104 protein-coding genes and 2 tRNA genes (2 of these 106 cut by a window edge) are annotated in these 115,343 nt (G+C 60.4%); 42 read left to right on the forward strand and 64 right to left on the reverse strand.

The genetic code is table 11. From position 1 onward, the window contains the following. Positions 1 to 27, forward strand: the 3' portion of a protein-coding gene (locus IFT99_RS10440; protein WP_192132119.1) for a proline--tRNA ligase. Its footprint begins 1,689 nt before the window's first position; the window shows 27 of its 1,716 coding nt (coding positions 1,690-1,716); its start codon lies off the left edge, out of view; it ends in the stop codon at positions 25 to 27. An 83-nt stretch (positions 28 to 110) separates the two neighbouring features. Further along, positions 111 to 1,067, forward strand: coding sequence for a hypothetical protein (locus IFT99_RS10445; protein WP_192132121.1), 957 nt, complete (start codon positions 111 to 113; stop codon positions 1,065 to 1,067). Between the two features lie 17 nt (positions 1,068 to 1,084). Here IFT99_RS10445 and dinB read toward each other — a convergent pair whose 3' ends face one another. Continuing rightward, positions 1,085 to 2,143: a DNA polymerase IV gene (gene dinB / locus IFT99_RS10450; RefSeq protein WP_192132123.1), complete on the reverse strand. Its 1,059-nt coding sequence runs from the start codon at positions 2,141 to 2,143 to the stop codon at positions 1,085 to 1,087. A 237-nt stretch (positions 2,144 to 2,380) separates the two neighbouring features. On the opposite strand from dinB, the gene IFT99_RS10455 reads away from it, so the two are divergent. The 4 genes from IFT99_RS10455 (at position 2,381) to IFT99_RS10470 (ending at position 7,063) form a co-directional block, all read left to right on the forward strand. Then, positions 2,381 to 2,457, forward strand: a tRNA-Met gene (locus tag IFT99_RS10455). Positions 2,458 to 2,725: 268 nt separating this feature from the next. Then, positions 2,726 to 2,802, forward strand: a tRNA-Met gene (locus IFT99_RS10460). Positions 2,803 to 3,131: 329 nt separating this feature from the next. Continuing rightward, on the forward strand, positions 3,132 to 5,774 hold the full coding sequence (gene mprF, locus IFT99_RS10465; protein WP_192132125.1) for a bifunctional lysylphosphatidylglycerol flippase/synthetase MprF: 2,643 nt from the start codon (positions 3,132 to 3,134) through the stop codon (positions 5,772 to 5,774). Continuing rightward, on the forward strand, positions 5,774 to 7,063 hold the full coding sequence (locus tag IFT99_RS10470) for a virulence factor family protein (protein WP_192132128.1): 1,290 nt from the start codon (positions 5,774 to 5,776) through the stop codon (positions 7,061 to 7,063). The genes mprF and IFT99_RS10470 overlap by 1 nt, the downstream gene beginning before the upstream one ends. Positions 7,064 to 7,272: 209 nt before the next feature. Here the strand turns inward: IFT99_RS10470 and IFT99_RS10475 are convergent, their stop codons facing one another. Further along, a complete protein-coding gene (locus IFT99_RS10475; RefSeq protein WP_065989764.1) occupies positions 7,273 to 9,171 on the reverse strand; it encodes a potassium transporter Kup in 1,899 nt (632 codons plus the stop codon). Between the two features lie 270 nt (positions 9,172 to 9,441). Between IFT99_RS10475 and rimO the strand changes: the two genes are divergently transcribed. Both rimO and IFT99_RS10485 read left to right on the forward strand, forming a co-directional pair. Further along, positions 9,442 to 10,779, forward strand: coding sequence for a 30S ribosomal protein S12 methylthiotransferase RimO (gene rimO / locus IFT99_RS10480; protein ID WP_065989766.1), 1,338 nt, complete (start codon positions 9,442 to 9,444; stop codon positions 10,777 to 10,779). Between the two features lie 120 nt (positions 10,780 to 10,899). Then, entirely contained in the window at positions 10,900 to 11,352 is a 453-nt protein-coding gene (locus IFT99_RS10485; RefSeq protein WP_192132130.1) for a GNAT family N-acetyltransferase, read from the forward strand. A 12-nt stretch (positions 11,353 to 11,364) separates the two neighbouring features. Here the strand turns inward: IFT99_RS10485 and IFT99_RS10490 are convergent, their stop codons facing one another. Beyond that, positions 11,365 to 12,360: an alpha/beta fold hydrolase gene (locus IFT99_RS10490; protein WP_065989770.1), complete on the reverse strand. Its 996-nt coding sequence runs from the start codon at positions 12,358 to 12,360 to the stop codon at positions 11,365 to 11,367. A 162-nt stretch (positions 12,361 to 12,522) separates the two neighbouring features. Between IFT99_RS10490 and IFT99_RS10495 the strand changes: the two genes are divergently transcribed. The 3 genes from IFT99_RS10495 to tsaA all read left to right on the forward strand — a co-directional run bounded on the left by IFT99_RS10495 (position 12,523) and on the right by tsaA (position 14,490). After that, positions 12,523 to 13,233, forward strand: a complete 711-nt coding sequence (locus IFT99_RS10495) for an rRNA pseudouridine synthase (protein ID WP_192132132.1) — start codon at positions 12,523 to 12,525, stop codon at positions 13,231 to 13,233. 70 nt (positions 13,234 to 13,303) lie between these two features. Continuing rightward, positions 13,304 to 13,765: a DUF1456 family protein gene (locus IFT99_RS10500; RefSeq protein WP_192132134.1), complete on the forward strand. Its 462-nt coding sequence runs from the start codon at positions 13,304 to 13,306 to the stop codon at positions 13,763 to 13,765. A 17-nt stretch (positions 13,766 to 13,782) separates the two neighbouring features. Continuing rightward, positions 13,783 to 14,490, forward strand: coding sequence for a tRNA (N6-threonylcarbamoyladenosine(37)-N6)-methyltransferase TrmO (tsaA, locus tag IFT99_RS10505; RefSeq protein WP_192132136.1), 708 nt, complete (start codon positions 13,783 to 13,785; stop codon positions 14,488 to 14,490). A gap of 164 nt (positions 14,491 to 14,654) precedes the next feature. Here tsaA and fpr read toward each other — a convergent pair whose 3' ends face one another. Next, positions 14,655 to 15,434 carry a ferredoxin-NADP reductase gene (fpr, locus tag IFT99_RS10510; RefSeq protein WP_065989778.1) on the reverse strand — a complete coding sequence of 260 codons (780 nt, stop codon included), beginning with the start codon at positions 15,432 to 15,434 and terminating at the stop codon, positions 14,655 to 14,657. 122 nt (positions 15,435 to 15,556) lie between these two features. On the opposite strand from fpr, the gene IFT99_RS10515 reads away from it, so the two are divergent. Further along, positions 15,557 to 16,483, forward strand: coding sequence for a LysR family transcriptional regulator (locus IFT99_RS10515; RefSeq protein ID WP_065989779.1), 927 nt, complete (start codon positions 15,557 to 15,559; stop codon positions 16,481 to 16,483). A gap of 27 nt (positions 16,484 to 16,510) precedes the next feature. On the opposite strand, the gene IFT99_RS10520 is transcribed toward IFT99_RS10515, so the two are convergent. Together IFT99_RS10520 and erdR are read right to left on the reverse strand one after the other, a co-directional pair. Then, positions 16,511 to 16,879: a diacylglycerol kinase gene (locus IFT99_RS10520; protein ID WP_065989780.1), complete on the reverse strand. Its 369-nt coding sequence runs from the start codon at positions 16,877 to 16,879 to the stop codon at positions 16,511 to 16,513. A gap of 105 nt (positions 16,880 to 16,984) precedes the next feature. Next, positions 16,985 to 17,632, reverse strand: a complete 648-nt coding sequence (erdR, locus tag IFT99_RS10525; RefSeq protein ID WP_065989781.1) for a response regulator transcription factor ErdR — start codon at positions 17,630 to 17,632, stop codon at positions 16,985 to 16,987. A gap of 175 nt (positions 17,633 to 17,807) precedes the next feature. Here erdR and IFT99_RS10530 point away from each other — a divergent pair, with 175 nt between their 5' ends. Continuing rightward, entirely contained in the window at positions 17,808 to 18,692 is an 885-nt protein-coding gene (locus IFT99_RS10530) for a DMT family transporter (protein ID WP_065990259.1), read from the forward strand. Between the two features lie 61 nt (positions 18,693 to 18,753). Here the strand turns inward: IFT99_RS10530 and IFT99_RS10535 are convergent, their stop codons facing one another. After that, a complete protein-coding gene (locus tag IFT99_RS10535) occupies positions 18,754 to 19,485 on the reverse strand; it encodes a tRNA-uridine aminocarboxypropyltransferase (protein WP_192132493.1) in 732 nt (243 codons plus the stop codon). A gap of 222 nt (positions 19,486 to 19,707) precedes the next feature. Between IFT99_RS10535 and IFT99_RS10540 the strand changes: the two genes are divergently transcribed. Both IFT99_RS10540 and IFT99_RS10545 read left to right on the forward strand, forming a co-directional pair. Continuing rightward, the gene (locus tag IFT99_RS10540) at positions 19,708 to 20,133 is read left to right on the forward strand and encodes a quorum-sensing-regulated virulence factor family protein (RefSeq protein WP_065989783.1); all 426 of its coding nucleotides are present in this window, start codon (positions 19,708 to 19,710) and stop codon (positions 20,131 to 20,133) included. Between the two features lie 259 nt (positions 20,134 to 20,392). After that, positions 20,393 to 21,508, forward strand: coding sequence for an LOG family protein (locus IFT99_RS10545; RefSeq protein WP_192132138.1), 1,116 nt, complete (start codon positions 20,393 to 20,395; stop codon positions 21,506 to 21,508). Positions 21,509 to 21,556: 48 nt separating this feature from the next. Here IFT99_RS10545 and recX read toward each other — a convergent pair whose 3' ends face one another. The 4 genes from recX to IFT99_RS26465 form a co-directional block, all read right to left on the reverse strand. Continuing rightward, a complete protein-coding gene (gene recX / locus IFT99_RS10550; protein WP_192132140.1) occupies positions 21,557 to 22,024 on the reverse strand; it encodes a recombination regulator RecX in 468 nt (155 codons plus the stop codon). 8 nt (positions 22,025 to 22,032) lie between these two features. Further along, positions 22,033 to 23,097, reverse strand: coding sequence for a recombinase RecA (gene recA / locus IFT99_RS10555; protein ID WP_065989790.1), 1,065 nt, complete (start codon positions 23,095 to 23,097; stop codon positions 22,033 to 22,035). A gap of 85 nt (positions 23,098 to 23,182) precedes the next feature. Continuing rightward, a complete protein-coding gene (locus IFT99_RS10560; RefSeq protein ID WP_192132142.1) occupies positions 23,183 to 23,683 on the reverse strand; it encodes a CinA family protein in 501 nt (166 codons plus the stop codon). A gap of 104 nt (positions 23,684 to 23,787) precedes the next feature. Then, positions 23,788 to 23,919, reverse strand: coding sequence for a hypothetical protein (locus IFT99_RS26465; RefSeq protein ID WP_265386899.1), 132 nt, complete (start codon positions 23,917 to 23,919; stop codon positions 23,788 to 23,790). A gap of 260 nt (positions 23,920 to 24,179) precedes the next feature. Here IFT99_RS26465 and mutS point away from each other — a divergent pair, with 260 nt between their 5' ends. Both mutS and fdxA read left to right on the forward strand, forming a co-directional pair. After that, entirely contained in the window at positions 24,180 to 26,747 is a 2,568-nt protein-coding gene (gene mutS / locus IFT99_RS10565; protein WP_192132495.1) for a DNA mismatch repair protein MutS, read from the forward strand. 239 nt (positions 26,748 to 26,986) lie between these two features. Further along, complete coding sequence (gene fdxA, locus IFT99_RS10570; RefSeq protein ID WP_192132145.1) at positions 26,987 to 27,310, forward strand: ferredoxin FdxA; 324 nt, start codon at positions 26,987 to 26,989, stop codon at positions 27,308 to 27,310. Positions 27,311 to 27,888: 578 nt separating this feature from the next. Here the strand turns inward: fdxA and rpoS are convergent. From rpoS to IFT99_RS10610, 8 genes are all read right to left on the reverse strand, one after another. Beyond that, positions 27,889 to 28,893 carry an RNA polymerase sigma factor RpoS gene (rpoS, locus tag IFT99_RS10575; RefSeq protein ID WP_065989798.1) on the reverse strand — a complete coding sequence of 335 codons (1,005 nt, stop codon included), beginning with the start codon at positions 28,891 to 28,893 and terminating at the stop codon, positions 27,889 to 27,891. A 103-nt stretch (positions 28,894 to 28,996) separates the two neighbouring features. After that, complete coding sequence (locus tag IFT99_RS10580; protein WP_065989802.1) at positions 28,997 to 29,890, reverse strand: peptidoglycan DD-metalloendopeptidase family protein; 894 nt, start codon at positions 29,888 to 29,890, stop codon at positions 28,997 to 28,999. Between the two features lie 178 nt (positions 29,891 to 30,068). After that, positions 30,069 to 30,704 (reverse strand): protein-L-isoaspartate(D-aspartate) O-methyltransferase, encoded by a 636-nt coding sequence (locus IFT99_RS10585; RefSeq protein ID WP_192132497.1) that lies wholly within the window; start codon positions 30,702 to 30,704, stop codon positions 30,069 to 30,071. A gap of 41 nt (positions 30,705 to 30,745) precedes the next feature. Continuing rightward, positions 30,746 to 31,495, reverse strand: a complete 750-nt coding sequence (gene surE / locus IFT99_RS10590; protein ID WP_065989806.1) for a 5'/3'-nucleotidase SurE — start codon at positions 31,493 to 31,495, stop codon at positions 30,746 to 30,748. Next, positions 31,483 to 32,541 carry a tRNA pseudouridine(13) synthase TruD gene (gene truD / locus IFT99_RS10595; RefSeq protein ID WP_192132147.1) on the reverse strand — a complete coding sequence of 353 codons (1,059 nt, stop codon included), beginning with the start codon at positions 32,539 to 32,541 and terminating at the stop codon, positions 31,483 to 31,485. The genes surE and truD overlap by 13 nt, the downstream gene beginning before the upstream one ends. Continuing rightward, a complete protein-coding gene (ispF, locus tag IFT99_RS10600) occupies positions 32,538 to 33,011 on the reverse strand; it encodes a 2-C-methyl-D-erythritol 2,4-cyclodiphosphate synthase (RefSeq protein ID WP_122622973.1) in 474 nt (157 codons plus the stop codon). Before ispF ends, truD begins: the two co-directional genes overlap by 4 nt. 106 nt (positions 33,012 to 33,117) lie before the next feature. Further along, complete coding sequence (gene fghA / locus IFT99_RS10605) at positions 33,118 to 33,963, reverse strand: S-formylglutathione hydrolase (protein WP_192132149.1); 846 nt, start codon at positions 33,961 to 33,963, stop codon at positions 33,118 to 33,120. A gap of 93 nt (positions 33,964 to 34,056) precedes the next feature. Next, positions 34,057 to 35,169, reverse strand: a complete 1,113-nt coding sequence (locus IFT99_RS10610) for an S-(hydroxymethyl)glutathione dehydrogenase/class III alcohol dehydrogenase (protein WP_122537380.1) — start codon at positions 35,167 to 35,169, stop codon at positions 34,057 to 34,059. A gap of 103 nt (positions 35,170 to 35,272) precedes the next feature. On the opposite strand from IFT99_RS10610, the gene IFT99_RS10615 reads away from it, so the two are divergent. After that, on the forward strand, positions 35,273 to 36,169 hold the full coding sequence (locus tag IFT99_RS10615) for a LysR substrate-binding domain-containing protein (RefSeq protein ID WP_192132152.1): 897 nt from the start codon (positions 35,273 to 35,275) through the stop codon (positions 36,167 to 36,169). 5 nt (positions 36,170 to 36,174) lie between these two features. Here the strand turns inward: IFT99_RS10615 and ispD are convergent, their stop codons facing one another. The 23 genes from ispD to rpsB form a co-directional block, all read right to left on the reverse strand. Then, positions 36,175 to 36,885 (reverse strand): 2-C-methyl-D-erythritol 4-phosphate cytidylyltransferase, encoded by a 711-nt coding sequence (ispD, locus tag IFT99_RS10620; protein WP_192132154.1) that lies wholly within the window; start codon positions 36,883 to 36,885, stop codon positions 36,175 to 36,177. A gap of 10 nt (positions 36,886 to 36,895) precedes the next feature. Further along, on the reverse strand, positions 36,896 to 37,174 hold the full coding sequence (gene ftsB / locus IFT99_RS10625) for a cell division protein FtsB (protein WP_037014212.1): 279 nt from the start codon (positions 37,172 to 37,174) through the stop codon (positions 36,896 to 36,898). Between the two features lie 159 nt (positions 37,175 to 37,333). After that, positions 37,334 to 38,620: a phosphopyruvate hydratase gene (gene eno, locus IFT99_RS10630; RefSeq protein WP_122537377.1), complete on the reverse strand. Its 1,287-nt coding sequence runs from the start codon at positions 38,618 to 38,620 to the stop codon at positions 37,334 to 37,336. Between the two features lie 170 nt (positions 38,621 to 38,790). Continuing rightward, on the reverse strand, positions 38,791 to 39,636 hold the full coding sequence (gene kdsA / locus IFT99_RS10635) for a 3-deoxy-8-phosphooctulonate synthase (RefSeq protein ID WP_192132156.1): 846 nt from the start codon (positions 39,634 to 39,636) through the stop codon (positions 38,791 to 38,793). 14 nt (positions 39,637 to 39,650) lie between these two features. Further along, entirely contained in the window at positions 39,651 to 41,282 is a 1,632-nt protein-coding gene (locus IFT99_RS10640; RefSeq protein ID WP_192132158.1) for a CTP synthase, read from the reverse strand. A gap of 272 nt (positions 41,283 to 41,554) precedes the next feature. After that, positions 41,555 to 42,892, reverse strand: a complete 1,338-nt coding sequence (gene tilS, locus IFT99_RS10645) for a tRNA lysidine(34) synthetase TilS (RefSeq protein ID WP_192132160.1) — start codon at positions 42,890 to 42,892, stop codon at positions 41,555 to 41,557. Positions 42,893 to 42,971: 79 nt separating this feature from the next. Next, positions 42,972 to 43,919: an acetyl-CoA carboxylase carboxyltransferase subunit alpha gene (locus IFT99_RS10650; protein ID WP_065989826.1), complete on the reverse strand. Its 948-nt coding sequence runs from the start codon at positions 43,917 to 43,919 to the stop codon at positions 42,972 to 42,974. A 127-nt stretch (positions 43,920 to 44,046) separates the two neighbouring features. Continuing rightward, the gene (dnaE, locus tag IFT99_RS10655) at positions 44,047 to 47,568 is read right to left on the reverse strand and encodes a DNA polymerase III subunit alpha (protein ID WP_192132162.1); all 3,522 of its coding nucleotides are present in this window, start codon (positions 47,566 to 47,568) and stop codon (positions 44,047 to 44,049) included. 71 nt (positions 47,569 to 47,639) lie between these two features. Continuing rightward, positions 47,640 to 48,281, reverse strand: coding sequence for a ribonuclease HII (gene rnhB, locus IFT99_RS10660; RefSeq protein WP_122622967.1), 642 nt, complete (start codon positions 48,279 to 48,281; stop codon positions 47,640 to 47,642). A gap of 11 nt (positions 48,282 to 48,292) precedes the next feature. After that, on the reverse strand, positions 48,293 to 49,429 hold the full coding sequence (gene lpxB / locus IFT99_RS10665; RefSeq protein WP_192132164.1) for a lipid-A-disaccharide synthase: 1,137 nt from the start codon (positions 49,427 to 49,429) through the stop codon (positions 48,293 to 48,295). A gap of 2 nt (positions 49,430 to 49,431) precedes the next feature. After that, positions 49,432 to 50,208 carry an acyl-ACP--UDP-N-acetylglucosamine O-acyltransferase gene (gene lpxA, locus IFT99_RS10670; protein ID WP_192132166.1) on the reverse strand — a complete coding sequence of 259 codons (777 nt, stop codon included), beginning with the start codon at positions 50,206 to 50,208 and terminating at the stop codon, positions 49,432 to 49,434. Further along, a complete protein-coding gene (gene fabZ, locus IFT99_RS10675; protein WP_037014232.1) occupies positions 50,205 to 50,645 on the reverse strand; it encodes a 3-hydroxyacyl-ACP dehydratase FabZ in 441 nt (146 codons plus the stop codon). Before fabZ ends, lpxA begins: the two co-directional genes overlap by 4 nt. Positions 50,646 to 50,756: 111 nt before the next feature. After that, on the reverse strand, positions 50,757 to 51,812 hold the full coding sequence (gene lpxD / locus IFT99_RS10680; protein ID WP_192132168.1) for a UDP-3-O-(3-hydroxymyristoyl)glucosamine N-acyltransferase: 1,056 nt from the start codon (positions 51,810 to 51,812) through the stop codon (positions 50,757 to 50,759). Between the two features lie 5 nt (positions 51,813 to 51,817). Then, positions 51,818 to 52,321 carry an OmpH family outer membrane protein gene (locus IFT99_RS10685; RefSeq protein ID WP_037014235.1) on the reverse strand — a complete coding sequence of 168 codons (504 nt, stop codon included), beginning with the start codon at positions 52,319 to 52,321 and terminating at the stop codon, positions 51,818 to 51,820. Positions 52,322 to 52,367: 46 nt separating this feature from the next. Continuing rightward, positions 52,368 to 54,755, reverse strand: a complete 2,388-nt coding sequence (gene bamA, locus IFT99_RS10690; protein ID WP_192132171.1) for an outer membrane protein assembly factor BamA — start codon at positions 54,753 to 54,755, stop codon at positions 52,368 to 52,370. A gap of 75 nt (positions 54,756 to 54,830) precedes the next feature. After that, on the reverse strand, positions 54,831 to 56,183 hold the full coding sequence (gene rseP / locus IFT99_RS10695; protein WP_192132173.1) for an RIP metalloprotease RseP: 1,353 nt from the start codon (positions 56,181 to 56,183) through the stop codon (positions 54,831 to 54,833). Positions 56,184 to 56,270: 87 nt separating this feature from the next. After that, on the reverse strand, positions 56,271 to 57,461 hold the full coding sequence (gene ispC, locus IFT99_RS10700) for a 1-deoxy-D-xylulose-5-phosphate reductoisomerase (protein WP_192132175.1): 1,191 nt from the start codon (positions 57,459 to 57,461) through the stop codon (positions 56,271 to 56,273). Beyond that, a complete protein-coding gene (locus tag IFT99_RS10705; protein WP_065989843.1) occupies positions 57,458 to 58,276 on the reverse strand; it encodes a phosphatidate cytidylyltransferase in 819 nt (272 codons plus the stop codon). Before IFT99_RS10705 ends, ispC begins: the two co-directional genes overlap by 4 nt. Continuing rightward, positions 58,276 to 59,031, reverse strand: coding sequence for a polyprenyl diphosphate synthase (gene uppS, locus IFT99_RS10710; RefSeq protein ID WP_065989844.1), 756 nt, complete (start codon positions 59,029 to 59,031; stop codon positions 58,276 to 58,278). The genes IFT99_RS10705 and uppS overlap by 1 nt, the downstream gene beginning before the upstream one ends. A gap of 16 nt (positions 59,032 to 59,047) precedes the next feature. Continuing rightward, positions 59,048 to 59,605, reverse strand: a complete 558-nt coding sequence (frr, locus tag IFT99_RS10715; protein WP_065989845.1) for a ribosome recycling factor — start codon at positions 59,603 to 59,605, stop codon at positions 59,048 to 59,050. Further along, complete coding sequence (gene pyrH / locus IFT99_RS10720) at positions 59,602 to 60,345, reverse strand: UMP kinase (protein WP_037014256.1); 744 nt, start codon at positions 60,343 to 60,345, stop codon at positions 59,602 to 59,604. The genes frr and pyrH overlap by 4 nt, the downstream gene beginning before the upstream one ends. A 221-nt stretch (positions 60,346 to 60,566) precedes the next feature. Continuing rightward, the gene (gene tsf, locus IFT99_RS10725) at positions 60,567 to 61,430 is read right to left on the reverse strand and encodes a translation elongation factor Ts (protein WP_065989847.1); all 864 of its coding nucleotides are present in this window, start codon (positions 61,428 to 61,430) and stop codon (positions 60,567 to 60,569) included. Positions 61,431 to 61,617: 187 nt separating this feature from the next. Further along, a complete protein-coding gene (gene rpsB / locus IFT99_RS10730; RefSeq protein WP_192132177.1) occupies positions 61,618 to 62,358 on the reverse strand; it encodes a 30S ribosomal protein S2 in 741 nt (246 codons plus the stop codon). A 338-nt stretch (positions 62,359 to 62,696) separates the two neighbouring features. Here rpsB and map point away from each other — a divergent pair, with 338 nt between their 5' ends. The 3 genes from map (at position 62,697) to dapC (ending at position 67,556) form a co-directional block, all read left to right on the forward strand. Continuing rightward, positions 62,697 to 63,479, forward strand: coding sequence for a type I methionyl aminopeptidase (gene map, locus IFT99_RS10735; RefSeq protein ID WP_192132179.1), 783 nt, complete (start codon positions 62,697 to 62,699; stop codon positions 63,477 to 63,479). 84 nt (positions 63,480 to 63,563) lie between these two features. Continuing rightward, positions 63,564 to 66,263 carry a [protein-PII] uridylyltransferase gene (locus IFT99_RS10740; protein WP_065989850.1) on the forward strand — a complete coding sequence of 900 codons (2,700 nt, stop codon included), beginning with the start codon at positions 63,564 to 63,566 and terminating at the stop codon, positions 66,261 to 66,263. A 96-nt stretch (positions 66,264 to 66,359) separates the two neighbouring features. Next, positions 66,360 to 67,556 (forward strand): succinyldiaminopimelate transaminase, encoded by a 1,197-nt coding sequence (gene dapC, locus IFT99_RS10745; RefSeq protein WP_192132181.1) that lies wholly within the window; start codon positions 66,360 to 66,362, stop codon positions 67,554 to 67,556. Between the two features lie 30 nt (positions 67,557 to 67,586). Here dapC and IFT99_RS10750 read toward each other — a convergent pair whose 3' ends face one another. After that, positions 67,587 to 69,233 (reverse strand): Na+/H+ antiporter, encoded by a 1,647-nt coding sequence (locus IFT99_RS10750; protein WP_192132182.1) that lies wholly within the window; start codon positions 69,231 to 69,233, stop codon positions 67,587 to 67,589. Positions 69,234 to 69,289: 56 nt separating this feature from the next. Then, complete coding sequence (locus tag IFT99_RS10755) at positions 69,290 to 69,496, reverse strand: hypothetical protein (protein WP_192132184.1); 207 nt, start codon at positions 69,494 to 69,496, stop codon at positions 69,290 to 69,292. On the opposite strand from IFT99_RS10755, the gene IFT99_RS10760 reads away from it, so the two are divergent. The 4 genes from IFT99_RS10760 (at position 69,489) to IFT99_RS10775 (ending at position 72,588) form a co-directional block, all read left to right on the forward strand. After that, positions 69,489 to 69,851 carry an ArsC family reductase gene (locus IFT99_RS10760; RefSeq protein WP_192132187.1) on the forward strand — a complete coding sequence of 121 codons (363 nt, stop codon included), beginning with the start codon at positions 69,489 to 69,491 and terminating at the stop codon, positions 69,849 to 69,851. The genes IFT99_RS10755 and IFT99_RS10760 overlap by 8 nt on opposite strands. A 31-nt stretch (positions 69,852 to 69,882) precedes the next feature. Beyond that, positions 69,883 to 70,917: a 2,3,4,5-tetrahydropyridine-2,6-dicarboxylate N-succinyltransferase gene (gene dapD, locus IFT99_RS10765; RefSeq protein ID WP_065989858.1), complete on the forward strand. Its 1,035-nt coding sequence runs from the start codon at positions 69,883 to 69,885 to the stop codon at positions 70,915 to 70,917. A 64-nt stretch (positions 70,918 to 70,981) separates the two neighbouring features. Further along, positions 70,982 to 72,187: an aminotransferase class V-fold PLP-dependent enzyme gene (locus IFT99_RS10770; RefSeq protein WP_192132189.1), complete on the forward strand. Its 1,206-nt coding sequence runs from the start codon at positions 70,982 to 70,984 to the stop codon at positions 72,185 to 72,187. Then, positions 72,184 to 72,588 (forward strand): SufE family protein, encoded by a 405-nt coding sequence (locus IFT99_RS10775; RefSeq protein WP_065989862.1) that lies wholly within the window; start codon positions 72,184 to 72,186, stop codon positions 72,586 to 72,588. Before IFT99_RS10770 ends, IFT99_RS10775 begins: the two co-directional genes overlap by 4 nt. A 17-nt stretch (positions 72,589 to 72,605) precedes the next feature. Here the strand turns inward: IFT99_RS10775 and tcdA are convergent, their stop codons facing one another. Beyond that, complete coding sequence (gene tcdA, locus IFT99_RS10780; RefSeq protein ID WP_065989864.1) at positions 72,606 to 73,424, reverse strand: tRNA cyclic N6-threonylcarbamoyladenosine(37) synthase TcdA; 819 nt, start codon at positions 73,422 to 73,424, stop codon at positions 72,606 to 72,608. 232 nt (positions 73,425 to 73,656) lie between these two features. Here tcdA and IFT99_RS10785 point away from each other — a divergent pair, with 232 nt between their 5' ends. The 8 genes from IFT99_RS10785 (at position 73,657) to IFT99_RS10820 (ending at position 83,144) form a co-directional block, all read left to right on the forward strand. Next, positions 73,657 to 76,245 (forward strand): glycosyltransferase family 2 protein, encoded by a 2,589-nt coding sequence (locus IFT99_RS10785; RefSeq protein ID WP_192132191.1) that lies wholly within the window; start codon positions 73,657 to 73,659, stop codon positions 76,243 to 76,245. A 103-nt stretch (positions 76,246 to 76,348) separates the two neighbouring features. Next, a complete protein-coding gene (gene dapE, locus IFT99_RS10790) occupies positions 76,349 to 77,500 on the forward strand; it encodes a succinyl-diaminopimelate desuccinylase (RefSeq protein WP_192132193.1) in 1,152 nt (383 codons plus the stop codon). Further along, the gene (locus IFT99_RS10795) at positions 77,500 to 78,309 is read left to right on the forward strand and encodes a putative RNA methyltransferase (RefSeq protein WP_192132195.1); all 810 of its coding nucleotides are present in this window, start codon (positions 77,500 to 77,502) and stop codon (positions 78,307 to 78,309) included. Before dapE ends, IFT99_RS10795 begins: the two co-directional genes overlap by 1 nt. A 65-nt stretch (positions 78,310 to 78,374) precedes the next feature. After that, on the forward strand, positions 78,375 to 78,752 hold the full coding sequence (locus IFT99_RS10800) for a hypothetical protein (RefSeq protein WP_065989871.1): 378 nt from the start codon (positions 78,375 to 78,377) through the stop codon (positions 78,750 to 78,752). Positions 78,753 to 78,849: 97 nt separating this feature from the next. Further along, positions 78,850 to 81,342 carry a glycerol-3-phosphate 1-O-acyltransferase PlsB gene (gene plsB, locus IFT99_RS10805; protein WP_192132197.1) on the forward strand — a complete coding sequence of 831 codons (2,493 nt, stop codon included), beginning with the start codon at positions 78,850 to 78,852 and terminating at the stop codon, positions 81,340 to 81,342. A 48-nt stretch (positions 81,343 to 81,390) separates the two neighbouring features. Beyond that, a complete protein-coding gene (locus IFT99_RS10810) occupies positions 81,391 to 81,789 on the forward strand; it encodes a YbaY family lipoprotein (protein ID WP_192132199.1) in 399 nt (132 codons plus the stop codon). A 39-nt stretch (positions 81,790 to 81,828) separates the two neighbouring features. Beyond that, a complete protein-coding gene (locus IFT99_RS10815; protein ID WP_192132201.1) occupies positions 81,829 to 82,518 on the forward strand; it encodes a DUF4197 domain-containing protein in 690 nt (229 codons plus the stop codon). Continuing rightward, positions 82,515 to 83,144, forward strand: a complete 630-nt coding sequence (locus IFT99_RS10820; RefSeq protein WP_192132204.1) for a TetR/AcrR family transcriptional regulator C-terminal domain-containing protein — start codon at positions 82,515 to 82,517, stop codon at positions 83,142 to 83,144. The genes IFT99_RS10815 and IFT99_RS10820 overlap by 4 nt, the downstream gene beginning before the upstream one ends. 370 nt (positions 83,145 to 83,514) lie before the next feature. On the opposite strand, the gene IFT99_RS10825 is transcribed toward IFT99_RS10820, so the two are convergent. Both IFT99_RS10825 and IFT99_RS10830 read right to left on the reverse strand, forming a co-directional pair. After that, positions 83,515 to 84,603 carry a catalase family protein gene (locus IFT99_RS10825; RefSeq protein WP_065989880.1) on the reverse strand — a complete coding sequence of 363 codons (1,089 nt, stop codon included), beginning with the start codon at positions 84,601 to 84,603 and terminating at the stop codon, positions 83,515 to 83,517. A 130-nt stretch (positions 84,604 to 84,733) separates the two neighbouring features. Then, the gene (locus IFT99_RS10830) at positions 84,734 to 85,525 is read right to left on the reverse strand and encodes a class I SAM-dependent methyltransferase (RefSeq protein WP_192132206.1); all 792 of its coding nucleotides are present in this window, start codon (positions 85,523 to 85,525) and stop codon (positions 84,734 to 84,736) included. 98 nt (positions 85,526 to 85,623) lie between these two features. Here IFT99_RS10830 and IFT99_RS10835 point away from each other — a divergent pair, with 98 nt between their 5' ends. Beyond that, positions 85,624 to 86,253, forward strand: coding sequence for an energy transducer TonB (locus IFT99_RS10835; protein WP_192132208.1), 630 nt, complete (start codon positions 85,624 to 85,626; stop codon positions 86,251 to 86,253). A 45-nt stretch (positions 86,254 to 86,298) separates the two neighbouring features. Here the strand turns inward: IFT99_RS10835 and IFT99_RS10840 are convergent, their stop codons facing one another. The 6 genes from IFT99_RS10840 to ppc all read right to left on the reverse strand — a co-directional run bounded on the left by IFT99_RS10840 (position 86,299) and on the right by ppc (position 92,755). Then, complete coding sequence (locus IFT99_RS10840; protein ID WP_192132210.1) at positions 86,299 to 86,997, reverse strand: extensin-like domain-containing protein; 699 nt, start codon at positions 86,995 to 86,997, stop codon at positions 86,299 to 86,301. A gap of 49 nt (positions 86,998 to 87,046) precedes the next feature. Next, a complete protein-coding gene (locus IFT99_RS10845) occupies positions 87,047 to 87,919 on the reverse strand; it encodes a DUF72 domain-containing protein (RefSeq protein ID WP_192132212.1) in 873 nt (290 codons plus the stop codon). Next, positions 87,916 to 88,206, reverse strand: a complete 291-nt coding sequence (locus IFT99_RS10850) for a hypothetical protein (RefSeq protein WP_065990261.1) — start codon at positions 88,204 to 88,206, stop codon at positions 87,916 to 87,918. Before IFT99_RS10850 ends, IFT99_RS10845 begins: the two co-directional genes overlap by 4 nt. 217 nt (positions 88,207 to 88,423) lie before the next feature. Then, on the reverse strand, positions 88,424 to 89,098 hold the full coding sequence (gene tsaB / locus IFT99_RS10855) for a tRNA (adenosine(37)-N6)-threonylcarbamoyltransferase complex dimerization subunit type 1 TsaB (RefSeq protein WP_192132214.1): 675 nt from the start codon (positions 89,096 to 89,098) through the stop codon (positions 88,424 to 88,426). 89 nt (positions 89,099 to 89,187) lie between these two features. Further along, entirely contained in the window at positions 89,188 to 89,835 is a 648-nt protein-coding gene (adk, locus tag IFT99_RS10860) for an adenylate kinase (RefSeq protein ID WP_065989893.1), read from the reverse strand. 283 nt (positions 89,836 to 90,118) lie between these two features. Further along, positions 90,119 to 92,755 (reverse strand): phosphoenolpyruvate carboxylase, encoded by a 2,637-nt coding sequence (gene ppc, locus IFT99_RS10865; protein ID WP_192132216.1) that lies wholly within the window; start codon positions 92,753 to 92,755, stop codon positions 90,119 to 90,121. A 241-nt stretch (positions 92,756 to 92,996) separates the two neighbouring features. On the opposite strand from ppc, the gene IFT99_RS10870 reads away from it, so the two are divergent. The 7 genes from IFT99_RS10870 to IFT99_RS10900 all read left to right on the forward strand — a co-directional run bounded on the left by IFT99_RS10870 (position 92,997) and on the right by IFT99_RS10900 (position 101,564). Further along, complete coding sequence (locus IFT99_RS10870; RefSeq protein ID WP_192132218.1) at positions 92,997 to 93,332, forward strand: pilin assembly protein; 336 nt, start codon at positions 92,997 to 92,999, stop codon at positions 93,330 to 93,332. Positions 93,333 to 93,620: 288 nt separating this feature from the next. Continuing rightward, entirely contained in the window at positions 93,621 to 94,046 is a 426-nt protein-coding gene (locus IFT99_RS10875; RefSeq protein ID WP_192132220.1) for a DUF4398 domain-containing protein, read from the forward strand. A gap of 48 nt (positions 94,047 to 94,094) precedes the next feature. Then, a complete protein-coding gene (locus IFT99_RS10880; RefSeq protein WP_192132222.1) occupies positions 94,095 to 94,877 on the forward strand; it encodes an OmpA family protein in 783 nt (260 codons plus the stop codon). Between the two features lie 429 nt (positions 94,878 to 95,306). Continuing rightward, entirely contained in the window at positions 95,307 to 99,995 is a 4,689-nt protein-coding gene (locus tag IFT99_RS10885) for an RHS repeat-associated core domain-containing protein (RefSeq protein WP_192132224.1), read from the forward strand. Then, positions 99,995 to 100,405, forward strand: coding sequence for a hypothetical protein (locus IFT99_RS10890; protein WP_192132226.1), 411 nt, complete (start codon positions 99,995 to 99,997; stop codon positions 100,403 to 100,405). Before IFT99_RS10885 ends, IFT99_RS10890 begins: the two co-directional genes overlap by 1 nt. 74 nt (positions 100,406 to 100,479) lie before the next feature. After that, entirely contained in the window at positions 100,480 to 100,926 is a 447-nt protein-coding gene (locus IFT99_RS10895; RefSeq protein WP_192132228.1) for a hypothetical protein, read from the forward strand. Positions 100,927 to 101,138: 212 nt separating this feature from the next. Beyond that, on the forward strand, positions 101,139 to 101,564 hold the full coding sequence (locus IFT99_RS10900) for a hypothetical protein (RefSeq protein ID WP_192132230.1): 426 nt from the start codon (positions 101,139 to 101,141) through the stop codon (positions 101,562 to 101,564). A gap of 368 nt (positions 101,565 to 101,932) precedes the next feature. Here the strand turns inward: IFT99_RS10900 and IFT99_RS10905 are convergent, their stop codons facing one another. The 6 genes from IFT99_RS10905 to prfB all read right to left on the reverse strand — a co-directional run bounded on the left by IFT99_RS10905 (position 101,933) and on the right by prfB (position 108,379). Beyond that, complete coding sequence (locus IFT99_RS10905) at positions 101,933 to 102,844, reverse strand: alpha/beta hydrolase (RefSeq protein ID WP_192132232.1); 912 nt, start codon at positions 102,842 to 102,844, stop codon at positions 101,933 to 101,935. A gap of 99 nt (positions 102,845 to 102,943) precedes the next feature. Then, entirely contained in the window at positions 102,944 to 104,221 is a 1,278-nt protein-coding gene (locus IFT99_RS10910) for a flavohemoglobin expression-modulating QEGLA motif protein (protein ID WP_065989910.1), read from the reverse strand. A gap of 27 nt (positions 104,222 to 104,248) precedes the next feature. After that, positions 104,249 to 104,806, reverse strand: coding sequence for a cache domain-containing protein (locus tag IFT99_RS10915; RefSeq protein ID WP_192132233.1), 558 nt, complete (start codon positions 104,804 to 104,806; stop codon positions 104,249 to 104,251). An 18-nt stretch (positions 104,807 to 104,824) separates the two neighbouring features. After that, the gene (locus tag IFT99_RS10920) at positions 104,825 to 105,556 is read right to left on the reverse strand and encodes a TetR/AcrR family transcriptional regulator (RefSeq protein ID WP_192132235.1); all 732 of its coding nucleotides are present in this window, start codon (positions 105,554 to 105,556) and stop codon (positions 104,825 to 104,827) included. A 110-nt stretch (positions 105,557 to 105,666) separates the two neighbouring features. Next, entirely contained in the window at positions 105,667 to 107,169 is a 1,503-nt protein-coding gene (gene lysS, locus IFT99_RS10925) for a lysine--tRNA ligase (RefSeq protein ID WP_192132237.1), read from the reverse strand. A gap of 114 nt (positions 107,170 to 107,283) precedes the next feature. Then, positions 107,284 to 108,379 (reverse strand): peptide chain release factor 2 gene (gene prfB, locus IFT99_RS10930; RefSeq protein WP_108120905.1). Its coding sequence is split into 2 segments (ribosomal slippage): positions 107,284 to 108,306 and positions 108,308 to 108,379, totalling 1,095 coding nucleotides; the frame shifts between segments, so codons are not numbered across the junction. Positions 108,380 to 108,818: 439 nt separating this feature from the next. Between prfB and IFT99_RS10935 the strand changes: the two genes are divergently transcribed. Further along, a complete protein-coding gene (locus IFT99_RS10935) occupies positions 108,819 to 109,553 on the forward strand; it encodes a hypothetical protein (protein ID WP_192132240.1) in 735 nt (244 codons plus the stop codon). Positions 109,554 to 109,613: 60 nt separating this feature from the next. Here the strand turns inward: IFT99_RS10935 and IFT99_RS10940 are convergent, their stop codons facing one another. The 5 genes in view from IFT99_RS10940 to IFT99_RS10960 are tightly spaced (at most 45 nt apart) and all read right to left on the reverse strand, a layout consistent with a single transcriptional unit that may run on beyond the window. Beyond that, a complete protein-coding gene (locus tag IFT99_RS10940) occupies positions 109,614 to 110,618 on the reverse strand; it encodes a response regulator (protein WP_065989920.1) in 1,005 nt (334 codons plus the stop codon). 45 nt (positions 110,619 to 110,663) lie between these two features. Next, positions 110,664 to 111,674: a chemotaxis response regulator protein-glutamate methylesterase gene (gene cheB, locus IFT99_RS10945; protein ID WP_192132242.1), complete on the reverse strand. Its 1,011-nt coding sequence runs from the start codon at positions 111,672 to 111,674 to the stop codon at positions 110,664 to 110,666. Continuing rightward, positions 111,671 to 114,007: a hybrid sensor histidine kinase/response regulator gene (locus IFT99_RS10950; protein WP_192132244.1), complete on the reverse strand. Its 2,337-nt coding sequence runs from the start codon at positions 114,005 to 114,007 to the stop codon at positions 111,671 to 111,673. Before IFT99_RS10950 ends, cheB begins: the two co-directional genes overlap by 4 nt. Next, positions 114,004 to 114,687, reverse strand: a complete 684-nt coding sequence (locus tag IFT99_RS10955) for a chemotaxis protein CheW (protein ID WP_065989925.1) — start codon at positions 114,685 to 114,687, stop codon at positions 114,004 to 114,006. Before IFT99_RS10955 ends, IFT99_RS10950 begins: the two co-directional genes overlap by 4 nt. Beyond that, positions 114,684 to 115,343: the final stretch of a CheR family methyltransferase gene (locus IFT99_RS10960; protein ID WP_192132246.1), read on the reverse strand. Its footprint extends 687 nt past the window's final position; only the last 660 of its 1,347 coding nucleotides appear in the window; its start codon lies off the right edge, out of view; its stop codon occupies positions 114,684 to 114,686. Before IFT99_RS10960 ends, IFT99_RS10955 begins: the two co-directional genes overlap by 4 nt.

A 115,343-nucleotide genomic window follows, 5' to 3' on the forward strand; every position in this document is an offset into this window, starting at 1 on the left:
TTCATCAAGGACCGGATCAAGCGCTGACCGGATGGCGCGCCTGCGATTGTGCAGGCGCGCTTTCATCCGCCACGCCTCTGCGATGCGCCTTACCTGCACCTAGAGATCTCATGTTCAAGCGAAATACCTCACGTCTCGCGGGCACTGTGTTGTGCACCAGCCTGGCTCTCGGCGGCTGTGCCAATCATCTGTCCCAGCGCAGCGAGCATGAAGAACGTGTCGAGCGCAAATTGCTCGACCACAGTTTTCAGGTCGACCTTGGCGAGCCCAAGACGCTGGAATTGCCCCAGCGCCGGATACGCATCCACGAGCTGAAAACCTTCGACATCACTGAATTCGAAGTCACCCGCCACTACGACCGGTACACGCCGTATCAGCCTTGGCGGGAAGTCTATGAAATCCCCCTGGGCGCCGTGGCCATCGTCGCGGGCGTCGGCGCCAACGTGGTCAACGTGCTGACGTTCGGCAGCCTGCCGGACAGTGTCACCAAGGACTGGCTCACTTACGGGGTCGCGGGCGTCAACCCGTTCATGAATGCGCCCTCCCATGGACGCGCTCAACAGAACCTGGCCGGTATCGACGAGGTGCAGCGCGATCATCGCGTCGAGCATTCGAGCCTGCCGTGGAGTGAAGCGCCGGTTGAAGTCACTGCGGGCAAAGAGGCCCACGAGCTGAATACGGACCGTAACGGCGTGCTGCGGGTGAATCTGCTGGACAGCCCGTTCGCCGAGCAGAACCTGAGTTATGTCACCCAGCTGAACATCAAGGTTCAGGATGACCAGAGCAACGTCCAGGCAACTGCCACACTGCCGCTGAGCAAATCACTGCGCGGCAAGCTGATTGAAGCCCATGACCTGATTTACGACGATCTGGAAGACGACGAAGTCAGCCAGTGGGTGCATCGCGTCAAGCGTCTGTCCGAGCTGGGCCTGGAAGAAGAAGCCAGTGAGCTGGAACAGTCATTGATCGAACTGACCCGCAACGATCCGCAGTTGCAGCACGAATTCCTTCGGTCACTGGCAAAAGACGCCGGTCGACTGGTCGCAGTGCCGCCGGGCAGCGAATAACCTGGCCTGAACCAGCCTCAGCTGAACAACTCCAGCTGTTCATGGGCAGCACGAAGGTCATGCAGACGCACGCCGATTCCCAGCAATCGCACAGGCTTGCCACCGCGTGCGAACGCCTGGGTCAGCAGTTGCTCGTAACTGCTCAAGTCCCGCCCTGCCCCCGCCTGTTCCAGCGTCGTTTGGGTGAAGTCGTGAAACTTGACCTTCACGAACGGCTTGCCGGGGCGGTAGAGGCTGTCGATCCGACCGATGCGGTCGTTCAACGTTTCCAGCAACGCCGGCAGCATCAGCAAACAACTGGCGAGGTCCGGCAGATCGGTGTCGTAGGTGTTTTCGACGCTGACCGACTGCCGCCGATTGTCGTTCTGCACGGGACGCTCATCCACACCATGGGCCAGATTCCACAGCCGCTCGCCGAACGAGCCGAATTCCCGCACCAGCGACAACTTGCTCCAGCCGCGTAGATCGGTGCAGGTGATGATGCCGAGGCGGCCAAGCTTGTCGGCGGTGACTTTGCCGACACCGTGCAATTTGGACACTGGCAACTGGGCGACGAAGTCTTCAATCTGATCAGGCGTGATCACGAACAGCCCGTTGGGCTTTTTCCAGTCACTGGCGATCTTGGCCAGAAACTTGTTCGGGGCAACGCCGGCGGAAACCGTGATGTGCAGCTGATTGGAGACCCGCCGCCGAATGTCCTGGGCGATGCGCGTCGCGCTGCCCGCAAAGTGCTCGCATTCCGTGACATCCAGATAAGCCTCATCCAGCGACAGCGGCTCGATCAGGTCGGTGTAGTCGCGGAAGATCGTCTGGATCTCTTTCGATGCTTCTTTATAGGCGTCCATCCTCGGTTTGACGATGGTGAGGTCCGGGCACAGTGTCAGCGCATGACGGGATGACATCGCGGAGCGAATGCCGTAGGCCCGGGCCTCATAGTTGCAGGTGGCGATCACACCCCGCCGTTCTGCCGACCCACCCACTGCAAGGGGCTTGCCGGCCAGGCGCGGGTCATCGCGCATCTCAATCGCGGCGTAGAAGCAATCACAGTCGATATGGATGATTTTGCGCTGCGGCATCACATGGGGTCGTAGGAAAACGGTCGTGCAGTATCTCATTCACGCGACTTTCTGACACTTAATAAGCCTCGCTCCCTACGGAATGTACGCACCACCCAACCTGCCTAAACCCCTCAAAACCGAGGCGCGCCACCGATATCCGTCCCACCCGCCACGCTAACCGCTTGAAGAAAAAGCATTTTTTTCTGCCGATTGCTTGACACCCCGGCGATCCTCTGTAGAATGTCGCCACACAGACGCGGGATGGAGCAGTCTGGTAGCTCGTCGGGCTCATAACCCGAAGGTCGTCGGTTCAAATCCGGCTCCCGCAACCAAACATCAAAAAAGGCTACTCGAAAGAGTGGCCTTTTTTGTGGCCGCTGTTTGAGCAAGCCCGCCCTCATCGTTACCCCCCCTCACCTCTTCATATGAATTAAACCGGGTCCATGGATGACGGCGACCTGCCCTTAGGCGCGGATTGCGATAAAAGCCTTGTCCAACCGCCACTTAGGCGACCCAACGCTCCCGATACGGTTATTTTGTCGATGCTTGGCATTAAAGGTTGACACTTTGTCGTTCGACTGTAGAATGCCGCCACACAGACGCGGGATGGAGCAGTCTGGTAGCTCGTCGGGCTCATAACCCGAAGGTCGTCGGTTCAAATCCGGCTCCCGCAACCAACATCTAAAAAGGCTACTCGAAAGAGTGGCCTTTTTTTTGCCTCGCTGAAAGCTCACGAACAGCGGGTCGGAATCCTTGTCACATCCCATTACCGGGGTGCGTTCATCCGAGAGGTCTTGTTACTGTATGTTGCCGGGGCAATAGTTTTAATCGCCCCTGCCGATACGCTGGCCAGCGACTGAACCTAGACTGAACGGTCACTGATACGTACCCGTGGTATTCGCCCGTTAGACGTTGAAGCGCTAACATCCTGAATTATTTTTTGCGTAGGGATTGGTAACTTGGCTGTATACCTCCATCCTGTCGCGCACGATCCAAGGAGTGATTGATGCGCGCCAACCCGTCCGACACAAATGAAGCAGTGACGGAGCATCCTCCGGCTCCCCCGAAACGATTGCGCCCACGCGAACTGGTGAGCAAGTACCGTCAACCCATCGGGTTGGGCGTCACCATCCTTTTGTTCGCCGTCGCCCTGATCGCCTGCCGGCACATGCTGACAGAGCTGGACATCTACGCCCTGCAGGATTCGCTGCTCAGCGTGCCGCTGCCTTCTCTGGCGGGCGCGGTGCTGGCGACGGCGATCGGCTTTGTGATTCTGCTGGGCTACGAGTGGTCCGCGAGTCGCTACGCCAATGTCGATCTGCCACCGAAGTCGCTGATCATGGGCGGGTTTTGCGCGTTCGCCATCGGCAACGCCGTAGGCCTGTCAATGTTGTCCGGCGGCTCGGTTCGTTACCGTCTTTATTCGCGACTGGGAGTGGGTGCGGGCGAAGTTGCCCACATGACCCTGTTCGCCAGCCTGTCACTGGGTTGCGCACTTCCCCCGCTGGCGGCCCTGGCGACCTTGAGCGACCTGCCCGCCGCTTCGCTGGCGCTGCATGTGTCGGTGCCGGTGCTGGCCACCGTGGCGGTGGCGGTGTTGGCCATCAGCGCAATCCTGGGTTATGCCATTTATCGCCGATGTCTGCCGGAACAGACGATCCCGCATAACTTGCTGGTGCGCGCCGGCCGCCGAACGCTGCGTTTGCCTGGCGTGCGCCTGACGCTGATGCAGCTGGTGATCACCGCGCTGGACGTTGCAGCCGCTGCGGCCGTCCTTTATCTGTTGCTGCCCTCCGCCCCACCCTTCGGCGCTTTCCTGCTGGTTTACCTGCTGGCCTTGGCCGCCGGCGTTCTCAGCCACGTGCCCGGCGGGGTCGGCGTCTTTGAAGCCATTCTGCTCGCCGCATTTGCCGACGAACTGGGCGCTGCACCGTTGGCTGCCGCGCTGCTGCTGTACCGCCTGATTTACGTGGTGATGCCACTGCTGATCGCGTGTCTGGTGCTGCTCTACAGTGAGGCCAAGCGACTGCTTTTCGCGCAACAGGCCATGCGTGTTGCATCAGGCCTTGGCGCCCCGATTCTGGCGTTGCTGGTGTTCCTCTCCGGCGTGGTACTGCTGTTTTCCGGCTCCACGCCCGAGATTGATACCCGTCTGGAGAGTCTCGGGTTCCTCATTCCCCATCGACTGATCGACGCTTCTCACTTCGGCGCCAGCCTGATTGGCGTGCTCTGCCTGCTGCTTGCCCAGGGCCTGCGTCGTCGCCTCTCCGCGGCATGGATGCTGACCACGATTCTGCTGTTTGTGGGCTCCATCCTGTCGATTCTCAAAGGTTTCGACTGGGAAGAAGCGAGCCTGCTGCTCCTGACCGCGTGCCTGTTGGCGATCTTCCGGCGCTCGTTCTACCGCCCGAGTCGCTTGCTGGAACTGCCGTTCTCGCCGCTGTATCTGGTCGCCAGTGTTTGCGTACTGGGGGCTTCGGTCTGGCTGCTGCTGTTCGCCTACCAGGACGTGCCCTACAGCCATCAGTTGTGGTGGCAATTCACCCTGGACGCCGACGCCCCTCGCGGGCTGCGTTCGGCACTGGGCAGCGCGGTGTTGCTGTTGATCGTCTCGCTGACCTGGTTGCTGCGCACCGCTCGCCCTGTGATCAACCTGCCTGACGAGGCGCAACTGGCCAAAGCGGCAGAGATCATCAAAGCGTCCAGCCAGCCCGATGGTGGTCTGGTCCTCACCGGCGACAAAGCGGTGCTGATGCACCCGGACGGCAACGCCTTTCTGATGTACGCCCATCGTGGCCGCAGCCTGGTTGCCTTGTACGACCCGATTGGCCCGACCCAGCAACGGGCCGAGCTGATCTGGCAGTTCCGCGATCTGTGCGACGTTCACCATGCCCGCCCTGTGTTCTATCAGGTGCGCGCCGAGAACCTGCCGTTCTACATGGACATCGGCCTGACTGCTATCAAGCTGGGCGAAGAAGCCCGGGTGGATCTGCACAAGTTCGATATCGAAGCCAAGGGCAAGGAAATGAAGGACCTGCGCTACACCTGGAACCGGGGTGGGCGCGACGGTCTGTCGCTGGAAATCTATGAAGTGGGTCAAGCGCCCATGGATGAGCTCAAAGTGATTTCCGATGCGTGGCTAATGGGCAAGAACGTGCGCGAGAAAGGCTTCTCGCTGGGCCGCTTCAGCCTGGAGTACCTCAAGCATTTCCGTATCGCCATCGTCCATTTCCAGGGCAAGCCGGTCGCGTTCTCCAATCTGCTGGAGACCTCGCGCAATGATCTGGCGAGCCTGGACCTGATGCGCTCGCACCCGGAAGCGCCAAAGCTGACCATGGAATTCATGATGGTCGGGCTGATCCTGCATTACAAAAAAGAAGGTTACGCCCGCTTCAGCCTCGGCATGGTGCCGTTGTCCGGGCTGCAACCGCGGCGTGGCGCACCTCTGACCCAGCGTCTGGGTTCGATGGTGTTCAGCCGTGGCGAACAGCTCTACAACTTCCAGGGGCTGCGCCGTTTCAAAGACAAATTCCAGCCTGACTGGGAACCTCGTTATATGGCCGTGCCCGCAGGACTTGATCCGCTGGTGGCACTGGCAGATACCGCCGCCCTGATCGCGGGCGGCCTGACTGGATTGGTGAAACGCTGATGATTCAACGCTACTGGCGCTTTTTGCTCGCAGCCCTGGTAATTCTGGTGGTGGCATTGGGTTTCTGGCTGTGGAACCGCCCCGCCGCGCAACCGACCCTTGAACACATCACCCTGGACGACGGCTCTGCGCTGATCCGTGTAGTGCCCTCGACCAAGGTGAAAACCCAAGTCGCCCTGGCCGTCACCGCCGAAGAATCACTGACCGAGAAGCAACTGCTCGCCCTGAGCTACGACGCTTCCGCTCGTGTGATCCAAGTGACACTGCCGAAGGATGACTGTCAGCTTCAGGCCAAGACCTTCAATGCTGCGCTGCAGAAGCTCGACGGTGCCCCTGATCTGGTCGCCGGTGTCGGGCCTGGTGCTTCGGTGGCCTGGCGCTGGCTGGCCGGTCAGAACAACGACAACGCCCGGGCCATCTCGGTCGGCTTCGTGCGCGATCAGCCGGGCTGCACCGATCCTGTGCCGAAAGCCGCCGCCCACGGCAAGTGGACGGTCGCCTGGAACGATGGGCCTGACGACGAAAGCGCCACGCTGGTCCGTGACGCACCCAACACCGAAACCAGCATCAGCGATTACGACATCAAATACCCGCAGGTGCTGAACAACGAAGTGCGCCGTCGCCTGATTGGTGGTGATGACAACGGCGGCCTGAACATTCCTGTGGTTGAGGTGCCGTCTTCACAGCCCTCCGACACGGTGACGCTGTTTCTGTCCGGCGACGGCGGCTGGCGCGACCTGGACAAGGACGTGGCAGGCGACATGGCGAAAATGGGCGGCTACCCGGTCGTCGGCATCGACACGCTGCGTTATTACTGGGAGCACAAATCGCCTGAACAGACCGCCGCTGATCTCAGCGAGCTGATGGCCCACTACCGGCAGAAATGGGGTGCCAAGCACTTCGTCCTTGCCGGCTACTCCTTCGGCGCCGATGTGCTGCCCGCGATCTACAACCGCTTGCCGGAAGAAGACAAGGCGCGGGTCGACGGGATCATCCTGCTCGCCTTCGCCCGCACCGGCAGCTTCGAGATCGCTGTTGAAGGGTGGTTGGGCGCTGCCGGTAAAGAAGCCGCGACAGGGCCTGAAATGGCCAAGCTGCCCGGCGACAAGGTGTTGTGCGTCTACGGCATCGAAGAGAAGGACGAAAGCGGCTGCACCGAAGCCACTGCGCCCGGCGAGAAGATGCAGCTGCCCGGTGGCCATCACTTTGACGAAGACTACCCTGCCCTGGCCAAGCGCTTGAGTGCGGTGATCGACAAGTGGAAGGGCAAAGAGCCCGCCGCCGAGTAATCCAGCACCCATAAAAAATCCCCGCGCTCTTGCGAGTGCGGGGATTTTTTTGTTTTTGGGGCCTGCTCAAGCCGGTTAGCATCTGGGATACGTTTCATCCCCGGGGGATCGACGTCAGCCGGGAAGAGGCCTGTATGTACGCCATCAATCTCGCGGCGTGACACCCGACACATTCCCGGTTAAACCCCATCGCGCCGAAACGGAGCTGATTACATCTCCACCTGCGTACCCAGTTCGATCACGCGGTTAAATGGCAGCTTGAAGAACCTCAGATTGCCGTTGGCGTTCTTCAGCATGAACGCGAACAGACCCTCGCGCCAGCGGGCCATGCCCTCCAGTTTCGACGAGACCACGGTTTCGCGACTGAGGAAGTAGGTCGTGCGCATAGGGCTGAAGTCGAGCTCCTTCAGGTGACACAAGCTCAGCGCTGCCGGTACGTCCGGCTCGTCGATGAAGCCGAAGTGCAGAATCACGCGATAGAAGCCCTCGCCAAACGCCTCGACCTCGAAGCGTTGCGCTGCCGGCACGCGCGGGGCGTCTTCGTACACAACGGTCAGCAATACAACTTGTTCATGCAGCACCTGGTTGTGCAGCAAATTATGCAACAGCGCATGGGGCACGGCGTCCGCACGCGCCGTCAGAAACACTGCCGTACCCTGAACGCGATGGGGCGGCTGCACGCGAATACTGCTGATGAAGATCGGCAGCGGCAGACCCCCTTCGTCGATGCGGTCCACCAGCAGTTGCTTGCCGCGCTTCCAGGTGGTCATCAGGATGAACAGCGCAATGCCCGCCAGGAACGGGAACGCCCCGCCCTGCAGGACTTTTGGCACGTTCGCCGCGAAGAACATGCCGTCCACGAACAGGCATCCGGCCAAAATCGGCACCGCGATCAGCGGTGGCCACTTCCAGGCCAGCAGCATGACCGCCGCCACCAGAATCGTCGTGCAGAGCATCGTGCCGGTCACCGCCACGCCGTAGGCCGAGGCCAGCGCGCCGGAAGACTCAAAGCCCAGCACCAGCAGGATTACCCCAACCATCAGCGCCCAGTTCACCGCGCCGATGTAGATCTGCCCTTGGGCGTCGCTTGAGGTGTGCTGGATGTACATGCGCGGGATATAGCCGAGCTGAATCGCCTGCAGCGTCATCGAGAACGCCCCGGAGATCACCGCCTGCGAAGCAATAATGGTCGCCAGGGTCGACAGCGCGATCAACGGCAACAGCGCCCAACTCGGCGCCAGGAGGTAGAACGGGTTGCGCACCGCTTCCGGGTCCTGGATCACCAGGGCGCCCTGACCGAAGTAGTTCAGCACCAGCGCCGGCAATACCAGCGCGAACCACGCGCGCGAGATCGGCTTGCGACCGAAGTGGCCCATGTCCGCGTACAGCGCCTCGGCGCCGGTCAGCGCGAGTACTACGGCGCCCAGGACCGATACGCCAATGCCGGGATGATCGATAAAAAAGCGAACCGCCCACACCGGATTGACCGCGTGCAGCACTTCCGGCTGCTGGAGGATGCCGTGGACACCGAGCACGCCGAGGGTCACGAACCACAGCACCATGATCGGGCCAAACATCACGCCGATCCGCGCGGTGCCGTGACGCTGAATCAGAAACAGCGCCACCAGCACAACCAGAGAAATCGGCACCACCCAGTGCTCAAGCCCGTCAAATGCCAGCTCCATGCCCTCGACCGCCGACAACACGGAGATCGCCGGGGTGATCATGCTGTCGCCGTAAAACAGCGCTGCGCCGAACAGGCCAAAGACGATCATGCTCGCCTGCAGCTTCGGGTATTTGGCTGAAGCCCTTCGCGCCAGCGCCGTGAGCGCCATGATGCCGCCTTCGCCGTCATTGTCGGCACGCAGCACCAGGGCCATGTATTTGAAGGAGACCACCCAGATCAGTGACCAGAAGATCAGCGACAGAATGCCCAGTACGGCGTCGTGACCGGCTTGCACGCCGTAGCCGCCGACGAACACTTCTTTAATGGTGTACAGCGGGCTGGTACCGATGTCGCCATAGGCTACACCCACCGCGCCCACCAGCAGACTCAGCGGTTTTGCCGAAGAATGCCCGACCCCTGCCTGACTCGTTGCGTGACCCATTTACCACTCCTGAAACCATGACTCGATCACCGCGATCCGGCGTTGTCGGATTGACCTGCGCCGCACCGGTAAATTCCGATGCGCCCGGCCCACTTGGGGCGCCGGGCGTAACGCCGCGAAGCATAGCGCAGCACTCGTCGTAATTCTCTGTATAACACTGGTCAATCGTTCGACGCGCCGCTAGAATTGCGCACTTTTTGATCAGAGGCGCCCCAAGCGCCCAGTCAATGCTTCGGCTATTCGCCGGGCATCCTACGCCGAGGTTAGTCAATGTCCACCGTCACCACGTCCGCCGCCCCGAAGGTCGGCTTTGTCAGCCTCGGTTGCCCGAAGGCCCTGGTCGATTCCGAGCGCATCCTGACTCAGCTGCGCATGGAAGGCTATCAGGTCGTTCCGACCTACCAGGACGCTGACGTGGTCGTGGTCAACACCTGCGGTTTCATCGACAGCGCCAAGGCCGAATCCCTCGAGACCATCGGCGAAGCGCTGGCCGAGAACGGCAAAGTGATCGTCACCGGCTGCATGGGCGTCGACGAAAGCGTCATCCGCAACGTGCACCCGAGCGTACTGGCCGTGACCGGTCCGCAGCAGTATGAGCAAGTGGTCAATGCCGTCCATGACGCCGCGCCGCCAAAGCTCGATCACAACCCGCTGATCGATCTGGTACCGCCGCAAGGGGTCAAGCTGACCCCGCGACATTACGCGTACCTGAAGATATCCGAAGGCTGCAACCACAGCTGCAGTTTCTGCATCATCCCGTCCATGCGCGGCAAGCTGGTCAGCCGCCCGATTGGCGACGTGCTCGACGAAGCCCAGCGGCTGGTCAAAGCCGGCGTGAAAGAGCTGCTGGTGATCTCCCAGGACACCAGCGCCTACGGCGTCGACATCAAATACCGCACCGGTTTCTGGAACGGCCAGCCGGTGCGCACGCGCATGACCGAGCTGTGCCAGGCGCTGAGTTCGCTGGGTGTGTGGGTGCGCCTGCACTACGTTTACCCATACCCGCACGTCGACGAGATCATTCCGTTGATGGCGGCGGGCAAGATCCTGCCGTACCTGGACATCCCGTTCCAGCACGCCAGCCCGAAGATCCTCAAGCTGATGAAACGCCCGGCCTTCGAAGACAAGACCCTGGCGCGCATCAAGAACTGGCGCGAGCAGTGCCCGGACCTGATCATCCGTTCGACCTTCATCGTCGGCTTCCCGGGCGAAACCGAAGAAGACTTCCAGTACCTGCTGGACTGGCTGACTGAAGCCCAGCTCGACCGCGTCGGTTGCTTCCAGTACTCCCCTGTCGAGGGTGCACCGGCGAATCTGCTGGATGCGCCGATCGTGCCGGACGACATCAAGCAGGATCGCTGGGACCGCTTCATGGCGCACCAGCAAGCCATCAGCGCCGCGCGCCTGCAGATGAAAATCGGCAAGGAAATCGAAGTGCTGATCGACGAAGTGGATGAACAGGGTTTCGTCGGTCGTTCGTTCTTCGACGCGCCGGAAATCGACGGCAATGTGTTTGTCGAAAGCGACCGTGACTTCAAGCCAGGCGACAAGGTCATGTGCCGCGTTGTAGATGCCGATGAGTACGACCTGTGGGCTGAGCCGATCTAAGGCTCAATTTCCAGCTCGACAGCGCTTCACCTCCAACAGCCCTGCCCGTAAAACGGCGGGGTTTGTTTTTTCTGGCTATCGTCCCCACATCAGGATCACTACCCAGGGAGCAGCGGCAATATGGCCCGGCACTCGGTCATCTATCTGCCCAGGCAGCACGACTTCGCCGAACTCACCCGGGTCTGGGAAGCCTCCGTGCGCGCGACCCATGACTTTCTGCCGGAGAACTACATCACGCTGCTGCGGCATCTGCTGGAAACCCAATACCTGGGCGCCGTGAACCTGTTCTGCAGCCGGGACTCGCACCTGCGCATCACTGGCTTTGCCGGCACCACGCCGGGCAAACTCGAAATGCTGTTTATCGCCCCTGAACACCGTGGCATGGGCCTGGGCAAGCAACTGCTGGACTACGCGATCGAGCATTTCCACATCACCGAGCTGGACGTGAACGAGCAGAACGCCCAGGCGCTGGGCTTTTATGAACGGCAGAGGTTTGAGGTGGTGGGCCGGGCGGAAGTCGATGGACTCGGTCGGCCGCATCCGATGCTGCGGATGCGGCTCAGGATCAGCTGAAGCTCAACCGAATCAACGCTTCAGGTTTTCCAACAGCACCTTGTTGAACTGCTGCGGATCCTGAATCTGCGGCGCATGGCCCAACCCGGCGAACTCCACCAGCGTCGCCTGGGGAATGCGCTTGGCGGCGGCCTTGCCCAGCTCCGGGTAATTGCCCAGCGTCTTGCGCAATGCCTCAGGCGCTGCGTCTTTGGCAATGGCGGTATTGTCCTTCTGGCCGATCAGCAACACGGTCGGCATCTTCAATTTCTCGAAGTCGTAGAACACCGGCTGATTGAAGATCATTCCGTAGGTCTGGGCAGAAGCTCGCGCCACCTCCTCTTTGCCTTTGCCGTTGAACATGCCGGCCTGCATGTTGACCCAGTGATCGAACTCGGGCCGCCATTCGTTGGCGTAATAGGTCGACTGCTGATACTTGCGAATGCTGCCGGCGTTGGTCTTCAGCTCCCGGGTATACCAGTCATCGAAGCTGCGATCCGGTACGCCTTTGGCTTTCCAGTCTTCCAGACCGATAGGGTTGACCAGCAGCAACTGGTCCACTTGCTCGGGGTACATCAGCGCAAAGCGCGTCGCCAGCATGCCGCCCATGGAATGCCCGACCACCGTGACGTGATCGATGCCCAGTTGGGTCAGCAGCGCTTGGGTGTTCTGCGCCAGTTGCTGGAAGGTGTATTTATAGTCCGCCGGCTTGCTGGAGCGGCAGAAGCCGATCTGATCCGGCGCGACCACACGATAACCTGCGCCCGTCAGCGCCTTGATAGTGCCTTCCCACGTGGCGCCGCAAAAGTTCTTGCCGTGGAGCAGCACCACGCTGCGACCATTGGCGGTGCCAGTCGGCTTGATGTCCATGTAACCCATCTGCACCGGTGCGCCTTGGGAATCGAAGCTGAAGTTCTGCGCCGGGAACGGGTACTGGAAGCCTTCCAGCTGCGGGCCGTAGGCCGGGGTTTGCGCAGCGAGTAGCGGCAGGCTGACAGTCATCAGCAGTGCGGGTAGCCATTTGGTCATGAATTCGCTCCAGACAATGTAGGAATAGAGAGCAGACCTGCGTCGCTCCCGGAAAAATCCATCGAGTGGAGGCTTATTCACCCGCCAATTTCAATGTGGCCGCGATTAACGGTGCCTGGGCGGGTACAATAGGCGCCTTTCCATTTTGTTACGGCTTTTCTCATGACTGACCCCATTCGCCTTTCCAAACGCCTGATCGAGCTGGTCGGTTGCTCCCGGCGCGAAGCCGAGCTGTTCATTGAAGGCGGCTGGGTCACGGTGGACGGCGTTGTCGTCGACGAGCCCCAGTTCAAGGTCGAAAACCAGACCGTGGTGCTGAATGCGGAAGCAAAAGCCGATACCCCTGAATCCGTCACCCTGCTGTTCAACGCGCCGGCGGGCATGGCCCCTGAAAGCGCCCTGGCGCTGATCACGCCCGGTACGTTGTCCGCCGACCACAGCATCGGCCGACGTCCGCTCAAAGGGCACTTCCTGCGCCTGGAATCTATTTCCACGCTGCAAGCCAACGCCAGCGGCCTGATGGTGTTCAGCCAGGACTGGAAAATCCTGCGCAAACTCACCGACGACCGCAGCAAGATCGAGCAGGAATACGTCGTCGAGATCTCGGGCGACATGGTTACCCACGGCCTCAACCGCCTGAACCACGGCATGACCTACAAGGGCAAGGAACTGCCCAAGGTCAAAGCCAGCTGGCAGAACGAAAACCGCCTGCGCTTCGCCATGAAAAACCCGCAGCCCGGGGTCATTGCCCAGCTGTGCGAAGCGGTAGGCCTGAAGGTTGTTTCGGTGCGACGTATTCGTATCGGCGGCGTGTCCATCGGCAAGGTGCCTGAAGGCCAGTGGCGCTACATGACCGACAAAGAAAAATTCTGAATCCCCTTTCTGAGCGCCCTATCGACTCTCGCGGGCGCTCATCTGCGAATCCCCAGGAAATACACGCACCATGATGAACAACGATGTACTGCGCAGCATCCGTTACATGCTTGATATCAACGACGCCAAAGTGGTCGATATCATCAAGCTCGGCGGGTTCGACGCTGACAAGGCCGATGTCATGGCCTACATGAAGAAAGACGAAGAGGAAGGCTTCGTGCCATGCAGCGACGAAGTCATGGCGCACTTCCTCGACGGTCTAGTGTTCTTCAAGCGCGGCAAGGACGAGAGCCGCCCGCCGCTGCCTGTCGAGCTGCCGATCACCAACAACATCGTTCTGAAAAAGCTGCGTGTGGCCTTCGAGCTGAAGGAAGACGACATGCACGCGATCCTCAAGGCGTCCGAGTTCCCGGTGTCCAAGCCTGAACTCAGCGCCCTGTTCCGCAAGGCGGGTCATACCAACTACCGTGTCTGTGGCGACCAGTTGCTGCGCAACTTCCTGCGCGGCCTGACCCTGCGCGTACGCGGCTAAGCGCTGCAGCTCCGTTGATGACCCAGGCCTACAGCGTTTCGCCGATCGGTTTCATGCGCTCGTGCTTCAAAGAGAAGTTTGCGATTCCCCGGCAGCCGCAACTGGCGCCTGCCGCGCGGGGCGTGTTGGAGTTGATCGCGCCCTTTGATCAGGGTGACGCCGTGCAGGGCCTGGAACAAGTCAGCCATGTCTGGCTGCTTTTTCTGTTTCATCAAGCCCTGGAGGACAAGCCGCGACTCAAGGTGCGCCCTCCTCGCCTCGGCGGCAATCAGTCGATGGGCGTGTTCGCCACGCGCGCCACCCATCGGCCGAACGGCATCGGTCAGTCGGTGGTCAAGCTGGACAAGGTCGAGGCCGGGCGCCTGTGGTTGTCAGGCATCGATCTGCTGGACGGCACCCCGGTGCTGGACGTCAAACCCTACGTGCCTTACGCCGATGTGATCGCTGATGCACGCAACAGCATGGCCGCTGCCGCGCCGGAGATGATTCCGGTGCAGTGGTCCGACCCGGCGCTGACCCAGGCCCGCGAACAGGGGTTGCGCCTCGAAGAACCCCTGATCGAGCTGATCGAGCAGTGCCTGGCTCAAGACCCGCGACCGGCCTACCAGACGCCCACGCCAGAGCGCCGCTACGGCGCGCAGTTCTGGGATCTGGACGTTCGCTGGCACTATCCGCAGCCGGGTGTCATTTGCGTGCTGGAGGTGGTTCCCGCCGCCGGTGGATAAACGACTGACGCCTGCCCACAAAAAAACCGCCTGGTCCGTGACCTCCAGGCGGTTTTTTTCAGACCCCAAAAATGCGGGTGCCTGTACTGACCTATTCGCCGATGACGTCACCCTCGCAGGGCTGCGAGGATGTTCATCGGCGATTGGGTCGTATCTGAATGGCGTTACTTCTCGACGAAGGCGCGCTCGATCAGGTAATCACCCGGCTCGCGCATCCGCGGCGAAACGGTCAGACCGAAGCTGTTAAGCACTTCGCTGGTTTCGTCGAGCATGCTCGGGCTGCCGCACAGCATGGCGCGGTCGTCCTGCGGGTTGATCGGTGGCAGACCGATGTCGCTGAACAGCTTGCCGCTGCGCATCAGGTCGGTCAGGCGGCCTTCGTTCTCGAACGGCTCGCGGGTCACGGTCGGGTAGTAGATGAGTTTGTCGCGCAGCATCTCGCCGAAGAACTCGTTTTGCGGCAAATGCTCGGTGATGAACTCGCGGTAAGCAACTTCGTTCACGTAACGCACGCCGTGGCAGAGGATGACCTTCTCGAAACGCTCGTAGGTTTCTGGGTCCTGAATCACGCTCATGAACGGCGCCAGACCGGTCCCGGTGCTGAGCAGGTAAAGATGCTTGCCCGGCTTGAGGTCATCCAGCACCAGCGTGCCCGTAGGCTTCTTGCTGATGATGATCTCGTCGCCTTCCTTCAGATGCTGCAGCTGGGAGGTCAGCGGGCCGTCCGGCACCTTGATGCTGAAGAACTCCAGATGCTCTTCCCAGTTCGGGCTGGCAATGGAGTAGGCACGCATGAGCGGGCGCCCGTTTGGCTGCTGCAGACCGATCATGACGAACTGACCGTTCTCGAAGCGCAGGCCAGGATCACGGGTGCACTTGAAACTGAAGAGGGTGTCGTTCCAGTGATGAACGCTGAGGACACGCTCGTGATTCATGTTGCTCATGGTACGTGGGAGCTCCTGATAAATAACGTGCGCCAGTCGATGCGCCATTGCGCGACATTCTAGTGGCAGACACAATATCTGTTAACTGAATTATCAAGATATGGGTTATCGGTTATATAGATATGCGATTTACTCTCCGTCAGCTCCAGGTTTTCGTCGCCGTCGCCCAGCAGGAAAGCGTTTCCCGCGCAGCGGTCCTGCTCTCCTTATCGCAATCGGCGGCGAGTACTTCCATCACCGAACTGGAGCGCCAGTCCAGCTGCCAGCTGTTCGACCGCGCCGGTAAGCGCCTGAGCCTCAATGCCACCGGCCGGCAACTGTTGCCCCAGGCCGTTGCGCTGCTCGATCAGGCGAAGGAGATCGAAGACCTGCTAAACGGCAAGTCCGGCTTCGGCTCGCTGGCGGTCGGTGCAACGCTCACCATCGGCAACTACCTGGCAACCCTCTTGATCGGCAGCTTCATGCAGCGCCACCCCGAGAGCCAGGTGAAGCTGCACGTGCAAAACACGGCGAACATCGTTCAGCAGGTCGCCCATTACGAAATCGATCTGGGCTTGATCGAAGGCGACTGCAGCCACCCCGACATCGAAGTGCAAACCTGGGTCGAGGATGAGCTGGTGGTGTTTTGCGCCCCTCAGCATCCGCTGGCCAAAAAGGGCCGGGCGTCACTGGAGGAATTGACGCGGGAAGCGTGGATTTTGCGGGAGCAGGGTTCGGGGACGCGCCTGACCTTCGATCAGGCCATGCGTCATCACCTGAACAGCCTGAACGTGAGGCTGGAGCTGGAACACACCGAGGCGATCAAACGTGCTGTGGAGTCAGGGCTGGGAATTGGTTGCATCTCGCGTCTGGCCCTGCGTGACGCTTTCCGTCGCGGCAGCCTCGTTGCGGTTGAAACGCCGGAGCTGGATCTGGTGCGCCAGTTCTACTTCATCTGGCACAAACAGAAATATCAGACGTCCGCTATCCGCGAATTCCTCGACCTCTGTCGCTCATTCACCGCCGGTGTTAACCGCAGCGACGAGATTGTGCTGCCGAGCATTGCCTGACGCGCAGCCCGGCTATAAAGGCGATTGTCAGCCCAGCAAGATCAGGCCCCAGACCACGGCAATCATGCTCAGCGCCACGAACTGTGCGGCGCTGCCCATGTCTTTGGCGTTCTTCGACAGCGGGTGGCGGTCGAGGGAAATCCGGTCAATCGCGGCTTCGATGGCCGAGTTCAGCAGTTCCACGATCAGCGCCAACAGGCACACCGCGATCAGGATCGCGCGCTCGCCGCGGCTGACATGAAACACGAAGGACAGCGGGATCAACACGACGTTGAGCAGCACCAGTTGACGGAACGCCGCTTCGCCCTTGAATGCAGCGGTCAGGCCGTCAAAGGAATAGCCAGACGCGTTGAGAATACGTTTGAGGCCGGTCTGGCCTTTGAATGGGGACGTCATAGGAAAACTACTGATGAATGAAAGCGGTGGAGGCTAGTGCGGCGACGGTCAAAAAAGTGTGAAGGTCAGCCGCGTAAAGCCCGGGTTTAGCCTGATTCGCGGGAATCAGCTCTGGGGAATGGATTCCAATTGTTGCAGCAGTAAAGCGGCCTGGGTTCGGGTGCGCACGTTGAGCTTGCGAAAGATCGCCGTGACGTGGGCCTTGATCGTGGCTTCCGACACGCTCAGCTCGTAGGCGATCTGCTTGTTCAGCAACCCCTCGCAGACCATCGTCAACACGCGAAACTGCTGGGGCGTCAGGCTGGCAAGGCCTTCGCTGGCGGCCTTGGCCTCCGGCGACACGCTGATGCTTTCGTTGACCTGCGGGGGCCACCAGACATCGCCATCCAGCACCGTTCGCACGGCCTTCTGAATGGTTTCCAGGGAACTGGATTTCGGGATGAAGCCGCTGGCGCCGAACTCGCGGGACTTGACCACCACCGCGGCCTCTTCCTGAGCGGAGACCATCACCACCGGGACTTGCGGGTACTGACCGCGCAACAGCACCAACCCCGAAAAGCCATAGGCGCCGGGCATGTTCAGGTCCAGCAGAACCAGATCCCAGTCAGACTTCTCGGTCAGTCGCGCTTCCAGATCAGCGATGCTCTCGGCCTCGACCAATCTGGCGTCCGGCCCGAGCCCAAGGCTCAGCGCCTGATGCAAGGCGCTGCGAAACAGGGGATGGTCGTCGGCAATCAGGATTTCGTATGGCATTTCATGATCCTGTAAGTGACTGAGCGCCGACGAATTCAACACCCAATGAGGTCACCCGCGACATCTTGACACAGGGACCGTACGTGAGCGGCGCCAAGGATGCCCAGCGAAGTCGGGGTGGTCAAGCCTGATGCTTTGCGGCAAAGTCTGCGCCCCCGACCTGACGAGTGCCATCATGCCAAACCATGCCCTGCGAGCGGACCTGCTCATGCTCCTGACCGCATTGATCTGGGGCACCGGCTTCGTCGCCCAGACCGCCGGGATGGATCACATCGGTCCCTATCTGTTCTCGGGTCTGCGGTTCGCGCTGGGCTCCCTCTGCCTGATCCCGCTGATTCTGCGCAATGCCAAGACGGCCCGCGTGCCGGAGCCCTTGCTCAATCGCGGCATGTTACGCGCCGGCATCATCATGGGCCTAGCGCTGGCACTGGGCATCAACCTGCAACAGGTCGGCCTGCTGTTTACCAGCGTGACAAACTCCGGCTTCATCACCGGCCTTTACGTGATTGTAGTTCCGTTGCTGGGCTTGCTGCTCGGGCATAAAACCGGGCTGGGCACCTGGCTGGGCTGCCTGTTGGCAGTGGTCGGCATGTGCCTGCTCAGTATCGGCGATAACTTTCACGTCGCTTCGGGGGATTGGCTGCAGTTGATCGGCGCGTTCGTGTGGGGTGCACACGTGGTGTTGGTCAGTTTGTTCGCCAGCCGCCACGACCCGATCCGTCTGGCTTTTTTACAGTTCGCCACCTGTTCGGTAGTGAGCCTGCTCCTGGCAGTCCTCTTCGAACCGATCGCCCTCAATGCGATCATCGATGCGGGCCCTTCCCTGCTTTATGGCGGCATCGTCGCGGTGGGCGTGGGTTACACGCTGCAAGTGGTCGCGCAGAAGCACGCCATTGCCTCCCATGCCGCCATCATCCTCTCTCTGGAAGCCGTGTTCGCCGCCATCGCCGGCGCCTGGATTCTGGGAGAGGCCTTGCAACTGCGTGGTTATATCGGTTGTGGATTAATGCTGGCGGGGATGCTGCTGGCGCAGTTGTGGCCGAAGAAAACTCTCGCCTGAGGTCATACTCGTATTGCGAGCCGTTTTAAGGCGGCTCGCGGGCGGCGACACAACTGATGAACTACTCGAGGTAACCCTTCAGCTCTTGATGGGCATCACTTAGCAAGTCGAGGGGCAACTGATTTTTAGCCCCTAAATAGTGCTGACTGAACACATCGAAATAACAGCTCAACGCAGAGCCTGCCTCAGTATCGCCGGCCAGATCGAAACACAGTGCGGCCACTTCAGCGGTACAGAGATGTTCGCTGCGGGTGGAGCGTCTCAACTTGTATCGTGAAAGCTTCTCGGGAACCAGGCTTAAAATCGGGATCGAATCAAAGTAAGCGCTTTTACGGAAGATCTTCCTCGCTTCAGTCCATGTCGCGTCAATCAGCACAAACAGCGGTCTCTTGTTCGGGTTAATCGTCACGGTGTTGGTAACGCGCTCCGCCGCTACGTATTCACCCGGGAACACCAGGTAGGGCTGCCATTGCGGATCATTGAGCAATGCAATCAGCTTTTCGTCGACCTCAGTGCGTGACCACACAAACGCATGGTTATCCTGAATCACGTCTGCTATCAGCCAACCGGTATTGCTGGGTTTGAATACCTCTTTTTTGGTCATGATGAGGCAAACCCCAGATCGTGCCTGGACCTTGGGACGCCACCTGCAAAGGCAGTGACTTTCGATCACTCGACAGCAATGGCACCTTGGCGCACGTGATCCGCGAGCCAGGAAAGGTTTCGTGCTCTCCTCCTCCCGCTCATCTCTCAGACGTGCGACCGAATTACCGTGAAAAACAGTCTGGGTCATTGAGGGGTAAGAAGGCAGTGACACGAGGGGCATCCGGCAGGTCGAAAAGTCGCGGCATTCTATCAGACGCAGGCCAAGGCGCCGTGCTCTCTGGTGTCCGCCAAGGCTCCTCCCCTATACTGCCCGGCCTTGAGAGCACTCACGCCCACAGTGAACGCCTCGGGATGTCGCCGGTCCAACGGCCAGCCTCTGCAACACCCGTCCACGCACCAGGAGAATTCAATGCTGCGCCTCATCGCCCCCACTCTCACGCTTTTGCTCGTCGCTCCACTGTGCGCCAACGCGGCGTCCAAGCAGGATTACGAACTGAGCCAGATGCTTGATAAAGTCGCGAAGGAAAGCAGTGTCGGCACCCCACGCGCCATCAACGAAGACATCCTCGACGAAGGCTACACCGTTGAAGGCAAGATGCTGATCAACCACCTGAGCGTGCAGTCCGGCCAGGCGGCTCAGATGCGCGAAAACCCGGACGACGTCCGCGGTCAGCTGGGCGGTAGCGTGTGCCGCAACGCCGGTTACCGCCAACTGATGGCCAAGGGCGCGATCCTGCGGTACCAGTTCACCGAATACAAAACCAACAAGCTCATCACCACCCAGGAAATCAAAGCGGCGGACTGCGCTGCCAAGCCCCCTGCCCACAAGAAGTGATGTAACGAGCTTTACGGGCTGCGCGTTTCGAGATCCTTTCAACGCGCAGTCCTGTTTCACCCTCCCTGGCTACATGCGTCATCCACTCCCTGCCCACTCAACATCTTTCGCACCCTGCCTTGATCGCGGATCGCAGAGCCTGCGTTTCGTTTCGCCTTGCCTGTTACGCCCCAACACACTTTGCGTGCAAGAAAGAGGTTGCCTGTCGCGCGGCTTGCCATCACTGTTTTCTCTGATTCTGCTGAAGGAGAAAGCGTGAATGCCGTACGTACCCAGTGACGCGTTGTCTCAACACTTTCAGAGCAACGGAAACGACCTCACCCTCAAGGTCGAAGAGCTCCTCGGTTCGGTCGCCCCGGACAGCCCCAATCTTCCGCTGTACCGCGACATGACCCTGACCGTCCTGCGCATGGCCCAGGACGACCTCAATCGCCGGAATGCCAAAATCACCCTGCAAGCGTTACGCGAACTGGAAAATGCTTTCCGGGTGCTCGAACGATTCAAAGGCCGGCGCAAGGTCACCGTGTTCGGCTCCGCCCGCACACCCCTCGAACATCCTGTTTATGCGCTGGCCCGTGAACTGGGCAAGCAGCTGGCCGCTTCGGACCTGATGGTCATCACCGGCGCCGGTGGAGGGATCATGGCCGCGGCCCACGAAGGCGCCGGTCTGGATCACAGCCTGGGCTTCAATATCACCCTGCCCTTCGAGCAGCACGCCAATGCGACCGTGGATGGCACCGGCAATCTGCTGCCGTTCCACTTCTTCTTCACGCGTAAGCTGTTTTTCGTCAAAGAGGCCGATGCGCTGGTGCTCTGCCCAGGCGGGTTTGGCACCCTCGACGAAGCGCTGGAAGTGCTGACGCTGATCCAGACTGGCAAAAGTCCGCTGGTTCCGATCGTGCTGCTGGATGCCCCGGGCGGGACCTTCTGGGAAGGAGCGCTCAGCTTCATCAGAAATGAGCTGGAGACGAACAAGTACATTCTGCCTACGGACATGAACCTGATGAAGCTGGTGTACAGCGCCGATGAGGCCGTCGCCGAGATCAACCGCTTCTACAGCAACTTTCACTCCAGCCGCTGGCTGAAGAACACCTTCGTCATTCGCATGCACCACGCCCTGAGCGAACAGGCGCTGAACGCCCTGCAGGACAGGTTTGTCGATCTGCGGTTAAGCGGCGACTTCCAGCAATTCGGGCATCAGGACGAATATGACGAAGCGCAGTTCAGCCATCTCACCCGTCTGGCATTCGCTTTCAACGGCCGCAATCATGGCCGCTTGCGCGAACTGGTGGACTGCATAAACCTGGAGGAAAACTGGGCAAGACCTGCGCACTCTCAGCAGGCCCGAGGGAGCGAGCCTGTGAAATCGATGTGACGGTGCATGCTTGAGGGCGCGTCTGCGCGCCTTCAGGCAGATCACGCGTCAGTCGTCGTTGCCCTTGCCACTCAGCAAACGACCAATCAGCTCGGGCGGGTATCCGCGATAACTCAGAAAGCGCATCTGCTGGCCACGCTCGCGAGCATCCCTGGGCAGTTGACCGCAGAACTTGCGCTGCCACAGCGCTTCCAGTTTCTCCCACCAGTCCACGCCGCACTCGCGCAGCGCTTGTTCGACGTCTGCACGCGGCAAGCCGCGTTGCCCCAGCTCTTCGCGGATACGCAAAGGGCCGTGGCCAGAGCGGGCACGGTAGGAAACAAAGCTTTCGAGGTATCGGGATTCAGACAGCAGACCCTCTTCCGTCAGACGGTCGAGCGCTGCATCAATCAATTCGGGAGGTGCGCCGCGCTGACGCAGTTTGCGCGTCAGCTCGACACGACCATGCTCGCGTCGTGCGAGCAGGTCCATTGCAGTACGCCTTACAGCGACGGGCGTATCAAGCACAGCTGGCATGGCGGTGATCAGATGTCCGCGTCAGCTTCGACTTCAGCCACATCGTCTGCCGCTACGCGGGACGACTGGGCCTTCACATCAGGCGCTGCCGTCAGCAGCTTCTCGCGAATCTGCCTTTCGAGGGTGGTACCGATTTCCGGGTTGTCCGCCAGGAACTTCGCGGAGTTGGCCTTACCCTGACCGATCTTGCTGCCCTGGTAGCTGTACCAGGCACCGGATTTCTCCAGCAGACCGTGCAGCACGCCGAGGTCGATGATCTCGCCGTTACGGTAGATGCCCTTGCCGTAGAGAATCTGGAACTCAGCCTGACGGAACGGCGGAGCCACCTTGTTCTTGACGACTTTGACGCGGGTTTCACTACCGACGACTTCGTCGCCTTCCTTGACCGCGCCCGTGCGACGGATGTCCAGACGGACCGATGCGTAGAACTTCAGCGCGTTACCACCGGTAGTGGTCTCCGGGCTGCCGAACATCACGCCGATCTTCATACGGATCTGGTTAATGAAGATAACCAGGCAGTTGGCAGTTTTGATGTTACCGGTGATCTTACGCAGCGCCTGGGACATCAGTCGGGCTTGCAGGCCGACGTGCATGTCGCCCATTTCGCCTTCGATTTCAGCCTTTGGCACCAGAGCGGCAACGGAGTCGACGACGATGACGTCGATCGCGTTCGAACGCACCAGCATGTCGGTGATTTCGAGGGCCTGTTCGCCGGTGTCTGGCTGGGAGACCAGCAGGTCATCGACGTTGACGCCCAGCTTGCCGGCGTACTCTGGATCGAGCGCGTGCTCGGCGTCGACGAATGCGCAGGTGGCGCCCATTTTTTGGGCTTCTGCGATGACGGACAGAGTGAGGGTAGTTTTACCCGAAGATTCCGGGCCGTAGATTTCAACGATCCGGCCTTTTGGCAGGCCACCGATACCGAGTGCGATATCGAGGCCCAGCGAGCCGGTGGAGATAGCAGGAATAGCCTGGCGGTCATGGTCACCCATGCGCATTACGGCACCTTTGCCGAATTGACGCTCGATCTGACCCAAGGCCGCAGCCAAGGCTTTCTTCTTGTTGTCGTCCATTGAATCCTCTCGTAATAGGTTAGGCCTTGACGGCCGATATAACTGTATAAGTAGCCAGTATTATTCCACAGGGTCCGACGCGCGCCTACCCCTGATTTGGTATTTCTCCGCGAGAGAGCCGGACAAGCCCCTCTAGCGCGGCGATCACCGTTTGTCGGCGGACCGCATCGCGGTCACCTGCAAATAGAAACCGCTCGGCGATCAATCGTTCCGCCACACCCCAGCAGACCCACACCGTGCCCACGGGTTTCTCCAGCGAGCCCCCGTCCGGCCCGGCCACGCCGCTGACCGCGACCGAAAACTGCGCGCCGCTGTTGGCCTGCGCGCCCCTTGCCATGGCCTCGACCACTTCGCGACTGACGGCACCGACTTGCACAAATAACGCTTCCGGCACTGCCAGTTGTCGGGTCTTCTGCCGGTTGGAGTAAGTGACATACCCGGCCTCGAACCAGGCCGAGCTCCCCGGGATTCGGGTGATGGCTTCGGCGATACCGCCTCCGGTGCAGGATTCGGCCGTGCTGACCTGCGCGCCTGTTGCCAACAGTTGCTGGCCCAGGGTTGCTGCCAGATGGGTAATGTCATCCACGGGAGATTCTCCGTATCGGTCGAGGCGAAGCAGACACGCTACACCAGCCGGGTCGATCTGCAACACAGGACGCGACCTGAATCCGGATCACGCCTGCAAGACACTTATTTGCGCTCCGGTTTTTCGGGGCAGGGTTTCTTGACGGTTTCCACGATGGTTTCCCGTGGACGTCGCTTGGCCTCCTCCAGAGGGATGAAACGGCCGTTGGTTGAATCTCGTCCTCGCTTGCGTTGCATGGTGCAATCCTTGTCGATGATGCCGCCTCCAGTCGGGCGGTGCTCGACATCCTAGCCAGCTCGAAGCGCTTCGTGTCGGTTCGGAAACGCGCCGTGACGAATCAGCCGGACCTGCGGCCCGCGAACGTGCGTGGTAACCTTGCCGCCATCGCAAAAGCAATCGGACATGACGTCGAGCCACGTAGGTGGAATCCACGTCGTCGCCCGAAACTTGCCTCAATCTCCTACAGAATTTGCCTAAATAACTGATGAATAAAGCAATTTCCGACCTCTCCTCGCACACCCCCATGATGCAGCAGTACTGGCGGCTGAAAAATCAGCACCCCGACCAGTTGATGTTTTATCGCATGGGTGACTTCTACGAGATCTTCTACGAAGACGCCAAGAAGGCGGCCAAGCTGCTCGACATCACGTTGACCGCCCGGGGCCAGTCAGCAGGGCAAAGCATTCCCATGTGCGGCATCCCCTATCACGCAGCGGAAGGCTATCTGGCCAAGCTGGTGAAATTGGGCGAGTCCGTGGTCATCTGTGAACAGATCGGCGATCCAGCGACCAGCAAAGGCCCGGTTGATCGTCAGGTGGTGCGCATCATCACGCCGGGCACCGTCAGCGACGAAGCGTTGCTGGACGAGCGTCGGGATAACTTGATCGCCGCCGTGCTGGGCGACGAGCGCCTGTTCGGCCTTGCCGTGCTCGACATCACCAGCGGCAATTTCACGGTGCTGGAAATCAAGGGCTGGGAAAACCTGCTGGCCGAGCTTGAGCGTATCAACCCGGTGGAACTGCTGATTCCCGATGATTGGCCCCAGGGCCTGCCAGCAGAAAAACGCCGCGGTGCCCGTCGTCGCGCGCCGTGGGATTTCGAACGCGATTCGGCGCACAAAAGCTTGTGCCAGCAGTTCTCCACTCAGGACCTGAAAGGCTTCGGCTGCGAGAACCTGACCCTGGCAATCGGCGCGGCCGGCTGTCTGCTGAGTTACGCCAAGGAAACCCAGCGCACGGCATTGCCTCACTTGCGCAGCCTGCGCCATGAGCGCCTCGACGATACGGTGATTCTGGACGGCGCCAGCCGTCGCAATCTGGAACTCGACACCAACCTGGCGGGCGGGCGCGACAACACACTGCAATCGGTCATGGATCGCTGCCAGACCGCCATGGCCACGCGCCTGTTGACCCGCTGGCTGAACCGGCCATTGCGCGATCTGCGCATCCTTCAGGCCCGGCAGGAATCAATCGGTTGCTTCCTTGAACGCTATCGCTTCGAGAACCTGCAGCCGCAACTGAAAGAAATCGGCGACATCGAGCGCATTCTCGCGCGCATCGGCCTGCGTAACGCCCGTCCCCGTGACCTCGCGCGTCTGCGTGATGCCCTGAGCGCGTTGCCCGAACTCCAATTGGCGCTGGCAGAGCTTGAAGCGCCGCACATTCAGCAATTGGCGAAAACCGCGAGCACCTACCCGGAGCTCGCCGACCTGCTGCAACGCGCAATCATCGACAATCCGCCTGCCGTCATTCGCGACGGCGGCGTACTGAAGACCGGTTACGACGCCGAGCTCGACGAGTTGCTGTCCCTGAGCGAGAACGCCGGGCAGTTCCTGATTGATCTTGAAACACGGGAGAAGGCGCGCACCGGGCTGGCCAACCTCAAGGTCGGCTACAACCGCGTGCACGGCTACTTCATCGAGCTGCCGAGCAAGCAGGCGGAACAGGCGCCGGCCGATTACATCCGCCGTCAAACGCTCAAGGGCGCCGAGCGTTTCATCACCCCCGAGCTCAAGGAATTCGAAGACAAGGCGTTGTCGGCCAAGAGCCGCGCGCTGGCTCGGGAAAAAATGCTGTACGAGACGCTGCTGGAAGACCTGATCGGGCACCTTGCGCCGCTGCAGGACACCGCCGCGGCGCTGGCCGAGCTGGATGTGCTGAGCAACCTGGCCGAGCGGGCGTTGAATCTGGACCTGAACCGTCCGCGTTTCACCGATGAGCCGTGCATGCGCATCGAGCAGGGTCGTCACCCGGTGGTGGAGCAGGTTCTGTCGTCGCCTTTCGTGGCCAACGACCTGGACTTGAACGACAGCACGCGCATGCTGGTGATCACCGGTCCTAACATGGGCGGTAAATCCACCTACATGCGCCAGACCGCTCTGATCGTGCTGCTGGCGCATATCGGCAGCTTCGTGCCGGCGGCGAGCTGCGAGCTTTCGCTGGTCGACCGTATCTTCACGCGGATCGGTTCAAGCGATGACCTGGCCGGCGGACGCTCCACCTTCATGGTGGAAATGAGCGAGACGGCGAACATTCTGCACAACGCCACCGACAAAAGCCTGGTACTGATGGATGAAGTCGGACGTGGCACCAGCACCTTCGACGGGCTCTCGCTGGCGTGGGCGGCGGCGGAATGCCTTGCCCAGCTGCGTGCGTACACGCTGTTCGCCACGCACTACTTCGAGCTGACGGTGCTGCCGGAGAGCGAGCCGCTGGTGGCCAACGTGCATCTGAATGCCACCGAGCACAACGAACGGATTGTCTTCCTGCACCGCGTGCTGCCGGGCCCGGCGAGCCAGAGCTATGGCCTTGCCGTGGCGCAACTGGCCGGCGTGCCAGGGCGCGTCATCACCCGGGCCAAGGAGCATCTGTTGCGTCTGGAGACCACCAGCCTGCCCCACGAACAGCCCAAGGCCAAGCCGGGCAAACCGCCGCTACCGATGCAGAGCGATATGTTCGCAAGTTTGCCGCACCCTGTTCTGGACGAGTTGTCGAACCTGAAGATCGACGACCTGACGCCGCGCCAGGCGCTTGAGTTGTTGTATTCGATGAAAACTCGCATCTAACGTGATTCGTAACAAGCTGTTAGAATCCCGCGCGGTTCGGGACGCTGTGAGCTTTTAGCCTGGCTTTACAGCGCACCTGGCCGCGTTTGAACGCAGCGAACCAAGGTCGGACATCGCCGCGCAGGACACCTTGCCTGCCGCGTTGCTCGAGAAGCTGAGTTTTACGGCCGGGGGACGTCCCGTACCTGGCAAGCCGGACTGAACGGCCTTGCTGCCGCCGCCTGAGGAGAGAATTAGAAATGACCTTCGTCGTCACCGACAACTGCATCAAGTGCAAGTACACCGACTGCGTAGAAGTCTGTCCGGTGGACTGCTTTTACGAAGGCCCAAACTTCCTGGTGATTCACCCGGACGAGTGCATCGACTGTGCCCTTTGCGAACCCGAATGCCCTGCGAATGCGATCTTCTCGGAAGACGAGATTCCGGCCGGCATGGAGAATTTCATTCAGCTGAACGCAGACCTGGCTGACGTCTGGCCCAACATCACGGAACGCAAGGATGCGCTGCCGGATGCTGCGCAGTGGGATGGCAAGACCGGCAAGATCGCCGATCTGGAGCGCTAAGCGTCTGGAGCGCTAAGCATTCTGCTGACACAAAAGGCCCCTCGGGGCCTTTTTGCATCGTGGACCGGTTGCAGTCGCACTTTTCTGCAGACGAAAAAAGGGGCGGTATGACCCGCCCACATTTTTTCCATAATCCCTTTAATCCTTGTTCATCATCCTGATGAATCGCGTCCTGCGATGTCCTTGAGCAGTCGTCCTTGACCGCTTGTACCAATCCGTCGGTACAGGACTGATCTTAGTGATTTAAACGGTGAGGGCAAGCGCCGAGAGTTTGCAGAAAAATTCAGCCGCTGATCGACGCTCATTTTAAATTGATAGTTAAATCAATGGGATAACCATCGGTTCTCAACTGACGGAGACCTGATCCTCCAAAGAAGAGACGATAACTCACATTACGCGTAAGAAACGGCTTACAGGAGGAGTAAGCATCACTTACCCGATTGTGAAAAAGACCATCGGCCTGTCCGGTCGGTGTCACGTGACATCCATCTAAAGCGCATTCAGCTGGCATAAAAAAAGCCCCGACACGTCGGGGCTTTCGTGTTGCTGTTATCTGACTTCCGCCAACCATCGGCGGTTTATTGAAAGAGTGACTCGCTGGATAACCCATTCTTCTCGAGAATCTCGCGAAGGCGTTTCAACCCTTCCACTTGAATCTGCCGCACACGCTCTCGGGTCAGGCCGATTTCCAGCCCGACGTCTTCAAGGGTGCTGCTTTCATGCCCGCGCAGCCCGAATCGCCGGACAACGACTTCACGCTGTTTGTCGGTCAACTCGGACAGCCACTGGTCGATGCTCTGGGAGAGATCGTCGTCCTGAAGCAACTCGCACGGATCGGTCGGACGATCGTCCGTCAGCGTGTCGAGCAGCGTCTTGTCAGAATCGGGGCCCAGCGACACATCCACCGAAGACACGCGCTCATTGAGGCCCAGCATGCGCTTGACCTCACCGACCGGCTTCTCCAGCAGGTTGGCGATTTCTTCGGGAGAGGGTTCGTGATCCAGCTTTTGCGTCAGCTCCCGCGCGGCGCGCAGGTAGACGTTGAGCTCTTTGACGACATGGATCGGCAGACGAATCGTGCGCGTCTGATTCATGATCGCGCGCTCGATGGTCTGACGAATCCACCAGGTGGCGTAGGTCGAGAACCGGAATCCGCGCTCCGGATCGAATTTTTCGACTGCTCGAATCAGGCCCAGATTGCCCTCTTCGATCAGGTCCAGCAATGAAAGACCACGATTGACGTAGCGCCTGGCGATTTTCACGACCAGCCGCAGATTGCTCTCAATCATACGTTTGCGCCCAGCCGGATCGCCGCTTTGCGACAGTCGCGCAAAGTGGACTTCTTCTTCCGGGGAGAGCAGGGGGGAAAAGCCGATTTCATTGAGATACAGCTGCGTAGCATCCAGTGCCCGAGTGTAGTCAATGTACTTATGCTGTTTGAGCGCTGCAGAGTTTTTGGGTTTTGCACGAACAGAAGGTGTAGCTGGCTTCTCATCCGTTGCAGAATCCAGGACGATTACGGGCTCCATGAGGAGAACCTCGTCGTCTATGTCAAACTCCGGCACTTCTTTGCTGAGAGCCATTGTTATAGTCCTTTGGTGAGTTCGACCTCAAGCTCCAGTGACGCCTTTTTCCGTGGCAGCACTTGAGCCTGTCCCCTCTACGCAGGAACAGGCTGACAACCGATCAGCGACGTGGCAAGAATTCCAGTGGATCTACAGGTTTACCCTGGCGGCGAATCTCGAAATGCAGTTTCACCCGGTCCGTTCCCGTCGAGCCCATCTCGGCAATACTCTGCCCTGCCTTGACCTGTTGTCCCTCCCGAACCAAGAGCCGACGGTTATGACCGTAGGCACTGACGTAGGTATCGCTGTGTTTGATGATGACCAGCTCGCCGTAGCCCCTTAAACCACTCCCGGCGTATACCACTGCCCCATCAGACGCGGCCAAAACAGGCTGTCCCAAATCACCAGCGATATCAATTCCTTTATTCAAACTACCGTTTGAAGAGAACTTACTGATCAAAACGCCGCTTGTCGGCCATGTCCAGCCGCTTGGCGAGCGGGCACCAGTGACCACTGTTGTGTTGACCGGCGTGGTCGTCGAGTTGCTGGTTGGCGGAGGCGTCGTCGCGGCAACGGCGCCTACCGGCCTTGAAATCACAGTGGTCTTCAGCGACCCGGAAGGCGATGTAGAACTGCTGGTCCTGGTCTGCGGAACGCCGACCGGCGCAGCGGCCACTGCAGTGGATGGCGAGTTGGCGCGCCCGTCAAAGCGGATCGTCTGACCGACATGAATGGTGAACGGCTCTGGAATGCTGTTGCGTGCGGCCAGCGCTTTCCAGTCCCAGCCGTAACGGAATGCAATGGAAAAAAGCGTGTCGCCGCGCTTCACAACGTACTGGCCAGTGGTGACCGGCTGACGCGTCGGCACGGTCGATTTGCCGTTACGGTCAACAACGCGCACGCCGCCTGTTGGCGTGCTGGAGCAGCCGACCAGAAGGATACTCAGGGCAACTCCAATCACCAGACGCTGAAAACTTGTTGAAGAACTACGCTGCCGAATGACTGTGAGACTCACCCGCCACTCCCTTTACCGGTGACTGAAGAAGAAACTGCCCTGCATCGTGAAAAGACCAGGCAGCCATGAAAAAATGGTGTGAGACGGCGCTGCGGCAGTTGGCCGAAGCATCGTTGCAAAACGCCAGCCTGTAGACCGACTGCGTTCTGTGGAATTCATTGCCGCTGCAAAATAGCGCTCAGGCCAGCGGGCCGTTGAGCAGCGGGACGAAACGTACGGCGCCCAGCACATGCCGGGAGAAGCCGCTTTCCTCGCGGATGATCAGCATCAGTTGCTGCACTTCACCCGAGCCCACTGGAATCACCAAGCGACCGCCGGGGGCCAGTTGGTCCAGCAACGCCTGAGGTACGTCAGTGGCAACCGCGGTGACGATGATCCCGTTGTAGGGCGCGAGCGCCGGCCAGCCTTCCCAGCCGTCGCCCCAGCGAAACACCATGTTGCGCAGGTTCAGCTCGACGAGGCGTTCCTTGGCACGGTCCTGCAGCACCTTGATGCGCTCAACGGAGAAAACCCGCTCCACCAGCTGCGCCAGCACCGCGGTCTGATAACCCGAGCCGGTGCCGATCTCCAGCACCTTGTCCAGCGGACCCGCCGCCAGCAGCAGCTCGCTCATGCGCGCCACCATGTAAGGCTGGGAAATCGTCTGGTTGTTGCCGATCGGCAGCGCGGTGTCTTCGTAGGCGCGGTGCGCCAGAGCTTCGTCAACAAACAGGTGACGGGGGGTCTTGCGAATGACGTCCAGCACCTGGGTGTTGGCGATGCCTTCTTCGCACAACCGTTGAATCAGACGCTCGCGGGTGCGCTGGGAAGTCATCCCCACGCCACGTCGTAACAGATCATCTTGCTCACGCGACATCAGGCCATTCCCTCCAGCCATGCGTTCAGGCTGTTGAAACCGTCCTGATAGGTACGATCCAGCTGCAACGGGGTGATCGACACGTAACCCTGCATCACAGCGTGGAAATCGGTGCCCGGCCCGCCGTCTTCGGCATCTCCGGCGGCAGCAATCCAGTAACCGGCCTTTCCGCGCGGATCGACCACGCGCACAGGCGCCGCCGCACGGGTGCGGTGGCCAAGACGGGTCAGCTGGATACCGCGCACGTGCGCCAGCGGCAGATTAGGGATATTCACATTCAATACGGTACGGGGTGGAAGGTCGAGACGTTCGTGGGCTTCGACCAAAAGCCGGGCAAAATGCGCGGCGGTTGCCAGGTTATCGACCTGACGCGACAAAAATGAAAAGGCAAATGACGGACGTTGCAGAAAACGACCTTCCAGCGCTGCGGCGACGGTGCCTGAATAGAGCACATCGTCGCCCAGATTGGCGCCCAGATTGATGCCCGAAACGACCATGTCCGGCTGATCGGGCAGCAAGCCGTTGAGTCCGAGGTGGACGCAATCGGTGGGCGTGCCGTTGAGGCTGATGAAGCCGTTGTCCAGGGTATGCGGGTGCAACGGACGGTCCAGCGTGAGCGAACTGCTCGCGCCGCTTTTGTCTTGATCGGGCGCAATCACCACGCACTCGGCGTACCCGGCCAGTGCGCCATGCAGCGCAACGAGCCCGGGCGCCATGACCCCGTCATCATTTGAAATCAGAATACGCATGAGCTGTCCGTCTGCCCTGCAGGCGCGAGATCGACGAGTTCACGCACCAATGCGGTGGCGAAGCATCCGGCCGGCAGGACGAATTCCAGTTGCAGAATGTCAGGCTCGGGATAATGCCACGTCAACCGCCCGATGGGCAGTCGCAGGATGCGCCGTTCACGCTCCATTCCCGCTTTTATCAACCAGTTACAGAGCGACGCCTCGCGCAAGGCGATGCTGTTTTCAAGCTCGGCGGTAGCGCCGGAGGCCGGAGAATCGCCCTCGCCCCACTGCGGCCCGGTGGGGTGCAGATCGAGGATGGCCAGTCGCGGGTCGCTGCACTCGGCTTCGCCTGCGGGGAAAAAACTGCGGCTGTCGGTGAACGCCAGCAGATCGCCCACTTGCGCTCGCTGCCAGCTGCCGTCGGCAACCCGCGCGGCCAGGACCTGATTGAACAGGTAACTGCGGGCGGTGGAGAGCAGCCGAGAGCGCACATTGCGCTGCTCGGGCAAAGCTTGACGCTCGGCATAATGCCGGGCTTCACCCAGATTCCCACCCTCATGGCCGAAACGCTGGGCGCCAAAATAATTGGGGATGCCGTGTTGCTTGATCAACTCAAGACGCGCATCGAGCCCGGCTTTGTCGGCCTGCAATTGCGTCAGACGCAGCGTGAAACCATTGGCCGCGTGGGCGCCCCGCTGCAGCTTGCGCTTGTGGCGTTTGCTGTCGAGGATCTTAAGAGAATCGTTCTGAGCTACCGACATGTCCGGATCGGCCTTGCCCGGCAGCTGAATGCTGAACCACTGACGGGTCAACGCCTGACGATCCTTCAAACCGGCGTAGGCGACGGTTCGCAACGGCACGCCGGCCGCCTTGGCCAGACGCCGGGCGGCCTCCTCGGTATTCAAGCCGCGTTTTTCGACCCACAACCACAGGTGCTCGCCGTCTCCGGAGAGCGGGATGTCGAGCACTTCATCGACCTGAAAGTCTTCGGCGGTGGCCTTCAGCACGGCAGTACCCAGCGTGTCGCCGTAAGCGCTCGGGCCCAGAAGTTCGAGCTCGGTCATGCGCTGATCAACAACGCGACGGCATGCACGGCGATGCCCTCTTCACGGCCAGTGAAGCCCAGCTTTTCAGTGGTGGTGGCCTTGACGTTGACCTGGTCGATGTCGACTTGCAGGTCTTCGGCAATCAAGGCGCGCATGCTTTCGATGTGCGGGGCCATCTTCGGCGCCTGGGCAACGATGGTGGCATCGACGTTGCCGACCTTCCAGCCCTTGCCCTGCACCTGCTTGAGCACGTGGCGAAGGAGGACCCGGCTGTCGGCGCCTTTGAATTGCGGATCGGTGTCCGGGAAATGCTTGCCGATGTCGCCCAGCGCGGCAGCACCCAACAGGGCATCGCTCAGCGCATGCAGCACCACATCGCCATCGGAATGCGCGAGCAGACCCGACGTGTGCGCAATGCGCACGCCGCCCAAGGTAATGAAATCGCCTTCAGCGAAACGGTGCACATCGTAGCCGTGGCCAATACGCATAAAAAAACGCCCTGAAAAAGTCAGGGCGTGATTCTACCTACTTTGACCGAGATTAGGGTCGGCCCGCGCTCAATTGCCCGTGACGCTGCAATTGAAGGCGAAGACTTCAGCCGGCCAGGGCTCGGGCGTGATGGCGAAGGTGGTCTTCGATGAAGCTGGCGATGAAGTAATAGCTGTGGTCGTACCCCGGCTGCATGCGCAATTCCAGAGGATGACCGGCCGCCTTCGCCGCCTGAACCAACGATTCCGGCTTGAGCTGATTGCCGAGGAAGTCGTCGCGATCGCCTTGGTCCACTAGCAGTGGCAAGCGTTCGGTGGCTTCGGCAATGAGCACGCTGGCGTCCCATTCACGCCAGCGCGAACGGTCTTCGCCCAGGTAGCGGGAAAACGCTTTTTGTCCCCACGGGCAATCCATCGGGTTGCAGATGGGCGAGAACGCCGACACCGATTGATAGCGGCCCGGATTGCGCAATGCGCCGACCAGCGCGCCGTGGCCACCCATGGAATGCCCGCTGATGCTGCGTTTGTCCGAGGCCGGGAAGTGCGCCTCGATCAACGCAGGCAGCTCGCTGATCACGTAATCGTACATGCGGTAGTGCCGCGCCCACGGTTGCTCGGTGGCGTTCAGGTAAAAACCGGCGCCCAGACCGAAATCGTAGGCCTGTTCCGGGTCATCCGGCACGTCGGCACCGCGGGGGCTGGTGTCCGGCGCCACGATGATCAACCCCAGTTCCGCCGCCACGCGCAGCGCACCGGCCTTCTGCATGAAGTTTTCATCGGTGCAGGTCAGCCCTGACAACCAGTAGACCACCGGCAGCTTGCCGCCCTGCTCCGCTTGCGGAGGCAGATACACCGCGAACACCATGTCGCAACCGAGCACATCAGAGTGATGTTTGTAACGCTTGTGCCAGCCGCCGAAGCTTTTCTGGCACGAGATGTTTTCCAGACTCATGGGCTTCTCCGGGCGGCAAGCTTCAAGCCTCGAGCGGCAGAGGTCATGACACGCCCCTCTTGCTGCTTACAGCTTTAAGCTTGCCGCTGCTCCTCAGAAATGAATGACGGTACGGATGCTTTTGCCTTCGTGCATCAGGTCAAAGGCTTCGTTGATCCGGTCCAGGCCCATGGTGTGGGTGATGAAGGTGTCCAGCGGGATCTCGCCGGCCTGCGCTTTTTCGACGTAGCTTGGCAGTTCGGTGCGGCCTTTGACGCCGCCGAAAGCCGAGCCGCGCCAGACGCGACCGGTCACCAGTTGAAACGGACGTGTGGAGATTTCCTGACCTGCGCCAGCGACGCCGATAATCACCGATTCGCCCCAGCCCTTGTGGCACGATTCCAGCGCCGCACGCATCAGATTCACATTGCCTACGCACTCGAAGCTGTAATCGACGCCGCCGTCGGTCATTTCAACGATGACTTCCTGAATCGGCTTGTCGTGGTCCTTTGGATTGACGAATTCTGTTGCACCCAGTTCACGAGCCACGTCGAATTTGGACGGGTTGATGTCGACCGCGATGATGCGCGAGGCCTTGGCCATTTTTGCGCCGATGATCGCGGCCAGGCCGATACCGCCCAGACCGAAGACCGCCACAGTGGCGCCTTCCTCGACCTTGGCCGTGTTCAGCACCGCGCCGATGCCGGTGGTCACGCCACAACCGAGCAGGCAGACCTTCTCCAAAGGCGCTTCCTTGGGGATTTTTGCCAGGGAGATTTCCGGGACCACGGTGTATTCGGAGAACGTCGAGCAGCCCATGTAGTGGTAGATCGGCTGGCCGTTGTAGCTGAAACGGGTGGTGCCGTCGGGCATCAGGCCTTTGCCCTGGGTGGCGCGGACTTTCTGGCAGAGGTTGGTCTTGCCGGATTTGCAGAATTTGCACTCGCGGCATTCGGCGGTGTACAGCGGAATGACGTGGTCGCCCACGGCGAGTGAGGTCACGCCTTCGCCGATGGCTTCCACAACGCCGCCACCTTCGTGACCGAGGATGCACGGGAAGACGCCTTCGGAATCAGCACCGGACAGGGTGTAGGCATCGGTGTGGCAAACGCCGGATGCGACGGTACGAATCAACACTTCGCCAGCTTTAGGCGCCTCAACGTCCACTTCGACGATCTGCAGTGGTTCATTGGGCGCAAAAGCAACGGCAGCACGTGACTTGATCATCATGATCTCCAGCTAAATAAAAACGAGCCATGAGTGTAATGCAGTGCTGGCTGATTAATAATCGGCCTGAAAGCAAAACATTAATGCTGTCCAGGGACAATCTATGCAGGTCAATCGCTGGGAAGGTCTGGACGAGTTCGTCGCCGTCGCCGAGTGCGGGCAGTTCACCGCCGCCGCAGAGCGCCTGGGGGTGTCGTCATCGCACATCAGCCGGCAGATCGCGCGGCTGGAAGAGCGCTTGCAGACACGCTTGCTCTACCGCAGCACCCGCAAGGTCGCGCTGACAGAAGCCGGTCAGACTTTTCTGCATCATTGCCAGCGCTTGCAGGACGGGCGCGAAGAAGCGCTGCGTGCGGTGACGGACCTGACCAGCGAGCCGAAGGGGTTGCTACGGATGACCTGCGCCGTGGCGTACGGCGAGCGGTTCATCGCCCCGCTGGTGACACGCTTCATGGAGGACTACCCGCAACTGCGCGTGGACATCGAGCTGACCAACAACACGCTGGATCTGGTGCATGAAGGCCTGGACTTGGCGATCCGGCTGGGTCGCTTGCAGGAATCGCGACTGGTGGCCGCCCGACTGGCGCCGCGCAAGATGTACCTGTGCGCCTCCCCTGCCTATCTCGAACGCTATGGCCGTCCCCACAGCGTGTCGGAACTGGCGCGACACAACTGCCTGATCGGCAGCTCGGACAGTTGGCTATTGCAACAAAACGGACGGGAATTTTCCCAGCGGGTGCAAGGCAACTGGCGCTGCAACAGTGGGCAGGCAGTGCTGGATGCGGCACTGCGCGGGGTCGGGCTGTGTCAGCTGCCGGATTACTACGTGCTGGAGCATCTCAAGCGCGGTGCGCTGGTGTCGTTGCTGGATGCCCACCAGCCGCCGAACACCGCCGTATGGGCGCTGTACCCGCAGCAGCGGCATCTGTCGCCCAAGGTGAGGAAGCTGGTGGACTACCTGAAGGCAGGACTGGCTTCACGGGAGGAGTACAGCCTGTAGGCGGATTAGCCGTTGAACTCCACACGCCGCTGGCGCAGCCACTCGAGGTCTTCCGGGCGGGTGACCTTGATGTTGTCTGCACGCCCTTCAATCAGACGCGGCGATTGCCCGGCCCACTCGATAGCGGAAGCTTCATCGGTGATCGCCACGTTGGACACCAGACTGTCCGCCAGCGCGCGATGCAGCGCCCCCAGACGAAACATCTGCGGCGTATAAGCCTGCCAGATAAGGCTGCGATCCACCGTTTCGGTCACGCGGCCATCGGCATCGGCGCGCTTGAGGGTGTCTTTGGCCGGCACCGCCAGCAAGCCGCCGACCGGATCATCCGCCAGTTCGCCGAGCAGACGATCGAGGTCCGACCGCGCCAGATTCGGGCGTGCTGCGTCATGCACCAGCACCCAGTCGTTGTCATCGGCGCCATTGGCGTGCAGGTGCAGCAGTGCATTGAGCACCGAGTCCGCACGCTCTTTGCCCCCTGCGACCTGATGAATCCGGGAATCCAGCGCGCAAGGCAATGCAGGCCAATACGGGTCATCCACAGCCAGACTGACCACCAGGCCCTTGAGCCTGGGGTGATCGAGAAAACAAAGCAGGCTGTGTTCAATAATCGTGAGGCCGCCCAATTGCAGGTATTGCTTGGGACGGTCTGCCGCCATGCGCGCGCCAACGCCCGCTGCGGGAATCACTGCCCAGAAGGCAGGAAGGGATTGAGTCATTACACCAACGTCACTGTGCCAACTGATAAAGGGTCTCGCCGTCCTTCACCATGCCCAATTCATGACGGGCACGCTCTTCAACGGTTTCGAGGCCTTTTTTCAGCTCCAGCACTTCCGCGTCCAAGACCCGGTTACGCTCCAGCAGAGCATCGTTTTCGGCGTGTTGATCGGCGATTTGCTGCGTCAGACTGGCCACCTGCGCGAGACTGCCGTTACCTACCCATAGGCGATACTGCAAGCCAGCGAGCATCAAAAGCAGAACGAGGAACAACCAGTTAGGACTGCGCATTGTGAATATCTGTTACCCGGCGAATAAAGACAGCAAAACCGACCATTTCAAATGCCCATAAGCCCGGTGGTCACCGGGCTCATGGATCAGGACGACAAGAGAAGTCACCTTTAAGAGACTTCTCCTACAACGCCTGCTGCCTTTTTACCACCTTTGCAATCAGCCGCGAAACTCGCCGCGACCACGGTACACCGCTTTGGCGCCCAGTTGCTCTTCGATACGCAGCAGCTGGTTGTACTTGGCGATACGGTCGGAACGGCTCAACGAACCGGTCTTGATCTGGCCGGCAGCGGTGCCCACGGCCAGGTCGGCAATGGTGGAGTCTTCGGTTTCGCCGGAACGGTGCGAGATCACGGCGGTGTAACCCGCAGCCTTGGCCATCTGGATGGCTTCCAGCGTTTCGGTGAGCGTGCCGATCTGGTTGAACTTGATCAGGATCGAGTTACCGATCTTCTTGTCGATGCCTTCTTTCAGAATCTTGGTGTTGGTCACGAACAGGTCGTCGCCCACCAGCTGGATCTTGTCGCCGATCTTGTCGGTGAGGACTTTCCAGCCATCCCAGTCCGACTCGTCCAGACCGTCTTCGATGGAGATGATCGGGTGCTTGCTGACCAGATCAGCCAGGTAGTCGGCGAAACCGGCGGAGTCGTATTCGCCTTCTTCGCTCAGCACGTACTTGCCGTTCTTGTAGAACTCGCTTGCTGCGCAGTCCAGCGCCAGGGTCACGTCGGTGCCCAGCTTGTAGCCCGCGTTGGCAACGGCTTCAGCGATGGCGTCCAGTGCGTCACCGTTGGAGTTCAGGTTCGGTGCGAAGCCACCTTCGTCGCCCACGGCAGTGTTCAGGCCGCGCGCTTTCAACACCGCTTTGAGGTGGTGGAAAATCTCGGTGCCCCAGCGCAGGCCTTCGGAGAAAGTCTTGGCGCCCACCGGCTGAATCATGAATTCCTGGATGTCGATGTTGTTATCGGCATGCTCGCCACCGTTGATGATGTTCATCATCGGGACCGGCATCGAGTAAACACCCGGCGTGCCGTTCAGGTTGGCGATGTGCGCGTACAACGGCAGATCCTGGTCCTGAGCGGCCGCTTTGGCAGCAGCCAGGGACACAGCGAGGATCGCGTTGGCGCCCAGGCTGGCTTTGTTCTCGGTACCGTCCAGCTGGATCATCGCGTGATCCAGGGCTTTCTGGTCAACCGGGTCTTTGCCCAGCAGCAGGTCGCGGATCGGGCCATTGATGTTGGCCACAGCCTTCAGAACGCCCTTGCCCATGTAACGGCTCTTGTCGCCATCACGCAGCTCGAGCGCTTCACGCGAGCCGGTGGAAGCACCGGACGGCGCGCAGGCGCTGCCGATGATGCCGTTGTCGAGGAGCACGTCTGCTTCCACGGTGGGATTGCCACGGGAGTCGAGAACTTCACGACCTTTGATGTCGACGATTTTTGCCATTGTTGTTAACACTCCAAGATTGACGAAAACGACGCAGCTGGGAAAACGATTCGGCGTCTCAGGGCTCTAGGACAACGGGCAGGCCCTGAAACGACAATTTTCCCGACCCTTTGGTCGGGAAAACAACGAACGGCACTCTACCGGAGGGCTCGGCGCCGGAGAAGCGGGTTTTACGCCGTTTCGATCGTCGGGAAGCTTTTAACGAGTTCGTCGAGCGCCTTGAGCTGGGCCAGAAACGGCTCCAGCTTGTCCAGGCGCAGGGCGCAGGGACCGTCACATTTGGCGTTGTCCGGATCCGGGTGGGCTTCCAGAAACAGACCGGCCAGGCCCTGACTCATCCCGGCCTTGGCCAGATCGGTCACTTGGGCGCGACGACCGCCAGCAGAGTCGGAGCGACCGCCCGGCATCTGCAAGGCGTGGGTCACGTCGAAAAACACCGGGTATTCGAACGATTTCATGATGCCGAAACCGAGCATATCGACGACCAGGTTGTTGTAACCGAAGCTCGAACCACGCTCGCACAGGATCAACTGATCGTTACCCGCTTCCACGCACTTGGCGAGGATGTGCTTCATCTCGTGAGGCGCGAGGAACTGGGCTTTCTTGATGTTGATCACGGCGCCGGTCTTGGCCATGGCCACGACCAGGTCAGTCTGGCGGGACAGGAAGGCCGGCAACTGAATGATGTCGCAGACTTCCGCCACGGTCGCGGCCTGATCAGGCTCGTGCACGTCGGTGATGATCGGCACGCCGAAGGCTTGCTTGATGTCCTGGAAAATCCGCATGCCTTCTTCAAGGCCCGGACCACGGTACGAAGTCACCGAAGAACGGTTGGCCTTGTCGAAGCTGGCCTTGAACACGTAGGGAATGGCGAGCTTCTCGGTCACTCGCACGTATTCTTCACAGACCTGCATCGCCATGTCGCGCGACTCCAGGACGTTCATGCCGCCGAACAGAACCATAGGCTTGTCGTTGGCGATGTCGATCGAGCCGACGCGGATGATTTTCTGTGCCATGTGATAAATCCCTGTCAGCCGTTCTTCTGGTGTTGAGCAAGCGCTGCCTTGACGAAACCACTGAACAACGGGTGGCCATCGCGGGGCGTAGAGGTGAACTCGGGGTGGAACTGGCACGCCACGAACCACGGATGGTCAGGAGACTCGACCACTTCAACCAGCGCGCCATCACCGGAGCGACCGGAGATTTTCAGACCGGCCTCGACCAGTTGCGGCAGCAGATTGTTGTTCACTTCATAACGGTGACGATGGCGCTCGACGATGACGTCGTTTGCGTAGCAATCGTGCACCAGCGAACCCGGCTCCAGCAGACACTCCTGGGCGCCCAGACGCATGGTGCCGCCCAGGTCCGAGGTCTCGGTGCGGGTTTCGACAGCACCGGTGGCGTCTTCCCATTCGGTGATCAGACCGACGACAGGATGCTGGCTGGCGCGATCGAACTCGGTGGAGTTGGCGTCTTTCCAGCCCAGCACGTTACGGGCGAACTCGATGACCGCCACCTGCATGCCCAGGCAGATCCCCAGGTACGGCACCTTGTTTTCGCGAGCGAACTGCACCGCCGTGATCTTGCCCTCGACGCCACGCAGACCGAAGCCGCCCGGTACGAGAATCGCGTCAACGCCTTCGAGCAGGCCGGTGCCCTGGTTTTCGATGTCTTCGGAATCGATATAGCGCAGGTTGACCTTGGTGCGGTTGCTGATGCCGGCGTGACTCATCGCTTCGATCAGCGACTTGTACGCATCGAGCAGCTCCATGTACTTGCCGACCATTGCGATGGTGACTTCGTGTTCCGGATTGAGCTTGGCGTCGACGACCTTTTCCCACTCGGACAGGTCGGCGCTGCCGCACTGCAGACCGAAGCGCTCGACGACGAAATCATCAAGGCCCTGGGAATGCAGGATGCCCGGGATCTTGTAGATGGTGTCGGCGTCTTCGAGGGCGATGACCGCACGCTCTTCAACGTTGGTGAACTGCGCGATCTTGCGGCGCGACGAGATGTCGATCGGGTGGTCGGAACGGCAGACCAGTACGTCTGGCTGCAGGCCGATCGAACGGAGTTCCTTCACCGAATGCTGAGTCGGCTTGGTCTTGGTCTCGCCCGCAGTGGCGATGTACGGAACCAGCGTCAGGTGCATGAGCATGGCGCGCTTGGCGCCCACTTCGAAACGCAGCTGACGGATCGCTTCGAGGAACGGTTGCGACTCGATGTCGCCCACGGTGCCGCCGATTTCGACCATGGCGACGTCAGCATCGCCGGCGCCCTTGATGATGCGACGCTTGATTTCGTCGGTGATGTGCGGGATCACCTGAATGGTCGCGCCCAGATAATCACCACGGCGCTCTTTGCGCAGGACGTGTTCGTACACACGGCCGGTGGTGAAGTTGTTGTTCTGGGTCATGGTGGTGCGAATGAAACGCTCGTAGTGACCCAGGTCCAGGTCAGTTTCGGCGCCGTCGTGGGTGACGAACACCTCACCGTGCTGGAACGGACTCATGGTGCCGGGATCGACGTTGATGTAGGGGTCCAGCTTGAGCATGGTGACCTTAAGTCCCCTCGCCTCCAGGATGGCCGCCAATGAAGCCGAGGCGATGCCTTTCCCCAATGAAGAAACAACACCGCCCGTGACGAAGATGTAGCGCGTCATGAAAAACCCTAGAAGTCTGCGTTAAAGCGGTCAGAGCCGCCGGGGAAAGCGAAGGAAGGCCGAAGCCCCCGACAACCCGCGTGTTTCACTGTGCGGTTTCGAATCTGTTGCGCCCAAGTCAACGACCGACCTTGAAAAGGTCTGTCCGTGGCTCGCCACTTTTTTGAGAATCGCCCAGTAAAGACTGGCTGGTAATCGGCAACTTGCATCGTTCCGGAAGGATCGACATAAGCTGTATCAAGAAGGGAGCGTAGTCTACCGGAAACGCCCATTCAGCTCAAACTTTGGTCATTCGTCGGTGGCAACCAGTGCAATCGCCAGTCGCCACGGGGGCTGGCGTCCAGTCCCGGCAGGTTTGCCACGGCCAATAACTGCTCGCCGCGGTACAACAGCGGCAATCGGCCGCGCAGAAACACCGGCACGCCCTTCTCGTTGAGCAGCCTTTTCAGGTCTCGACGTCCACGGTCCGGCACATCGAAGGTTTCGCCGCCCTGGCGGTAGTGCACGTGCAGACCGCCCGCCGGCGCAGCGCCGAGGATCTGCAGCATGCCGTTGCCCGGCAGCGTGAGGGGTTGCGAGGCCAGGGACCAGTGTTGCGAGCCGGCGACATTTTTCAGCCAGATCCCCGACAGCCACCAGATGCGCCCCTCGGCCCGGTGCATCTGACCCTCGGCCAGTCGCCAGATGGGCCGACCGTCCGGACCGGCATCGCGCAACGAGTCCCAGCCCGCCCAGTGATCGGTATCGGGCAATCGAGTGAGCGGCGCCAGCCAGTGGCGCAATGCATTGCGTTGCCGGGCAGGAGACAGCGCTTCGAGCGGCGCGAGCTCAAGAGACGGCATGTCCAGCCAGGGCCAGGGGCACGGGGTATCGGCCAGAGCCAGATCCTGCACCGCCAGTTCGTCCAGCAACTGCTGGGCTTCGGCCAGATGCCCGGCGCTGCGGGCCATACTCGCAATCGCTTGCGGCCAGCGGCTCGTCACCAGCGGCAGCACATGGCTGCGCAGGTAGTTGCGCGAAAAACGGCTGTCTTTGTTGCTCGGGTCCTCGATCCAGCTCAAACCCTGTTCCCGGGCATAGGCCTCGAGGGTGGCGCGGGATTCGTCCAGCAGCGGCCGAAGCAACTGTCCTGCGCCCAACGGACGCTGCGCCGGCATGGCGGCCAGTCCGCGCACCCCGGCGCCACGCAGCAGTCGGAACAGCAAGGTTTCAGCCTGATCGTCACGGTGCTGGGCCGTGAGCAGCACCTCGCCGGGCCCCAGGGTTGAGTTGAATGCGGCGTAGCGAGCGTCGCGTGCCGCTTGCTCAAGGCTTGCACCGGGGCGCACCTGGACGTCGATGACCTGCATCGGCACGCCCAGAATCTGGCACATCTGCCGACAATGCACCGGCCACGAGGCCGCCACAGCCTGAAGGCCATGGTTGACGTGAACCGCAGTCAGAGGGGGAAGCGCGTGAACCCTGGCCAGTTCGGCCAGCATATGAAGCAGGACAGTGGAATCGAGCCCACCAGAGAAAGCGACCCGCCAGCCGGCTGCATCACGCCAGGGTTCAAGGCGTGACAGCAGACGTCTGGAGAGTGCGAGTGCGATGCTGTCCGGTTTGCTCATGCTGGTTAACCCTGCTTAAAGCTCGCCGGACCGGGAGCGTCACCGGGTTCGGTGACGCTCTTCATGCAGAACGGTCCGGTTAAAGGCCATAGCTCATCAGGCGGTCGTAACGGCGGGCCAGCAGCGCGTCGTTATCGAATTTCTGGAGCATGCTCAGTTGGCTGCTCAATTCTTCGCGGATCAATGCAGCGGCAGCGGCCGGGTCACGGTGCGCGCCGCCCAGTGGCTCGTTGATCACCTTGTCGACGATGCCCAAGCCCTTCAAACGCTCGGCAGTGATGCCCATCGCTTCGGCGGCGTCCGGCGCCTTCTCGGCGGTTTTCCACAGAATGGACGCGCAGCCTTCCGGCGAGATCACCGCGTAGGTCGAATACTGCAGCATGTTCAGTTGATCGCACACGCCAATGGCCAGTGCGCCGCCCGAACCGCCTTCGCCAATCACGGTGGCAATGATCGGGGTTTTCAATCGCGCCATTACGCGCAGGTTCCAGGCGATGGCTTCGCTCTGGTTACGCTCCTCGGCGTCGATGCCAGGATAAGCGCCCGGCGTGTCGATGAAGGTCAGAATCGGCATCTTGAAGCGCTCGGCCATTTCCATCAGACGGCAGGCCTTGCGATAGCCTTCAGGACGCGGCATACCGAAGTTGCGGCGAACCTTTTCGCGTACTTCTCGCCCCTTCTGATGACCGATCACCATCACCGGCTGGTCGTTAAGACGAGCAATACCGCCGACGATAGCGGCGTCGTCGGAGAAGTGGCGATCGCCATGCAGCTCGTCGAACTCGGTGAAGATGTGTTGAATGTAGTCCAGGGTGTACGGACGACGCGGATGGCGCGCCATGCGCGCGATCTGCCAACTGGTCAGGTTGCCGAAAATGCTTTCGGTGAGCGTATTGCTCTTCTCTTGCAGTCGAGAGATTTCGTCGCCGATGTTCAGCGAGTTGTCATTGCCCACCAGACGCAGCTCTTCAATCTTGGCTTGCAGGTCAGCAATCGGCTGTTCGAAATCCAGAAAATTCGGGTTCATAGGCATCCGTCTTGGGTCGACGGCCAAGAGGCCGGCCGGTTGATCCGATAAGCGCCCTACCTTAATGGAGCGGGCGCCTTTCGGTCGAGTTTAAAGTGTCGAGTCGCAAATGTTGAGCTGATCGGTATCAGCGATACTGCAGGAAGACGTTCTCTCGTCCGAACTGGTCACGCAGCGCCTGAATCAGGCTGTCTGCGGGATCGATCCGCCACGCTTCGCCGAACTGCAGCAGTGCCTTGGCTTCCTGCCCGGTGTAGTCGAGGGTGATCGGGCATGCGCCGCGGTGCTTCTTGCACAGCTCGCCCAGCCAGCGCAGCCGGTCGCCCTTGAGCGCTTCGGCACGCACGTTCAGGCGCAGACTCTCCGCCAACCCGGTGCGCGCTTCTTCCAGGCTCATCACCCGTTTGGCGCGTAACCGCAGGCCGCCGGAGAAATCATCGGTACTGACCTCCCCTTCCACCACCACCATCGCGTCGGTTTGCAGCAGCGACTGGGCGGCCTGGAACGAATCGGCAAACAGCGACGCTTCGATACGCCCTGAACGGTCGTCCAGGGTGATGAAGCCCATCTTGTCGCCCTTTTTGTTTTTCATCACCCGCAGCGCGATGATCAGACCGGCAATGGTCTGGGTTTCCCGCGAGGGTTTCAGATCAACAATACGTTGGCGCGCGAAGCGGCGGATCTCACCTTCATATTCGTCGATCGGGTGGCCGGTCAGGTACAGGCCCAGGGTTTCTTTCTCGCCACGCAACCGTTCCTTGAGCGTGACCTCTTTGGCGCTGCGATGGTTCGCGTAAACGTCGGCGTCGGCTTCGACGAACAGGCCGCCGAAGAGATCGGCATGGCCGCTGTCGTGACTGCGCGCGGTCTGCTCGGCGGCCTGAATGGCTTCTTCCAGCGCGGCCAGCAGCACGCCGCGATTGCGATCAATGTTGGCTTGGTACTGTTTCGGTTCGTCATAGAAGAACGGGCCGAGACGGTCCAGGGCACCACTGCGAATCAGGCCATCGAGGGTGCGCTTGTTCACGCGCTTGAGGTCGATGCGGGCGCAGAAATCGAACAGATCGGCAAACGGGCCTTCCTGACGCGCTTCGGTGATGGCTTCCACCGGGCCTTCGCCGACGCCCTTGATCGCACCGAGGCCATAGACGATACGGCCGTCGTCGTTCACGGTGAACTTGAATTCGGAGTTGTTCACGTCCGGCGCATCCAGGCGCAGTTTCATGATCCGCACTTCTTCGATCAAGGTCACGACCTTGTCGGTGTTGTGCATGTCCGCTGAAAGCACCGCCGCCATGAATGGCGCCGGGTAGTGACGCTTGAGCCAGGCAGTCTGGTACGACACCAGCCCGTAGGCCGCCGAGTGCGACTTGTTGAAACCGTAACCGGCGAATTTCTCTACCAGGTCGAAAATGTTACCGGCCAGGTCCGGGTCGATATTGTTGGTCTTGCAGCCCTCAATGAAACCGCCGCGCTGCTTGGCCATTTCCTCGGGCTTCTTTTTACCCATTGCACGACGCAACATGTCCGCGCCGCCGAGGGTGTAGCCGGCCATGACCTGCGCAATCTGCATCACCTGTTCCTGATACAGGATGATGCCGTAGGTCGGCGCAAGCACCGGCTTGAGGCCTTCGTACTGGTAATCGACGTGGGGGTACGACAGCTCCGCACGACCGTGCTTGCGGTTGATGAAGTCGTCAACCATGCCCGATTGCAAAGGACCGGGGCGGAACAGCGCCACCAGTGCGATCAAGTCTTCCAGGCAGTCAGGCTTGAGCTTTTTGATCAGCTCTTTCATGCCGCGGGATTCAAGCTGGAAGACGGCCGTGGTTTCGGCGCGCTGCAGCAGCTCGTAGGTCGGCATGTCGTCCAGCGGGATGAACGCGATGTCGAGGGGTTCTTCGTCGACCTTGGCGCGGTCGCGGTTAATCGTCTTCAGGGCCCAGTCGATGATGGTCAGGGTGCGCAGACCGAGGAAGTCGAACTTCACCAGACCGGCTGCCTCGACGTCATCCTTGTCGAACTGGGTGACCAGGCCGCCGCCCTCTTCATCGCAGTAGATCGCCGAGAAGTCAGTCAGTTTGGTCGGCGCGATGACCACGCCGCCGGCGTGCTTGCCGACGTTACGCACAACGCCTTCGAGCTTGCGCGCCATTTCCCAGATTTCCGCCGCTTCCTCATCCACCTTGAGGAAGTCGCGCAGGATCTCTTCCTGCTCGTAGGCTTTTTCAAGGGTCATGCCGACTTCGAAGGGGATCATCTTCGACAGACGATCGGCCAATCCGTAGGACTTGCCCTGCACCCGCGCCACGTCCCGGACCACCGCCTTCGCGGCCATGGAACCGAAGGTGATGATCTGGCTGACCGCGTTGCGACCGTATTTTTCGGCCACGTACTCAATGACCCGATCGCGACCGTCCATGCAGAAGTCGACGTCGAAGTCGGGCATGGAAACCCGCTCGGGGTTAAGAAAACGTTCGAACAGCAGGTCGTATTCCAGCGGGTCGAGGTCGGTGATCTTCTGCACATAGGCCACCAGCGAGCCAGCACCCGACCCCCGGCCCGGCCCCACCGGCACGCCGTTGCTCTTGGCCCACTGGATAAAATCCATCACGATCAGGAAGTAACCGGGGAACCCCATCTGGATGATGATATCCAGCTCGAAATTCAGGCGGTCAACGTAAACCTGTCGCTTGGCCTCGTAGTCCGGCGTGGTCTCTTTCGGCCAGAGCACGGCAAGGCGCTCTTCCAGCCCCTCGAAGGATACCTTGCGGAAATACTCGTCGATGGTCATGCCATCGGGGATCGGGAAGTTGGGCAGAAAGTGCGTGCCCAGCTTGACGTCGATATTGCAACGCTTGGCGATCTCGACGGTGTTGGCGAGGGCGTCCGGCAGATCGCTGAACAGCTCGGCCATCTCCTCCGCGCTCTTCAGGTACTGCTGATCGCTGTAGTTGTGCGAGCGGCGCGGATCGTCCAACGCCCGGCCTTCGCCGATGCACACGCGGGTTTCGTGGGCTTCGAAATCTTCCTGCTTGATGAAACGCACGTCGTTGCTCGCCACCAGCGGCACGCCATGGCGCTCGGCCAGGGCGACGGCGGCGTGCAGGTGCTCTTCATCATTGATGCGGTTGGTGCGCTGGACTTCGATGTAGAAGCGGTCCTGGAAAACCGTCAGCCACTCTTTCAGCAACTCATCGGCTTCCGCCGGGTTGCCGCCGAGCAGGGCCATGCCGATCTCGCCTTCCTTGGCCGCTGACAGGGCAATCAGCCCTTCGCTGGCCTCGGCCACCCACTCGCGCTCGATCACTACCAGGCCATTGCGCTGGCCATGCATGAAGCCTCGGGAAATCAGCTCTGTGAGGTTGAGGTAGCCTTTGGGGTTCATCACCAGCAGGCTCAAACGGCTGAGCGGCGCATCGCGGTCACGCCCGGCCAACCAGACGTCGGCGCCGCAGATCGGCTTGATGCCCGCGCCCATGGCCGCTTTGTAGAACTTCACCAGCGAGCACATGTTGTGCTGGTCGGTCACCGCCACGGCCGGCATGTTCATGGCCGTCAGCGCCTTGACCAACGGTTTTACACGGACCAGACCATCAACGAGGGAGTATTCGGTGTGCAGGCGTAGATGAACGAAAGAAGCCGGCATGGGTGATCCTATGGTGCACAAAAAACGAAGGCCGGATTGTACCGGCCATTCAGAAAAACATCAGCCCGCGATCAACTGAGTGGCAGCGACATAAAACCGGTGGAGACCATCATGTCCCGTGCAGCCCAGGCCTGACGGACCGGACCGAACGAACGCCGATGAATCGGCGTAGGCCCCAGCCGCGCCAGTGCTTCGAGGTGCACGGCGGTGGGATAACCTTTATGGCCGCCGATGCCGTAGCCCGGATAAAGCAGCTCCATGCGCGCCATTTCCCGGTCGCGACTGACCTTGGCCAGAATCGAGGCGGCGGCAATGGCCGGCACGTGAGCATCGCCCTGAATGACCGGCGCGCTGGGCACCGACAGCTGCGGGCAGCGATTGCCGTCGATCAGCGCCAGCTTCGGCGTGATGATCAAGCCTTCTACCGCGCGCTTCATCGCCAGCATGGTGGCGTGAAGAATATTCAGCTCATCGATCTCTTCGACCTCGGCCCGCGCGATGTGCCAGCACAGCGCTTTCTCGCAGATCTCGTCGAACAGTCTTTCGCGCTTGGCTTCGGTGAGCTTCTTCGAATCGTTCAGGCCCAGAATCGGACGCTTGGGATCAAGAATGACGGCCGCAGTGACAACGGCGCCACACAGTGGGCCGCGGCCGACTTCGTCGACACCGGCGACCAGATCCTCGACAAGATTGAAGTCCAGACCCATTTGCATTGATTGCCTGCTCATTGTGAAGGCGTTGCGCCAATCAGGTTCAACACCGCTTCGGCGGCCTGATTGGACGCATCGCGACGCAAGGTTCGGTGAATCGCGTCGAAGCCAGCCGTCTGTGCGTCGCCGTTATCCAGCAACGGCAACAGCGTCTGCGCCAGGGCTTCGGCGGTCGCCGCGTCCTGCAGAAGCTCCGGGACCAGCAACCGCTGGGCCAGCAGGTTCGGCAGCGACACGTACGGGCTCTTCACCATCCGCTTGAGTATCCAGTAAGTCAGTGGCGCCATACGATAGGCAACCACCATCGGTCGTTTGTACAGCAACGCTTCCAGGGTCGCTGTGCCGGAAGCGATCAGCACGGCATTGCACGCGGCCAGCGCCACGTGGGACTGGCCGTCGAGCAGGGTGAGCGGAAGATCGCGGCCTTGCAGAAGTTGCTCAATCTGTTCACGGCGCTGAGGGCTGGCGCAGGGCAGCACGAAACGGATGTCGGGGCGCGCGGCCAGCAGGCGCTCGGCTGCGTCAAAAAACAGCGCACCGAGGCGTCCGACTTCGCCACCGCGACTGCCCGGCATCAACGCAACCACCGGACCTTCGCCCAGGCCAAGTTCAGCACGCGCGGCCCGTTGATCCGCCTGCAGCGGAATGGCGTCGGCCAGCGGATGCCCGACAAAGCGCACCGGCACGCCCTTCTCTTCATAGAAACGGGCTTCGAACGGCAGCAAGGTCAGCATCAAGTCGCAGCCTTCGCGGATTTTCAGGACACGCTTCTGCCGCCACGCCCACACGGAGGGGCTGACGTAGTGTACGGTCTTGATGCCGGCCTGACGCAGCTTGAGTTCGATATTGAGGGTGAAATCCGGCGCGTCGATACCGATGAACACGTCCGGCTTTGCGTCGATGAGGGTCTGAATCAGCAACTTGCGCCGGGCGAGCAGCTCTTTGAGGCGACCCAGCACTTCCACGAGGCCCATGACCGACAGGCGCTCCATCGGAAAATACGACGTCATGCCCTGGGCTTCCATGAGCGGCCCGCCGACACCGATGAATTCGGCGTCCGGATGCCGCGCCTTGATCGCACGCATCAAGCCGGAGCCGAGGATGTCGCCGGAGGCCTCTCCGGCCACCAGCGCAATACGCAAGCGAGCCATGGTCAGCGGGTGATGCCGCGAGTCGAAGACTGGATGGACGTGAGGAACAGCTCGACTTCGGGGAACTGCGCAGCGGGTTCGCTCAGCTCGACCATCGCCTGTTCCACGGTCAGGCCCTGACGGTAGACGGTCTTGTAGGCGCGGCGCAGCGCATGAATCGCTTCCTCGGAGAACCCCCGACGACGCATGCCTTCGAAGTTCATGCTGCGGGCTTCGGCAGGGTTGCCAAACACGGTGACAAACGCCGGAACGTCCTTGCCGATGGCAGTGCCCATGCCGGAAAAGCTGTGCGCGCCGATGTGGCAATACTGATGCACCAGGGTAAACCCGGACAGAATGGCCCAGTCATCCACGTGCACATGACCGGCCAACGCCGTGTTGTTGACCAGAATGCAGTGATTGCCTATGACGCTGTCATGGCCGATGTGCGCGTAGGCCATGATCAGGTTGTGGTCACCCAGGGTGGTTTCCGCACGGTCCTGAATGGTGCCACGGTGGATCGTCACGCCTTCGCGGATGACGTTGTGGTCACCGATTACCAGACGCGTCGCTTCACCTTTGTATTTCAGATCAGGCGTGTCCTCACCTACCGAAGAAAACTGGTAGATGTGGTTGTGTTTACCGATCTTGGTCGGGCCGCGCAGGATCACATGCGGACCGATCACTGTACCCTCGCCGATTTCCACACCAGGTCCGACGATCGACCACGGGCCGACCTCCACATTGTCGGCCAGCACGGCCGTCGGATCGATGATTGCGCGAGAGTCAATCAAACTCATAGTTTGCGTTCCGCACAGATGATTTCAGCCGAGCACACCGGCTTGCCATCAACCGATGCCTGGCACTCGAACTTCCAGATCTGCCGCTTGCAGCTCAGGAACTTCGCTTCGAGGATCAGCTGATCACCCGGCAGCACGGGCTGGCGGAAGCGCAGCTTGTCGGAGCCGACGAAGTAATACAGGGTGCCATCGGCAGGCTTCACATCGAGCATCTTGAAACCCAGGATGCCGGCAGCTTGAGCCATGGCCTCAATGATCAGCACGCCCGGCATGATCGGGTGCTGCGGAAAGTGACCGTTGAAGAAAGGCTCGTTGATGCTGACGTTCTTGTAGGCACGAATGCTCTTGGTCTCGACATCCAGCTCCACCACACGATCCACAAGCAGGAACGGGTAACGGTGCGGCAGATATTCGCGGATTTCGTTGATGTCCATCATTTCGAAAGGAAGCCTGTAGTAAAGAGTGGGAGGGCGCGACTAACGCGCGTCACTCCTCTAGCAAATCAAGGAGGCAGTTTATCGGCTGTGCACGCTTGATAAGAAAAAGTATCAGCTATCAGATGAAGGCTTACCGCCTGAGGTCACCGCCTCGACAATCTTTTCCAGATGCTGCAGACGTCGCGCCATGTCGTCGAGATGACGCATGCGTGCCGCGCTCTTGCGCCACTCCGCGGCCGGCTGCATGGCTGTCCCGGAAGAATACCAGCCCGGCTCTGTGATCGACCGCGTCACCATGGTCATGCCGGTGACGACAACCCCATCACAAAGCTCGATATGGCCCACCAGCCCGACACCGCCGGCCAACTGGCAGTGTTTGCCGATCTTGGCGCTGCCCGAAATGCCAACACACGCAGCCATGGCCGTGTGGTCGCCGATCTGGACGTTGTGGGCGATCTGAATCTGGTTATCCAGCTTCACGCCGTTGCCGATGCGCGTATCGTCCATGGCGCCGCGGTCGATCGCGGTGTTCACGCCAATTTCGACATCGTCACCGACGGTCACACCGCCAATCTGCGCGACCTTCTGCCAGACGCCTTTCTCGTTGGCGAAACCAAAACCTTCGCCACCCAATACCGCACCGGACTGAATGACCACCCGCTGCCCGATGCGAACGTCGTGATACAGCGTGACGCGCGGTGCAAGCCAGCCACCCTCGCCAATCACGCTGCGGGCACCGATGAAGCAATGGGCACCAATGGTCACACCGGCCGCAATCCGCGCTCCGCTCTCGATGACAGCATAAGCGCCGACGCTGGCCGCCGGGTCGACGAAAGCGTCTGCGGCCACTACTGCAGTCGGGTGTACGCCGACGGCAGCTTTGGGCTTGGGATCGAACAGATGGGAAATACGGGCGTAGGCCAGATACGGATCAGGCACCAGCAACGCGTCGGCGGCATACCCTTCTGCATCCGCCGGCTTGAGCAGCACGGCAGCGGCGTGGGTGGTCGCGAGGAATTTTCGGTACTTGGGATTGTCCAGAAAGCTGACCTGATCGGGACCGGCTTCCTGCAAGGTTGCCAGTCCCGTGATTTGCTTGTCCGCCGGGCCACGCAGAGTGGCGCCGAGGAACTCGGCCAAGTGGCCGAGTGTGGTCGTCATAGTCATGAAACTTACTTCAGCTGATTCATGCGCTCGATGACCTGGCGAGTGACGTCGTATTGCGGCTTGACGTCAATCACGGCACCGCGCTCGAACACCAGGTCAAAGCCGCCTTTCTTGATCACTTCTTCCACAGCCTGGTCCAGCTTGGGCTTGAGTTGCTTGAGCATGTCGCGGTCAGCAACAGCCTTGGCTTCGTTCAGCTCTTTGGACTGGAACTGGAAATCACGGGCTTTTTGCTTGAAGTCCAGTTCCAGACGCTCGCGCTCAGGCTGGGCCATTTTGTCGCCACCGGCGACCAGACGATCCTGAATGCCTTTGGCGCTGCTTTCCAGAGCCTTGAGTTTGGTCAGCTGAGGTCCGAATTTTTTCTCTGCATCCACGGCGTACCGTTTGGCTGCGTCGGATTCGAGCAGGGCCATTTGGTAGTTCAGTACTGCGATTTTCATGTCAGCAAATGCCGGGCCTGCGATCAGAACCGTTGCCAGCAATGCCAATTGGGTCAACTTACGCACGATGTAACTCCTACAGAATCCGTTGTCGTTAGCAGTGATCAGACCCTTAGAAGGTCTGACCGAGAGAGAATTGGAAGACCTGGGTTTCGGTGCTGTCGTCCGGTTTCTTGACCGGCATCGCCAGGGCAAAACTCAACGGACCCAGTGCAGTGACCCACGTCACGCCGACACCGACGGAGCTCGCCAGGCCGGAGAGATCAGGGCCATTACATTCGACCTTCTGACCGTCAGTCGTCGTCTTCTGGGAACCGCAGTTGGTGTTAAAGGTGTTACCCACATCCCAGAAGATCGAGGTACGCAGCGAACGCTGGTCCTTGATGAATGGCAGCGGAAACAGGATTTCCGCACCACCGGTGATCAGGACGTTACCACCGAACGGCAGCGGATCTTGATCCGGGTCAGCAATGGTTCCTGGCTTACCGCCGTTCTCAGCACTACGACTTGGTGTACTGCGCGGACCGAGCGTACTGTCCTTGAAGCCGCGAACCGAGTTGAAACCACCGGCGTAGTAATTCTCGTAGAACGGCAGACCGGACGTGGAACCATAACCGTCGCCATAGCCCAGCTCCGAGTGCAGACGCAGGGTGTAGTTGTTGGTGATCGGGTGGAACAACTGACCGCGGTAATCAAGTTTGAAGAACGACAGGTCGCTGCCCGGAATGGTGGTTTCCAGGGTCAGGCTCTGGGAGCTACCACGGGTTGGCAAGGTGCCTTTGTTCAGGGTCGACTCGGACCAGCCCACCGACGCCTTGAAGTTGGTGAAGCTGTCGCCTTCCTTCTCGATGAAGTCGAAGATCTCATCAACGGTGTATTTACCGGTGCTCAGTTCATCCTTCTGTACCGACAGGCCGAAGTTCAGGCGAGAAGTCTCGCTGATCGGGTAGCCCATGTTGATGCCGGCACCCAGGCTGTCAACCGAATAGCTCGCTACGTCGACGTCAAGGTCGTCGTAGTCGGTCTTGCGGTAGAACGCGCTGTAGCCAAGGCTCACACCGTCCGGCGTGAAGTACGGATTGACGTAGCTGAAGTTGTAACGGGTCTGGTATTCGCTTTTGGTCAGGCCGATGCTGACCTTGTTACCCGTACCCAGGAAGTTGTTCTGGCTGATGGAGCCACCGAGGATCAGACCCGCGCTCTGCGCAAAGCCGACACTGGCGGTGATCGAACCGGACGCCTGCTCTTCAACGGCGTAGTTCACGTCTACCTGATCGTCGGTGCCAGGCACCGCCGGGGTTTCAACGTTCACTTCCTTGAAGAAGCCCAAACGGTCAAGACGGGTCTTGGACTGGTCGATCAGGTAAGTGGAGGCCCAGCCGCCTTCCATCTGACGCATTTCGCGGCGTAGCACTTCGTCTGCTGTCTTGGTGTTGCCACGGAAGTTGATGCGGTTGACGTAAGCACGCTTGCCCGGATCGACGACGAAAGTGATATCGACCGTGTGGTCTTCATCGTTCGGGGTCGGCACACCGTTGACGTTGGCGAAGGTGTAACCCTCGTTACCCAGACGGCGGGTGATCAGCTCGGAGGTGGTGGTCATCACCTTACGGGAGAACACCTGGCCCGGCTTGACCAGCAGCAGCGATTTGACCTGATCTTCAGGGACCTTGAGGTCACCGCTCAGCTTGACCGACTTGACGCTGTACTTCTCGCCTTCATGAATGTTGACGGTGATGTACACGCTCTTCTTGTCGGGCGTGATGGATACCTGAGTCGAGGCGATATCCATGTTGATATAGCCGCGGTCGAGGTAGTACGAACGCAGACGTTCCAGGTCACCGGAGAGCTTCTCACGGGCGTACTTGTCGTCGTTCTTGAAGAAGGAAAGCCAGTTGGTGGTCTTCAGTTCGAACAGATCCACCAGATCGTCTTCAGGGAAGACCGAGTTGCCCACCACGTTGATGTGCTGGATGGCGGCAACTGCGCCCTCGTTGATGTTGATCTTCAGACCCACACGGTTACGCGGCTGCGGCACGACTTCGGTGGCGACTTCTGCAGAGTAACGACCCTGTGCAACGTACTGACGTTGCAGCTCGTTGCGCACGCCTTCCAGCGTTGCACGCTGGAAAATCTCGCCTTCGGCCAGACCCGACTGCTTCAGACCCTTCATCAGGTCCTCGGTGGTGATCGCTTTGTTGCCTTCGATCTCGATACTCGAAACCGACGGACGCTCGACAACTGTGATGACCAGGACGTTGCCGTCGCGGCCCAGCTGGATGTCCTGGAAAAATCCGGTTTTGAACAGCGCGCGAGTTGCGTCGACAAGACGCCCATCATCGGCCTGTTCACCCACGTTCAACGGCAGCGCGCCAAACACGCTGCCGGCGGAAACCCGCTGCAGACCGTTGACACGGATATCGGAGATAGTGAAGGACTCGGCGTGAACTTCGGCGATCATCAGTACGGCAAGAACCGCAGTTAGCAGCAGACGTTTCATGAAGTCCTTTCTTATTCCAACTGGCAATAAACAAACTGCCGCAAAATGCGGCAGATTCACAATTCGGCGTAGCTTTTACAGTCGTCCCAGATCGTTGACCAGTGCGAGCAACATCACTCCAACCACCAGACTGATACCGATCTGAACCCCCCAGCCCTGCACCTTCTCTGACAGTGGTCGACCACGCGCCCACTCGATCAGATAAAACAGCAAGTGCCCCCCATCCAGCACGGGTATGGGCAGCAAATTGAGAACACCCAGGCTTATGCTCAGATAAGCGAGGAAATTCAGGAAGTCACCTACGCCTGACTGGGCCGAAGCGCCCGCCACTTTAGCAATGGTTATCGGTCCGCTCAAGTTTTTTACCGAGAGCTCGCCGAACAACATTTTCTTCAGCGAATCGAGCGTGAGCACGCTCATGGTCCAGGTACGCCGCGCGCCTTCTGCCACGGCGGCTACAGGGCCATAGCTCACCTCGCGCAACATCTCCGGCGGCCAATCCACACCTTTCACGCCCGCCCCCAGATACCCGGTCGCCGCAGCGCCTTCGCCCCGTGTAACCAGATCGACAGGCACATTCAGCTGAGCGCCGTCACGCTCGACGCGCACGGAAATCCGCGTATCGGCATGGACACGAACCCAGTCCACGACCTTCTGCCATTCGTCGACAGGCTCGTCATTAAGGGCCAGCAGACGGTCACCGGTTTTAAGACCTGCGGTTTGTGCAGGGCCTTTCGGATCGAGCTCTGCCAGAACCGGCGGCAGGGCTGGACGCCAGGGACGAATACCCAGCGAACGAATAGGGTCCGGCTCGGCTGCGCCCTTGAGCCAGTCGTTGAGCACCAGCGAACGTGGGGTTTCCACGTCAGAACCCTGCTCGCGAACCTTCAACGCGATGCTGCCGCTCTCACCCAGGCGACGCACCAGTTGCAGGTTCACGCCGGCCCACCCGGTGACGGCTTCGCCATCCACCGAGACAATTTCCTGACCGGAACTCAGCCCGGCCTTTTCCGCGATACTGCCTGGCTCGACGCCGCCCACCACAGGCCGCACCTGCTGGCTGCCCAGAATGGCGAGTACCCAGAAAAATACAATCGCCAGCAGAAAGTTGGCGACCGGGCCGGCAATCACGATAGCGATACGCTGGTAAACCGACTTGCGGTTAAAAGACTGATCAGCCAGCTCGGGGGGGACGTCGCCCTCCCGTTCGTCGAGCATTTTCACGTAGCCGCCGAGCGGAATCGCCGCCACGACGTATTCGGTGCCCTTGCGATCACTCCAGCGCAACAACGGCATGCCAAAGCCCACCGAAAAACGCAGGACTTTGACGCCACAGCGGCGGGCCACCCAGAAGTGGCCGAACTCGTGAAACGTCACCAGCACGCCCAGCGCAACCAGGGTGCCGACAATCATGTATAGCGCGCTCATCGCTGCTCTCCGGGTACCGATCTAGCGGTGCGTTGAAGCCCACATTGCCTGCGAATCATAAGAAACATTACTGCCTGAACCGACTGCCTAGCGACCATTGCGCCCTAGCCATTGCTCAGCCAGCGCACGCGCTCGCGCATCGATCTCGAAAACCGTCTCCAGCTCGGACACGGCGACGACGGGCTCGAGGTTCAGAACCTCGTCGATCATACTCGCGATTTCCGGGTAGCGAATGCGCTTGTCCAGAAACGCCGCGACCGCGACTTCATTGGCAGCATTCAGTACCGCAGGTGCACTGTCGCCCGCCTCAGCAGCTTGCCGTGCCAGACGCAGGCATGGGAAGCGCACTTCGTCCGGTGCCTCGAAGTCCAGCCGCGCGATGCTGAACAGATCCAGCGGCGAGACACCTGAGTCGATACGCTCGGGCCAGGCCAGCGCGTGGGCAATCGGCGTACGCATGTCGGGATTACCCAGCTGCGCGAGCACCGAACCGTCGACGTAATCGACCATCGAATGGATCACGCTCTGAGGGTGAATCACCACCTCGATCCGCGCGGGCGTCGTGTCGAACAGCCAACAGGCTTCGATCAGCTCAAGGCCCTTGTTCATCATGCTGGCGGAATCGACGGAAATCTTGCGGCCCATGGACCAGTTGGGATGGGCGCAGGCCTGATCCGGGGAAACGTGCTCCAGCTCGGCGAGCGGTGTCTGCCGGAACGGGCCACCGGATGCGGTCAGCAGAATGCGCCTGACGCCAACCTTCTCGAGACCGCTTTCGTAATCACGCGGCAAGCACTGGAAGATCGCGTTGTGTTCGCTGTCGAGCGGCAGCAGCACCGTCCCACTGCGACGAACAGCCTGCATGAACAAGGCGCCGGACATGACCAGCGCTTCCTTGTTGGCCAGCAGGACCTTCTTGCCCGCCTCGACAGCGGCCAGGGTCGGACGCAAACCGGCGGCACCGACGATCGCGGCCAGCACGGTATCCACCAGAGGGTGTGCAGACACTTCACAGAGCCCGCCCTCCCCCACCAGCACGCGGGTATCGAGACCCGCGGCGCGCAGGTCGTCCTGCAACTGCCGCGCGGCGGCTGTCGTCGGAACCACGGCGAATTGCGGGGTATGTCGAACGCACAACGCCAGCAGCTCGGCCAGACGCGTGTAGCCCGTCAGGGCAAACACCTGGTACCGCGACGGGTGCCGTGCAATGACGTCCAGCGTACTTAACCCGACCGAGCCCGTCGCGCCAAGCACGGTAATGAGCTGAGGCGTACTCACATCACGCCCCAGTCCTGGGCAGCCCAGAGCAGCAATGCGAACACCGGAATGGCAGCGGTCAGGCTGTCGATGCGATCCAGCACACCACCGTGGCCTGGCAGCAGGTTGCTGCTGTCCTTGAGCCCGGATTTGCGCTTGAACATGCTCTCAGTGAGGTCACCGACGACCGAGATCAGCACGACGATCGCCGCACACACCAGCGCGAAGATGATTTCGCCCAGCGACCAGCCGCGATAGACACCCACCGCCGCAGTGATCAGCAGGCACGCCGCCAGACCACCATAAAGGCCTTCCCAGCTTTTACCCGGGCTGACCTTCGGCGCCAGCTTGCGCTTGCCGAATGCCTTGCCGGAGAAATAGGCGCCAATGTCGGCACCCCACACCAGAATCATCACCGACAGGATCAGCCAGTTGCCCAGCGGCATTTGCTTGATCAGCACCAGACCCTGCCACGCCGGCAGCAGTATCAGCAAACCGATCAGCAGCTTGCAGATGGCACTGGACCAGTGCTCGCTGGACTCGGGATAGGTCAGCACCAGCCAGGTTGCCACCAGCCACCAGATCAGCGCCGCCACCAGCAACCAAGGCGCGAGGTCGGGCAACAGGTACAACAGAAACAGCAGCGCAGCAACCACCACGGCGTACAGAACGCGGGAAGATTGCGCCTCGAAGCCGGAGAGACGCGCCCACTCCCATGCGCCGAGCACGACGACTGCACCAATGAACAATGCAAAGCTGCCGCCTTCGAGCAGGAAGAAACCGCACAGGGCCAGCGGCGCAAGGATCAGCGCAGTGATGATTCGTTGTTTAAGCATTAAGCGCGGGCTCCAGCTTCTACCTGCTCGCTGGTTTTCCCGAAGCGGCGTTGGCGAGAAGCGAAATCGGCCAGCGCAGTGCGCATGGCATCGTGTTTGAAGTCCGGCCAGAACAGGTCGGAGAAATACAGCTCGGCATAGGCCAGCTGCCAGAGCAGGAAGTTGCTGATGCGGTGCTCGCCGCCCGTGCGGATGCAGAGGTCGGGCAACGGCAGATCGCCAGTGGCCAGGCACGTCTGCAGCAGCTCCGGGGTGATGTCGTCCGGCCGCAAGTGGCCTGCCTGAACTTCACGGGCCAGCCGCTGGGCTGCCTGAGCGATATCCCACTGACCGCCGTAGTTGGCGGCAATCTGCAAAACAAAGCGGCTGTTTTCAGCCGTGCGCTGCTCGGCTTCGCGGATGGCGGCCTGAAGCTCGGGGTGAAACCGCGAACGGTCGCCGATGATGCGCAGACTGATGCCGTTCTCGTTCAGGCGCTTGGTTTCGCGACGCAGCGCCGTGAAAAACAACTCCATCAGCGCGCCGACCTCTTCCGCCGGGCGCTGCCAGTTCTCGCTGGAGAACGCGAACAAGGTCAGCACTTCGACCTTGGCCTCTGCACAGACTTCAATCACGGCACGAACAGCATCGACCCCTGCCTTGTGGCCCGCTACACCGGGTAGCAGGCGCTTTTTGGCCCAGCGGTTGTTCCCATCCATGATGATCGCGACATGACGCGGCACCGATGCCGGCGCAGCCAGCTTTGTCTTATCCATGAAAGCTTCCCGGCCCTTATACGGCCATCAGGTCCGCTTCTTTGGACTTGGTCGCGGCGTCGATGTCAGCCTCAGCCTTGTCCGTCAGCTTCTGGATGTCGGCAGCAGCGCGGCGCTCTTCGTCTTCGCTGATTTCCTTGTCCTTGACCAGCTTCTTCAGTTCACCCAAAGCGTCACGACGGATGTTACGCACGGCAACGCGAGCGTCTTCTGCGGCACTGCGCGCCTGCTTGGTGAAACCCTTGCGGGTCTCTTCCGTCAGAGCAGGCATGGAGATCAACAGCATCTCGCCCAGGTTGGTCGGGTTGAGGTTCAGACCAGCACTCTGAATGGCCTTGTCGACCGCAGAAAGCATGTTGCGCTCGAACGCCACGACCTGCAGCGTACGGGAGTCCTTCACGGTCACGTTGGCCACACCGCTCAACGGGGTGTCGGAACCGTAGTACGGCACCATCACACTGCCGAGAATGCTCGGGTGGGCCTTGCCGGTACGGATCTGGCCGAATGCATGGGCCAAGGACTCAAGGGATTTCTTCATCCGCTCTTGAGCGTCTTTCTTGATTTCGTTGATCATTGTTCGCCTTCCTCGATCAAAGTACCTTCCGCGCCGCCATGCACGATGTTCAGCAGGGCGCCGGGCTTGTTCATATTGAAGACACGCAGTGGCATCTTGTGGTCACGACACAGACAGATGGCTGTCAGATCCATTACACCCAGCTTGCGATCCAGCACTTCGTCATAGGTCAGACGATCGAACTTCTCGGCATGCGGGTCCTTGAATGGATCGGCAGTGTACACACCATCGACCTTGGTTGCTTTCAGCACGACATCAGCGTCGATCTCGATCGCGCGCAGGCACGCTGCCGAATCCGTGGTGAAGAACGGATTGCCGGTACCGGCCGCGAAAATCACGACTTCCTTGGCATTCAGGTGACGCATGGCTTTGCGACGGTCGTAGTGATCGGTCACGCCCACCATGGAAATGGCCGACATCACGATGGCCGAGATGTTGGCGCGCTCCAGCGCGTCACGCATGGCCAGCGCATTCATCACGGTGGCCAGCATGCCCATGTGGTCGCCAGTGACCCGATCCATGCCGGCCGCGCTCAGCGCTGCGCCGCGGAACAGGTTACCGCCACCGATGACCAGGCCGACCTGAACGCCGATGCCGACCAACTGACCAACTTCAAGGGCCATGCGATCCAGCACCTTGGGGTCGATGCCGAACTCTTCCGACCCCATCAGGGCCTCGCCGCTGAGCTTGAGTAGAATGCGTTTATAGCGAGCTTGATAGCCACTGCCCTGCTGAGCCATTGCGAATCTCTCCTGCGGCGTTTGAAAAAAATCGTTCGAGTTGCGGGCCGTTTTCGACCTGCGCTAACTCTAGGTCACTGCTTCAGGGAATTGCAGCCTCGTAGGCCCAACTTCCTGCAAAAACAAATTCCGTGCAGCCATAACAATTCCGCGTACCGCTTTGACAAAGAGGCTGCGCGCGTGAGCGGGCAGCCTCTTCGGGGCGACAGTTGGAAACCGTCTTATTGCTTGCTTGCAGCTACTTGAGCAGCGACTTCTTCAGCGAAGTTGTCGACTGGCTTCTCGATGCCTTCGCCTACTTTGAAGTAGGTGAAGGAAACGATTTCAGCGCCGGCTTTCTTGGCCAGTTCACCGACCTTGATTTCCGGGTTCTTGACGAACGCTTGCTCAACCAGGCTGGCTTCAGCCAGGAACTTGCTGATACGACCACCAACCATCTTCTCGGCGATTTCAGCAGGTTTGCCTTTCAGCTTGTCTTCGTTCAGTTGCATGAAGACATTCTTCTCGCGCTCGATCGCTTCCGGGGAAACGTCCGAAGGCAGCAGGAACTCAGGGTTGGTCGCTGCCACGTGCATCGCGATGTCTTTGGCCAGCTCTGCATCGCCGCCCTTGAGGACGACAACCACACCGATCTTGTTGCCGTGCAGGTACGAACCCAGAACGTCGCCTTCGATGCGCGCCAGACGACGGATGTTGACGTTCTCGCCAACCTTGCCGACCAGCACCAGACGATCAGCTTCCATCGCTTCAACCAGAGGCTCAACGGTGGTCAGCTTGTCAGCGAAGGCTTTCTCGACGCTTTTAGCGACGAATGCCTTGAAGTCATCCTGCAGAGCCAGGAAGTCGGTCTGGGAGTTGACTTCGATCAGGACTGCGGCTTTGCCGTCGTCCTTGATGGCGATGGCGCCTTCAGCAGCAACGTTGCCTGCTTTTTTGGCTGCCTTGATTGCGCCCGAAGCACGCATATCGTCGATGGCTTTCTCGATGTCGCCGCCAGCCTTGGTCAAGGCCTTTTTGCAATCCATCATGCCTTCGCCGGTACGCTCGCGCAGTTCTTTGACCAACGCTGCAGTAATCTCTGCCATTTCAAAATCCTCTTGGATAGGTCTTCAACCATTCCACCCGCAATGCGGGCGTTCAAATTCTTGAAAATCCATGGTGACTGCTGCACATGACAATAAGATCGATGGCGGCGTCAGATGGTTTTCGAGGTGGCAAAAAGGGGGCCAAGCCCCCTTTTTGCGTACTGAGTCAACGCCAGGCGTTTGTTACTCAGCCTTCAACAGTTGCCGCTGGAGCTTCTTCAGCGTAAACGTCGGTACCGCCGCCATTGTTGTTGCGACCGCGGATCACAGCGTCAGCCATCGAACCCATGTACAACTGGATGGCGCGGATTGCGTCATCGTTGCCCGGGATGATGTAGTCAACGCCTTCAGGGCTGCTGTTGGTGTCGACAACGCCGATGACCGGGATACCCAGCTTGTTGGCTTCGGTGATCGCGATGCGCTCGTGATCAACGTCGATAACGAACAGAGCGTCTGGCAGACCGCCCATGTCCTTGATACCACCCAGGCTACGATCCAGCTTTTCCAGATCGCGAGTGCGCATCAGCGCCTCTTTCTTGGTCAGCTTGGTGAAAGTGCCGTCTTCTGCCTGGACTTCGAGATCACGCAGACGCTTGATGGAAGCGCGGATGGTCTTGAAGTTGGTCAGCATGCCGCCCAACCAGCGGTGATCGACGTACGGCGAACCGCAACGTGCTGCTTCTTCAGCAACGATCTTGCCAGCGGAACGCTTGGTGCCGACGAACAGAATCTTGTTTTTGCCCTGAGCCAGGCGCTCAACGAAAGTCAAAGCTTCGTTGAACATAGGCAGGGTTTTTTCAAGGTTGATGATGTGAATCTTGTTGCGCGCGCCGAAAATGTATTTACCCATTTTCGGGTTCCAGTAACGGGTCTGGTGACCGAAGTGCACACCGGCCTTCAGCATATCGCGCATGTTGACTTGGGACATGATAGTTCCTTGATAAGTCGGGTTAGGCCTCCACGTATCCCAATGACCAACCAGCGGCTTGAGCCGAAGGCACCCAGGTCATCGTGTCGACACGTGTGTGGGTTAGAGCTTTCGGGGCAGACCCCGTAAAGCGGCGCATTTTATATCACAAAAAACCGGATAACGGAACTCGAAATAAGAGCCTGTTTTCCCGACGCTTTTGCCTCCCTCGTGCGAGCCGTCAGGCACCCTGCCTGCTCGATGGGAGAAGGGATGATAACCCGCCTGACGACGGTCTGGTAGAATCGCGTTTTTTCCGTATCAAGCCGTGGCTGCGCCGCGCCGAGAGAGCCTGTTTAATGACCGTGACACTGAAAACCCCCGAAGACATCGAAAAGATGCGAATTGCCGGCCGCCTGGCTGCCGACGTGCTGGAAATGATCGGCGCCCATGTAAAGCCTGGCGTAACCACCGACGAACTGGACCGCCTCTGCCACGATTACATCGTCAACGAGCAGAAAGCCATTCCGGCGCCGCTGAATTACAAGGGTTTCCCGAAATCCATCTGTACCTCGATCAACCATGTCGTCTGCCACGGCATTCCGAACGAGAAGCCGCTCAAGAATGGTGACGTGCTGAACATCGACGTGACGGTCATCAAGGACGGCTACCACGGTGATACCAGCAAGATGTTCCACGTGGGCAAGGTGCCTGAGTGGGCCGAGCGTTTGTCCCGCGTCACCCAAGAGTGCCTTTATAAAGGCATCGAAGTGGTCAAGCCCGGTGCGCGCCTGGGCGATATCGGCGAAGTGATCCAGAAACATGCCGAAAAGAACGGCTTCTCCATCGTCCGCGAATACTGCGGCCACGGCATCGGCAGGGTCTTCCACGAAGAGCCGCAAATTCTGCACTACGGCGAGGCCGGTAAAGGAATGGAGCTCAAGGAAGGCATGACCTTCACCATCGAACCGATGATCAATCAGGGCAAGGCTGACACCCGCTTGCTGGGCGACGGCTGGACAGCCATCACCAAGGACCGCAAGCTGTCGGCGCAGTGGGAGCACACCATTCTGGTGACCGCGACCGGCTACGAAATATTCACCCTGCGCAGCGATGACACCATCGCCCGCACCTCGGCCTGATCGCGAAGTCACTTGCGATCAGCGTCGGTACAGCCAGCACGGTCGGTTTAGCACGGTCGGTATAGATAGAAGGAAAGCAGTTCGATGCCGCAGGTGGACCCAGATTTGTTCGATCGCGGCCAGTTTCAGGCCGAGCTGGCGCTGAAGGCCAGCCCCATACCCGCCTTCAAGAAAGCCATCCGTCAGGCGCGCGAGGTGCTGGACGGACGCTTCAAGTCAGGCCGTGAAATTCGCCGCCTGATCGAAGACCGCGCCTGGTTCGTCGATAACATCCTGCAGCAGGCCTGGGATCAGTTCGACTGGAGCGAAGACGCCGACATCGCCCTGCTGGCGGTCGGCGGCTACGGTCGCGGCGAACTGCACCCCTACTCCGACATTGATCTGCTGATCCTGCTGGACAGCGCCGACCATGAGGTTTTCCGCGATTCCATCGAGCGTTTTCTGACGCTGCTGTGGGACATCGGCCTGGAGGTCGGTCAGAGCGTGCGTTCGGTGGACGAATGCGTCACCGAGGCACGGGCCGATCTCACCGTCATTACGAATTTGATGGAGAGCCGCACGATTGCCGGCCCCGAGCGACTGCGTCAACGCATGCTCGCCGTCACCAGCACCCGCGAAATGTGGCCGAGCAAGGAGTTCTTCCTGGCCAAACGCGCCGAGCAGAAGAACCGTCATCACAAATATTTCGACACTGAGTACAACCTTGAGCCCAACGTCAAAGGCTCGCCCGGCGGGCTGCGGGATATTCAGACCATTCTCTGGGTTGCCCGTCGCCAGTACGGCACGCTGAATCTGCACGCACTGGCCGACGAGGGTTTTCTGCTGGAGAGCGAAAACGCGCTGCTGGCGTCCTCCCAGGAATTTCTGTGGAAGGTCCGTTATGCGCTGCACATGCTGGCCGGTCGTTCCGAAGACCGACTGCTGTTCGATTACCAGACCAGCATCGCGCGCCTGCTGGGTTACGAAGACAGTGACGCCAAGCTGGCCATAGAGCGCTTCATGCAGAAGTACTACCGGGAGGTCATGAGCATTGCGCAGCTCAGCGACCTGATCATCCAGCACTTCGAAGAAGTGATTCTCGCGGACGATGAAGGCACGGTCACCGAGACGATCAACTCGCGCTTCCAGCTGCATGACGGCTACATCGAGGCGACTCATCCAAACGTTTTCAAGCGCACGCCGTTCGCGATGCTCGAGATCTTCGTGCTGATGGCGCAGCGCCCGGAAATAAAAGGCGTGCGCGCCGACACCATCCGGCTGCTGCGGGAACACCGCTACCTGATCAACGACGATTTCCGCAACGATATCCGCAACACCAGCCTGTTCATCGAGTTGTTCAAATGCGAGATCGGCATCCACCGCAACCTGCGGCGGATGAACCGTTACGGCATTCTCGGGCTGTACCTGCCAGAGTTCGGCCACATCGTCGGGCAAATGCAGCACGACCTGTTCCACATCTACACGGTCGACGCCCATACGCTGAACCTGATCAAGCACCTGCGTAAGCTGCAATACACGCAGGTGTCAGAGAAATTCCCGCTGGCCAGCAAGCTCATGGCCAGACTGCCCAAGCCCGAGCTTATTTATCTGGCCGGGCTGTACCACGACATCGGCAAGGGCCGCGGCGGCGATCATTCGGAACTGGGCGCGGTGGATGCCGAAGCGTTCGGCATTCGTCATCACCTGCCCCACTGGGACACCCAACTGATTGTCTGGCTGGTGCAGAACCATCTGGTGATGTCGACCACCGCCCAGCGCAAGGACTTGTCCGACCCGCAGGTGATTCACGACTTCGCCCAGTTCGTCGGCGATGAAGTGCATCTGGACTACCTCTACGTGCTGACCATCGCCGACATCAACGCGACCAATCCGACGCTGTGGAACTCGTGGCGGGCCAGCCTGTTGCGCCAGCTGTACACCGAGACCAAGCGCGCACTCAAGCGTGGGCTGGAGAATCCGGTCGACCGCGAGGAGCAGATCCGTCGCACCCAAAGCGCCGCCCTGGATATTCTGGTGCGCAGCGGCACTGATCCCGACGACGTCGAGCAATTGTGGTCGCAACTGGGTGATGACTATTTCCTGCGTCACACCGCAGGTGACGTGGCCTGGCACAGCGACGCGATTTTGCAGCAGCCGGCCGATGGCGGCCCGTTGGTGCTGATCAAGGAAACCACCCAGCGCGAGTTTGAAGGCGGCACGCAGATATTCATTTATGCGCCCGACCAGCATGACTTCTTTGCCGTGACCGTGGCGGCGATGGACCAGCTGAACCTGAACATTCACGACGCCCGGGTCATCACCTCCACCAGCCAGTTCACCCTCGACACCTACATCGTGCTCGACAGTGAAGGCGGTTCGATCGGTGAAAACCCGGAGCGCATCAAGGCCATTCGTGAAGGGCTGACCGAGGCGCTGCGCAACCCCGACGATTACCCGACGATCATCAAACGCCGGGTACCGCGTCAGCTCAAGCACTTTGCCTTCGCGCCTGTGGTGACGATTTCCAACGACGCGCAACGGCCAGTCACGGTGCTGGAACTCAGCGCGCCGGATCGCCCCGGGCTGCTGGCGCGACTGGGCAAGATCTTCCTGGAGTTCGATCTGTCACTGCAGAACGCCAAGATCGCCACGTTGGGCGAGCGCGTGGAAGACGTGTTCTTCCTGACCGATGAAAACCACCAGCCGCTGTCCGATCCGCAGCTGTGCCGACGCCTGCAGGATGAAATCGTCGAACAGCTCAGCGTCAATCCCGAGCCCGGCAGCGAGTTGCGCATCAGCATTTGAACCGGCCAGGACGGCCAGCCATACCGACTTGATTCAACGGCGCCCTGCCACATCGTGAACACGAGTGCGGGCGCCCAGCCTTGAGAACGATTCGACATGAATAACGCCCTGCAGCAGCTTCAGCCCTACCCTTTCGAGAAACTCCGCGCTTTGCTCGGTGCCGTCACGCCGAATCCGGACAAACGTCCGATCGCTCTGTCGATCGGCGAACCCAAGCACAAGTCGCCAGAGTTCGTGGCCAAGGCGCTGGCCGACAACCTCGATCAGATGGCGGTCTACCCGACCACGGCCGGGATTCCTGCGCTGCGTGAAGCCATCGCTCACTGGTGCGAGCGCCGTTTCAGCGTGCCGGCCGGCTGGCTGGATGCGGCGAAACATGTGCTGCCGGTCAACGGCACCCGCGAGGCGCTGTTTGCCTTTACCCAGACGGTCGTCAATCGCGCTGACAACGGTTTGGTGATCAGCCCTAACCCGTTTTACCAAATCTATGAGGGCGCGGCGTTTCTGGCCGGCGCCACTCCGCACTATCTGCCTTGCCTGGCCGAACATGGGTTCAACCCGGATTTCGACGCCGTCAGCGCTGATGTCTGGGACCGCTGCCAGATTCTGTTTCTGTGCTCGCCGGGCAACCCGACCGGTGCGCTGATCCCGCTGAAAACCCTGAAGAAGCTCATTGCGCTGGCCGACAAGCACGATTTCGTGATCGCGGCCGACGAGTGCTACAGCGAGCTGTATTTCGACGAAGCGACCCCGCCGGCCGGGCTGCTCAGCGCCTGCGCGGAACTGGGTCGCCAGGATTTCAAGCGCTGCGTGGTGTTCCACAGCCTGTCCAAGCGTTCGAACCTGCCGGGCCTGCGTTCAGGTTTTGTCGCAGGCGATGCCGACATTCTCAAGGCGTTTCTGCTCTATCGCACCTACCACGGCTGCGCAATGCCGGTGCAAACGCAACTGGCAAGCATCGCGGCCTGGAGCGACGAAGAACACGTGCGCGCCAACCGCACGCTGTACCGGGAGAAGTTTGACGCTGTGCTGGAAATCCTCAGCCCGGTCATGGACGTGCAGCGCCCCGACGGCGGCTTCTATCTGTGGCCCAACGTCGGGACTGATGACGCGAAGTTCTGCCGTGATCTGTTCGTCACTGAACACGTGACCGTGGTACCGGGGTCATACCTGTCCCGGGACGTCGACGGCTTCAACCCCGGCGCCGGCCGCGTGCGCATGGCACTGGTCGCACCGCTGGCCGAGTGCATCGAAGCCGCCGAGCGCATCCGGGATTTCGTCACGAGCCGCTGATACCTGTCTTGCTGAGGCGTTATTCGTGCCTCAGTGCGCCAGACCCAGATTGGCTTCGTTGAGATCGAGTTCCGCCAGCACCAGGCGCAGCACGTCATCGCCGATCTGGTGATGACGGTGCAGGTTGTAAAGCTCCAGACGCTGGGCACGCAGGGCGTTGAGGCGCATGCGTTTCTCCAGTTGGTCCATCTGGAAGGCCAGCGCCTGGGCCTCGGCGGTGTCGTTGAATATATCCAGACGCTGGCGGTATTCGGACATGATCCGCGCCTTTACTTCTATCGCGAGCACCGCCTGCGCAGCCTCGGGTGAATCCGTGGCTGCGGGGATCGCTTCGCTCTCCAGTGTCTTGATTGCCGCCTGAGCCGTCCGTTTCCAGGCATCCCGCACTTCGCGCTTCATGCGCGTGTCCGGCTCATTGACCTGCCCACGCAGCAGCAGCGGCAAGCCAATGCTCGCCGACACCAGCGACAGCAGGATCACCCCTGCCGCGATGAAAATCAGCAAATCACGCTCGGGAAAGTCGACGCCGGCGCTGATCAGCAGCGGCACCGACAACGTACCCGCGAGCGTGACTGCACCGCGCACCCCGCCCACCGTCAGCAGCAATGAAGAACGGGTCGACAGATCCAGCGTGCCGTCGCCCCTGCCGCGCCAGCGCCGAATCTGGATCATCAGCCGCCAGACGCTCTGCACCCAGATGTAACGCAACACCGCCAGCACGACGAAAATCGCCAGCACATCCAGGCAACGCCACAACAGTGTCGGCCACAGGGTCGCTTCGTGGTGGGTAACGGCGGTAATGATGTCCGGCAGTTGCAAGCCCAGCAGCAGGAAGATCAGGCCGTTGAAGGCAAACTCCAGGAGGGTCCACACGCTGCGATTGAGCAGTCGAGTGGTGGTCTGGCGGGGCAGCAGATCGACCCAGCTTTGCATCATCCCCGCCGCCACCGCCGAGAGAATGCCGGACAGTTCAAGGCGCTCGGCCAGGACGTAAGCGGCGAACGGCAGCAGCAACATGAAGACAACGTGGGTCGCCGGATCATCCCAGCCCCGGGTGATCATCCGGCTGCGCAGACGCCCCACCACCCAACTGAGCGCAACGCCCACGGCCAGACCGCCACACGCCACCAGCACAAAATTCAGGCTGGCATCGGTCAGGGAGAACACGCCTGTGATGGCAGCTGCGAGGGCAAACTTAAAGGTGACCAGGCCGGTGGCGTCGTTCATTAATGCCTCGCCCTGGAGCATGCGCATGATCGGCGCGGGCAGCCGGTCCTGGGCGATGGCCGAGACCGCCACGGCGTCGGTCGGGGACAGCACCGCGGCCAAGGCAAAGGCGACAGGCAAGGGAATGGAAGGCAGCAGCCAGTGGATGAAGTAACCGGCGCCGATCACGGTAAAAATCACCAGCCCGACCGCGAGGGTCAGGATTGCGCCGCGATAGCGCCAGAGATCGCGCTTGGGCATGCGCCAGCCATCGGAAAACAGCAGCGGCGGCAGGAACAGAAACAGGAACAGCTCAGGGTCGAGCGCCACGTGCAGGCCCAGCGTCGGCCAGGCGAGCAAGGCGCCCGCGGCGATCTGCACCAGCGGCAACGGCAGCGGAATCACCCGGGCCAGCAATCGCGAGACACCTACCAGCGTCAACAAGATAAGGACGGTATAGGCTGTTTGCATTGCGTGTTTCCCCAAGCGTGTGGCACATGACTGACATCGGCAACAGACCCGATGCGTCAGGCAAAGTGCCCCTCATAGCGGCTGCAAGGGATCATGGGCTTCTGATACATCCCTGATAGCCGGCCATTGTCGCCCCAGGTCACGCCGCGCAAACCCACCTCGAACGGACAAAGCGTCGGCCCGCCGCGCTTACCCGGCGTGTACGTGGCATAATCCTCCACCGTTTTTTTCAACCGTCCCGAAAGGAGCAGGCCGATGGCCAAGGAAACCCACACGTTGCACCTGTTTGGGATCAGGGCTTGCGACACAATGAAGAAGGCGCGCACCTGGCTCGATGAAAAATCGGTGAATTACGATTTCCACGACTACAAGACCCAGGGCATTGATCGGGACCACCTGACCCGTTGGTGCAACGAGCATGGCTGGCAGACGGTCCTCAACCGCGCCGGCACGACCTTTCGCAAACTGGACGAGGCGCAGAAAGCCGACCTCGACCAGGAAAAGGCCATTGAGCTGATGCTCGCCCAGCCCTCGATGATCAAACGCCCGGTGCTGGATCTTGGCGAAAAAACCCTGATTGGCTTTAAACCCGAACTGTACGCTGCGGCTATCGCCTGATTGAGATAGCCCTAAATAACGAGGTATCTGCATGTCCACTTCTCTATTCAGCCTGGCCTTTGGCGTTGGCACACAAAACCGTCAAGGCACCTGGCTGGAAGTTTTCTACGCCCTGCCGCTGCTCAACCCGTCGGCTGAAATCGTCGCCGCCATCGCGCCGATCCTGGGCTACACCGGTGGCAATCAGGCCATCGCATTCAACACTGATCTGTCCTCGCGTCTGGCCAATGCACTCAAGGGTATCGACGACACCCAGGCCGCACTGCTGACCCGACTCGCCGAAAGCCACAACCCGCTGGTTGCCACGCTGCTGGCTGAAGACGCCGCGCTGACCTCCACCCCTGAGGCTTACCTCAAGCTGCATTTGCTGTCCCATCGTCTTGTCAAGCCCCACGGTTTGAGCCTCGCCGGCGTGTTCCCCCTGCTGCCGAACGTCGCGTGGACCAGCCAGGGCGCCATCGACCTGGGCGAACTGGCCGAGCGTCAGTTGGAAGCTCGCCTGAAAGGCCACTTTCTGGAGGTCTTCTCGGTGGACAAATTCCCGAAAATGACCGACTACGTCGTGCCGGCCGGTGTGCGCATCGCTGACACGGCGCGCGTGCGTCTGGGCGCCTACATCGGCGAAGGCACCACCGTGATGCACGAAGGTTTCGTCAACTTCAACGGCGGCACCGAAGGCCCGGGCATGATCGAAGGTCGCGTGTCGGCTGGCGTATTCGTCGGCAAGGGTTCGGACCTGGGCGGCGGCTGCTCGACCATGGGCACGCTGTCGGGCGGCGGCAACATGGTGATCAAGGTCGGCGAAGGCTGCCTGATCGGCGCGAACGCCGGCATCGGCATTCCGTTGGGCGATCGCAACACCGTTGAAGCCGGTCTGTACGTCACCGCCGGCACCAAAGTGGCGCTGCTGGACGACAAAAACGAGCTGGTCAAAGTCGTGAAGGCCCGTGAGCTGGCCGGTCAACCGGACCTGCTGTTCCGTCGCAACTCGCAGACCGGCGCGGTGGAGTGCAAATCCCACAAGTCGGCCATCGAGCTGAACGAAGCGCTGCACGCTCACAACTGATCGATGCTGCGTGCGGGTTCGGTTTCCTTCAGGGGCCGAACCCGCCTCAACGAGCGTGACTGATATGCCCCTCATTTCCCCCTGGCGCGCTGACTTTCCGGCCATCGACGCCCTGCAACGGCAAGGCCAGACCTACCTGGACAGCGCCGCCACCGCACAAAAACCCCAAGCCCTGATCGACGCCACGGTGCATTACTACGCCAATGGCGCGGCGAACGTGCATCGCGCCCAGCACCTGCCGGGCGCCATGGCGACCCAGGCCTTCGAGGACACGCGGCGCAAGGCCGGCGAATGGCTGAATGCCGGCGCATCGGGGCAAATCGTTTTTACCCACGGCGCCACCTCCGCGTTCAACCTGCTCGCCTATGGCCTGGAGCACGTGTTTCAGGCCGGCGACGAGATTGTCATCAGCGCGCTGGAGCACCACGCCAATCTGTTGCCCTGGCAGCAACTGGCCCTGCGTCGCGACCTGAAGCTGGTGGTCCTGCCCGTCACCGAGGCGGGTGTGATTGATGTTGAGGCCGCCGCCGAACTCATCACTCCAGGCACCCGATTGCTGGCAGTCAGCCAGTTGTCCAACGTGCTCGGCACCTGGCAGCCGGTCCGGCAGCTCGTCGCGCTGGCCCAGGCACAGGGCGCGCTGACGGTGATTGATGGCGCCCAAGGCGTCGTCCATGGCCGACACGATGTGCAGGACATCGGCTGCGACTTCTATGTGTTTTCCAGCCACAAGCTCTATGGCCCGGACGGCGTGGGAGTGCTATTCGGCCGACATCAGGCGCTGGCACAGTTGCAGCATTGGCAGTTCGGCGGCGAAATGGTCCTGCAGACCGGTTACCAGACGGCTACGTTTCGTCCTGCACCGCTGGGCTTCGAGGCGGGCACGCCGCCCATCAGCGCGGTGATCGGCCTCGGCGCGACGCTGGATTATCTCAACGCACTCAATCAATCCGCTGTCACCGAATACGAAGCCCGCCTGCATGAGCGGCTGCGCGCCGGGCTGATGCTGCGCGACGGCGTACGAGTGCTGGGCGATCCCCACGTGGCGCTGGTGAGTTTCATCGTCGAGGGCGTGCACAACGCCGATCTTGCGCACCTGCTGACCGAGCAAGGGGTTGCCGTTCGCGCCGGTCACCACTGCGCCATCCCGTTGATCAGTGGTTTAGGCCTCTCTGGGGCAATCCGCGTGTCGCTGGGGCTGTACAACGATTCCGATGATCTGGAGCGGTTTTTCATCGCACTGGATCAAGCGTTGGAGCTGTTGCGATGAGCCTGCCGTCCGATGCGCATGCGGCGCTGGAGACCTTCAACGGGTCATTGAGCTGGGAGCAGCGCGCACGGTTGCTGATGCAATGGGGTGATCGGCTGCCGCCCATGAGCGACGAAGAAAAAACCGACGAGCATCGGGTGGACGGCTGCGAGAGCAAGGTCTGGCTGATGGGCGACGTGATCGACGGGCACTGGCAGTTCCGCGCTGCCAGCGATGCGCGGTTGATTCGGGGGCTGGTGGCATTGCTGCTGGCTAGGGTCAACGGCCTGTCGTTGCAAGAACTGCAGCAGGTGGATCTGGTTGAGTGGTTCACGCAGTTGGGATTGACCCGTCAGCTGTCCCCCTCCCGCAGCAACGGGCTGAATGCCGTGTTGCAGAAGATGCGACAGCTGGCCGGCTGAGACCGCTTACCCAGCCGTCAGGCCGCAGGCTGCTCCTTGGTCCGCTCCGACGGGCGTCGCACGCCGGCGACGATTTTGTCCACGGCCTTGGTCGCGGCGACCATCCCGAACGTGGCGGTGACCATCATGACCGCGCCAAAACCACCCGCGCAGTCCAGCTTCACGCCGTCGCCGACGAAGCTTTTCTGGAGGCAAATGCTGCCGTCCGGTTTCGGATAGCGCAGTTGCTCGGTGGAGAACACGCACGGCACGCTGTAATGGCGGGTGACGGTGCGAGAAAAGCCGTAGTCCCGGCGCAGGGTCGAACGCACTTTGGACGCCAGCGGATCGTTGAATGTCCGGTTGAGGTCGCAGACCTGAATCAGGGTCGGGTCGATCTGCCCACCCGCGCCGCCGGTGGTAATGATCTGGATCTTGCGGCGCTTGCACCAGGCGATGAGTGCCGCTTTGGCGTTGACGCTGTCGATGCAATCGAGCACGCAGTCGATGTCCGGCGTGATGTATTCGGCCATGGTCTCTCGGGTGACGAAGTCGGCGACGGCGTGGACCACGCAATCGGGATTGATCTCCCGCAGACGGTCGGCCATGACTTCGACCTTGGCGCGGCCAACGGTGCTGCTCAGGGCGTGCAACTGGCGGTTGCTGTTGCTGACGCACACGTCGTCCAGGTCAAACAGGGAAATCTCGCCCACGCCACAGCGCGCCATGGCTTCCGCCGCCCAGGAACCCACGCCGCCGATGCCGACCACTGCCACGTGGGCCGCGCGCAGGCGTTCCAGGCCCTCGATGCCGTACAGGCGGGCGACGCCAGCGAAACGCGGATCTTCTGTGCTCATGACCAATACCCCAAAAAACCGGCGCGCATTATAGGCCCTGACGGCGATTCGCAAAGCGCTGAGTTGCAGGCGTTTGGTCTGAAAGTCAGCGCTTTCCCGGCAGGCCCGCAGAGAGCTGGCAACGTCGCACATGCGAGGCCGAACAGAACTTGAACACGTGTCGGTTGCCAAAGTTTCGGCCCGCTGTACCCTGTCACTCCTCCCCGTTCCCCTTTTGGAACCTGAAGCACCTATGTCATCGCGTAAATTTGGACTCAACCTCGTTGTCGTCGTGGCGATCGCTGCGCTGTTCACCGGCTTCTGGGCGCTGATCAACCGCCCCGTCACCGCCCCCAACTGGCCTGAACAGATCTCCGGCTTTTCCTATTCGCCTTTCCGGCTGGGACAGAATCCGCAGAAGGATCTCTACCCGTCCGACGAAGAAATGCGTCAGGACCTGGAGCTGATGAGCAAGCAGACGGACAACATCCGTATCTACTCGGTGGACGGCACGCTCAAGGACATCCCCAAGCTGGCCGAGGAGTTCGGCCTGCGGGTGACCCTCGGCATCTGGATCAGTCCGGACCTGGAGCGAAACGAGCGCGAAATCACCACGGCGATCGAACTGGCGAACACCTCGCGCAGCGTCGTTCGCGTGGTGGTCGGCAACGAAGCGCTGTACCGCGAAGAGATCAAACCCAAGGACCTGATGGCCGCCCTCGACCGCGTGCGCGCCGCCGTCAAAGTCCCGGTGACCACGTCCGAGCAGTGGCATATCTGGGAGAAGTACCCGGAACTGGCCAAGCACGTTGACCTGGTCGCCGCGCACATCCTGCCGTACTGGGAATACATCCCGATGGATAAGGCCGGGCAGTACGTGCTCGACCGCGCCCGCGAATTGAAACGCATGTTCCCGAAAAAACCGCTGCTGCTCTCTGAAGTCGGCTGGCCAAGCAACGGCCACATGCGTGGCGGTGCGGACGCCACCCAGGCGGATCAAGCGGTTTACCTGCGCACGCTGGTCAACAAGCTCAACCGTCAGGGCTTCAACTACTTCGTGATCGAGGCCTTCGACCAGCCGTGGAAAGCCAGCGACGAAGGCTCTGTCGGGGCGTATTGGGGCGTTTACAACGCTGCCCGCCAGCAGAAATTCAATTTCGAAGGCCCGGTCGTGGCGATCCCGCAGTGGCGCGTGCTCGCGATCGGCTCGGCGGTATTGGCGATGCTGGCCCTCGCCTTGCTGCTGATTGATGGCTCGGCGCTGCGTCAGCGTGGCCGGACATTCCTGACCTTCATCGCCTTCCTGTGCGGCTCGGTTCTGGTGTGGATCGGCTACGACTACAGTCAGCAATACAGCACCTGGTTCAGCCTGCTCGTAGGATTTTTACTGGCACTGGGCGCGTTCGGTGTTTTCATCGTGCTGCTGACCGAGGCGCACGAACTGGCCGAAGCGGTGTGGACGCACAAGCGCCGCCGCGAATTCCTGCCCGTTGAAGGGGATTCGGCCTACAGACCGAAAGTCTCTATCCACGTGCCCTGCTACAACGAGCCGCCGGAGATGGTCAAACAGACCCTCAACGCACTGGCCGCACTGGATTACCCGGATTTCGAAGTGTTGCTGATCGACAACAACACCAAGGACCCCGCCGTATGGGAGCCGGTCAAGGCCCACTGCGAAATGCTCGGCCCGCGCTTCAAGTTTTTCCACGTCGCACCGCTGGCCGGGTTCAAGGGCGGCGCCCTCAACTACCTGATCCCGCACACCGCGCCGGACGCCGAAGTGATTGCCGTGATCGACTCGGACTACTGCGTTGATCGCAACTGGCTCAAGCACATGGTCCCGCACTTCGCCGATCCGAAAATCGCTGTGGTGCAATCGCCCCAGGACTACCGCGACCAGCACGAAAGCGCGTTCAAGAAGCTCTGCTACTCCGAATACAAAGGCTTCTTCTACATCGGCATGGTGACCCGCAACGACCGCGACGCGATCATTCAGCACGGCACCATGACCATGACCCGTCGCTCGGTTCTGGAAGAACTGGGCTGGGCGGACTGGTGCATCTGCGAAGACGCCGAGCTGGGCCTGCGCGTGTTCGAAAAAGGCTATTCGGCGGCGTACGCCCACAACAGCTTCGGCAAGGGCCTGATGCCCGACACCTTCATCGACTTCAAAAAGCAGCGTTTCCGCTGGGCGTATGGCGCGATTCAGATCATCAAGCGTCACGCCGCCAGCCTGCTGCGCGGCAAAGACACCGAACTGACCCGTGGCCAGCGTTATCACTTCCTCGCGGGGTGGCTGCCGTGGGTGGCCGATGGCATGAACATCTTCTTCACGGTTGGCGCATTGCTCTGGTCGTCGGCGATGATCATCGTGCCCAACCGGGTTGACCCGCCGCTGCTGATTTTCGCGATCCCGCCGCTGGCGCTGTTCTTCTTCAAGGTCGGCAAGATCATCTTCCTTTACCGTCGCGCCGTGGGCGTGAACCTCACGGATGCGTTCTATGCGGCCCTCGCGGGGCTGGCGCTGTCTCACACCATCGCCAAAGCGGTGCTCTACGGGTTCTTCACCACCAGCATCCCGTTCTTCCGCACCCCGAAAAACGCCGAAAGCCATGGCTTGCTGGTGGCGATTTCCGAGGCCCGCGAAGAGCTGTTCATCATGCTGATGCTGTGGGGCGCCGCGCTGGGCATCTGTCTGGTGCAGGGCCTGCCGAGCAACGACATGCGCTTCTGGGTCATCATGCTGCTGGTGCAGTCGCTGCCGTACCTCGCGGCGCTGATCATGGCGTTTCTGTCTTCGCTGCCGAAACCAAAACCGGCAGACGAACCCGCTACTGCCTGAAACAATGGGGCGCTGTACTAAACGGCGGCCTTCGGGTCGCCGTTTTGCTTTAAGCTATTCGCCGGTTTATCGCCTTGCCTTCACTCAATATCTCGGACTTTTCATGACAGCCCCAGCCGACCTCTCGCCCACGCTGCAACTCGCCTGCGACCTGATCCGTCGCCCATCCGTCACGCCACTGGACGCCGACTGCCAGGCCGTGATGATGAAACGCCTGAGCGATGCCGGTTTTGCCCTGGAGCCTATGCGTATTCAGGATGTGGATAACTTCTGGGCCACCCACGGCAGCCAGGAGGGTCCGGTGCTGTGTTTTGCCGGTCACACCGACGTCGTGCCGACCGGCCCGGTTCAGGCCTGGCAGAACGATCCGTTCAGCGCGCTGATCGACGAAGACGGCATGCTCTGCGGCCGTGGCGCGGCGGACATGAAAGGCAGCCTGGCGTCGATGATTGTCGCCACCGAGCGTTTCGTTGCCGACCACCCGAACCATAAGGGCAAGATTGCCTACCTGATCACCAGCGACGAAGAAGGCCCGGCCCACCACGGCACCAAAGCGGTGGTCGAGCGCTTGGCGGCGCGCAAGGAGCGTCTCGACTGGTGCATCGTCGGCGAACCGTCGAGCACGACACTGGTGGGCGATGTGGTCAAGAACGGCCGTCGCGGCTCACTGGGCGCAACCCTCACCGTCAAAGGCATTCAGGGCCACGTCGCCTACCCGCATCTGGCGAAGAACCCTATTCATCTGGCAGCACCTGCGCTGGCCGAGCTGGCCGCCGAGCACTGGGACAACGGCAATGATTTCTTCCCGCCCACCAGCTTCCAGATTTCCAACCTGAATTCCGGCACCGGCGCGACCAACGTGATCCCGGGGGATCTGGTGGCGGTGTTCAATTTCCGCTTCTCCACCGAATCCACCGTCGAAGACCTCAAGCAGCGCGTGGCCGCTATTCTCGACAAGCATGACCTGGACTGGCACGTGGAATGGGCGCTGTCCGGCCTGCCGTTCCTCACCGAACCGGGTGCGCTGCTGGACGCAGTGTCGGCGAGCATCAAACACGTCACCGGCCGCGACACCCGTGCGTCGACCAGCGGCGGCACGTCGGACGGTCGCTTCATCGCCACCCTCGGTACCCAAGTGGTTGAACTGGGGCCGGTCAATGCGACGATCCATCAGGTCAACGAACGCATCCTCGCCAGCGATCTCGACGTGCTGACCGAGATCTACTACCAGACTCTGGTCAAGTTGCTCGCCTGATGCTGACTTGCCCGATCTGCTCCGCCCCGCTCGATTCAGCGGATAACGGCGTCGTGTGCCCGGCCGGGCACCGCTTCGACCGCGCCCGTCAGGGGTACCTGAACCTGCTGCCCGTGCAGCACAAGAACAGCCGCGACCCTGGCGACAATCAGGCGATGGTCGAGGCGCGCCGCGACTTTCTCAACGCGGGGCATTACGCACCGGTGGCCAAACGGCTGGCAGAACTGGCTGCCGAGCGCGCCCCCGCGCATTGGCTCGACATCGGTTGCGGCGAGGGTTATTACACCGCGCAGATCGCCCAGGGCCTGCCCAACGCTGACGGCTATGCGCTGGACATCTCTCGCGAAGCGGTGAAGCGCGCCTGCAAACGTGACCCGAAGATCACTTGGTTGATTGCCAGCATGGCCCGCGTGCCGCTGCCGGATGCGAGCATGCAGTTCATCGCCAGCGTGTTCAGCCCGCTCGACTGGGCCGAGGCCAAGCGTCTGCTGTCGCCGGGCGGCGGCCTGATGCGTGTAGGACCGACCAATGATCACCTGATGGAATTGCGCCAGCGCCTGTACGACGAAGTCCGCGATTACAGCGATGACAAGCACCTGGCGCTGGTGCCGGAAGGCATGAGCCTGCAGCACAGCGAAACCCTGCGCTTCACCCTGACACTGGTGGACGGCCAGGCCCGCGCCAATCTGCTCGCCATGACGCCCCACGGCTGGCGCGCCAGTGCTGAACGCCGCGCGAACGTTGTCGATCAGGCCGAGCCGTTCGAGGTTACGGTGTCCATGCGCTACGATTATTTCGTCCTGAATTGACGGCTTGAAGCACCCGAACAGACTGAATCCGCGAGTGGATTTTCCAGCACAACCAAGAGGCATCCATGCGCCAACCCGATATCGAGATTTACCTGAAAGACGCTGACGTCGACCACAAGGCAATCACCGCCTGGCTCACCGCAGACATCGGCCCTTGCACCGACTGGACACAGAAAGGCCAGACCTGGAAATGCCAAGCGGGCGACGTGCCCGTGACCTGGATTCCCAAGGCCGTCGGCAAGTGGAACAGCCTGTGCCTGGACAGCGACAAAACCCCGTGGGACGACGATATCGCCTGCGCCCGCGCCGCCTTCGCCACGTTGAAAGTCGAAGTGCGCTGCGCGCCGGGGACCTGGGTCGAGGAAGAGAGTGACGCCGAAGCCGATCAATGGATTCGCATCAGCGTTGATGGTGAAGAAGAAATCACCTGGCATACGTCCTGATACGTCATCCCGCCGGGCACCCGCGCCGCTTTGCCCATCCCCACCAGATGCGGCAAACTGGCGGCCTCGCGGGCGTCGCCCCTCTCAGCAGAACTCTATGACCCGTTCCCCGTTTCGCCGTCTTGTATTCGGCACCGTGCGCCGCCTGCTTTACCTCTGGGTGCGCTCGGAGACGATCAACCAGTCGTCTTTCACCCTCAATCTCGACCGCAGCCGCCCGGTTTTCTACGCGCTGCAAAACCCTTCGATGAGCGACCTTGCCGTCCTCGACACCGAGTGCCGCAAGGCCGGTCTGCCGCGCCCGGTACTCTCCGTGGCGGTTGGCAATCTGACCGAGCCGGCTGCGTTTTTCTACCTGACGCCCGAGCCCGACTGGCTGGGCCGCCACGACAAACGCGGCGCGCCACCGACCCTTGAACGTCTGGTCGGCGCAGTCACGCAAAATGCCACGGAAGATGCGCAAATCATTCCGGTCAGCGTGTTCTGGGGCCAGTCCCCGGACAAGGAAGACAGCCCGTGGAAGCTGCTGTTTGCCGATAGCTGGAAGGTGACCGGGCGTCTGCGTCGCTTCGTGACCATTCTGATCCTGGGCCGCAAAACCCGCGTGCAGTTCTCGGCGCCGGTTCATCTGCGTGAGCTGGTCGATCAGAACAAGGGTTACGAGCGCACGGTGCGCATGGCTCAACGCTTGCTGCGTGTGCATTTCCGCAACCTGAAGACCTCCGTCATCGGACCGGACCTTTCGCACCGTCGCCATCTGGTCAAAGGGCTGGTGGCGGACCCGCTGGTCAGGCAGGCCATTCTCGACGAGGCCGCTCGGGAGAAAATCACCGAAGCCAAGGCCCGTGAAAAAGCCCTGCACTACGGCAACGAAATCGCCTCGGACTACACCTACACCGCCATCCGTTTTCTGGAAGTGGTGCTGAGCTGGTTCTGGAACAAGATTTACGACGGCATCAAGGTCAGTCACCTGGAGGGCGTGCAGAACGTCGCCCAGGGCAACGAGATCATTTATGTGCCGTGCCACCGCAGCCACATCGACTACCTGCTGCTGTCGTACCTGCTGTTTCGGAACGGCCTGACCCCGCCGCACATTGCCGCCGGCATCAACCTGAACATGCCGGTGATCGGCGGCCTGTTGCGGCGCGGCGGCGCGTTTTTCATGCGCCGCACGTTCAAGGGTAATCCGCTGTACACCGCGGTGTTCAACGAATACCTGCACACGCTGTTCACCAAAGGTTTCCCGGTGGAGTACTTCGTCGAAGGCGGACGTTCGCGCACCGGGCGCATGTTGCAGCCGAAGACCGGGATGCTGGCGATCACCCTGCGCAGTTTCCTGCGCAACTCGCGCATGCCCATTGTGTTCGTGCCGGTGTACATCGGCTACGAACGCGTGCTGGAAGGCCGGACTTACCTGGGCGAACTGCGCGGTGCGGCAAAGAAGAAAGAGTCGATCTTCGACATCTTCAAAGTCATTGGCGCGCTGAAGCAGCGCTTCGGCCAGGTCTCGGTCAACTTCGGTGAGCCGATCAAGCTGACCGAGTTTCTCGACCATGAGCAGCCGGACTGGCGCACCCAGGAACTGGGCCCGGTGTTCAAACCGGCCTGGCTCAACGAGACCACCCACCGTCTGGGCGAACGCGTGGCACGCCATCTGAACGAAGCGGCGGCGATCAATCCGGTGAATCTGGTGGCGCTGGCGTTGCTGTCGACAGCCAAACACGCGCTGGACGATCAAGCCCTGGCGCGGGTGCTGGATCTGTACCTGACGCTGTTACGCACCGTGCCCTACTCGCCCCATACCACGCTGCCGGACGGCGATGGACGGGCGCTCATCGCGCACGTCAAAGGCATGAACCTGCTCTCGGAACTCAGCGATGCGCTGGGCAAGATTCTGTATCTGGACGAGCAGAATGCCGTCCTGATGACGTACTACCGCAACAACGTGCTGCACATCTTTGCGCTGCCCTCGTTGCTGGCCTGCTTCTTCCAGAGCTCGTCACGCATGAGCCGCGAACAGATTCTGCGGTATACGCGGGCGCTGTACCCGTACCTGCAATCGGAGCTGTTCATCCGCTGGTCGCTGGACGATCTGGATGACGTCATCGATCAGTGGCTGACGGCGTTTGTCGATCAGGGCCTGCTGCGATTCGAGAACGGCGTGTACCTGCGCCCGGCGCCGAGCTCGCGCGCTTTTGTGATGCTGACGGTGCTGTCGCGAGCGATTGCCCAGACTTTGCAGCGTTTCTACATGGCGATTTCCCTGCTGCTCAACAGCGGTCAGCACACGCTCACCGCCGAAGGGCTCGAGGAGTTGTGCACGACGATGGCCCAGCGGCTGTCGATCCTGCACGGCCTGAATGCGCCGGAGTTTTTCGACAAGAGCCTGTTCCGGCATTTCATTCAGACGCTGCTGGATCAGGGCGTTCTGCGCACCGACGCGGCAGGCAAGTTGAGCTATCACGATATGTTGGGGGATCTGGCCGAAGGCGCCGCCAAGCGGGTATTGCCAGCGGAAATCAGGCTGTCGATCCGCCAGGTGGCGTTGCATCGCAGTGATGAAGTCATTGGGGACGCGCCGATCGCCTGAGCGACGACGCACGCCCTCTCACCTGTTTCACCTGACAAGGAACATCACATGAAACACATCCTGCTCACCCTCATGACCACTGTGCTGGCCGCTTGCGCCCATACGCCGGACAACCTGCCGGGCTCGGTGGACGGCGAAGTGTTTTACCTGCAGCGCATGGCGCTTCCGCCAACCGCTACGCTGAAGGTCTCGCTGCAGGACGTGACGCTGGCAGACGCGCCCGCGCAGATCCTCGCCAGCCAGAACGGCCCGATCAAAGGCCAGGTGCCGCTGCCGTTTCAGCTGACCTACGATCAGAAGCAGGTCCAGCCGGGTCACACTTACTCGGTCAGCGCGCGCATCGAGGTGGACGGCAAGTTGCTGATGATCAGCACCGAGCGCTACACGGTGGACCTGACGCTGGACGAAAAACCGCCCGTCAAAATTCGCTTGAGCCCGGCCCGTTAATCGGGCGTGGATCACAGACCGTTGAAAAGGACATTACCCATGCTGCGTCGCTCCCTCTCGTTCACTGGTATATGCGCCGGCCTGCTGTTATCGGCCAGTGCCTTCGCGCTGTCGCTCAATGATCTGTCGCAATCGGACGCCACCGGCGGACTGAAGGATGCCCTCACCCAGAGCGCCCAGGTCGCCGTCAAGCAACTGGGCGTACCAGGTGGGTTCAGCAACAACAAGGATGTTCGCATCGAACTGCCCGGCAGCCTGGGCAAGGTCGCCAAGAAGATGAAACAGTTCGGCATGGGTACTCAGGTCGACCAGCTGGAAACCAGCATGAACCAAGCGGCGGAAGCGGCGATGCCCCAGGCGCGGACGTTGCTGGTCGATGCCGTGAAGAAGATGAGTGTGTCCGACGCCAAAGCCATCCTCAGCGGCGGCAAGGACTCGGCCACCCAGTACCTGAGCACTTCCAGCCGCGAACAGATCCGCGCCAAATTTCTGCCCATCGTCAAGCAGGCCACTGACAAAGTCGGGCTGGCGCAGAAATACAACGCCTTCGCCGGTCAGGCCGCGACGCTGGGCGTGCTGGACGCGAAGAGCTCGAACATCGAAGGCTACGTCACCGAGAAGGCGTTGAACGGCCTGTTCGAAATGATCGCCAAACAGGAAGAAAGCATCCGCGCCAACCCGGCAGCGGCGGCGACCGGTCTGGCGAAGAAAGTGTTCGGCGCGCTGTGAAGGCAAGCGCCCCCGCCGGACCCGGCCGCCCCAAGGATCTGGCCAAGCGCCAGGCCATTCTCGAAGCCGCCAAAAACCTGTTCATCCGCAACGGTTACGCCAACACCAGCATGGACGCCGTCGCCGCTGAGGCCGGGGTCTCCAAGCTCACGGTCTACAGCCACTTCACCGACAAGGAGACTTTGTTCTCCTGCGCAGTGGTTGCTCGCTGCGAGGAGCAGGTCCCGGCGTTATTCGTGGATGTGCCGGTTGATGAGCCCGTTGAAACAGTATTGCTGGGTATTGCCAGAGGGTTTCAAACGCTGATCAACAGCCCGGAGTCCATCGACCTGAACCGTTTGATCATCGCGTTGGGGCCTCAGGCATCATCGCTGACACAGGTGTTCTTCGAAGCAGGACCGCAGCGAGTCCTGCGCGAGCTGGAGCGGTTCCTTCGCAAGCTGAGCGGTAAAAACGGCCTGCATTTCGAATCGCCGCTTGATGCGGCGGGGCATTTTTTGAGTTTGATCAAAGGCGTGCATCATTTCAGGCTTCTCATCGGCACCGGGGAAATACCGGACGAGCGAGCTGCCGACCACCACGCCAGGGACGTGGTGGCGCTGTTCTTGAAGGCGTATCGGGTTTAAGGCTGTAGATTCGATGGCGCGCGCACCGGCCTATTCCCGGCTGAAGCCGGTCCCACTGAACGCAGAGCGTGCATCCGTGGATACTGGCGCCCAGCTTATATTGTGGGACCGGCTTTAGCCGGGAATGCGTCAGGCGTCACACCACAAATCTGATGGTGATCACACCGGCCTCTTCCCGGCTGAAGCCGGTCCTACTGAACGCAGTGCGTGCATCCGCGAATACTGGCGCCCGGCCAATATTGTGGGACCGGCTTTAGCCGGGAATGCGTCAGGGGTCACATCACAAATCTGATGGTGATCACACCGGCCTCTTCCCGGCTGAAGCCGGTCCTACAAGCCGCGCGCGCCTGTGGGACCGGTTTGGGTTCTGTCAACGAGGCTCGTGCATCGGGCAGCCGTTGTGGCTGGCGCGGAAGCCTGAGGACAGCTCGTAGGACGGCTTGCGCACCCGCATGACGCCGCCCAGTGGACGGTGTTCAACCACGCCGTGCCAAGGGCTGAAGGCCATACCCTCGTCGATTTCCTGCTGGCGTTCGTCTGACCAGCTGTCCTGAAGCGGCACCTCGATACGGGCAACCGTCACGAACGGGCTCAGCTCTTCGGACCATTCCACCGAAGCATCTTCAATCGGCATTTTTTCAAGGTCGGTGGCGAGTTGGATACGCACGTCCCAGACCCCTCCCTTGCTCGCAAAGTGACTGCGCACCGCTTCCCGCAAGCCGTCCGGATGGCCATTCAGGTCCACCTTCTGGTCGGTCAACGCGGTGAGTTCAGGGGACACAGGCACCACGCTCAGCTTGGCGTAGTAGCGGCCATAGAGAAACGGCACGATGCTGTTATAGGTCTCCCCGAGCAGGTGGGTCATCGGGTGCCCGCCCAGTGACCTGAGCGTGCCACTCTCCCCTCCCACGGCTTCAACCACCGACTCCAGACCGCGGAAGAAGGCCGACAGCGCTTTCTTCATGTTGGGCACTTTGTCGGTGGTCTTGGCTAACAGCTTCAGCGTCTTGAGAAAATCCTTGGGCGTGGCGGCCGTGAACGCCTTGGCGTTCTGCATCACGAAGTCCTGGGTGACCTGGCCTTCACTGCCCGGCAAGCGTGCGCCCTGCACACCGACCAGCTTGATGGCCAGACCGCGTGGCGTCGACACCTTGTCGTCGAGCAGATCACCTGGATTGGTGGAAAAGCGCATCTTCACGTCCAGCGTGCCGGGATGCGCAAAGACACCCTGGGCCAGCTCGGGCGGCAGATTATCCAGAATGCGGATTTGCCCATGCAGCAAGCCGTGGGCTTTGGCATGCACGCTGCGTATGGCATGGCCGCCATCTTCGTAGGTGGTTTCCAGAATACTGTGCATGGCCTCAGCCAGCTCTTTGCTCGTCTGAGCCTCGTCATCGGGTATCTGCTCGAACTGCGGCTCGAACGGCAAGGGGGTCACGGACAACGTGGAAGCGCTCATCGGTTATCTCCGGCTACGGATCAGGTCAGGTTTGGCTCCGATGAGCGCACACTCATAGGGTGGCTTTTCTGGCATCGGCACAGCAGATGACTGCGCCGATGATTGCCGGGTTCATCGAATCGCATGAATTTCACGGCCGCGCGTTCTTCAGCGCCTTTATCGGGTAAATGTCGTAGCGGCTGGATTTGCCGTCCAGCGCGTAAGACGGCTTGGCCCCTTCGATGCACGGCGCCTTGCGCGGGCGTTTGACGACAACGCGATGGCTGGCCAGCGCCAGCGCTGCGGCCAACAGTGCCGGGGCGTCCATGTCGTCGCCCACCAGCGGCCGGAACAGGCGCATTTCCTTCTTCACCAATGCGGTCTTTTCCCGGTGGGGAAACATCGGATCAAGGTAGATGACCTGGGGCGGCTCGCCTTCCCATTGCCGAATCAGCTCGATGGAGTTGCCGGTCAACAGGCGCATCTGCGCGATGATCCCACCCACGTCCAGATCCCTCGCACCGCGCGCCAGGCCGTCTTCGAGCAGCGCGGCGATAATCGGCTGCCGCTCGATCAGGCTTACTTCACAGCCCAGACTCGCCAGCACGAACGCATCCTTGCCCAGCCCTGCCGTGGCATCCAGCACCCGAGGCCGTACGCCCGGCTGAATACCCACGGCCTTGGCGATCATCTGCCCGCTGCCGCCGCCAAACAGACGCCGATGGGCCGCCTTGCCTTCGATGAAATCCACTCGGACCGGGCCCGGTGCATCGTTACCCAGTTGCTGCAATTGCAGGCCATCTTCGGCTACTTGCAGGGCAAAATCCGCGTCGGCGTCGTCCAGCGGCAAACCCAGTCGCCGCGCCCACTGCGCTGCGGTGTCCTGCCCGTCGGGGGTCAGGCTGTCGACCCGAATGCGGCTGCCCGCGTGCTGCTCAGTCATTGTCTCTACGCGCTCAAATATTCTTAATGATTGGCAACATCTGCCGATAACAAAAGTATCCGGCATTTTGCCAGACCCACGGGCTGTACTGAGCGCTTATGTCAGACATTCAGCAAACCTCCTCGATAGGCTATTTGACGTACGCAGGCGACTACAGCGTACGCAATACCCAAACCCTGAGCGGCGTTACGCAGCTCTGGCAGGATGCGTTTGCCCGTGCGATGGCTCAACAGGTCGATGACAACGCCGGCACAGCGCCCGAATACAGCGCCGTTGCCACGAATGACAGTCTGACCGGCGAGCCGGTGGCCGGCGCCACCGCACTGGACAAGATCGTCGAGCAGCGTGAGTGCCCGGTTCAGGACAAGGAAATCGCGCCGCCGGAGCCGTTGTTCCTGCCGATCGCCGAGTTCGAATGGGATCTGGCCGACAAGCCGGCCAAGCCGTTCACCGCGATGGAAATGATCGAGCAGCAGCGCAACCTCGAATTCGATGACACCTGGGTCCGCCCAACCGTGCTCAACCCCTACGATGACAGCGTTGAACCCGGCCCGGGCCCTCAGCCTCGCCCACTGTTCCTGCCGATTGCCGAATTTGAATGGGACTTGGCCGACAAGCCCGCCACACCCTTCAGCGCTGAAGAGATGACCGAGCAGCAGCGTCATCTGGCCTTCGATAACGGCTGGGCGCGGCCGATTGTGCTTCAAAACCTTCGTATCGCTGCCTGACGCCAGGCCGCAACCCAGCGCAGCACACAACCTCGCTCGCCTCCCCTAGCGACACACCCGCCAGCGTCCCATGTCCAGGTGAAAGTGGTTTCGGTGCGCAGCGTTGTACTCCGGGCTCAGCACCGTATTGAACTGCTGGCAGGCGCCATCCCTCACCCATCGCAGAAAACGCCCCTCCTCGCCCTCGTCTTTCCAGTCCTTGAGCACCGAAATCCTGCGCCCGTCTGCCAGTCGAAACCCGGCGATGTCCAGCGCGTTGGCGGTAGCGTGCTGGCTCAGTCGGCCTTCACTGCGGTTGTAGATGTTGCGGCAGGCGAAGCTGCCAAGGTGATCGATCCTGGCGACCTTTTGCCCGAATACCGCCTGGGCCGCTGGCTGCAGTTGATGAATATCGAACAGCGCATACGCCACTGCCAGACGACAACTGGACAGAAAGCTGCTGCTCAGCGCGATGTCGCCGCCCTGGATACGCAGGGTGTTGGTGAGCGGGCATTTGGCGTCGGCGGCGCTGTCGGCCTGGTGCGTGTAGCGCAGGGTCGACGTTTGCAGCGCGGCGTCGCACAACGCCGGATCCTCCTGCAATCGCCAGAGTTTGAAAGGTGTAAGGAGGTTGGGCTCGTCCCGCACATTCAGCGGGGCCCACGGGTTCCAGCGGTCGGCGACAGGCAACCAGCCACGCCAGATCGACACCGCAACCGCTGCGCTCATCAAAATCAGTAGAAGAAAGAGGGTCGAGCCGCGCATGCCGGAAGGTTCTCGTCTGACGGAGGGATAAGTCCACCCTATCTCGACCTCAGAGCAGCCCGAGTTGCTCCACTTGTCGACCGCGATCCAGCTCCGGCAGGTCGGGCAGCCCCGGCAGCAGGGTCATGAGCTGATGGTGAAAACGACGGGCCAGTTGGGGCGAGGCGATGTTGTCAGGCGTGTGCAGGAACACCGAAGGCGTGCGCCCCTCCTCGATCCAGCCGGCCACCTTTTCCGCCCACTGCACAATGAAGCCTTCGTTGATCGCCTCATCCGGCCCGCCAATGAAGCGCACCTGGGGGAAGGACGTCAGCGCCGCCGGACGCGGTTGCACCTTGGGCTTTTTCGACTGCGCATGAAGAACGGCAGGCTCACTGGAAACGCAGCTGAACAGCGGCCGGGAATCCAGACAGATGCGCTCGACGCCGCGGTCGAGCAACAGGCGGTTGAGCTGACGTTCGTCCTCGCCTTTGGTGAAAAACGCCATGTTGCGCACTTCCACCGCCAATGGCCGGCCTTCCAGTGCATCAATGAAAGCGCCCAGCTCATTCAGCCGATGGGGACCGAAACTGGCCGACAGCTGCAGCCACAGCGGTTCAAGCCTCGACCCCAGCGGCGCAAGCAGTTGCAGGAAATCCTCTACCGCGACCAGGTGCTCACGCAGGTCGCCAGCATGGCTGATGTCGCGGGGGATTTTTGCAGAGAAGCGGAAATGCTCAGGCAAAGCGTCCGCCCAGCGCTGAACGATTTCAGGCTTGGGGCGTGCGTAGAACGTGGTATTGCCCTCGACGGCGTTGAAGACCTGCGCATACAACCCGAGTAATTCCAGGTCAGGGGCATCCGGCGGATACAGCGATTCACGCCAGGCTTTTTCGCTCCAGGACGGACAACCAATGTAGTAAGGCGGATGAGCGAGGTTCAAACGTGAAGATCGAGCCCGGCAACCTCGAGGTCCCAGTCGACGAAGGTCGAGGTCATCAGGTAGCTGCTCAGCGCGTGGGCGACGCGGGTGCTCATGGCACGGGGGAAGATAATGTCTTGCTGACGCGCGGGCACGTTGGCTGTGGTCCCGGTCTGGCGACGGGCCACTTGCGGGTTCACCTCGATCTCCTCGTTCACTTCCTCGAACGAGCCTTCCAGCGCCGCAGAATCCTTGCGAAGCTTGCGCTTGATCGGGTAGGTACGTGGTGAAGGACCGGTGATTCGCATCATGCTTACTCGGCGTTTGATAGTGGCAATTTAATCTCGCAGCTGGCTATTAAGCAAACATGCGAACGATAACTAGACCACACTTATTGCGAATTGTTTAAAGCAGCCTGAATTTTATGCGGTTTTATCGCTGAACGGTCATGAACAGTGTGACCTGGGTCGCAGATCGGGCGTGGTGCGACTTATTCACGACTGCCTGTGAGACAGGGTATCGCCCTCACCGCGCCTTGGGTGTGGCGACTTTATCCCGAAGGTAAACCGGCTGGGCGTCGTCGGCAACAATGGCTTCGCCCCGGTGCCAGGCGAAGGTGCCGAGGGTGAGCAGGTCCTGCGCGTGGGGCAACAGCGTGGCGTCATGGGCACTGACACCGGCGGCAATGCGCTCGGCATAACCCCAGCCGGTGCCCGCCCCGAACCAGTCGCCCGTCGCACCGCTCGGCAAAGTGGCCATTTCGGGTGGCATGACGGCCTCTTCACCGGTCAGCCTCATCTCCCCTACCACTTCGCGGTAGCAGCCCCAATAGACTTCGTCCATCCGCGCGTCGATGGCGGCCGCGACCTGAGTGGCGCCCCGCTCGCGAAAGGCCCGCTGCGCTAACGCCGCGAGGTTGGAGACCGGCAGCACCGGGCGATCCAGACCAAAGGCCAGCCCCTGAACCACACCGATGGCGATGCGCACGCCGGTGAACGCACCCGGCCCACGCCCAAAAGCGATGGCGTCCAGCGCCGACAGGCCGATGCCCGCCTCGGCCAGCAGGTCCTTGATCATCGGCAGGAGCTTTTGCGCGTGCAGGCGCGGGATCACCTCGTAGTGAGTCAGCACTTTGCCGTCATGCAGCAAAGCGACTGAGCAGGCTTCAGTGGCGGTGTCCAGGGCCAGCAAGGTGGTCATCGGGGTTTCCATCGTTGTGCGAAAAAAGTGCCGCATTATAAACAACAACGGCCCGCAAGCGGGCCGTTGTTCAATGCCTTGAGTACGAATCAGCTCAGGGCTTCAAGCACCTTGGCGGTGATCTGTTCGACCGAGCCCACGCCTTCGATGTGACTGCACTTCGGCGTCCCGTCCTGAGCCTGCAGCTTGGTGTAGAACTCCACCAGAGGCTTGGTCTGCGAATGGTAGACCGACAGGCGATGGCGAACGGTGGCTTCGACGTCGTCCTTGCGCTGAACCAGTGGTTCGCCAGTGACGTCATCCACGCCTTCAACCTTAGGCGGGTTGTACAAAGTGTGGTAAACGCGACCGGAGCCTTCGTGAACGCGGCGACCGGAGATTCGCTTGACGATCTCTTCGTCGTCGACCTTGATCTCGATGACGTGATCGATGGCCAGGCCGGCTTTCTTCAGGGCTTCAGCCTGAGGAATGGTGCGCGGGAAGCCGTCGAACAGGCAACCGCCAGCGCAATCAGGCTCGGACAGGCGATCCTTGATCAGGCCGATGATCAGGTCATCGGAGACCAGGCCGCCGCTGTCCATGACGCTTTTGGCTTGCAGGCCCAGTTCAGTACCGGCCTTGACCGCAGCGCGCAGCATGTCGCCGGTGGAAATCTGCGGAATGTTGAATTTCTCAGTGATGAACTTTGCCTGAGTACCTTTGCCGGCCCCGGGAGCTCCCAGCAGAATCACGCGCATTGTTGTGCTCCTCAAATTTTTATAGAGATATCGTCGGATTCGCCTAAATGGGGCCAATCGCAAAATTTTACTGACCCAACGGCCAAAGGCTGATCAAGATACACAGCCGATTCATGGCGCACAAGACGCCGAAAGTCGCAGTAACCCGCGAAAAACCAGTAGCTTGGCATCGATCTGCGCAAGGGTGAGACCTCGTGCAACGGGGTGACGCCGCAGCGGCCACGACGCCACAGGTCCGGCCGAATGAAAGGGGTCGTGTCCATTCGGCCGGCCTGCCTGCCCGTCAGCCGGTGTTGCGCAACCCGGCGGCGATGCCTGCGACAGACACCAGCAGCGCCTGCACCAGCGGACTGTCCAGACTCGCCTCCTGCTGACGCGAACGCGCCAGCAACTCTGCCTGCAATAAATGAAGAGGATCGAGGTAGGTATTGCGCAGGCTGATGAACTTCAGCGTTTCGGGGCTGTGGGCCAATAGTCGGGACTGACCTGTCAGGCCCAGCACGACGTCACACGCCTGCGACAATAGGCCGCGCAAATGCGTCCCCAAATGCAGCAGTTTCGGCTCCACCAGGCGCTCGTCGTAGAGCTGGGCGATGTCGCTGTCGGCCTTGGCCAGCACCATTTCCAGCATGTCGATGCGGGTGCGGAAGAACGGCCATTGCTCACGCATCTCGGCGAGCAGATCACCCTGACCGCGTTCCAGCGCCTTGCTCAACGCGTTTTCCCAGCCCAGCCAGGCGGGCAGCATGAGGCGCGTCTGGGTCCAGGCGAAAATCCACGGAATCGCGCGCAGGCTTTCCACCCCGCCTTCGCGGCGCTTGGCCGGACGGCTGCCCAGTGGCAAGCGGCCCAGCTCCTGTTCCGGCGTGGCCTGACGGAAGTACTCGACGAACTCCGGGTCTTCCCGAACCACGGCGCGGTAGGCTTTCACGCCATCTGCCGCCAGTTCGTCCATCACCTGACGCCACGCCGGTTGCGGCATGGGTGGCGGTTGCAACGTGGCTTCCAGCACTGCAGCGAGATAAAGGTTGAGGTTCTGCTCGGCGATGTCCGGCAGGCCGAACTTGAAGCGGATCATCTCACCCTGCTCGGTGGTGCGGAAACGCCCCGCCACCGAGCCCGGTGGCTGCGACAGAATCGCCGCATGGGCAGGGCCGCCGCCACGACCGACCGTACCGCCGCGACCGTGGAACAACAGCAACTCGACCTCTTGGGCGCGGCAGATCTCAACCAGTTTTTCCTGCGCCCGGTACTGCGCCCAGGCCGCAGCCGTGGTGCCGGCGTCTTTGGCCGAATCCGAGTAGCCGATCATGACCTCCTGCGGACCTTCCAGGCTTCGGCGGTAGGCAGGAATGCTCAACAGCTGCTCGATCACCGGTCCGGCGTTATCCAGATCGGCAAGGGTTTCAAACAGCGGCACCACACGCATGGATCGCTGCAGCCCGGCTTCTTTCAATAACAGTTGAACGGTGAGCACATCGGAGGCCGCGCCGGCCATGGAGATCACGTAGGAACCCAGCGAAGCCGCCGGCGCAGCCGCGACCTCACGGCAGGTCGCCAACACTTCGGCGGTGTCCGCTTCAGGGCTGAAATGCGCAGGCAGTAGCGGCCGCTTGTTGTCCAGTTCTCGCAGCAGGAAGTCGACGCGCGTCGGCTCATCCCACTCGTCGTAGCGGCCGAGCCCCAGGTATTCGGTGATCTCGCTCATGGCCGAACTGTGCCGCGTGGAGTCCTGGCGTACGTCGAGCTTCACCAGGAACAGCCCGAAGGTCACCGCGCGACGCAAACAATCGAGCAACGGGCCATCGGCGATGACGCCCATGCCGCATTGGTGCAGCGAGTCGAAACACAGCTTCAGCGGCTCAACGAGCTCGCGGTTTTCGTGCAGCACGTCTTCCGGTGCGACCTGGGTGACACTCAGTGAGGCGTGGGCCCAATTGCGCGTGGCCCGAAGCCGCTCACGCAGTTGCTTGAGCACACTGCGGTAAGGCTCGGCGCTGTCACCCGCTGCTTCCATCAGCGCCGGGCTGGCCTGCTGCATCGACAGTTCGGCGGCCAGTTGATCGACGTCGCGCAGGTACAAATCAGCGGCCATCCAGCGCGCCAGCAACAGCACCTCGCGGGTGACGGCAGCTGTCACGTTGGGGTTGCCGTCGCGGTCACCGCCCATCCAGGAAGCGAAGCGAATCGGCGCCGACTCCAGCGGCAGGTGCAGACCGGTCGCGGCGTGCAGCGCCTGATCGGCCTTGCGCAGGTAGTTGGGGATTGCTTGCCACAGGGAATTTTCGATGACCGCAAACCCCCACTTCGCCTCGTCGACAGGCGTGGGACGGACGCGGCGGATTTCTTCGGTGTGCCACGCTTCGGCAATCAGTCGCTGCAGACGCTCGGTGATCTGCTCCCGCTCGTGGCGATTCAAGTCGCGATGATCGAGCGCGGCCAGTTGCGCAGCGATAGCGTCGTACTTCTGGATCAGCGTGCGCCGCGCGACTTCGGTCGGATGGGCGGTCAGCACCAGTTCGATTTCCAGCGTGGTCAATTGCTGCGCCAGCGCTTCGGGTGTCTGCCCGGCCTGCTTCAGGCGTTCCAGCAGCTCGGGCAACACGCGGGACTCAAACGGCTGCGGCTTGCCGTCATCGCGACGATGGATCAGCTGATATTGCTCGGCGATGTTCGCCAGGTTGAGAAACTGGTTGAACGCACGTGCCACCGGCAGCAATTCATCCTCACCCAGGCCTTCAAGACTGGAGCTAAGCTGCTCGGTGCCTTGGGTCGACGCATGGCGATCAGCCTTTGCGCTTTTGCGGATGCGCTCGATCTTCTCGAGAAAATCAGCGCCGTGCTGATCACGAATGGTGTTGCCCAACAGCTCACCCAGCAGGTGAACATTCTCGCGCAATCGTGCATCGATATCAGCCATCCAGCCCTCTCCTTAAGCCTTGTTGTTTTTACCGGCGAGTCCTTGCGGGGGGTCCATTCGCTGCTGCCGAACGGAACGCCCTGCGGGGTTTCGTTTCTATTGGTGTGTATAGAGCGACAAATTGATGTCCCTACGCAACCCTCGACGCACTTTCACCGCCGGGGAAGCCCGTCTCAGTCACGCTTCACCGTGGCTCTCCACGTCCAATGCCCGCCCTCGCGCGGGAACCGATGAGGTATGTATGAAAATCCGAGAACTCGCCGAACAGTGGGAACAGAACGCCAAAGGCCGTCTGACCGAGACCGCCTACGCCATTCATTTGGACGTGGAGGCTGCCGCGCGGCTTGCGGCGATCGCCGAGATGTACCCCAAGCGCACGCCTGAGGAGTTGCTGGGCGAGCTGATCGGCGCCGCGCTGGAAGAACTGGAGGCGAGTTTTCCGTACGTGCGCGGTCAGCAGGTCGTCGCCACCGACGAGGAAGGCAATCCGCTTTACGAAGACGTTGGCCCGACGCCCAGGTTTCTCGAGCTTTCTAAGCACCATCTTCAGGAAATCTCCGATCGGGAAGACCTGTGACGGTTGCAACTGCGACGTCGTTTTTGGCCCGGCAAAATGCTCCACAGGCCGCACCGGGCCAGTAATCTGGCGGGCAAACCCCCGCCATTTTTCGAGCGTCAATTTTACAACACGTAACGAAAGCTGACCGGAAGTTAAGAAAAATGTCTGAACTATTCAAAAAAAGCAGCGGTCCGAGCAGTTAGCCATTCCAGTAAAAGCCGTCAGATGACAGCGGAAGTGACGTAACACCATCCATCCGCGTGGGCTGCTGCTGAAATGGAACAACCAGTTTTCAGGAGTTAAGAAATGGAGTTGACCACCATGAACACCAGCACTGCCAAACCAACGTTCAATCGCCTGCGCGGGCTGAAGATGGCTGCACTGGCGCTGGGCACCAGCGTTCTTCTGGCTGGTTGCGCGGGCAATCCTCCAAGCGAGCAGTACGCCGTGACCCAGTCGGCCGTCAACGCCGCGGTCACCGCTGGCGCTACCGAGTACGCTGCCGTTGAGATGAAGTCCGCTCAGGACAAGTTCAAGCAAGCCGAACTGGCCATGCAGGACAAGAAATACGACGAAGCTCGTAAATACGCCGAGCAGGCCGAGTGGGATGCCCGTGTAGCCGAGCGTAAGGCTCAGGCCGCGAAGGCACAGAAAGCGGTGCAGGATGCTCGTCAGGGCGTCAATGAGCTGCGTGAAGAAGGCATGCGTCAGGTTCAGCCTGTCACACAGTAACGCTTCGCAGTTCAAGCATTGGCCATTGAGTTAAAGGACGAAAATATTATGCGTAAACAAGTACTTATTCCTGCCCTGCTGGCTCTGAGCGTTGGTCTGGCGGCGTGCTCGTCGCAGCCGAACGTGAACCTGGAACAAGCCCGCACCAACTATTCCGCGCTGCAAAGCAACCCTAAAGCCACTGAACTGGCTGCGCTGGAAACCAAAGACGCCAGCGAGTGGCTGGACAAGGCAGACGCCGCGTACCGCAACAACGATGACCAGAAGAAGGTCGATCAGCTGGCCTATCTGACCAACCAGCGCGTGGAGCTGGCCAAGCAGACCATCAACCTGAAGACCGCTGAAAACGATCTGAAAGGTGCTGCAGCCCAACGTGCACAGGCGCGTCTGGATGCTCGTGATGCTCAGATCAAGGCCTTGCAGAACAGCCTGAACGCCAAGCAGACCGAGCGCGGTACGCTGGTAACGTTCGGCGACGTGCTGTTTGACCTGAACAAGGCTGAGCTGAAGTCGTCCGGTCTCGTCAACGTCAACAAGCTGGCCCAGTTCCTGTCCGAAAACCCTGATCGCAAGGTCATCGTTGAGGGCTACACCGACAGCACCGGTTCCGCTGCCTACAACGACTCGCTGTCCGAGCGTCGCGCCAACTCCGTGCGCATGGCCCTGGTCAAAATGGGTGTAGGTCCGGAGCGTATCGTGGCTCAGGGCTACGGCAAGGAATACCCGGTGGCTGACAACGCCAGCGCCTCGGGCCGTGCCATGAACCGTCGCGTGGAAGTGACCATTTCCAACGACAACCAGCCAGTAGCACCGCGCTCTTCGATGAAGTAATGCGGTTGTAGCGGCACATAAAAAGCCCCGCCTGTTGAGAGACAGGCGGGGCTTTTTTGTGGGCTGCGTTTTTCTCCGGATGGGATTGGGATGAGGTGCTTTTAGGGAGCAATGATGGGGCCCCGTGTTTTTGGGGGCTGCGCAAGAAGTTGCGCACTCCCTTGCTGAAAATAGGGTGACTGATGCTCTACAGGCCACGTTGTTCTTGGCCTGTAGGCGAGTGCGCAAGAAGTTGCGCAGGGGTGCGCAACTTCTTGCGCACTTTTGCTGTGTTATCCGGGTTGGCGCTCGCTGAAACCCGCCGTTTTATTTCTTAAGTTATTGATTTTGAATGGCTAATTAATAGCTGGCACAGCCCTTGATATCTCCGTGGCCCCCGGACTGGCATTTACGCCGTTCCGGATGGTTTTTTGAGCACGGAGAGCATCTTTGGCGCCCCCCCTAAATCCGCCCGTTGGTGGCGAGAAACGCGAACCTCAAGTGGCGGTTGTTCCGCTTGATCTGATTCAGGTCGAAGACGTTGGTCTTGGTGCGGCCAATTTCGATGCCTGGCTGCAGGAGATCAGCGGCGGGGTCGTCACGCTTGAGCGAATCAAGACTTTCGCCGGCGGGCTGCCGGTGGTCGGCAACATCATGGCGCTGGTTGATGCGCTGAATGACATTGCACGACTGGCGACCAGTGAGAAGCGCGATCCGCTGGATTGGGTGAGTTTGGGCATCAATCTGATTGGGATGATCCCCATCCCGCCGGGCATGGCGGCAGCGCGAATGACGCTGCGGCCGATGCTGTTTCTGGTGCGTCAGGAGATGCGTCAGGCGGGGAAGATGGTGCTGGGGGATGCGCTGATCGAGATTTTGATCGGGCACCTGAATGCCACGATTGTCGGGACACTTGATGACTTTGTGAGCCAGGCGCAGGGCAAGCTACCCGGGATTCTTGAAGATGCGGGGGCGCTGGGCGAAGGCGTCTTGTTTCAGATTGCCGACGGCCTGGAGAGCCTGGTCGACCCGAAGCTGAACGCTAAGGCTGATTTGCTTGAAGCGGAGCAGCGGGTCCATGCCACTGGGGATCTGTGGGCCTACGATCCAAAGGCTGCGATCGGCAATATCTTCGTTGCGGCTGCGGCGGTTTGTGTTGCTGCCGGCAAGGGCGCGGTGAATGGCGCTGCTGAATACCTTGTGCCTGAAGCGGTTAAAAAAGAGGTGGGCAGGCAGGCCAAGTTATTGCGTGATCTGGCTCCTCAGCTTCGCACCCAAATTACGGGGCTGGCGGATCCCGGAGCTCAGCATTCTATCGCTGCGTTACTGGTTACGTTGGAGGGTGCGGTTGTCAGTTGGCGTGCGCGCAATGGGCATGGTCAATCTTTCAACATCAAGCCGGGAGTTACTAATCAGGCCAAGCGCCGCGGCGGCGAAGGCAAACTTGAGGCTGTTCAGTTCGAGAAACCTGCCAACGCCCTGCCTAACGACCTGAAGGATTGTGCCTGCGCTACTACAATCGGAAGCATCAGTTTTGCAATGGGCTCGGAGTCGGTCAGTCATACCGATTTCAGTTTGCCGGGGCCGTTTCCCATCGAATGGACGCGGACTTATTGCTCAAGTCTGGATGCGTTTGATGAGGATGTTGTTGGCGCACGCTGGATTACGCCGTTTACCACGCGGTTTGATCTCGTCGGCGATGGCTTGGTCTTCCACGACGCCGATGGCCGCAGCCAGGAATTCCCTCTGCCCAAGGTCAAGCTGTTCCACTTCAATGCCATCGAAAATCTGACCGTCGTTCGCCTCAGCAAGGATCGGCTGTTGCTGATGCGGGGGCTTGAGCACAGGGAAACCTATGTTCGGCGGGGCAAACGGTTTGTTCTGATCAACAAGATGCTGCCCAACGGCGCTGGGGTCATGCTCCATCATGAGCATCAGCATGATGGGCGGTTGGTGCTCTCAGAGTTGGTAACTTACTCGGAGAAGGATCTCAACAAAGTCCATCTGCGCCTGGGTACGTTGATCGATGATCAGGGGCGGTTGACGGGTGTTTGGGAAGTACGTGATGGCGACGTCAAACGCCAACTGTGCGCGTATCAGTACGATGATTATTGCGATCTTGTTCTGGCTCAGGATGAGAATGGCGCCGCGTGGCGCTACGAGTATCAGAACCACCTGATTACTCGCTACACCGACCGCACCAATCGTGGTTTGAATTTGCAGTGGCAAGGAACAGGCCCCGACGCGAAAGCTGTCCGTGAATGGGCTGACGACGGCAGCTTTGATACTCGGTTGGCGTGGGATGAAAACATCCGCCTGACCTATGTCACGGATGCTCTCGGTCATGAAACCCGGCATTACTACGACAGCCTGGGTTACACCTACCGCATTTGCCACGCCGATGGGCGATCGGAATGGTTCTTCCGTGATTCCGCCAAGAACATCATCCGCCACGTCCACACCGACGGCAGCACCGACCGGTATCGCTACGACAAGCTCAGCAATCTGACCGAGCACACTCGCGCTGATCACAGCGTGATGAATTATGCGTACGACGATAAAAGCCATCTGATCAAGATCAGCGATGGCGAGGGTGGTCTTTGGAAACGGAACTACGACCTTCGCGGCAATCTGGTCGAGGCGACCGATCCGCTAGAGAACGTTACCGAATACGCCTACAACTCGTTCGGCCTTCCTACAGCGATCAAGGATGCCAACGGGAATACCAAGGCGCTGGCCTACAACGACGCCGGACAACTGGTTAAGTACACCGACTGCTCGGGCAAGGTGAGTAGCTGGGAGTACAACGAACGCGGCCAGATGGTTCGCTTTACCGACCCCGCTGGCTACAGCACGACGTATGAGTACAAAGCCGGCCAGTTAGTGCTGATCAAGCACCCGGACAAGACCGAAGAACGCTTTAGTCGCGACGCCGAAGGTCGTTTGCTGGCCCACTCGGACGGCCTTGAACGCTGCACCACCTGGCGTTACAGCGCTGCGGGATTTATCGCCGAACGCGTGGACGCCGCCGAGCAAACCCTGCGCTATCGCTGGGACAAACTCGGCCGTCTCGTTGCGCTGGAAAACGAAAACGAACGCCGCGCGCACTTTCATTACGACCCTGTGGGCAGGCTGTTGGAAGAGAGCGGTTTCGACGGTCGCTCGACTCGCTATCAATACGCCCCAGAAACGGGGCGCCTGGCTCAAACGGTTAACGGCCAACGCACTATCGCACTGACCTTCGACCCGATGGGCCGCTTGACGGAGCGCCGCGCCACCCTCGGCGAACAGTCCCAGAGCGAAACCTTTGCCTACGACGGCAATGGCCATCTGGTCATGGCAACCAACGCCGTGAGTCGCTTGCAATGGTTTCACGACCCGGCTGGCAACCTGCTGCGCGAGCATCAGCATTACTCGAATCTGGATAAACCCATGGTTGCGGTCTGGCAGCACGAGTACGACGCGCTTAACCACCGCGTCGCGACTATCAGACCGGACGGACATCGCGTCAGCTGGCTGACCTACGGCAGCGGTCATTTGCTGGGTATGAAGCTCGACGAGCACGAACTGCTCAGTTACGAGCGTGACGACCTGCATCGCGAAGTCGCCCGCCACCAAGGCAACCAACTCCTGCAAACCCAAAGCTGGGACCCGGCGGGACGCCTCCAAGAACAACTGCTAGGACGAGCAGACGACAAATCCACGCTCATCAAACGCGCCTACACCTACGACGCCGCCGGCCAACTCACCGACATCAATGACAGCCGCCGCGGGCCGCTCAGCTACCGCTACGATCCCGTCAGCCGGCTAATCAATGCGACTAGTCGCTTGGGTGTGGAAACCTTCGCCTTCGACCCTGCGAGCAACCTGCGCAACGAAACCGCCGCGCCCGTCCGCCGCCCACTCGACCCAGAACCAATTCAAAACAAACTCGTGGACAACCTGCTGCGCGACTACGCCGGCGGCCACTACGAATACGACGAACGCGGGAACCAGACCGAGCGCTGGACCAACGGCTTGCGCAGCGAACTTCACTGGGATCTCTTCGATCGCCTCGCGCATTTCCGAGATTCGCGCCTGACTGTCGACTTCGGCTACGACCCACTGGGACGTCGCCTCTACAAACTCTCAAAAGCCCACTACCGACCGAGCCCCGAAGCCGGTACCGGCTGGAACGAAAACGAACACGCCCGTAAAGAGCGCGAGCTCGGCTGCGGCTTCACCCTGTATGGCTGGGACGGCGACAACCTGGCGTGGGAAAGCAGTCCTCCGCCATACGCCGGTGCCCTGGGCCGAACCGTCCACTACATCCACGAGCCCGGCACTTTCGTCCCGGTGGCCCAGGCCATCCGCCACGAAACCATCCGTCTCGTAAGCCAGCCTACGTACGAAGGTCGCTACAACTTCAAAGAAGACCCGCTTTGGAACTACAAACCCGTCGCGCTGCCGATTGACGCACTCGCCTGGTACCAATGCGACCACCTCGGCACGCCCCAGGAAATCACCGACCAGACCGGCAACACCGCCTGGAGCGCCCAATACAAAGCGTGGGGAGAGGCAACCGAACAGCGCTCTGAATTCGCCCAACAGACTGGCCTAACCAACCCGATCCGTTTCCAGGGCCAGTACCACGACCACGAAACCGGCCTGCACTACAACCGGCATCGGTACTATGATCCAAGGGTCGGGCGCTTCATCAGCGAAGACCCGATTGGGTATCTGGGTGGACTGAACATCTACCAATACGGGCCCAACTCAATCAGTTGGGTCGATCCGTTAGGCCTGGCAAGTTCGACCGTCGGACTAGGGCGGAAACCAAAATCTGATAAGCCTAATCAAAACTGTAAACGCGCATGCAGAAAAAAATGGGAGGTCAATCGCTTTGATCGCATTTGTGAAGCGAAACTCAACGGCACCTTAGTTAAATATTATCGTGCAACGGGGACAGAGATGTGGTGGTCCGCTGACACTGAAGGTCACGGTGGTACAGCGTGGAAATTGATGGAGCAAGATAGCAACCATTTAATCCATATTCGTGATGTGAATATTTATGGGGACTTCATGAATAAACATAAAGGAAAAACGGGAAAAGTCATGCCTATGAAAGGCATGAAATGTCGGGATGCCAAAGGAATCTGATGATGATCACGAGCGCTGAAGAATTTAAGCGGTACGTAGAGAGCGAAATCGAGGATGAAAACGCGAAGGCGTTTGATCCAGCGCCTGATGAGGTCTGGTTCGACGTACTGCTAAAGTACCCTGAACTAAGCCGAGATGTTGTTTATAATCACACGATCTCGGTGGACGTATTGGAACGGCTATGCCTATGCGACGATATGCACGTGCGCTGGGAAATTGCCATCAAAAGAAGGATAAACCGAGCGATTTTCGAGCAGCTAGCTCGTGATAAAAGCATCATCATCCGGCACAGAATTGCCTGCAATCCCAAAGCGCCAGAAGACATCCTAGTTCAGCTAGCAGGAGATGAAGATCCGATTGTCTCGGCGGCCGCTAGAAAAAGAATAGCCCTTAAAAGCAACCGTGCTTAAGACCAGAGGGGGACAAAAGGGGACGGACCCCTTTAATTCGTAAATTTCAAATCGCTAAAGTGTAAGGATATAAAATGATTAATTCTGCCGAAGAATTTGTAGCGCTGCGCGACAGTGAGATAAAGGCCGAATACGACAGATCCGCCATGGAGGAAGCGCCAATTGCCGTATGGCGGGATGTGATAGAAAAATTTCCCGATCACAGGCGATGGGTTGCGCACAATAAAACCGTGCCGGTGGAGATTCTTGAAATGCTATGTGTGTTCGATGTTAGCACCAGATGGTTCGTGGCACGTAAAAGAAAGCTCTCTGCTGCGTTGTTTGAGCGTCTCTCACAAGATGAGGATTCTGACGTCCGGGTCGCAATATGTACCAATAAAAAGACTCCATTGGAAATCCTTGACCGACTGCGTCAGGATGTGAACGAAGACGTTGCTTGTGTGGCGACGGAAAACTACGAGCGTAGAATTGAAGAGTTGGAGAGCAAACAGGCTAGGACTAGTGGGGACGGCCCCCTTTAGTTCCAGGTGGGTTATGCGAAATACAATCTTGACCCAAAAAAGTAACAATAGTGGACAGTAAATAAAACAGGCCACGGGGAAACGCTTGAAAGTCCAAGATGAATCTAGCGTGTGGCTCGTGAATGCTGATATTTACGGAGGCCATAAGAGCAAGCATAAAAGCGGAGTCAGAAAGAATATAAATTTCAGATTTTTTAAGTGTAAGGTTAAAAATGATTACATCTGCTGAGGAGTTTGTAGCGCTACGGAATAGCTCCATCATAAGTGAATACGATAGAGCTGCAACTGAGGAGGCCCCGATTTCGGTATGGCGCGATGTAATAAAAAAATACCCGAACTCCAGGCGATGGGATTCGCATAATAAAAGTGTCCCATTAGAGATCTTAGAAGAACTATGCCAGTTTGATAGCACCGTCCGGCAGTTCATTGCAGCAAAAAGAAAGCTGTCACCGGCGCTCTTCGAAATTCTATCTTGGGATGAGAGTTATGTTGTACGCATAGCAGTGGCCGCCAACAAAGAAGCACCAATTACAATATTGGAAAGACTACTTAATGATCAAAACAAGCATGTTGCTCGCGCGGCAGAATACAAACTTAAAGAGACAAAAAATAAAAATAAGAATAGAAGCAGGGAGTAATTCCCTTTGAGTTCTTTCGCGTTAAGGCGGACAGCTTACAGTAGCTTATTGGGACGGCCCCCTTGAACTAGCGTGAGGATAAGTAGAAAGGCACTGCCCTTTGAACCGCTAGCTCAACCACCGGGGACAGATTAATTTACGGTCAAGCGTTGTAAATAAATCAGTCCCCTTATGAGTCCCCTTATGCACAGGGAGGACGGCCTAAAGATTTTTGGCGGCGAGCTCTTTAATCTTTGGTCTGAGTAGGAGTGAAAAACGCCCGGCCTTTTAAACCGCTAGTTCAACCGCCGGGGACAGATTAATTTACGGTGAAGCGTTGTAAATAAATCAGTCCCCTTATGCAAGTCCCCTTGTGCACTCTGCTCTGCTCACGGTTGAGGAGCCGGTGCCGCCTTGCCCGTTTGAGGATCAGGATAATTCGGAATTTCCCCCAGCCTGCGCAGCCCGTTGAAGTGCTGCGGATCGTCCAGATAGCGAACCATCACCTCGCGCCAAGTGGGGTCGCCGAAGGTCTGCACGTGAGGCCCGCGCGTGAGTTGCAGCACGCGCGGCGGTGGCGCGGCCTGATACAGGCTGATGCCGTTGTGCAGCGGCACTTGCATGTCGTCCAGACTCTGGAACAGCAGCATGGGCGTGCCCTTGAGTTGCGGCATGCCGTTGATGGCGCTGTCGCCGTCGGGGATCACCCACGATAGCGGCCGTTTGATGGGCCACGTCAGCCACGACGTGCTGAGGGTATAGCGGGCGACCTCACGATAGCTCGCCGGCACCCCATCGAGGACCAGCGCCTTGACCCGCGCGCGCTGCTGCGGATGTTCGGACAGGTAATGCACCGCCAGCGCGCCGCCGATGCTTTGGCCGAGCACCACGAGCGGTTTGCCCTGCACTTCAGGCGCCGCGTTCAGCCAGTCAAACGCCGCGTCGATGTCCTGATAAATGGCCGGCAGACTCGGCTCACCTTCCGACCGACCATAGCCGCGATAATCCACCAGCAGCACTTGATAGCCCTGCTCCGGCAACCACCAGCTCCCCGCCAGATGCCACGCCATGTTGCCGCCGTTGCCATGCAGGTGCAGCACCGTGCCCTTTACCGGTACGCCGGGCTTGGCCGGCAGAAACCACGCGTTGAGTTTGGTGCCGTCGGCCGCTGTAAGGGTGACATCGCGCCAGGCGAGGTGGGCCTTGTCCGGCGTCAGCGGCAAACCGCGTTCCGGGTAGAACAGCAATTCGCTGCAGCCACTGAGGGAAATGACCAGGAGCAAGGTAAGAAGAAGCTTCAAGCGATGTCCTTCAATTCTGGATGGGCGGACGACGGGAAACCTGACAAAGGCGCCGATGTATCAGCGCCCACAGACTCACAGACTCACAGACTCACAGACTCACAGAATATTCGAATAGTCCGCTTCGATCCGGTCCAGGCTCAGATGATTGAGGAAGTTGGAGAAACACATCCACGCCGACAGCGCATTCATGTCACGGAACTGATCGGGCAGGTATTTGGGCGGTACCACCAAGCCTTCGTCCACCAACTGGCGCAGCGTGCGCATGTCTTCCAGCGTGGTCTTGCCGCAGAACAGCAGCGGCACCTGCTCCAGCTTGCCCTTTCTCACGGCCAACTGGATGTAGTTGTAGACCATGATGAAGCCCTTGAGGTAGGACAGATCCTTGGTGAAGGGCAGCCCATTCGGTACCGAGCCCCGGAATACCCGACTGGCGTTGCCGTAGCTTTCGGACATGCCGAAGCCTTGCTCGCGATAGAACTCGAACACCTGCAAAAAGTCGGCGCCCTCCTCGGCCATGTGAATGGCGCGGGTACGATTGGTCAGCTTGCGCAGGCGGCTCGGGTAGGACGCAAAGCCGATGATCTCCATCAGGATCGCCAGGCCTTCCTGGGTCACTGTCGACGAGGGCGGGCCTTTGGACAGGAAGGTGCAGATAGGCTGATTCTGCCCATTGAGCGTGGTGCCGACGTGCACCAGGCCTTCATGGACTTCCAGCGCGCGCACGTCGCGTTCGTTGAACATCGCGTCACTGCGGATCTTGATGTAATCGGCTCCGGCTGCCGCGTCCGCCACGATGCCGTCGGATTCGAACACCCGGATCGTCTCTTCAGCCTCACCGAACGTGCGATTGAGCCGGGTTTGCAGCATGGCGACGGCGTCTTTGGCCGTCAGGATTTTCGGCTCGTCCTTGAGATCGCCGCGGCCGGCAATGTTGTTCAGGTAATCGGAGAGCATCATGCCGAGGTCGGACAGGGTCGGGTCGCCGGCGTGGAAAGCATCGGACGCCGCGCCGTACAGCTCCTGAGAGATCAGGCCGAAGTCGGGGGTGCCGCGTGCTTCGAGCATGCGGATGACCATCCGGTACTCTTTGCACATGCGGCGCATGATCTGCCCGACCGGGTTGAACTGGCCCAGCTGCCGGGTGATGTCACGCTCGATGTTCTGGAACTCCAGCTTCACCGCGCCGGAATCAAAGCCCAGCGGGCGATTCTCGTAGTACGCGCGATCCACCTCCGGCAGGTTTTTGCCTTTGCCGTCGAGGAAGGTCTTGCGGATGTTGTCATCCCACTTCACGGCATCAAGGACGCGGATCGGCGTCTGCGCCACCACGATACGATCGGACAACGTGCGAATAGTCTGCTGGTATTCGTCCACCCGGTACCCCTTATTGAACCGTTTGCGCTATTTGGTCATGCGCTGATATTGAGCTGCCTTGAGAAAGACGTCGGAATTGGCCGGGTCGTCGAGGTAGCCAAAGACCTTGTCCATGGGACTTGAGATCAGCATGCCGTCGCCCTTGACCGTATCGACCCGCTCCCCGTCCAGAAGCTTCTGCTCGACCAACTGCTGAAACCGCTCCAGGTCCAGGTCATAGACCACCAGTTCGTCGGCGCCGTTCTCGTTATCCATCAGGTCGAAACCGGCGATGACGTAATTGCCGCCGTATTTATCAGGCAGCGCGGCGGACACGTACCAGCGACTGCCGTGCCGCGACACGGTGAAGGGGTACTCGTCACGGTTTTTGCGATCGCCTTTGCGGTAGCTGACCGCTTTGTAACGGTCGGGGCCGGCGCGGCTGATTTCCAGTTCGAGCGGCTCGCCCCAGGCATTTTTGCTGCTCCAGGTGCCGAGCAATCTGAGCGGGGCGGTGTTGCTGACCGGAATCGGGTCCTTGAACGTCACCAGGCATCCGCTCAACAACGCGAACGACAGGGCGAGCAATACGCGCCAGCCTTTCATCAGGTTCTCCTTGAGGTATCAGCCAGCCATCGGCTTGGCAGTGCCCAGTACCAGATGCATCTGGCGAGTCAGAATAGCGAGCATTTCTTCGTCTGCGCCGGGGCGGGGCCCGTTGAGCAGCCCCTGATATTCCATCCGGCAGATGAGCCCCGTCAACACTTGGGCATCCAGCTGCGGCTGAACCGAGCCCATGACCTCAAGAAACTGGGCGCTGCCCTGCAACAGAATCTGCTGGTGGGCACTCACCAATGGTGCCAGACGCGGGTTGATCAGCGCTTCGAGGTGGAAGGCGTGCTCGGCAATGAGCTGGTCGCGGCGGGTCAGCAGTTGATGGCGCACGTACTCCATGGTCATTCGTGCGATCTCATCGGCCAGCCGGGCGCGGGCGTCGGCGCTGCCGTCATTGCGTGCGACCATCTCGCGCAGCAGCGCCTCGGTGTTGGTCCACAGCTTGGCCATGTACGCCGCGCTGCGTTCAACGTATTGCGCGAAGGCATCGGTGAGCAGGTCATCGATGTCCTTGAAATAGTAAGTGGTCGCGGAGAGCGGTACTTGCGCTTCGGCAGCGACTGCGCGATGACGCACGGCCCGAACGCCATCACGGATGAGGATGCGCATGGCCGCATCGAGAATCTGTTGCCGACGCTGTTCACTTCCCTGTCGACTCGCCTTGCGGCCCTGGTACTGAACACTCTGTGCGACTGCCGTGGCCAGGCCAGCGGCTCCCTTTTGAGCGATCGTGCGGTTCACAACTGGATTTCCTTTTCATTGAGTAGCAGGCGCGGTGTCTGCAGGAGCGTGGCCTGCGTGACTTTACAGACAAAAAAAAGCCGCCCTGCGCAGGCGGCTTGTTTTGACGCTTAGGCTTGCGGCCGCATGTGCGGGAACAGGATGACGTCTCGTATGGACGGCGAGTTGGTCAGCAGCATGACCAGACGGTCGATGCCGATGCCCTCGCCCGCTGTCGGCGGCATCCCGTATTCAAGCGCCCTGACGAAGTCTGCGTCGTAGTGCATGGCTTCATCGTCGCCCGCGTCCTTGTCCGCGACCTGAGCCATGAAGCGCTCGGCCTGGTCTTCCGCGTCGTTCAACTCGGAATAGGCGTTGGCGATTTCGCGGCCGCCGATGAACAGCTCGAAGCGGTCGGTGACGTTCGGGTTGTCATCGTTGCGACGGGCCAGCGGCGACACTTCGAACGGGTACTGGGTGATGAAGTGCGGCTGCTCCAGCTTGTGCTCGACCAGCTCTTCGAAAATCATCACTTGCAGCTTGCCCAGACCTTCGAAGCCCAGCACCTTGGCGCCGGCTTTCTTGGCGATGGCGCGGGCCTTGCCGATGTCGTTCAGGTCATCGGCGGTCAGCTCGGGGTTGTACTTGAGGATGGAGTCGAACACCGACAGACGCGCAAACGGCTCGCCGAAGTGGAACACCTTGTCGCCGTACGGCACGTCGGTGCTGCCAAGAACCAGTTGGGCCAGTTCGCGGAACAGTTCCTCGGTCAGGTCCATGTTGTCTTCGTAATCAGCGTAGGCCTGATAGAACTCGAGCATGGTGAACTCGGGGTTGTGCCGGGTCGAAACGCCTTCGTTACGGAAATTGCGGTTGATCTCGAACACTTTCTCGAACCCACCAACCACCAGACGCTTGAGGTAAAGCTCCGGCGCGATGCGCAGGAACATTTCCAGGTCCAGCGCGTTGTGGTGCGTCTCGAACGGCTTGGCCGCAGCACCACCCGGGATGGTCTGCAGCATCGGCGTTTCGACTTCAAGGAAGTCGCGTTGCATCAGGAAGCTGCGGATGTGGGCGATGACTTTCGAGCGAACGCGGAAGGTTTCGCGCACGTCTTCGTTGACGATCAGGTCGACGTAACGCTGGCGATAACGCTGCTCGGTATCCACCAGACCATGGTGCTTGTCGGGCAGCGGACGCAGGGACTTGGTCAGCAGGCGCACGTTAGTCATTTCGACGTACAGATCGCCCTTGCCGGAACGGGCCAGGGTGCCTTCGGCCGCAATGATGTCACCCATGTCCCAGGTTTTCACCGAGGCCAGGGTTTCTTCCGGCAGCGTCTTGCGGTTGACGTAGACCTGGATGCGGCCGGTCATGTCCTGAATCACCATGAACGAGCCACGGTTAAGCATGATGCGCCCGGCAACCTTGACCGGAATCGCCGCCTCAGCCAGCTCTTCCTTGGTCTTGTCCGCGTATTGTTTCTGCAGGTCGTTGCAGTAGTTTTCGCGACGGAAGTCGTTCGGGAAGGCATTGCCCTTGGCGCGCTCGGCCGCAAGTTTTTCCTTGCGCAGGGCGATCAGGCTGTTTTCTTCCTGTTGCTGGGCTTGCGGGTCGAGTTGTTGGTCGCTCATGTCTTGATTATCCATCACAGGTTCGTGGCCCTTCGTCTGGCCGGGAAGCGCGACAAAGGATCGCGGGCGGCGACGTCATGATGACGCGCCCGACCCGCAACAGTGGTGTGGCGATTACAGGCCCTGTTTGAGGCTCGCGATCAGGTATTCGTCGATGTCGCCATCGAGCACCTTGTCGCAATCGCTGCGTTCGACGCTGGTGCGCAGGTCTTTGATGCGCGAGGCATCGAGTACGTACGAGCGGATCTGGTGACCCCAGCCGATATCCGACTTGGTGTCTTCCAGCGCTTGCGAGGCCGCATTGCGCTTCTGCACTTCCTGCTCGTACAAGCGCGCCCGCAGCATCTTCATCGCGGTGTCTTTGTTGGCGTGCTGGGAACGTTCGTTCTGGCAACTGACCACGGTGTTGGTCGGCACGTGGGTAATCCGGACCGCCGAGTCGGTGGTGTTGACGTGCTGACCACCGGCGCCCGAGGAGCGGTAGGTGTCGATACGCAGGTCAGACGGGTTGATGTCGATTTCGATGTTGTCATCGATTTCCGGCGAAACGAACACTGCCGAGAACGAGGTGTGACGGCGGTTGCCGGAATCGAACGGGCTTTTGCGGACCAGACGGTGGACGCCGATTTCGGTGCGCAGCCAGCCGAATGCGTACTCGCCCTTGATGTGCACCGTGGCGCCTTTGATACCGGCGACTTCACCGGCCGACAGCTCCATGATGGTCGCGTCGAAGCCGCGCTTGTCGGCCCAGCGCAGGTACATGCGCAACAGGATGTTCGCCCAGTCCTGGGCTTCGGTGCCGCCGGAACCGGCCTGGATGTCCAGATAGGCGTTGTTCTGGTCCATCTCGCCGCTGAACATGCGACGGAATTCCAGTTTTTCCAGCGCCTCACGCAGGCGCTCGACTTCAGCGGCAACGTCGTCGACGGCGGCCTGGTCTTCTTCTTCGGCGGACATCAGCAACAGGTCCTTGGCGTCCACCAGGCCGGTGCTCATTTCGTCGAGGGTGTCGACGATCTGCGCCAGCAGCGAACGCTCGCGGCCCAGTTCCTGGGCGTACGACGGGTTGTTCCAGACGTTTGGATCTTCGAGCTCGCGGTTAACTTCGGTCAGACGATCATGTTTGTGATCGTAGTCAAAGATACCCCCGAATGGTTTCGGAGCGCTCGGACAGGTCCTTGATGCTGTTTAGGATCGGGTTGATTTCCATGGTAGGCAGCACTCGCAGGCGATTTTCACAAAGCCGGCGAGTATATCGCAGTCATGGAGGCAGGGCACGCCTGAGCGTCCGGAATGACAGCAATTAGCGCTGCCCCTTATCGGGTAATGGCCGACGGGGCGCAATCGCGAATGGCTATTCGGGGTATGGCGCTGGTGAACCCGCACGGCAGTCCGTTGCGCGCATAAATGCCACCTCATACACCCGTTTTCGATGGCGGGGCGTATCTATAACCATCGGGAACCAGAGCGACGTGGTTCACGAACGAACGCTAAGTATCTGGGAAACCTTTAATGCCGTTGTCCATTAATTGCTTAGACCCAATGGCGATAACATCAACATCCAATCAATATTTAAACCAGCTGGAAGCCTCAACCTGAAAGGCTATGATCATCAAGACCAATCTCTCCACAACAACGAGTCACCAAACATGAAAAGTCATTATCCCGCCCCTAGCGTTACAGGCGTCACTGACGGCATTTTGGATTTGGTAGAAACCGATCTACCGATTATCGAAGTTAATTACCCAACCCTCGACAAGGCGCACTCAGTAAGCGTCATGTGGGAAATCTACGGCAAGGAGCAGCATTGGATATACTGCTGCGAGCTTCAACAACAATCACCGGGCGAAGACTCGCACTTCCAAAGGACGCCACGGCATTACTATTCCAACACGCTGTCACGCATGGGCTTGATTAAAGTCTGGTACAGCGTATCCATCGAAAATGGACCATCTGTTGATTCGGAGCCATTGGAATTCGAAGCTACCTCCGCTGGTTCAGGGCCTCCTCCAATTGGAAGCGTCGGGAGCATCGCGGTGCGAGAGACAATAAAACAACACGAAGGCCTGTATCCTACGATTGTTAATGTGGAAGTGAGAACATCCGCTCTCGGTGAGGGGGCCCACATCTTTGCCAAATGGGAAAACATGACAGCTCAGCCAGCAAGAGTAACGTGGAGCAACTCAATCAGCGAACTTTTATGGGAGCTAGCCCCTCTTACTTCAGACTCTCGGCTGGCAGAGTTCCTGCTCCCCATTAGCGAGATTAACAAGTGCGACGGAAGCCACGGCTACTTGACGCTCCATAATTCATTGGGCTCTGCTGCTTACTCGATTCGACTCTGCGTAAATACTAGCTGTGATCCCGGCCCCACCAAACCTTGAAACCCTTCATACCGGTTCAATCAAGAGTGGCTCGCCCACTCTTGATCAATAATAAGTCGTTTACCCCACCGCCACCTGATTGCGACCATTGTGCTTAGCCGCATACAGCCCCTGATCCGCACTTTGAATCAACTGGCGACTGTGGCTGCCCACTTGCGGGACGACAGTGGCCAGACCAATGCTGACCGTCAGGCTGGAGCCTTGGGTCGGGGCGACGTGGGGGATATTCATGCCGGCGATGGTCTGACGCAGTTTTTCAGCCAGCAAACGCGCGCCGCCCGGGGAGGTGCTGGGCAGCACCAGCGCAAATTCTTCGCCGCCGTAACGCGCCGGCAGGTCGGAAGGACGGCTGGAGTTGGCGCGGATGGCTTTGGCGACCTGACGCAATGCCTCGTCACCTTCGAGATGGCCGAAGGCGTCGTTGTAAGCCTTGAAGTAGTCGACGTCGATCATCAACAGCGAGATCTGGGTCTGCTCCCGGGTGGAACGGCGCCATTCCAGTTCCAGGTACTCGTCGAAGTGGCGGCGATTGGACAGGCCGGTCAAACCGTCGGAGTTCATCAGCCGTTGCAGCACCAGGTTGGTGTCGAGCAGCTGTTGCTGACTGACCCGCAACGCACGATAGGCTTCGTCGCGCTGCAGCAGCGTCATGTAGGAGCGCGAGTGGTAGCGAATGCGCGCCACCAGTTCGATGTTGTCCGGCAGTTTGACGAGATAATCGTTGGCGCCAGCGGCAAAGGCGGCGCTTTTGATCAGCGGGTCTTCCTTGGTCGAGAGCACAATGATCGGAATGTCACGGGTCTTCGGATTGGCGCGGTACTCACGCACCAGTGTCAGGCCGTCCAGGCCGGGCATGACCAGGTCCTGAAGAATCACGGTCGGCTTGATGAGGATCGCTTGGGCTATCGCCTGATGCGGGTCTGCGCAGAAATGGAAGTCGATGTTGTCTTCGTGCGCCAGCCCGCGGCGGACAGCCTCGCCGATCATGGCCTGATCGTCGACCAGCAGCACCATCGCAGCGTTTTCATCCGTGGCGTTCAGATCGTCCAGTTGCAAATCATGCATGCGGGGTCTCCTGGTCACAGGCGGGCTGTGAAATCACCTGGAAATTCATTGGGTGAATACCTCCTTCAAGCGAGGTGCGATCGAGTCCAGTGAGCGAATTTCCATGGCGGCGTCGATCGCCGCAGCCGCTTTAGGCATGCCGTACACCGCACAGCTTTCCTGATTCTGGGCGATGGTGAGAAAGCCCCGCTGACGCATCAGCTTGAGTCCCTGCGCACCATCACGGCCCATGCCGGTCAACAAAACACCCACTGCGTCACCATTCCAATAGCTGGCCACACTTTCGAAAAACACGTCGATGGAGGGCCTGTAAATTTCGTTAACCGGCTCTGCGGTGTACGCCAGCGTGCCGTTCCTGAGCAGACGAATATGGTGGTTGGTGCCTGCCAGCAGCACCGTGCCCACTTGCGGCGGCTCGCCATCGCGCGCCAGCCTGACCTCAAGCCCCGAAGAGCCGCTCAGCCATTGCGCCATCCCTTCGGCGAATACCTGATCCACGTGCTGCACCAGCACGATGGCGGCCGGAAAGTCATTCGGCAGCGCCTTGAGCAGTATTTCCAGCGCGGCGGGCCCGCCAGCCGATGAGCCGATCGCGATCAACCGCTGACGCTGTGCCGACTCGCGCACCGGGGGCGGCACGGGGCGCACCCGCGTGTCCCGCTCGCCAATGAGCCAGCCTATATTAAGTATCTTGCGCAACAAAGGCGCGGCGGCATCCCTGGGGTTGCCGGCCCCCAGCGCAGGCGTGTCGACCACGTCCAGCGCGCCATGGCCCATGGCTTCGAACACCCGATGCACATTCTGCTCGCGATCCACGGTGACGATAACGATGGCACACGGCGTCGCCGCCATAATACGTCGAGTCGCCTCCACGCCGTCCATCACCGGCATGATCAGGTCCATCAGTATCAGATCGGGCTTTTGCTGGACGCAACGCTCGACAGCCTCGGCGCCGTTACTGGCCACCCAGACAATCTGGTGCGCCGGCTCGAAAGCCAGCGCGCGACGCAGCGCCTCCACCGCCATGGGCATGTCGTTGACGATGGCGATCTTCATCCCTGCGCATCTCCTATCAACTCAACGACCGCATCGAGCAACGCGTCGTCGTGGAAACTGGCCTTGGCCAGATAGTAATCGGCGCCGGCGTCCAGGCCGCGGCGGCGATCTTCTTCACGGTCCTTGTACGACACCACCATCACCGGCAGCGATTGCAGGCGGCTGTCGCGACGCACCAGCGTCACCAGCTCGATGCCGTCCATGCGCGGCATGTCGATGTCGGTGATGAGGAGGTCGAAATCCTCACCGCGCAGGGCGTTCCAGCCGTCCATGCCGTCTACGGCCACCGCCACTTCATAGCCACGACTGAGCAACAGTTTGCGTTCCAGTTCGCGCACGGTCAGGGAGTCATCGACCACCAGCACGCGCTTGCGCACCCGTGCGTCAGCCTGACGACTGCGCCGGTCGATGCGTTCCAGGCGTCCGGTATTGAGCAGTTTCTCCACCGAACGCAGCATGTCTTCAACGTCGATGATCAGCACCGCCGAGCCGTCGTCGAGCAACGCGCCGGCGGAGATGTCCTGAACCTTGCCCAGGCGCGGATCCAGCGGCAACACCACCAGGGTGCGTTCGCCGATGAAACGCTCCACGGCAACCCCATACACCGCATCGCGCTCGCGAATCACCACCACTTTGAGCACGTCTTCACTGTGCTGGCTGGCCGGACGGTTGAGCAGCTGAGTGGCGGCTACCAGCCCTACGTGGCGCTCTTCATGCCAGAAATGCTGACGCCCTTCCAGCTGTACGATTTCGTCGGCGCGCACGTCACGCATGCGCTCGATGTGCGCCAGCGGAAAGGCATACGCTTCGCCGCCGACGTCCACCACCAGACTGCGCACCACCGACAAGGTCAGCGGCACTTCGAGATGGAAACGGCTGCCCCTCCCCGCGCGCTGGTCCAGTTCGACGCCGCCACGCAGCTGCCGGACCATGTGCTGAACCGCATCCAGACCGACGCCTCGACCGGACACTTCAGTGACCTTGTCGCGCATGCTGAACCCGGGCAGGAACAGGAAGCTCAGCAGTTCCTCCTCGCTCAACTGCGCAGCGGTTTCGGCGGGCGAGAGTTTGCGATCGATGATGCTTTGGCGCAGACGCTCAAGATCCACCCCGGCGCCGTCGTCGATCAGCTCGACCACCAGCAAACCGGCCTGGTGAGAGGCCTTCAGCTTAATCAGCCCCTCGGCTGGCTTACCGATGGCGACGCGCTGCTCGGGCAGCTCGATGCCATGGTCGACGGCGTTGCGCAGCAAGTGGGTCAATGGCGCTTCAAGTTTTTCCAGCACGTCGCGATCGACCTGAGTCTTTTCGCCGTCGATCTCAAGCCGCACCTGCTTGCCCAGCGAGCGGCCCAGATCACGGACCATGCGCGCCTGCCCCGCCAGCACGTCGGCAAACGGTCGCATGCGGCAGGCCAGCGCCGTGTCGTAGAGCAGTTGCGCGCGTTGCGAGGCCTGCCAGCCGAACTCGTCGAGGTCCGCCGTTTGTTGAATCAGCAAATGCTGCGCTTCGCCGAGCAGCCGCCGCGCTTCGTCCAGCGCCTTCTGCGCGTCGGGATCGGTGTTGGCGCCGAGCAAGGCTTCGAGACTGTCCAGCGCTCGGGTCGCACCGGTCTGGGTGCGTTTGACCCGTTGCATCGCGGCCAGATACGGCTTCAGCCGTTGGGTCTCGACCAGCGACTTGCTCGACAGGTCCAGCAGGTTGTTCAAGCGTTCGGCGGTGACGCGCAGGACCCGTTCGCCGGTCTCGACCACACGTCGTTCACCGGGACCCTCCGCTTTGAGCGCAGGGTCCGGAACGGGTTCGGCAGTGGAAGCTGCCAGCTCTTCAGCCGCCGAATCCTGCGCCGACTGAAGCGAGGTGACCAGCGACTGCGCGTTGGCCAGCAGGATGTCTTCGAGGGAAGGCAGCGCGGTCGGCACCAGCATGGCTTTCATCGCCGGATCGTCGCTGACCATGTTGTTCATCAGCGCCACATAGCCGTCGACATCTGCCTGAGGCACGGTGGCGCCAGGCGTGGCGATGCGCATCAGCAAATCGGTGCCCATCAGCAGCGCGTCGATATGCTCGGGCAGCAGGTGCAATCGCCCTTCCTGGGCGCTGACCAGGCAATCTTCCATGACGTGGGAAACGCTGACGCCGGCGTTGACCCCGACAATACGCGCCGCGCCTTTCAGCGAATGGGCCGCGCGCATGCACGCTTCCAGTTGATCGGCCTGGGTCGGATTGCGCTCAAGAGCCAACAGGCCTGCGCTCAACACGTGGGTCTGCGCTTCCGCCTCCAGGGTAAAGAGTTCGAACAGCGACGCATCGCGCATTTGATCGGGCGTCATGTCAGGCTCCGGTTCACAGCCGACAACAGGTGGTCTTCATCGAGCAGGCGCAAGCTGCGGTTTTTCCATTGCACGACGCCTCGGGTGAAGCGCGCGTTGCTGTTCTGCGTCGACGCCGAGGCACTGTCCAGCAGACGCGCCTCAATGGCATGAATGCCGTCGACTTCGTCCACTGGCACCACCACCGGACCGCCGTCTGCCGAAACGATCAGCATGCGCGGCAATGTTCGGGCGTCACCCACCGGCGCGACTGAAGGGTCCAGCCCGAGCAGTTCGACGAACGACAGGCACGCCACCAGGGCGCCGCGCACATTGGCAACCCCCAGCAAGGCGCGGGAACGCTGGTGCGGAAGGGAATGAATGGCTTGCACCGGCGACACTTCCACCAGACACCGGGTCGGCAGACCGAGCCACTCTTCGCCCAGACGAAACACCACGGTCGAGCGGGTTTCGACGTCGACGGCCAGCGCATCGGTGTGCATCGACACGCGCTGCTCCTGCGCCAGCGAATAGCGGTCGAGCAAGCGCGTGGCTGCGGCCGAGTAGACGGAGCAGTTACGGCAATGAATATGATCGGCAAGCAGCGGACAGGAGCGGTCGCCATGGATGCCAATGCGGTTCCAGCAGTCGTCGATCGCCTCGGCGTCGTCGCTGACCAGCTCTGTGTGTACGCGACTCATCCACTGTGTCCTTCTTTAGTGACACCCCGTGCCGCGCGCTCCTGCAGCCGCCGGGCCCCTGCGCTGTCGCCCTGGGCGGCGAGGAGCGCGGCCAGTTGCGCCAGGGTTTCCGGATGCTGTGGTTGCAGATACAACGCCTTGCGATAAAACCCTTGTGCCGCGCTCGTCTCCCCCGCCACTTCGCTGAGCAGGCCCAGCCAGTAAAACACCGGCGCCACGGGGTCGAAGCGCTTGAGGTACTGCTCGCACGCCACCTTCGCCTCGCCACTGCGGCCTTCGTTGGCAAGGACGGCGATGCTGCGCAGCAACTCGGCTGCTTCGCCGCTGCCAGCGCCCGGCGCCGCAGGCTTGATGTCCGGTCTGAGCGCAGCCCTGCGTTCTTCAGCCAGCGCAGGATCACCCAACAACCTCGGCGCAAAGGCCTGGGGTTTAAGGGTGCCGCGCGACGGGGCCGAGCGAGCAGACGTTGAGTAAGCAGGCAAAGCATCGTTTCGCGACGGCGGCATGGCTGGGGCAGTCAGCCCGCCGTGGGGTTCGGAAACGGCCTCGTCACGCCGACGAAAGGCAAAGGATTGGGGAATGCCGATCGACACCATGCCCATGCGCCCGAGCAGGCTGCCCTCGGCGGGGCCGATAAACAGCACGCCGTCGTCGCG

The organism is Pseudomonas sp. CFBP 8772, from assembly GCF_014841665.1.
GTDB classification, from domain to species: domain Bacteria; phylum Pseudomonadota; class Gammaproteobacteria; order Pseudomonadales; family Pseudomonadaceae; genus Aquipseudomonas; species Aquipseudomonas graminis_B.

Coding starts and splice junctions, on each gene's coding strand:
- IFT99_RS10445 (WP_192132121.1), top strand. CDS start 111: ATGTTCAAGCGAAATACCTCACGTCTCGCGGGCACTGTGTTGTGCACC.
- dinB (WP_192132123.1), bottom strand. CDS start 2,143: ATGCCGCAGCGCAAAATCATCCATATCGACTGTGATTGCTTCTACGCC.
- mprF (WP_192132125.1), top strand. CDS start 3,132: ATGCGCGCCAACCCGTCCGACACAAATGAAGCAGTGACGGAGCATCCT.
- IFT99_RS10470 (WP_192132128.1), top strand. CDS start 5,774: ATGATTCAACGCTACTGGCGCTTTTTGCTCGCAGCCCTGGTAATTCTG.
- IFT99_RS10475 (WP_065989764.1), bottom strand. CDS start 9,171: ATGGGTCACGCAACGAGTCAGGCAGGGGTCGGGCATTCTTCGGCAAAA.
- rimO (WP_065989766.1), top strand. CDS start 9,442: ATGTCCACCGTCACCACGTCCGCCGCCCCGAAGGTCGGCTTTGTCAGC.
- IFT99_RS10485 (WP_192132130.1), top strand. CDS start 10,900: ATGGCCCGGCACTCGGTCATCTATCTGCCCAGGCAGCACGACTTCGCC.
- IFT99_RS10490 (WP_065989770.1), bottom strand. CDS start 12,360: ATGACCAAATGGCTACCCGCACTGCTGATGACTGTCAGCCTGCCGCTA.
- IFT99_RS10495 (WP_192132132.1), top strand. CDS start 12,523: ATGACTGACCCCATTCGCCTTTCCAAACGCCTGATCGAGCTGGTCGGT.
- IFT99_RS10500 (WP_192132134.1), top strand. CDS start 13,304: ATGATGAACAACGATGTACTGCGCAGCATCCGTTACATGCTTGATATC.
- tsaA (WP_192132136.1), top strand. CDS start 13,783: ATGACCCAGGCCTACAGCGTTTCGCCGATCGGTTTCATGCGCTCGTGC.
- fpr (WP_065989778.1), bottom strand. CDS start 15,434: ATGAGCAACATGAATCACGAGCGTGTCCTCAGCGTTCATCACTGGAAC.
- IFT99_RS10515 (WP_065989779.1), top strand. CDS start 15,557: ATGCGATTTACTCTCCGTCAGCTCCAGGTTTTCGTCGCCGTCGCCCAG.
- IFT99_RS10520 (WP_065989780.1), bottom strand. CDS start 16,879: ATGACGTCCCCATTCAAAGGCCAGACCGGCCTCAAACGTATTCTCAAC.
- erdR (WP_065989781.1), bottom strand. CDS start 17,632: ATGCCATACGAAATCCTGATTGCCGACGACCATCCCCTGTTTCGCAGC.
- IFT99_RS10530 (WP_065990259.1), top strand. CDS start 17,808: ATGCCAAACCATGCCCTGCGAGCGGACCTGCTCATGCTCCTGACCGCA.
- IFT99_RS10535 (WP_192132493.1), bottom strand. CDS start 19,485: ATGACCCAGACTGTTTTTCACGGTAATTCGGTCGCACGTCTGAGAGAT.
- IFT99_RS10540 (WP_065989783.1), top strand. CDS start 19,708: ATGCTGCGCCTCATCGCCCCCACTCTCACGCTTTTGCTCGTCGCTCCA.
- IFT99_RS10545 (WP_192132138.1), top strand. CDS start 20,393: ATGCCGTACGTACCCAGTGACGCGTTGTCTCAACACTTTCAGAGCAAC.
- recX (WP_192132140.1), bottom strand. CDS start 22,024: ATGCCAGCTGTGCTTGATACGCCCGTCGCTGTAAGGCGTACTGCAATG.
- recA (WP_065989790.1), bottom strand. CDS start 23,097: ATGGACGACAACAAGAAGAAAGCCTTGGCTGCGGCCTTGGGTCAGATC.
- IFT99_RS26465 (WP_265386899.1), bottom strand. CDS start 23,919: ATGCAACGCAAGCGAGGACGAGATTCAACCAACGGCCGTTTCATCCCT.
- fdxA (WP_192132145.1), top strand. CDS start 26,987: ATGACCTTCGTCGTCACCGACAACTGCATCAAGTGCAAGTACACCGAC.
- rpoS (WP_065989798.1), bottom strand. CDS start 28,893: ATGGCTCTCAGCAAAGAAGTGCCGGAGTTTGACATAGACGACGAGGTT.
- IFT99_RS10585 (WP_192132497.1), bottom strand. CDS start 30,704: ATGACTTCCCAGCGCACCCGCGAGCGTCTGATTCAACGGTTGTGCGAA.
- surE (WP_065989806.1), bottom strand. CDS start 31,495: ATGCGTATTCTGATTTCAAATGATGACGGGGTCATGGCGCCCGGGCTC.
- truD (WP_192132147.1), bottom strand. CDS start 32,541: ATGACCGAGCTCGAACTTCTGGGCCCGAGCGCTTACGGCGACACGCTG.
- ispF (WP_122622973.1), bottom strand. CDS start 33,011: ATGCGTATTGGCCACGGCTACGATGTGCACCGTTTCGCTGAAGGCGAT.
- fghA (WP_192132149.1), bottom strand. CDS start 33,963: ATGAGTCTGGAAAACATCTCGTGCCAGAAAAGCTTCGGCGGCTGGCAC.
- IFT99_RS10610 (WP_122537380.1), bottom strand. CDS start 35,169: ATGATCAAGTCACGTGCTGCCGTTGCTTTTGCGCCCAATGAACCACTG.
- IFT99_RS10615 (WP_192132152.1), top strand. CDS start 35,273: ATGCAGGTCAATCGCTGGGAAGGTCTGGACGAGTTCGTCGCCGTCGCC.
- ispD (WP_192132154.1), bottom strand. CDS start 36,885: ATGACTCAATCCCTTCCTGCCTTCTGGGCAGTGATTCCCGCAGCGGGC.
- ftsB (WP_037014212.1), bottom strand. CDS start 37,174: ATGCGCAGTCCTAACTGGTTGTTCCTCGTTCTGCTTTTGATGCTCGCT.
- eno (WP_122537377.1), bottom strand. CDS start 38,620: ATGGCAAAAATCGTCGACATCAAAGGTCGTGAAGTTCTCGACTCCCGT.
- kdsA (WP_192132156.1), bottom strand. CDS start 39,636: ATGGCACAGAAAATCATCCGCGTCGGCTCGATCGACATCGCCAACGAC.
- IFT99_RS10640 (WP_192132158.1), bottom strand. CDS start 41,282: ATGACGCGCTACATCTTCGTCACGGGCGGTGTTGTTTCTTCATTGGGG.
- tilS (WP_192132160.1), bottom strand. CDS start 42,892: ATGAGCAAACCGGACAGCATCGCACTCGCACTCTCCAGACGTCTGCTG.
- IFT99_RS10650 (WP_065989826.1), bottom strand. CDS start 43,919: ATGAACCCGAATTTTCTGGATTTCGAACAGCCGATTGCTGACCTGCAA.
- dnaE (WP_192132162.1), bottom strand. CDS start 47,568: ATGCCGGCTTCTTTCGTTCATCTACGCCTGCACACCGAATACTCCCTC.
- rnhB (WP_122622967.1), bottom strand. CDS start 48,281: ATGCAAATGGGTCTGGACTTCAATCTTGTCGAGGATCTGGTCGCCGGT.
- lpxB (WP_192132164.1), bottom strand. CDS start 49,429: ATGGCTCGCTTGCGTATTGCGCTGGTGGCCGGAGAGGCCTCCGGCGAC.
- lpxA (WP_192132166.1), bottom strand. CDS start 50,208: ATGAGTTTGATTGACTCTCGCGCAATCATCGATCCGACGGCCGTGCTG.
- fabZ (WP_037014232.1), bottom strand. CDS start 50,645: ATGATGGACATCAACGAAATCCGCGAATATCTGCCGCACCGTTACCCG.
- lpxD (WP_192132168.1), bottom strand. CDS start 51,812: ATGACTATGACGACCACACTCGGCCACTTGGCCGAGTTCCTCGGCGCC.
- bamA (WP_192132171.1), bottom strand. CDS start 54,755: ATGAAACGTCTGCTGCTAACTGCGGTTCTTGCCGTACTGATGATCGCC.
- rseP (WP_192132173.1), bottom strand. CDS start 56,183: ATGAGCGCGCTATACATGATTGTCGGCACCCTGGTTGCGCTGGGCGTG.
- IFT99_RS10705 (WP_065989843.1), bottom strand. CDS start 58,276: ATGCTTAAACAACGAATCATCACTGCGCTGATCCTTGCGCCGCTGGCC.
- uppS (WP_065989844.1), bottom strand. CDS start 59,031: ATGGATAAGACAAAGCTGGCTGCGCCGGCATCGGTGCCGCGTCATGTC.
- frr (WP_065989845.1), bottom strand. CDS start 59,605: ATGATCAACGAAATCAAGAAAGACGCTCAAGAGCGGATGAAGAAATCC.
- pyrH (WP_037014256.1), bottom strand. CDS start 60,345: ATGGCTCAGCAGGGCAGTGGCTATCAAGCTCGCTATAAACGCATTCTA.
- tsf (WP_065989847.1), bottom strand. CDS start 61,430: ATGGCAGAGATTACTGCAGCGTTGGTCAAAGAACTGCGCGAGCGTACC.
- rpsB (WP_192132177.1), bottom strand. CDS start 62,358: ATGTCCCAAGTCAACATGCGCGATATGCTGAAGGCCGGTGTGCACTTC.
- map (WP_192132179.1), top strand. CDS start 62,697: ATGACCGTGACACTGAAAACCCCCGAAGACATCGAAAAGATGCGAATT.
- IFT99_RS10740 (WP_065989850.1), top strand. CDS start 63,564: ATGCCGCAGGTGGACCCAGATTTGTTCGATCGCGGCCAGTTTCAGGCC.
- dapC (WP_192132181.1), top strand. CDS start 66,360: ATGAATAACGCCCTGCAGCAGCTTCAGCCCTACCCTTTCGAGAAACTC.
- IFT99_RS10750 (WP_192132182.1), bottom strand. CDS start 69,233: ATGCAAACAGCCTATACCGTCCTTATCTTGTTGACGCTGGTAGGTGTC.
- IFT99_RS10760 (WP_192132187.1), top strand. CDS start 69,489: ATGGCCAAGGAAACCCACACGTTGCACCTGTTTGGGATCAGGGCTTGC.
- dapD (WP_065989858.1), top strand. CDS start 69,883: ATGTCCACTTCTCTATTCAGCCTGGCCTTTGGCGTTGGCACACAAAAC.
- IFT99_RS10770 (WP_192132189.1), top strand. CDS start 70,982: ATGCCCCTCATTTCCCCCTGGCGCGCTGACTTTCCGGCCATCGACGCC.
- IFT99_RS10775 (WP_065989862.1), top strand. CDS start 72,184: ATGAGCCTGCCGTCCGATGCGCATGCGGCGCTGGAGACCTTCAACGGG.
- tcdA (WP_065989864.1), bottom strand. CDS start 73,424: ATGAGCACAGAAGATCCGCGTTTCGCTGGCGTCGCCCGCCTGTACGGC.
- IFT99_RS10785 (WP_192132191.1), top strand. CDS start 73,657: ATGTCATCGCGTAAATTTGGACTCAACCTCGTTGTCGTCGTGGCGATC.
- dapE (WP_192132193.1), top strand. CDS start 76,349: ATGACAGCCCCAGCCGACCTCTCGCCCACGCTGCAACTCGCCTGCGAC.
- IFT99_RS10795 (WP_192132195.1), top strand. CDS start 77,500: ATGCTGACTTGCCCGATCTGCTCCGCCCCGCTCGATTCAGCGGATAAC.
- IFT99_RS10800 (WP_065989871.1), top strand. CDS start 78,375: ATGCGCCAACCCGATATCGAGATTTACCTGAAAGACGCTGACGTCGAC.
- plsB (WP_192132197.1), top strand. CDS start 78,850: ATGACCCGTTCCCCGTTTCGCCGTCTTGTATTCGGCACCGTGCGCCGC.
- IFT99_RS10810 (WP_192132199.1), top strand. CDS start 81,391: ATGAAACACATCCTGCTCACCCTCATGACCACTGTGCTGGCCGCTTGC.
- IFT99_RS10815 (WP_192132201.1), top strand. CDS start 81,829: ATGCTGCGTCGCTCCCTCTCGTTCACTGGTATATGCGCCGGCCTGCTG.
- IFT99_RS10825 (WP_065989880.1), bottom strand. CDS start 84,603: ATGAGCGCTTCCACGTTGTCCGTGACCCCCTTGCCGTTCGAGCCGCAG.
- IFT99_RS10830 (WP_192132206.1), bottom strand. CDS start 85,525: ATGACTGAGCAGCACGCGGGCAGCCGCATTCGGGTCGACAGCCTGACC.
- IFT99_RS10835 (WP_192132208.1), top strand. CDS start 85,624: ATGTCAGACATTCAGCAAACCTCCTCGATAGGCTATTTGACGTACGCA.
- IFT99_RS10840 (WP_192132210.1), bottom strand. CDS start 86,997: ATGCGCGGCTCGACCCTCTTTCTTCTACTGATTTTGATGAGCGCAGCG.
- IFT99_RS10850 (WP_065990261.1), bottom strand. CDS start 88,206: ATGCGAATCACCGGTCCTTCACCACGTACCTACCCGATCAAGCGCAAG.
- tsaB (WP_192132214.1), bottom strand. CDS start 89,098: ATGACCACCTTGCTGGCCCTGGACACCGCCACTGAAGCCTGCTCAGTC.
- adk (WP_065989893.1), bottom strand. CDS start 89,835: ATGCGCGTGATTCTGCTGGGAGCTCCCGGGGCCGGCAAAGGTACTCAG.
- ppc (WP_192132216.1), bottom strand. CDS start 92,755: ATGGCTGATATCGATGCACGATTGCGCGAGAATGTTCACCTGCTGGGT.
- IFT99_RS10870 (WP_192132218.1), top strand. CDS start 92,997: ATGAAAATCCGAGAACTCGCCGAACAGTGGGAACAGAACGCCAAAGGC.
- IFT99_RS10875 (WP_192132220.1), top strand. CDS start 93,621: ATGGAGTTGACCACCATGAACACCAGCACTGCCAAACCAACGTTCAAT.
- IFT99_RS10880 (WP_192132222.1), top strand. CDS start 94,095: ATGCGTAAACAAGTACTTATTCCTGCCCTGCTGGCTCTGAGCGTTGGT.
- IFT99_RS10890 (WP_192132226.1), top strand. CDS start 99,995: ATGATGATCACGAGCGCTGAAGAATTTAAGCGGTACGTAGAGAGCGAA.
- IFT99_RS10895 (WP_192132228.1), top strand. CDS start 100,480: ATGATTAATTCTGCCGAAGAATTTGTAGCGCTGCGCGACAGTGAGATA.
- IFT99_RS10900 (WP_192132230.1), top strand. CDS start 101,139: ATGATTACATCTGCTGAGGAGTTTGTAGCGCTACGGAATAGCTCCATC.
- IFT99_RS10915 (WP_192132233.1), bottom strand. CDS start 104,806: ATGAAAGGCTGGCGCGTATTGCTCGCCCTGTCGTTCGCGTTGTTGAGC.
- lysS (WP_192132237.1), bottom strand. CDS start 107,169: ATGAGCGACCAACAACTCGACCCGCAAGCCCAGCAACAGGAAGAAAAC.
- IFT99_RS10935 (WP_192132240.1), top strand. CDS start 108,819: ATGAAAAGTCATTATCCCGCCCCTAGCGTTACAGGCGTCACTGACGGC.
- IFT99_RS10940 (WP_065989920.1), bottom strand. CDS start 110,618: ATGCATGATTTGCAACTGGACGATCTGAACGCCACGGATGAAAACGCT.
- cheB (WP_192132242.1), bottom strand. CDS start 111,674: ATGAAGATCGCCATCGTCAACGACATGCCCATGGCGGTGGAGGCGCTG.
- IFT99_RS10950 (WP_192132244.1), bottom strand. CDS start 114,007: ATGACGCCCGATCAAATGCGCGATGCGTCGCTGTTCGAACTCTTTACC.
- IFT99_RS10955 (WP_065989925.1), bottom strand. CDS start 114,687: ATGAGTCGCGTACACACAGAGCTGGTCAGCGACGACGCCGAGGCGATC.